92 protein-coding genes, 6 tRNA genes, 1 rRNA gene, 1 pseudogene and 2 other annotated features (2 of these 102 cut by a window edge) are annotated in these 95,000 nt (G+C 37.3%); of the genes and pseudogenes, 67 read left to right on the top strand and 33 right to left on the bottom strand.

Annotation, left to right across the window (positions count from 1 at the left end; translation table 11 throughout):
• The 5 genes from GJV51_02750 to GJV51_02770 form a co-directional block, all read left to right on the top strand.
• Positions 1 to 7: transfer RNA gene (locus GJV51_02750), tRNA-Asp, on the top strand; it begins 67 nt to the left of the window's first position.
• 20 nt (positions 8 to 27) lie between these two features.
• Positions 28 to 100 (top strand) — tRNA-Phe (locus GJV51_02755).
• 28 nt (positions 101 to 128) lie between these two features.
• Positions 129 to 199 (top strand) — tRNA-Gly (locus tag GJV51_02760).
• A gap of 32 nt (positions 200 to 231) precedes the next feature.
• A tRNA-Ile gene (locus GJV51_02765) sits at positions 232 to 305 on the top strand.
• Positions 306 to 698: 393 nt separating this feature from the next.
• Positions 699 to 1,904, top strand: coding sequence for an MFS transporter (locus GJV51_02770; GenBank protein ID QGM24952.1), 1,206 nt, complete (start codon positions 699 to 701; stop codon positions 1,902 to 1,904).
• Positions 1,905 to 1,948: 44 nt separating this feature from the next.
• Here GJV51_02770 and GJV51_02775 read toward each other — a convergent pair whose 3' ends face one another.
• Positions 1,949 to 2,725 (bottom strand): TIGR01457 family HAD-type hydrolase, encoded by a 777-nt coding sequence (locus tag GJV51_02775; protein QGM24953.1) that lies wholly within the window; start codon positions 2,723 to 2,725, stop codon positions 1,949 to 1,951.
• Positions 2,726 to 2,965: 240 nt separating this feature from the next.
• Here GJV51_02775 and GJV51_02780 point away from each other — a divergent pair, with 240 nt between their 5' ends.
• Positions 2,966 to 3,409 carry a hypothetical protein gene (locus tag GJV51_02780; GenBank protein QGM24954.1) on the top strand — a complete coding sequence of 148 codons (444 nt, stop codon included), beginning with the start codon at positions 2,966 to 2,968 and terminating at the stop codon, positions 3,407 to 3,409.
• Positions 3,409 to 4,200, top strand: coding sequence for a hypothetical protein (locus GJV51_02785; protein ID QGM24955.1), 792 nt, complete (start codon positions 3,409 to 3,411; stop codon positions 4,198 to 4,200). The genes GJV51_02780 and GJV51_02785 overlap by 1 nt, the downstream gene beginning before the upstream one ends.
• A gap of 35 nt (positions 4,201 to 4,235) precedes the next feature.
• On the opposite strand, the gene GJV51_02790 is transcribed toward GJV51_02785, so the two are convergent.
• Positions 4,236 to 4,676, bottom strand: a complete 441-nt coding sequence (locus tag GJV51_02790; protein ID QGM24956.1) for a GNAT family N-acetyltransferase — start codon at positions 4,674 to 4,676, stop codon at positions 4,236 to 4,238.
• Between the two features lie 101 nt (positions 4,677 to 4,777).
• Between GJV51_02790 and GJV51_02795 the strand changes: the two genes are divergently transcribed.
• The 4 genes from GJV51_02795 to GJV51_02810 all read left to right on the top strand — a co-directional run bounded on the left by GJV51_02795 (position 4,778) and on the right by GJV51_02810 (position 9,575).
• Entirely contained in the window at positions 4,778 to 6,976 is a 2,199-nt protein-coding gene (locus GJV51_02795) for a sulfatase-like hydrolase/transferase (protein ID QGM24957.1), read from the top strand.
• Positions 6,977 to 7,028: 52 nt separating this feature from the next.
• Positions 7,029 to 8,090 carry a glycosyltransferase gene (locus GJV51_02800; protein QGM24958.1) on the top strand — a complete coding sequence of 354 codons (1,062 nt, stop codon included), beginning with the start codon at positions 7,029 to 7,031 and terminating at the stop codon, positions 8,088 to 8,090.
• Positions 8,091 to 8,157: 67 nt separating this feature from the next.
• The gene (locus tag GJV51_02805) at positions 8,158 to 8,598 is read left to right on the top strand and encodes a MerR family transcriptional regulator (protein QGM24959.1); all 441 of its coding nucleotides are present in this window, start codon (positions 8,158 to 8,160) and stop codon (positions 8,596 to 8,598) included.
• Between the two features lie 80 nt (positions 8,599 to 8,678).
• Positions 8,679 to 9,575: an RNA pseudouridine synthase gene (locus tag GJV51_02810; GenBank protein QGM24960.1), complete on the top strand. Its 897-nt coding sequence runs from the start codon at positions 8,679 to 8,681 to the stop codon at positions 9,573 to 9,575.
• A 67-nt stretch (positions 9,576 to 9,642) separates the two neighbouring features.
• Here the strand turns inward: GJV51_02810 and GJV51_02815 are convergent, their stop codons facing one another.
• From GJV51_02815 to GJV51_02825, 3 genes are all read right to left on the bottom strand, one after another.
• Positions 9,643 to 10,374: a glycerol transporter gene (locus GJV51_02815; GenBank protein ID QGM24961.1), complete on the bottom strand. Its 732-nt coding sequence runs from the start codon at positions 10,372 to 10,374 to the stop codon at positions 9,643 to 9,645.
• Between the two features lie 92 nt (positions 10,375 to 10,466).
• Entirely contained in the window at positions 10,467 to 12,518 is a 2,052-nt protein-coding gene (gene cadA, locus GJV51_02820) for a cadmium-translocating P-type ATPase (protein ID QGM24962.1), read from the bottom strand.
• Positions 12,515 to 12,940: a CopY/TcrY family copper transport repressor gene (locus GJV51_02825; protein ID QGM24963.1), complete on the bottom strand. Its 426-nt coding sequence runs from the start codon at positions 12,938 to 12,940 to the stop codon at positions 12,515 to 12,517. Before GJV51_02825 ends, cadA begins: the two co-directional genes overlap by 4 nt.
• A gap of 201 nt (positions 12,941 to 13,141) precedes the next feature.
• Between GJV51_02825 and GJV51_02830 the strand changes: the two genes are divergently transcribed.
• From GJV51_02830 to GJV51_02850, 5 genes are read left to right on the top strand one after another with little or no spacing between them, the layout of a single operon-like run.
• A complete protein-coding gene (locus tag GJV51_02830; GenBank protein QGM24964.1) occupies positions 13,142 to 13,507 on the top strand; it encodes a GntR family transcriptional regulator in 366 nt (121 codons plus the stop codon).
• A complete protein-coding gene (locus GJV51_02835) occupies positions 13,504 to 14,409 on the top strand; it encodes an ATP-binding cassette domain-containing protein (GenBank protein ID QGM24965.1) in 906 nt (301 codons plus the stop codon). Before GJV51_02830 ends, GJV51_02835 begins: the two co-directional genes overlap by 4 nt.
• The gene (locus tag GJV51_02840; protein ID QGM24966.1) at positions 14,406 to 15,242 is read left to right on the top strand and encodes a hypothetical protein; all 837 of its coding nucleotides are present in this window, start codon (positions 14,406 to 14,408) and stop codon (positions 15,240 to 15,242) included. Before GJV51_02835 ends, GJV51_02840 begins: the two co-directional genes overlap by 4 nt.
• Before the next feature lie 24 nt (positions 15,243 to 15,266).
• Entirely contained in the window at positions 15,267 to 16,172 is a 906-nt protein-coding gene (locus tag GJV51_02845; GenBank protein QGM24967.1) for an ATP-binding cassette domain-containing protein, read from the top strand.
• 3 nt (positions 16,173 to 16,175) lie between these two features.
• Complete coding sequence (locus GJV51_02850; protein QGM24968.1) at positions 16,176 to 16,943, top strand: ABC transporter permease subunit; 768 nt, start codon at positions 16,176 to 16,178, stop codon at positions 16,941 to 16,943.
• Positions 16,944 to 16,996: 53 nt separating this feature from the next.
• On the opposite strand, the gene GJV51_02855 is transcribed toward GJV51_02850, so the two are convergent.
• The 8 genes from GJV51_02855 to GJV51_02890 all read right to left on the bottom strand — a co-directional run bounded on the left by GJV51_02855 (position 16,997) and on the right by GJV51_02890 (position 23,568).
• Positions 16,997 to 17,857 (bottom strand): aldo/keto reductase, encoded by an 861-nt coding sequence (locus tag GJV51_02855; GenBank protein QGM24969.1) that lies wholly within the window; start codon positions 17,855 to 17,857, stop codon positions 16,997 to 16,999.
• A gap of 360 nt (positions 17,858 to 18,217) precedes the next feature.
• Positions 18,218 to 18,289 (bottom strand) — tRNA-Asn (locus tag GJV51_02860).
• A 58-nt stretch (positions 18,290 to 18,347) separates the two neighbouring features.
• Complete coding sequence (locus tag GJV51_02865; protein ID QGM24970.1) at positions 18,348 to 19,466, bottom strand: aminotransferase class III-fold pyridoxal phosphate-dependent enzyme; 1,119 nt, start codon at positions 19,464 to 19,466, stop codon at positions 18,348 to 18,350.
• A gap of 10 nt (positions 19,467 to 19,476) precedes the next feature.
• Positions 19,477 to 20,211, bottom strand: a complete 735-nt coding sequence (gene argB, locus GJV51_02870) for an acetylglutamate kinase (protein QGM24971.1) — start codon at positions 20,209 to 20,211, stop codon at positions 19,477 to 19,479.
• Positions 20,212 to 20,254: 43 nt separating this feature from the next.
• The gene (gene argJ, locus GJV51_02875) at positions 20,255 to 21,469 is read right to left on the bottom strand and encodes a bifunctional glutamate N-acetyltransferase/amino-acid acetyltransferase ArgJ (protein ID QGM24972.1); all 1,215 of its coding nucleotides are present in this window, start codon (positions 21,467 to 21,469) and stop codon (positions 20,255 to 20,257) included.
• 44 nt (positions 21,470 to 21,513) lie between these two features.
• Positions 21,514 to 22,554 (bottom strand): N-acetyl-gamma-glutamyl-phosphate reductase, encoded by a 1,041-nt coding sequence (locus GJV51_02880; GenBank protein QGM24973.1) that lies wholly within the window; start codon positions 22,552 to 22,554, stop codon positions 21,514 to 21,516.
• 124 nt (positions 22,555 to 22,678) lie between these two features.
• Positions 22,679 to 23,185: a YbhB/YbcL family Raf kinase inhibitor-like protein gene (locus tag GJV51_02885; GenBank protein QGM24974.1), complete on the bottom strand. Its 507-nt coding sequence runs from the start codon at positions 23,183 to 23,185 to the stop codon at positions 22,679 to 22,681.
• 2 nt (positions 23,186 to 23,187) lie between these two features.
• On the bottom strand, positions 23,188 to 23,568 hold the full coding sequence (locus tag GJV51_02890; protein ID QGM24975.1) for a GTP-binding protein: 381 nt from the start codon (positions 23,566 to 23,568) through the stop codon (positions 23,188 to 23,190).
• Between the two features lie 110 nt (positions 23,569 to 23,678).
• On the opposite strand from GJV51_02890, the gene GJV51_02895 reads away from it, so the two are divergent.
• Positions 23,679 to 23,975, top strand: a complete 297-nt coding sequence (locus GJV51_02895) for a kinase (protein ID QGM24976.1) — start codon at positions 23,679 to 23,681, stop codon at positions 23,973 to 23,975.
• A 14-nt stretch (positions 23,976 to 23,989) separates the two neighbouring features.
• Here the strand turns inward: GJV51_02895 and GJV51_02900 are convergent, their stop codons facing one another.
• From GJV51_02900 to GJV51_02910, 3 genes are all read right to left on the bottom strand, one after another.
• A complete protein-coding gene (locus tag GJV51_02900) occupies positions 23,990 to 24,655 on the bottom strand; it encodes a TrkA family potassium uptake protein (protein ID QGM24977.1) in 666 nt (221 codons plus the stop codon).
• Positions 24,656 to 24,686: 31 nt separating this feature from the next.
• Positions 24,687 to 26,090 carry a Trk family potassium uptake protein gene (locus GJV51_02905; GenBank protein QGM24978.1) on the bottom strand — a complete coding sequence of 468 codons (1,404 nt, stop codon included), beginning with the start codon at positions 26,088 to 26,090 and terminating at the stop codon, positions 24,687 to 24,689.
• Between the two features lie 269 nt (positions 26,091 to 26,359).
• Entirely contained in the window at positions 26,360 to 27,082 is a 723-nt protein-coding gene (locus GJV51_02910; GenBank protein ID QGM24979.1) for a helix-turn-helix domain-containing protein, read from the bottom strand.
• Between the two features lie 174 nt (positions 27,083 to 27,256).
• Between GJV51_02910 and GJV51_02915 the strand changes: the two genes are divergently transcribed.
• From GJV51_02915 to GJV51_02945, 7 genes and pseudogenes are all read left to right on the top strand, one after another.
• Positions 27,257 to 27,520, top strand: a complete 264-nt coding sequence (locus tag GJV51_02915; GenBank protein ID QGM24980.1) for a helix-turn-helix domain-containing protein — start codon at positions 27,257 to 27,259, stop codon at positions 27,518 to 27,520.
• Between the two features lie 434 nt (positions 27,521 to 27,954).
• On the top strand, positions 27,955 to 28,152 hold the full coding sequence (locus tag GJV51_02920; GenBank protein ID QGM24981.1) for a hypothetical protein: 198 nt from the start codon (positions 27,955 to 27,957) through the stop codon (positions 28,150 to 28,152).
• A gap of 392 nt (positions 28,153 to 28,544) precedes the next feature.
• Positions 28,545 to 28,787, top strand: a pseudogene (locus tag GJV51_02925) (CPBP family intramembrane metalloprotease).
• A gap of 42 nt (positions 28,788 to 28,829) precedes the next feature.
• Positions 28,830 to 29,210, top strand: coding sequence for a CPBP family intramembrane metalloprotease (locus GJV51_02930; GenBank protein QGM26100.1), 381 nt, complete (start codon positions 28,830 to 28,832; stop codon positions 29,208 to 29,210).
• A gap of 175 nt (positions 29,211 to 29,385) precedes the next feature.
• Positions 29,386 to 30,942 carry an ATP-binding cassette domain-containing protein gene (locus GJV51_02935; protein QGM24982.1) on the top strand — a complete coding sequence of 519 codons (1,557 nt, stop codon included), beginning with the start codon at positions 29,386 to 29,388 and terminating at the stop codon, positions 30,940 to 30,942.
• A complete protein-coding gene (locus GJV51_02940; protein ID QGM24983.1) occupies positions 30,942 to 32,063 on the top strand; it encodes an ABC transporter permease in 1,122 nt (373 codons plus the stop codon). The genes GJV51_02935 and GJV51_02940 overlap by 1 nt, the downstream gene beginning before the upstream one ends.
• 1 nt (position 32,064) lies before the next feature.
• Positions 32,065 to 33,021 carry an ABC transporter permease gene (locus tag GJV51_02945; protein ID QGM24984.1) on the top strand — a complete coding sequence of 319 codons (957 nt, stop codon included), beginning with the start codon at positions 32,065 to 32,067 and terminating at the stop codon, positions 33,019 to 33,021.
• A gap of 36 nt (positions 33,022 to 33,057) precedes the next feature.
• Here GJV51_02945 and GJV51_02950 read toward each other — a convergent pair whose 3' ends face one another.
• From GJV51_02950 to GJV51_02965, 4 genes are all read right to left on the bottom strand, one after another.
• Positions 33,058 to 33,972 (bottom strand): L-lactate dehydrogenase, encoded by a 915-nt coding sequence (locus tag GJV51_02950; GenBank protein ID QGM24985.1) that lies wholly within the window; start codon positions 33,970 to 33,972, stop codon positions 33,058 to 33,060.
• A gap of 113 nt (positions 33,973 to 34,085) precedes the next feature.
• Positions 34,086 to 34,841 carry an ATP-binding cassette domain-containing protein gene (locus GJV51_02955; protein ID QGM24986.1) on the bottom strand — a complete coding sequence of 252 codons (756 nt, stop codon included), beginning with the start codon at positions 34,839 to 34,841 and terminating at the stop codon, positions 34,086 to 34,088.
• Positions 34,834 to 35,733 (bottom strand): ABC transporter permease, encoded by a 900-nt coding sequence (locus GJV51_02960; protein QGM24987.1) that lies wholly within the window; start codon positions 35,731 to 35,733, stop codon positions 34,834 to 34,836. The genes GJV51_02955 and GJV51_02960 overlap by 8 nt, the downstream gene beginning before the upstream one ends.
• Positions 35,730 to 36,734, bottom strand: coding sequence for a peptide ABC transporter substrate-binding protein (locus tag GJV51_02965; GenBank protein ID QGM24988.1), 1,005 nt, complete (start codon positions 36,732 to 36,734; stop codon positions 35,730 to 35,732). Before GJV51_02965 ends, GJV51_02960 begins: the two co-directional genes overlap by 4 nt.
• A gap of 459 nt (positions 36,735 to 37,193) precedes the next feature.
• Here GJV51_02965 and GJV51_02970 point away from each other — a divergent pair, with 459 nt between their 5' ends.
• A complete protein-coding gene (locus GJV51_02970) occupies positions 37,194 to 37,781 on the top strand; it encodes a helix-turn-helix domain-containing protein (protein QGM26101.1) in 588 nt (195 codons plus the stop codon).
• A gap of 54 nt (positions 37,782 to 37,835) precedes the next feature.
• Positions 37,836 to 38,573: an SDR family NAD(P)-dependent oxidoreductase gene (locus GJV51_02975; protein QGM24989.1), complete on the top strand. Its 738-nt coding sequence runs from the start codon at positions 37,836 to 37,838 to the stop codon at positions 38,571 to 38,573.
• 1,022 nt (positions 38,574 to 39,595) lie between these two features.
• Here the strand turns inward: GJV51_02975 and GJV51_02980 are convergent.
• Both GJV51_02980 and GJV51_02985 read right to left on the bottom strand, forming a co-directional pair.
• Entirely contained in the window at positions 39,596 to 40,945 is a 1,350-nt protein-coding gene (locus GJV51_02980; GenBank protein QGM24990.1) for a bacteriocin secretion accessory protein, read from the bottom strand.
• Positions 40,946 to 40,962: 17 nt separating this feature from the next.
• Positions 40,963 to 43,110, bottom strand: coding sequence for a peptide cleavage/export ABC transporter (locus tag GJV51_02985; GenBank protein ID QGM24991.1), 2,148 nt, complete (start codon positions 43,108 to 43,110; stop codon positions 40,963 to 40,965).
• A gap of 688 nt (positions 43,111 to 43,798) precedes the next feature.
• On the opposite strand from GJV51_02985, the gene GJV51_02990 reads away from it, so the two are divergent.
• The 4 genes from GJV51_02990 (at position 43,799) to GJV51_03005 (ending at position 45,315) form a co-directional block, all read left to right on the top strand.
• Positions 43,799 to 43,999, top strand: a complete 201-nt coding sequence (locus GJV51_02990; GenBank protein QGM24992.1) for a ComC/BlpC family leader-containing pheromone/bacteriocin — start codon at positions 43,799 to 43,801, stop codon at positions 43,997 to 43,999.
• Positions 43,992 to 44,156 (top strand): class IIb bacteriocin, lactobin A/cerein 7B family, encoded by a 165-nt coding sequence (locus tag GJV51_02995; protein ID QGM24993.1) that lies wholly within the window; start codon positions 43,992 to 43,994, stop codon positions 44,154 to 44,156. The genes GJV51_02990 and GJV51_02995 overlap by 8 nt, the downstream gene beginning before the upstream one ends.
• Positions 44,157 to 44,920: 764 nt before the next feature.
• The gene (locus tag GJV51_03000; GenBank protein QGM24994.1) at positions 44,921 to 45,097 is read left to right on the top strand and encodes a class IIb bacteriocin, lactobin A/cerein 7B family; all 177 of its coding nucleotides are present in this window, start codon (positions 44,921 to 44,923) and stop codon (positions 45,095 to 45,097) included.
• Between the two features lie 5 nt (positions 45,098 to 45,102).
• Entirely contained in the window at positions 45,103 to 45,315 is a 213-nt protein-coding gene (locus tag GJV51_03005; GenBank protein QGM24995.1) for a hypothetical protein, read from the top strand.
• A 152-nt stretch (positions 45,316 to 45,467) separates the two neighbouring features.
• On the opposite strand, the gene GJV51_03010 is transcribed toward GJV51_03005, so the two are convergent.
• Together GJV51_03010 and GJV51_03015 are read right to left on the bottom strand one after the other, a co-directional pair.
• A complete protein-coding gene (locus GJV51_03010) occupies positions 45,468 to 46,193 on the bottom strand; it encodes a response regulator (GenBank protein ID QGM24996.1) in 726 nt (241 codons plus the stop codon).
• A gap of 5 nt (positions 46,194 to 46,198) precedes the next feature.
• Positions 46,199 to 47,497, bottom strand: a complete 1,299-nt coding sequence (locus GJV51_03015) for a GHKL domain-containing protein (protein QGM24997.1) — start codon at positions 47,495 to 47,497, stop codon at positions 46,199 to 46,201.
• A 451-nt stretch (positions 47,498 to 47,948) separates the two neighbouring features.
• Here GJV51_03015 and GJV51_03020 point away from each other — a divergent pair, with 451 nt between their 5' ends.
• The 5 genes from GJV51_03020 to GJV51_03040 all read left to right on the top strand — a co-directional run bounded on the left by GJV51_03020 (position 47,949) and on the right by GJV51_03040 (position 53,048).
• Complete coding sequence (locus GJV51_03020; protein ID QGM24998.1) at positions 47,949 to 48,752, top strand: hydroxymethylpyrimidine/phosphomethylpyrimidine kinase; 804 nt, start codon at positions 47,949 to 47,951, stop codon at positions 48,750 to 48,752.
• Positions 48,736 to 49,302, top strand: a complete 567-nt coding sequence (locus GJV51_03025; protein QGM24999.1) for a pyridoxine transporter — start codon at positions 48,736 to 48,738, stop codon at positions 49,300 to 49,302. The genes GJV51_03020 and GJV51_03025 overlap by 17 nt, the downstream gene beginning before the upstream one ends.
• 169 nt (positions 49,303 to 49,471) lie before the next feature.
• Positions 49,472 to 50,869 (top strand): flavocytochrome c, encoded by a 1,398-nt coding sequence (locus tag GJV51_03030; protein QGM25000.1) that lies wholly within the window; start codon positions 49,472 to 49,474, stop codon positions 50,867 to 50,869.
• Positions 50,870 to 51,152: 283 nt separating this feature from the next.
• Entirely contained in the window at positions 51,153 to 51,500 is a 348-nt protein-coding gene (locus GJV51_03035; GenBank protein QGM25001.1) for a GtrA family protein, read from the top strand.
• A gap of 177 nt (positions 51,501 to 51,677) precedes the next feature.
• Positions 51,678 to 53,048 (top strand): FAD-dependent oxidoreductase, encoded by a 1,371-nt coding sequence (locus GJV51_03040; GenBank protein ID QGM25002.1) that lies wholly within the window; start codon positions 51,678 to 51,680, stop codon positions 53,046 to 53,048.
• 81 nt (positions 53,049 to 53,129) lie between these two features.
• On the opposite strand, the gene GJV51_03045 is transcribed toward GJV51_03040, so the two are convergent.
• Positions 53,130 to 53,669, bottom strand: a complete 540-nt coding sequence (locus GJV51_03045) for a DUF1440 domain-containing protein (protein QGM25003.1) — start codon at positions 53,667 to 53,669, stop codon at positions 53,130 to 53,132.
• A gap of 201 nt (positions 53,670 to 53,870) precedes the next feature.
• Positions 53,871 to 54,120: a binding site (T-box leader), on the top strand.
• Between the two features lie 70 nt (positions 54,121 to 54,190).
• Here GJV51_03045 and GJV51_03050 point away from each other — a divergent pair.
• The 8 genes from GJV51_03050 (at position 54,191) to GJV51_03085 (ending at position 59,931) form a co-directional block, all read left to right on the top strand.
• Entirely contained in the window at positions 54,191 to 54,937 is a 747-nt protein-coding gene (locus GJV51_03050; GenBank protein ID QGM25004.1) for a cyclase family protein, read from the top strand.
• An 85-nt stretch (positions 54,938 to 55,022) separates the two neighbouring features.
• Positions 55,023 to 55,886: an ABC transporter substrate-binding protein gene (locus GJV51_03055; GenBank protein ID QGM25005.1), complete on the top strand. Its 864-nt coding sequence runs from the start codon at positions 55,023 to 55,025 to the stop codon at positions 55,884 to 55,886.
• A gap of 215 nt (positions 55,887 to 56,101) precedes the next feature.
• Positions 56,102 to 56,563 carry a hypothetical protein gene (locus GJV51_03060; protein QGM25006.1) on the top strand — a complete coding sequence of 154 codons (462 nt, stop codon included), beginning with the start codon at positions 56,102 to 56,104 and terminating at the stop codon, positions 56,561 to 56,563.
• A 10-nt stretch (positions 56,564 to 56,573) separates the two neighbouring features.
• A complete protein-coding gene (locus tag GJV51_03065; GenBank protein QGM25007.1) occupies positions 56,574 to 56,942 on the top strand; it encodes a hypothetical protein in 369 nt (122 codons plus the stop codon).
• Positions 56,943 to 57,549: 607 nt separating this feature from the next.
• Complete coding sequence (locus GJV51_03070; GenBank protein ID QGM26102.1) at positions 57,550 to 57,948, top strand: CrcB family protein; 399 nt, start codon at positions 57,550 to 57,552, stop codon at positions 57,946 to 57,948.
• The gene (locus GJV51_03075) at positions 57,945 to 58,283 is read left to right on the top strand and encodes a CrcB family protein (GenBank protein ID QGM25008.1); all 339 of its coding nucleotides are present in this window, start codon (positions 57,945 to 57,947) and stop codon (positions 58,281 to 58,283) included. The genes GJV51_03070 and GJV51_03075 overlap by 4 nt, the downstream gene beginning before the upstream one ends.
• A gap of 43 nt (positions 58,284 to 58,326) precedes the next feature.
• Positions 58,327 to 59,208 (top strand): DegV family EDD domain-containing protein, encoded by an 882-nt coding sequence (locus tag GJV51_03080; protein ID QGM25009.1) that lies wholly within the window; start codon positions 58,327 to 58,329, stop codon positions 59,206 to 59,208.
• An 84-nt stretch (positions 59,209 to 59,292) separates the two neighbouring features.
• Positions 59,293 to 59,931, top strand: coding sequence for a hemolysin III (locus GJV51_03085; protein QGM25010.1), 639 nt, complete (start codon positions 59,293 to 59,295; stop codon positions 59,929 to 59,931).
• Positions 59,932 to 59,991: 60 nt separating this feature from the next.
• Here GJV51_03085 and GJV51_03090 read toward each other — a convergent pair.
• Positions 59,992 to 60,064 (bottom strand) — tRNA-Lys (locus tag GJV51_03090).
• 139 nt (positions 60,065 to 60,203) lie between these two features.
• Here GJV51_03090 and GJV51_03095 point away from each other — a divergent pair.
• The 11 genes from GJV51_03095 (at position 60,204) to thiD (ending at position 70,708) form a co-directional block, all read left to right on the top strand.
• Complete coding sequence (locus GJV51_03095) at positions 60,204 to 61,049, top strand: undecaprenyl-diphosphate phosphatase (protein ID QGM25011.1); 846 nt, start codon at positions 60,204 to 60,206, stop codon at positions 61,047 to 61,049.
• Positions 61,050 to 61,166: 117 nt separating this feature from the next.
• Positions 61,167 to 61,424, top strand: a binding site (T-box leader).
• A 172-nt stretch (positions 61,425 to 61,596) separates the two neighbouring features.
• The gene (locus GJV51_03100) at positions 61,597 to 62,628 is read left to right on the top strand and encodes a uroporphyrinogen III decarboxylase (protein ID QGM25012.1); all 1,032 of its coding nucleotides are present in this window, start codon (positions 61,597 to 61,599) and stop codon (positions 62,626 to 62,628) included.
• The gene (locus GJV51_03105; GenBank protein ID QGM25013.1) at positions 62,621 to 63,622 is read left to right on the top strand and encodes a uroporphyrinogen decarboxylase; all 1,002 of its coding nucleotides are present in this window, start codon (positions 62,621 to 62,623) and stop codon (positions 63,620 to 63,622) included. The genes GJV51_03100 and GJV51_03105 overlap by 8 nt, the downstream gene beginning before the upstream one ends.
• Before the next feature lie 15 nt (positions 63,623 to 63,637).
• A complete protein-coding gene (locus GJV51_03110; GenBank protein QGM25014.1) occupies positions 63,638 to 64,498 on the top strand; it encodes a transporter substrate-binding domain-containing protein in 861 nt (286 codons plus the stop codon).
• Between the two features lie 23 nt (positions 64,499 to 64,521).
• On the top strand, positions 64,522 to 65,244 hold the full coding sequence (locus GJV51_03115; GenBank protein ID QGM25015.1) for an ABC transporter permease subunit: 723 nt from the start codon (positions 64,522 to 64,524) through the stop codon (positions 65,242 to 65,244).
• Positions 65,241 to 65,951 (top strand): ABC transporter permease subunit, encoded by a 711-nt coding sequence (locus GJV51_03120; GenBank protein QGM25016.1) that lies wholly within the window; start codon positions 65,241 to 65,243, stop codon positions 65,949 to 65,951. The genes GJV51_03115 and GJV51_03120 overlap by 4 nt, the downstream gene beginning before the upstream one ends.
• A gap of 10 nt (positions 65,952 to 65,961) precedes the next feature.
• Positions 65,962 to 66,744, top strand: a complete 783-nt coding sequence (locus GJV51_03125; GenBank protein QGM25017.1) for an ATP-binding cassette domain-containing protein — start codon at positions 65,962 to 65,964, stop codon at positions 66,742 to 66,744.
• 117 nt (positions 66,745 to 66,861) lie between these two features.
• Positions 66,862 to 68,373, top strand: a complete 1,512-nt coding sequence (locus GJV51_03130; protein ID QGM25018.1) for a peptide chain release factor 3 — start codon at positions 66,862 to 66,864, stop codon at positions 68,371 to 68,373.
• Between the two features lie 82 nt (positions 68,374 to 68,455).
• Complete coding sequence (locus GJV51_03135) at positions 68,456 to 68,998, top strand: hypothetical protein (protein ID QGM25019.1); 543 nt, start codon at positions 68,456 to 68,458, stop codon at positions 68,996 to 68,998.
• A 286-nt stretch (positions 68,999 to 69,284) separates the two neighbouring features.
• Positions 69,285 to 69,842, top strand: coding sequence for a folate family ECF transporter S component (locus GJV51_03140; protein QGM25020.1), 558 nt, complete (start codon positions 69,285 to 69,287; stop codon positions 69,840 to 69,842).
• A 38-nt stretch (positions 69,843 to 69,880) separates the two neighbouring features.
• Positions 69,881 to 70,708 (top strand): bifunctional hydroxymethylpyrimidine kinase/phosphomethylpyrimidine kinase, encoded by an 828-nt coding sequence (gene thiD, locus GJV51_03145; GenBank protein QGM25021.1) that lies wholly within the window; start codon positions 69,881 to 69,883, stop codon positions 70,706 to 70,708.
• Between the two features lie 16 nt (positions 70,709 to 70,724).
• Here thiD and GJV51_03150 read toward each other — a convergent pair whose 3' ends face one another.
• Positions 70,725 to 71,408, bottom strand: a complete 684-nt coding sequence (locus tag GJV51_03150) for a hypothetical protein (protein ID QGM25022.1) — start codon at positions 71,406 to 71,408, stop codon at positions 70,725 to 70,727.
• A 125-nt stretch (positions 71,409 to 71,533) separates the two neighbouring features.
• Here GJV51_03150 and GJV51_03155 point away from each other — a divergent pair, with 125 nt between their 5' ends.
• Together GJV51_03155 and adhE are read left to right on the top strand one after the other, a co-directional pair.
• On the top strand, positions 71,534 to 72,310 hold the full coding sequence (locus GJV51_03155) for a (S)-acetoin forming diacetyl reductase (protein ID QGM25023.1): 777 nt from the start codon (positions 71,534 to 71,536) through the stop codon (positions 72,308 to 72,310).
• Positions 72,311 to 72,538: 228 nt separating this feature from the next.
• A complete protein-coding gene (gene adhE, locus GJV51_03160) occupies positions 72,539 to 75,241 on the top strand; it encodes a bifunctional acetaldehyde-CoA/alcohol dehydrogenase (GenBank protein ID QGM25024.1) in 2,703 nt (900 codons plus the stop codon).
• A 32-nt stretch (positions 75,242 to 75,273) separates the two neighbouring features.
• On the opposite strand, the gene rlmD is transcribed toward adhE, so the two are convergent.
• Entirely contained in the window at positions 75,274 to 76,764 is a 1,491-nt protein-coding gene (rlmD, locus tag GJV51_03165; GenBank protein ID QGM25025.1) for a 23S rRNA (uracil(1939)-C(5))-methyltransferase RlmD, read from the bottom strand.
• 71 nt (positions 76,765 to 76,835) lie between these two features.
• Positions 76,836 to 77,999 (bottom strand): DUF998 domain-containing protein, encoded by a 1,164-nt coding sequence (locus GJV51_03170; protein QGM25026.1) that lies wholly within the window; start codon positions 77,997 to 77,999, stop codon positions 76,836 to 76,838.
• Between the two features lie 274 nt (positions 78,000 to 78,273).
• Between GJV51_03170 and GJV51_03175 the strand changes: the two genes are divergently transcribed.
• From GJV51_03175 to GJV51_03190, 4 genes are all read left to right on the top strand, one after another.
• Complete coding sequence (locus tag GJV51_03175; protein QGM25027.1) at positions 78,274 to 78,498, top strand: transcriptional regulator; 225 nt, start codon at positions 78,274 to 78,276, stop codon at positions 78,496 to 78,498.
• Positions 78,499 to 78,554: 56 nt separating this feature from the next.
• On the top strand, positions 78,555 to 80,717 hold the full coding sequence (locus tag GJV51_03180; protein QGM25028.1) for an AAA domain-containing protein: 2,163 nt from the start codon (positions 78,555 to 78,557) through the stop codon (positions 80,715 to 80,717).
• 106 nt (positions 80,718 to 80,823) lie between these two features.
• On the top strand, positions 80,824 to 81,816 hold the full coding sequence (locus GJV51_03185) for a nucleoid-associated protein (GenBank protein ID QGM25029.1): 993 nt from the start codon (positions 80,824 to 80,826) through the stop codon (positions 81,814 to 81,816).
• A gap of 11 nt (positions 81,817 to 81,827) precedes the next feature.
• Complete coding sequence (locus GJV51_03190) at positions 81,828 to 82,766, top strand: DUF1810 family protein (protein ID QGM25030.1); 939 nt, start codon at positions 81,828 to 81,830, stop codon at positions 82,764 to 82,766.
• 31 nt (positions 82,767 to 82,797) lie between these two features.
• Here GJV51_03190 and GJV51_03195 read toward each other — a convergent pair whose 3' ends face one another.
• The 3 genes from GJV51_03195 to GJV51_03205 all read right to left on the bottom strand — a co-directional run bounded on the left by GJV51_03195 (position 82,798) and on the right by GJV51_03205 (position 85,310).
• Positions 82,798 to 84,228 carry an aspartate ammonia-lyase gene (locus GJV51_03195; GenBank protein ID QGM25031.1) on the bottom strand — a complete coding sequence of 477 codons (1,431 nt, stop codon included), beginning with the start codon at positions 84,226 to 84,228 and terminating at the stop codon, positions 82,798 to 82,800.
• A gap of 117 nt (positions 84,229 to 84,345) precedes the next feature.
• Positions 84,346 to 85,032, bottom strand: coding sequence for a ribose-5-phosphate isomerase RpiA (rpiA, locus tag GJV51_03200; protein QGM25032.1), 687 nt, complete (start codon positions 85,030 to 85,032; stop codon positions 84,346 to 84,348).
• Complete coding sequence (locus GJV51_03205) at positions 85,029 to 85,310, bottom strand: GNAT family N-acetyltransferase (GenBank protein ID QGM25033.1); 282 nt, start codon at positions 85,308 to 85,310, stop codon at positions 85,029 to 85,031. The genes rpiA and GJV51_03205 overlap by 4 nt, the downstream gene beginning before the upstream one ends.
• A 230-nt stretch (positions 85,311 to 85,540) precedes the next feature.
• On the opposite strand from GJV51_03205, the gene GJV51_03210 reads away from it, so the two are divergent.
• From GJV51_03210 to GJV51_03220, 3 genes are read left to right on the top strand one after another with little or no spacing between them, the layout of a single operon-like run.
• Positions 85,541 to 86,080, top strand: coding sequence for a deoxyuridine 5'-triphosphate nucleotidohydrolase (locus tag GJV51_03210; GenBank protein ID QGM25034.1), 540 nt, complete (start codon positions 85,541 to 85,543; stop codon positions 86,078 to 86,080).
• 48 nt (positions 86,081 to 86,128) lie between these two features.
• Complete coding sequence (gene radA, locus GJV51_03215; protein QGM25035.1) at positions 86,129 to 87,499, top strand: DNA repair protein RadA; 1,371 nt, start codon at positions 86,129 to 86,131, stop codon at positions 87,497 to 87,499.
• A gap of 2 nt (positions 87,500 to 87,501) precedes the next feature.
• A complete protein-coding gene (locus GJV51_03220; protein ID QGM25036.1) occupies positions 87,502 to 87,876 on the top strand; it encodes a hypothetical protein in 375 nt (124 codons plus the stop codon).
• Between the two features lie 53 nt (positions 87,877 to 87,929).
• Here the strand turns inward: GJV51_03220 and GJV51_03225 are convergent, their stop codons facing one another.
• Positions 87,930 to 89,159 (bottom strand): ABC transporter, encoded by a 1,230-nt coding sequence (locus tag GJV51_03225; protein ID QGM25037.1) that lies wholly within the window; start codon positions 89,157 to 89,159, stop codon positions 87,930 to 87,932.
• A gap of 134 nt (positions 89,160 to 89,293) precedes the next feature.
• Between GJV51_03225 and GJV51_03230 the strand changes: the two genes are divergently transcribed.
• The 4 genes from GJV51_03230 to GJV51_03245 all read left to right on the top strand — a co-directional run.
• Positions 89,294 to 89,881, top strand: a complete 588-nt coding sequence (locus GJV51_03230; GenBank protein QGM25038.1) for a TetR family transcriptional regulator — start codon at positions 89,294 to 89,296, stop codon at positions 89,879 to 89,881.
• A gap of 98 nt (positions 89,882 to 89,979) precedes the next feature.
• On the top strand, positions 89,980 to 91,476 hold the full coding sequence (locus GJV51_03235) for a glutamate--tRNA ligase (protein ID QGM25039.1): 1,497 nt from the start codon (positions 89,980 to 89,982) through the stop codon (positions 91,474 to 91,476).
• Between the two features lie 141 nt (positions 91,477 to 91,617).
• Positions 91,618 to 93,024, top strand: coding sequence for a cysteine--tRNA ligase (locus GJV51_03240; GenBank protein QGM25040.1), 1,407 nt, complete (start codon positions 91,618 to 91,620; stop codon positions 93,022 to 93,024).
• 506 nt (positions 93,025 to 93,530) lie between these two features.
• A 16S ribosomal RNA gene (locus GJV51_03245) occupies positions 93,531 to 95,000 on the top strand (it continues 87 nt past the right edge of the window).

Below are 95,000 nucleotides of genomic sequence, written 5' to 3' on the forward strand. Positions count from 1 at the left end.
GTGACCGTTCATTGGGAACAATGAGATGGCTCTGTAGCTCAGTTGGTAGAGCAATGCATTGAAGCTGCATGTGTCGGCGGTTCGATTCCGTCCAGCGCCATAGGGAGAAGATCCCAAAGAAAAAGCTTGCGAATGTAGTTCAATGGTAGAATTCCAGCCTTCCAAGCTGGCTATGCGGGTTCGATTCCCGTCATTCGCTTTTGTCTATGTAAGAATAGGCAAGAGAAACAAGGGCCATTAGCTCAGTTGGTTAGAGCGCTGTGTTGATAACGCAGAGGTCCCAGGTTCGAGTCCTGGATGGCCCATTAAGAACTAGGAGAGGTTTTCCTCTCCTTTTTTGTATAGAAACTTATTTATCATTTTCTTGATATAGAAAAAGGATAGAAATAATTACTGAAAATTGCTGAAAATTAATGAATTTCACAAGTGAGAAAAGTAACTTAATAATAATAAAAGTCTATTTGTCAACTTATTTGACAATTATATAAGTAAATAAAAAAAATTTTGCAACCTTTGTGAAATCGTGGTAATCTAATATCAACGGCTTAACGCTTACATTATTTTCATGCAAACGCGCGCAGTGTTAAAATGATAGAAGGAAACGCCATATGCATGTTTTAAAATCTGATTTCAAATTTAAACCTACATAGCTATTTTGCTATTGTTAGAGTTGCTAAATAGAATTTGAGATTGGGAAAATGGAAGAAAAATTATTTAATAAAGGCTTTTTAACAATTACTATTATTAACTTTATCGTGTACTTAGTCTATTATCTGATGATGGTTATAATTGCTGTTGTTGCGCATGATCAACTACATGCTTCGTTTGGTCAGGCAGGGTTGGCCTCTGGGATTTATATCATAGGAACATTGATAGCTCGGTTGATAGTTGGGAAAGAGTTAGAATTAATCGGGCGGAAGAAAATTGTTCGATGGGGTGCTATTCTATATTTGATTACAACAATTGCTTATTTATTTGTACCTACTATCGCCATATTAGATGCAGTACGTCTCTTTAATGGATTTGCGTACGGAATGACTTCAACAGCTTTAAACGCTATTGTGACCGAATTTATTCCCGAGAAACGTAAAGGAGAGGGCATAAATTATTATGGATTGAGTACAAGCTTAGCTGCAGCTATTGGCCCCTTCATTGGTTTGTTATTATTGAATGCAACTAGTTTTCGATTTATTGTAATATTGTCAGTCATCTTAATTGGAATTTCAATGGTCGCATTGTTTGCAATTAAAATTAACAATGTAACGCTCTCACCAGAACATTTATCTGAATTGAAGTCTTGGAAAATTTCTAGTTTTATTGAGTTTAAAGTATTACTGATTGCTGGTGTCGGATTTTTGATGGGCTTGTCTTATTCATCCGTATTATCATTTTTGGCTTCATATGCGGAAACTCTCAATTTGGTTTCGATTAGTTCATTCTTTTTCGTAGTTTATGCTGGGATTGTTACATTAACAAGACCAATTTCAGGACGTATTTTTGATCGTTTTGGTGAAAATTATGTTATGTATCCGAGCTACTTTTTCTTAGCTCTTGGGTTAGTTGTTTTAGGATTGACGCATAATGGCTTTACTTTGTTGTTGTCCGGTGCGTTCATTGGTTTAGGATATGGAACATTTATGTCAAATGGCCAAGCAGTTTCCTTAAAGTTGGTTTCGAGTCATCGTGTCGGTATTGCTTTATCAACATACTTCATCGGTTTGGACTTAGGATTAGGTGTTGGTCCTTACGCCTTAGGTGCTTTACATGATATATTGACTTTCCGTGAGTTGTACTTAGTTTCAGCAGTTATTCCTGTGGTTTCAGCTGTACTCTATTTGGTATTTTATCATCCAAATCGTATCAAAAAAAATGTTGGAACTATTCCTAATGAGGAATTAGCCTAAAAATAAAAGCAGTATGTTTCACGTGAAACATACTGCTTTTATTTTTAAATAATCCAATTGTCTAAAGTTTTAACTTCATAGGTTGGTTTTTGAGTAATCTGAGAAATTTGTTTAGGCGTAGAAACTCCTGAATATACGAGTAATGTATCAATTTGTGAATTGATACCGGCAAGAATATCAGTATTGTAATTATCACCAACCATAATAACGTCTTGTCGATTAATGTGAAGCTTATTTAATGCACCTTCCATAATAGGTATTTCAGGTTTAGCTATCACAGTCGGTTCAACCTGTGTGGCAGTTTGGATAGCAGAAATTAATGAGCCAGCTCCGGGCAACATGCCACGTTCATTGGGTAAATTAGTATCACGATTCGTTGCGATGAACTGTGCACCTCGTTGGATTGCTAAAGTAGCAGTAGTGAGCTTTTCATAGTTGAATGCTCGGTCTAGTCCTGCAACAACAAAATCGGCATGTTCGTCACTAGTTATTGTAAAACCAGCATCTATTAACGCCTTTCGTAGGCCAGATTCGCCTACTAAATATACTCTCTTTTTTTCAGGTGAAGAAATCATTTTAAGATAGTCGGCTGTTGCCATTGAGCTAGTATAAACTTGTTCAGCCGATGTTTCAATATCATGGTTTTTAGTTAAGTTATCAGCCACGTCTGCGGGAGTTTTAGTTGAATTATTGGTTACAAATAGGTAAGGAATATTAGCTTCCTTGAGTCGATCAATAAATCTTTTTCCAGAAGGCATTTTTTTTTGGCCTTGATATATTGTGCCATCTAGGTCGATGAAGTAAGCTTTATATTTTAACATTTTTAATCTCCATTTAATATTGAATGTCTATATTATACACATCAACATTGGTTGATATCAAATAACGAATCAACGGACTTTTCTCCCATCTCAATCTCCTAAGATAAAATCTCCTAAAATATTTTATAATTATAGTTCGCCCGCAAGTGATTGCGGGTTTTCGTTGGTTATAGGTTAAATTTTTATCCTAATTTGATATAGAAAGGGTAAAATATAAATAGAATAATAGGGGAATAAATTATGCCTAAAAAATATCGAACACCACCGTTTTTAACGCCATCAGCTATTGTTTCGTTAATTGTTGCTATTAGCGCTGCTAATTTAGCAGTAAACGTAGCAACTGGTACAAGTGAAGGTGGAAAAGTATCATCAAGTGCTAGTAGTACCATGAATACTTCGATGATAACAAGTAGCACAACAAGTAAGTCGACTAGTAGTGATGATAAATCAAGTAGTTCGTCAACATCGAGCAGCAATGACGAGTCAAGTTCAAAATCAGATGATACCTCTGCTACGGATACGTCATCGGCAGCTACAACTTCGGCTGCAGATACATCGAACCCAGGTGCTGCTACATCGTCATCTGGCACATCATCTTCGGCAACATTATCAAGTGATAATAATATACCATCAAGTTCATCAAATGCAACACGTACGACAAGTAGTTCGGAGGATACCCAATAATGCTGGCAATTCTTGATTTAATTAATCATTATCTCGGATATTTCACGACAAATTCAAAGACCAAAGGGCGTATATACACTGTTGTTGGCGCCGTAGGTGTTTGGTACCTACTTTATTTAGCCTATCGTTTTTTTGTAAATGGCCGCTGGTTACGTGGTGCATTCATTGCTGCAATATTCTTATTATTACTTTACTTTGCTATTTTGAATATAATATATTATTTTACGAAACATACAAGCAAGTGGGATGTTTCACCTAAGATTGAGAAATTATTAGGGGGACCCCATGAGGAAAAAAGTGAACGTGAACCAGAGACTGTCATCATGCCGGCTAATGGACTATACAGCCGACAGAATGTTATGTCAGGTACCGTGGTAAGTAATATGCAACAACAAACTAATTTAGATACGCTTGTATCAGAAATGCGGCAACTTGATTTAATAGCAAATGATTACGGACATCTTGGTGAACAAGCGCAGCGACAAATTATTGCACAACAAGGAGTCATTTACGCCAACCATCCGGGGACATTATTACCTTATTTTGCAATGCATGAAAATAATGGTACGCTACAAATAGTCGGAGGCATTAATCAATTACAAGCTCGAGAATTGGGGAATGTTTCTATGGTTGGTCTCACACCTACGGATCAAGCGTTAACTAATTATCGTTTAGCAATAGCCTCAGTAGTTCTTGTAGGAGGTCCAAGTCATTTAGCGACACGGAGTGAGTTAGTTGATGATGTGCAGACCTACAAAATCAAAATAGAAATAGCTTATGATCATAGATAATAATACTATTGCACAAAAAAAGAGCTGATAATTGATTATAGCTCTTTTTTCATATGTATATGTTGTATGCCGGCTTCAAAAAAAGGTATCCCTGTTGCTGTAAAGTCAAGGGCTTCATAAAACCCTCGAGCTTGAATTTGAGCACCAAGGACAAGGGTTTGAATACCATAAGATGGTGCTAGGCTTTCAATGTATTCCATAAGTTGTCTACCCAGCCCTTGCCCACGAAGTTGGGATAACGTAGCAACACGTTGTATGTGCCAAGTATTATTTGATTCCGCTAATACACGAGCAGTTGCTGCGAGCATATTATCCGAATAAATAACGATATGAATAGCATTCTCTTCAGCAGCTTGATCATTCAATTCATCGTTAATCTTAACGCCTTGTTCAACAACGAAAACTGCATTACGTATTGCTAGGGCATCTTCGTGGATAGACCCGAGTCCTTGTTCATGTTTAATCTGTATTTTCATAGCATTATTATAGCAAGTTCAGTACGTGAATGACAATTAGAATTACAATGAGATGCTAGTTCAGTAGATATGATAAACCTAAACCTTGTAAAGTTGGTATAATGATAGTTATGAAAAAATATTTAAAAAATATTTGGCAGGAAACCTTGGCGCCAAAAAATTGGATTAAACAGCTGAATACTCGTACAGGTTTTTTTATGTGGACGCTCGTACTGTTTACGCTAAAAACAATTTTGGCATATGGTGCTGATTTTGATTGGTTACATGTCTCCGATCCGTTGCAGATATTCTTGATGCTCATCAATCCAATTGGGTTTACGATAATTATTTTTAGTCTCGCATTATTTATTAAACCTAAGCAATTATATTATGGTGCCTTAATTTTACTTGATGCCACAATGACAGGGCTACTATATTTAAATGTCATTTATTTTCGCGAGTTTTCTGATTTTATGTCAGTTAACACAATGTTGGGCTACAGTTCGGTGAATCAGGGTGGAAAAGCAGCTGGAGCAATTGCGTTTGGGGTTCATGATGTCCTTTTCTGGATTGATATTATTATCTTGATAGGTTTATTCTTAGCCCGAAAGATTCATTTTGATAGTCGTCCAATGAGGCGGTTACAACCCTTTAAAATTTTAACCATCGGTGTATTTATTTTTATGGCCAATCTATTGTTGGCCGATTTGAATCGCCCGCAGTTACTAGTTCGGCAATTCGACCGAGAGTACATGGTTAAATATCTTGGTATCGGACCGTTTACAATTTATGATGCTATTAATACCTATCAAACTAGTCAAATTCGAAAGACGGCCACACCATCTGAATTGACAGCTGTACAAAACTACATTAAGAAAAACTATGCTGAGATTAACCCTAAATTTTACGGAAAAGCTAAGGGAAAGAATGTAATTGTCATTCATCTGGAAAGCTTTCAACAAATGTCGATTGATCGAAAAATAAATGGGCAAGAAGTGACCCCATTTTTGAACAGTCTATACCACAGTGAGTCAACTGTTGCTTTTGATAATTTTTTCAATCAAGTAGGTCAGGGGAAAACATCAGACGCAGAAAATATGTTAGAAACGTCTACATTTGGTTTACCCCAGGGTTCTTTATTTACTAAATTGGGAGACGATCAGACTTTCCAAGCGATGCCAGCAATTTTGAACCAAAGGGCAGGTTATTCCAGTGCAGTATTTCATGGAAATATGGGCTCCTTTTGGAATCGTAGTACCGTTTATAAACGAATGGGTTATCAAAATTGGGTTTCAGGTGATTATTTTGATATTACCGGAAAAAAGGCAACTTCATGGGGGCTGAAGGATAAGTTGTTATTTCATAATTCAGTACCTTATTTGGAGCGACTACAACAACCTTTCTATGCTAAATATTTAACAGTAACAAATCACACACCCTTTACTTTAGATAAACAAGATCAAGACCCTAATTTTCAAACGAGTAATACGGGGTCAAAATTAGTTGATAATTACTTCATTACTAATCACTATCTTGATCAATCAATAAAAGAATTTTTTGCTTATCTGAAAAAATCAGGCTTATATAAAGATACAGCTGTTGTTTTGTATGGTGATCACTATGGCATTTCAAACACAGACGCCTCTTATTTAGCTTCACTATTAGGAAAAGACTCTGATAATTGGACTGATTTAGACAATGCCAACCTGCAGCGTGTACCATTGATTGTTCATGTTCCGGGCATGAAAAACGGTTATATTGACCATACTTATGGTGGTGAAATTGATGTAGCCCCAACGATAGAACATTTATTGGGCATTAGTACGAAACGCTACATTCAATTTGGGCAGGATTTATTGAGTAAAAATCATAAGCAAATTGTCGTATTTCGTAATAAAGATTGGATAACGCCAGAATATGCGAGCCTATCGGGAAGAATATGGAATACTAAGACAGATCAAGAAATTACAACACCAGGCAAAGCATTGCAGGACAAAGTTGATAAGATTCAAGAGTATGCAAACACAAAGCTATCTATGTCAGATAACTTAAATCAAAAAAACTTACTTAAATTTTATGCACCCGAAGACTTCAAAACGGTCAAGGCTAATGGTTTTGACTATAGTAAAGAAGCAACCATTAAACGATTGAAGAGACAAAATAAGAAATTGGGAACAAAATCAACAAGTTTGTTTGCTCAACATGGTAATCAGTCGACATTAAGTGACTATATTACTGATGCACCAGAAGTTGATGATGAGACGACTGATACAACACGATTATTACCACGAAATGCGGATGACTGGAGTAACGACGAATAATTTTTAAAAATCAGCCTGTCGTGATGACGGAAATATAAATTTGGAGTAATATATGGCAAAAATTTTAATTGCGCTCGAAAATATTGAACTCGGTGGAATGAAGCGAGCAACAACCGTCGTCGGCAATGCCTTGGCAGCAAACCATGAAGTTACCTATTATAATTTTTCTGATTTACCACCCTTTTATGAATTGTCGGCGCCTTTAGTTGTCGCTTCGCCTGCGTTACATCTAACAAGTGAAGTGCATCCATTTGAAAGATATGCCCAAGCTATTGAAAACTTCTCACTTTTAGCACAGCGCTATGATGTGGTTATTTTAGCAGGTGGATTACTATCCAGTTTTGCAGCTGTTTTGAAACCAAAGTTGCCACATACAAAACTAATTGGGTGGATGCATAATAACATTACAACATATAGAGATCAATATTATGCAGTGATGCATGAGGAATTTATAGCCGGTTTACGTGTTTTAGACGCAGTAGTCGTACTAACTGATTTTGATTTAGATGGTTTCAAAAAATATAACGAACGCACGGTTAAAATTTGGAACCCGTTAACAATTGCACCTAAAGGGCCTTCTAAACTGGAGAAACACATTATATCGTTTACGTCACGCATTGCTATTCAGCACAAAGGAATTGATTTTGCTGTACAACTGGCCACTAGACTACCGGATGATTGGCAATTAGCCATTGCTGGGGGTGGCATGCAGAAGGATATGGGAATCTTCAAACATTTAATCAGTGAGTACGGGGCGCATGAAAAGATCATATATCGTGGCCCATTGAAAGATAATGAATTGCGTGACCATTATCGTAATTCTAGTTTATTTCTACAAACATCACGCTGGGAAGGATTACCGCTTGTCTTGGTTGAAGCAATGAGTTTTGGTTTGCCAGTTATTGCTATGAGACAAACAGGTTCAGCAGAAGTGTTAAATGATGGTGAATTTGGTGTTTTGGTAGGGAATGGCGATGTTGATGGAACGGCTATAGCGATTCAGAGGCTAATCAACAGTCGACAGCAGCAAATCGATTTAGCAGAAAAGTCGTTAAATCGCGTTCGTGATTTTCAAATCGAACCCATCTTGAGACAGTGGGAAGCTTTATTTTAATGATGATACATATATTTGTTGACAAGTAACCTAACAACTATATAATATTAACTTAGAGGTCTAATGTATGGACAATTATAACTCTACTCATAAAAAAGCACCATTTGATAACTTACAATTTGGTATAAGCGATCTTGCAAGAATGACAGGCGTGTCTACCCGACAACTGCGCTATTGGGAAAAGCAAGGGTACGTGAAAGCACTTGATCGCAATGATGATCAAGAATCACGTTTATATGGCTTTCGAGCCTTCTTAAAGGTTAGCATTATTAAACAACACATTGATGATGGTGATACCTTACGTACAGCAGTAATCCATGCCAATGAAAATATTGACAGTGCAATGATTACAAAACATATTATGAAACAAGCATTTCAGGGCTTAGAAGACTTTCAAGGAACTGTGGCAGTGAATATGGGTTACTTTGATGATGATGAAACACAACTGCTATACGTATTTTTAGAAGATGGTAAAGCCAAGTATCGTGTGGTCGATAATAAAAAATGATTGTCGAACAGACAGTCATTTTTTATTATGTATATTCACATTTATGTGTTGGCGACTAAATGAAATAGAGAGCTAGGTATATGAAAAAGTGGCAGTACAATTTTATAATAACATCCCAAAATGCTGGTCAAACGGTTAAGGAGCTGTTGATAAAGTGGTACGTGCCACAAAGAATTCGCGGTGCTTTGCGCATTAAAAAGCATTTTAGTGTGAACAATACTATTGTACCTACCAACTATGAACTACGGGTGGGAGATCAATTGCAACTTAACTTCGATGCAGATGACTTTCGTACTGGTAAATCAAACTATGTACCCAATTATCAGAAGTCAGTGAATATCATTTTTGAAAATAGAGATTTGGTTGTTGTTGATAAACCTGCGGGTATGAAGATGCATCCGCATTCACCAACTGAAACAGATACTTTGTTGAACTATTTGGCAGGTGCGTTTATTCAGCGAAAGAGCGGTAATCAACCTTATATGGTTCACAGGATAGATCGAGCAACTTCAGGATTAGTAATTGTAGCAAAGAACCCTGTCGTGGTACCGATACTAGATAGAATGTTATCAGATAAGCAGATTACACGAACTTATGTGACATGGGTTAGTGGTGTGGTGCAAGCTAATTGTGGTACAATTACCACACCTATAGGAATCGACACAAGAGATGATCGAAAACGTGCCGTTGATGGGAAAGAATCCCAGGTAGCAGTGACACACTGGTGGCGAATGCATACGGTGTTTTACGGTTCATTACTACGGGTGCAATTAAGCACAGGACGCATGCATCAAATTCGTGTGCACTTAGCTAGTATAGGACACCCTATTATTGGTGATGAGCTATACGGTGATGTAGACAATGACCGTATGCTGCTACACTCAGCATCCATAAACATGACGTTACCGTTTGATAGCGGAGAGAAGATGATTACAGGACCATTGCCAATTGATTTCCCAAGACAACTACGTCAGTAACAAAAAGACGAACACTTGAATAAGTGTTCGTCTTTTTATCTGACATCATTATTTTACTAAGATGAAATTATGCTTTTTGAGTTTCTTTAACTTCTTCTTTTTGATCAAGGAAGTTAGCGGCAAATGCTGCCAATGCGCCACCAAGTAGGTTAGCCACTAGGTAAACCCATACATGAGTGAGAGCTTTACCTTGAACAAAAATTGCTGGGGCTAATGCACGTGCTGGGTTGAACGCACCACCAGTAATTGGTAATGCAACAACAATTAATACCGCCAACCAAATACCGATAATAAATGGTGCTGGTACATTATTTAGCTTAGTAACAATTGCGATTACCAAAACGAACAAGAATGTTAGTACAAGTTCAAATGCAAATGCATACCAACCTGAACCATCAGAGAAGTTTGTTTGCCCAAGACCAGCTAAGGATACGAATTGTTTTACAGTCATTGATTGACCAGACAAAGCAGTAGATACAGTTGATGATTTCAGGTAAGCTGTTACACCGCCATAAACAGCAGCAGAAGCAACAATAGCACCAAGTAATTGTGCAATCACATAGCCAACAAATGTCACCCATGGCAAACGCTTTTGAATAGCCATTGCCAATGAAACGGCAGGGTTAAAGTGACCACCTGAGATATGCCCAAAGGCATAGATTGCAACGGCTAATGAAAGGCCGAATGCTAAACCGACAGTGATAGTCGATTGTGTTGTAGCAGCTGAATAAACAACGCTACCAGTTCCAAAGAACACTAGCATAAATGTTCCAAGGAATTCTGCGATATACTTACGCATGAAATTTCTCCTTATATGTATGTAAAATTACCAATACCTACTATTATACACTCTTAGATTAACTGGTTGTTAAATATTAAGGAAAGGTATAACTAATGCTTTAATAATAATGCATTAATTGCAACAATGATTGTGGATAGTGACATAATTAATGCGGCTATCATTGGGTTTAGCATTATACCAGCAAACGCCAATACACCGGCAGCTAGAGGAATAGCAATAATGTTATAACTAGCTCCCCACCATAAATTTTGCACTTGCTTAATATTGCTACGCTTAGCTAGATTAATAAAGTCAATAATTTTTGACAACTGATTAGCTATTAATATAGCATCAGCAGAAGCGTGTGCCACTTCCGTTCCAACACCAATGGCAATACTTAAATTAGCTTGAGCTAAGGCTGGGGCATCATTAATACCATCGCCAATCATCATTGTCGTACCATGCTGCTGATACTGTGAGACCAGATTGATTTTGTCTTGAGGAGATACTTGTGAATGAATATTTGTTATTTTTAACTTTTCAGCAATTTGTTTTGCAGCCAATTCATTGTCACCTGTAATCATAACGGGTGTGATTCCTTGATTCAATAAGGTACGAATAAAGCTTGGGGCTGATTCTTTGAGATGGTCCCCTTGTGCTATGGCAGCTATAATGCGTCTATCTTCTAACAAGTAAGAGATTGAACCTGCCGTTTGTAATGGCGTAAAAGCAATATGATTTTGTTTGAGGTATTTTGCCGAAACAAGCGTATATGACTGATCATCTATCTTACCACGTACACCATAACCTGCAATATTTTCTACGTGTGACGCTTGTAATTTTGGCGCCCGTTTGTCTTTTGCGTAGTTAACAATGGATTGCGCAAGTGGGTGAGTAGATTGCTGGTCTAGTGCGCTCATAATCCCTAATGCTTTACGTTGATCAAAGTCATAGACACTAAAGTGTTGTACAGTAAATTGTCCTGTTGTTAATGTACCAGTTTTATCCATCAAAGCAAACTTTAAATGATTTGCTGCTACTAGCGCTTTACGATTTTTGATTAATATGCCTTCCTTTGCTGCAATCGCCTTTGTTCGATTGATGACCAAAGGTACTGCTAGACCCAAGGCGTGAGGGCAGGCAATAACTAAGACAGTTGCGGCAATATTAGTTGCAAAACCTAATCCGCGTACTGGTGTCCAAATAAGTAGAGAACCAGTAGCAAATAATAAAGCCACCCAAAACAACCATGCAGCGACTTTATCTGCTAGTGTTTCAACACGTGATTTCTTATCTTGAGAAGATAATAAAGCTTCTTTTAGTTGACCAATAAATGAGTCATTTCCAATGTTTGTTAATTTAACATCAAGCGTACCATTACCGTTAATAGTACCACCAACTACTAGTGAACCCATTTTCTTTTCGACTAGCCGACTTTCGCCAGTCATTAAAGATTCGTCAACCTGACTTACACCTTCAACTACATTACCATCAGCAGGGAAAGATTCACCGGCCAGCACACGAACAATCATTTCTGATTTTAGTGCGTCAATAGGCATATCCATCCACATATCATCATGTTTGACATGCGCAATGTTTGGCATTAATTCGCGTAACTTAGCCGTTGCATCTCCGGCTTGCATGGTCACAGACATCTCAATTCGGTGACCTAGAAGCATAATAACAGTCAGTGTTGCAAATTCCCAAAAGAAATCCATAACGTGAGCATGAAATAGTTGTGTTGATAGAACCGCGTAAATAGAATACCAAAAAGTAACATTCAGGCCGACGGTAATTAAGCTCATCATAGCGGGTTTTTTAGTACGAAATTCAATACGCGCACCATCCAAAAAAGGTTTGGAACCAATGAAGTAGAGAAGGGTAGATAGTAGCGCAGAGACCCAAGAACTGCCAGGGAAAGTAAAAGTAAATGGCAAATAGATACCCATGAAGGGTGTGATAATAATGATAGGAATCATTAAGAAAAAGGCCCACCAAAAACGGTGTTTCATGTCTGACATGTCCATACTATCCATACCTACATGAGAAGTGTGTTCATGACTGGACATGTCGATATGATTGTGATGCATGCTTGACATATCATGGTGTTCATGTAATGTATCTTGATTTGTCATATTCATTTGATTATGTTTCATAGTCATTGACATTCCTCACAATTTTCGGGTAAACAGTTACAGGCGATGCTTTCCGGAGCACTTTTCATTTTTTGTTCTAGTAACGATTGTAGTTTGATAATGTCTGATTGAGATAAGGCTATGTCAGCAAGTACATTCACTAAGGTATTGCCAATACACATAGCACACATATCGTCTATTGTGGCACGTAGTGATTGCGTCATCATTTCATGTTCACCTACAGTGGGTATGTATAAACGGTTTCGTGTAGCACCGTCTGTACGTAACAGTCCTTTTTTTAGTATTCGGTTAATCAATGTTTTAACAGTTGATGGTTGCCAATCTTTTTGATTGTGCATAATATGAATGATTTGATTGGTGGTGGCCTCACCTAATGTCCATATTACACGCATTATTTCCCATTCACTTGTTGTTAGTAATTTTTTCATACTTTAAGTCTACAACTGTAAACTTAAAAACACAACTATTTCGAGTGATTGATAAATGTAAAGGATTGACAAGATGAAGTGTACTGTGTATTATAGTACACGTAGTACAGATGTCATGGGGAACAATGAAACATATAAAGGAACAGCTCTTGATAGGACAATTGATAAAAACCTATCAAAATCTAATAAGGAAGTGCACAGATGGCGCAAATTCAACGCAGTCAACCATTATATGAGCAGCTAATGTGGCGTATTAAAGCGCAAATTGCGTCTGGCATATTACATATTGGTGATAAATTGCCATCAGTCCGAGAAATGGCTTTAATTGAGGGATTAAATCCAAATACTGTTGCAAAGGCTTATAAGGCTTTGGAAACGCAAAATGTGATTGAAACGGTAACTGGCAAAGGTACTTTTGTTCATAAAAGCGAGGGTATTGCGGATGATAAGTTATTAGCTCAATTACGTTTAAAAATGACCGAAATTGTTATTGAGGCGAAACGTGCATCTATTGATGCCAGGCAGCTACATAATTGGATTGAAGAATTATATGGAGAAATATCATGAGTTTAATTTTGGAAAATATTTCTAAAAAAATACACCATCATGCCATTCTAAATAATACAAGCTTTGAGCTCAAAGAGGGGGAAGTTGTTGGCTTAGTTGGGCGTAATGGTGCAGGGAAAACAACATTATTTAGAACCATATCTGGGGAGATACAGGCTGATTTTGGCCGTATTGGTTTAGATAATCAAGATTATATGAAAACAATTGCAATTCACGATCAATTATTTTACATTGATATGCCAAATAATTGGCTAGCATATTATACACCAAAGCGAATTAAATCGATTTTATCGGTCGCCTATGTGAATTTTGATTCAGAATGGTACGATGACCGTTTGAATCAATTTGGATTAAATAATAATAAACGTGTTCAAAACTATTCAAAAGGGATGAAAGCATTGTTCACGATTATTGTCAGCTTTGCTAGCCGCGCCCAATATGTGTTATTGGATGAACCGCTTGATGGTTTAGACGTATTAGTTCGAGATCAGGTAAAGCAATTAATTATTGACCGTGTTACGAAAAAAAATACGACAGTTCTCATTGCATCACATAATTTGGTTGAACTTGATACGTTAGTTGATCGTATTTTATTGCTAAAAAACGGTACAATTGATCGTGCATTTGCGATTGAAAATAATAAAAACATTAAGAAGTATCAACTGGCTTATGACGGGGATGTCATGCCAGAATTTCTGAGGAATAATGGGACAATCATTGCTCAGGTTGGCCATATAGTAACCATTGTATTTGATAATTTTGATGAAGACGTTGGTATTAAGTTAGCGGGATCAGATTTCAAGTTCATTGAAGAATTACCTATTAGCAGTGAAGACATATTCCGCGCGAGTTTTGCTAATGAGGTATATGCTTGGCAACAAGAACTAGGGGGTGAACAATGAAACAAGCATTACGGCTATATGGCAGGATTAAATTTAATCAGATTGTATTAATAGCAATTCTTGGACTTCTAGTAACTTGTTTTATTGGGGGTGTGAATACATATTATGGACGAGCAATAACAAACATAGGAAGTGATAGCGAATTGGGAAGCGTACTGATGGGCGTCATGCTCATAGCAGCAGGTGCCACTACGTACGCAGACCAAACAAGACACTTAAATACTTGGTTAAGTACGCAAAGTGCGTCTAGAAGGCAGTTTTTCATCAGCAAAGTGGTATGGATGATTATTGCGCCCATTATATTGGGTGCTGCTATTGACTTATTTATGTCCATTTCAATACGTTCTGATAATTTGTACAAGGTGGCGAGTAACAATTTAAACGACGGTGTGGAATTATTTTACGTGGCCAGTGTCGTGGTGTTGGTTAGTACAATTGTCGGACCAATATGGCAAAAAACCATAGGGAGCTTTTTCGCATTAGTTGTTTGCTCAACCTTGTCTACTGGTGTGGGCGCAATATTTATTGACTTTGGTATGAAAGAACTAGTTCAAAATAATGAGTTTACAACGTTGGTTACCTTTATCGTAGCAATGCTCTTAATGGGGTCTAGCTACTATATTGTAGGTATTATTGGCATAGAAAGTGAACATGATACAGTACGTGTACCGGCTTTGAGATGGCCGGTGATTATATTTGTATTCGTTTCAACGTTGGCAGTTCCGCTTTTTAATGAAGGTTCACTAACGGCGGGTTCATTTATAATGCCAGTAGTTTTGAGCGTAATTACGTTCATCTTTGTATTTAAACCAAAGTTATCTTGGCAAAAATAATTGATTCAATAAAAGGGGAAAAACATGGCATTATTAGAAGTAAAGAATGTTAATAAAAAGTATGGTAATAGAGCAGCAATGGATGACGTCAGTTTCAACGTTGAAGCCGGTCACATTGTTGGACTGATTGGTCCTAATGGTGCTGGTAAATCAACAACCATGCGTGCTATTACTGGTTTAATGAGTTACTCATCTGGACAAATTACATTTGATGGGCAACCTGTGACGTTTAATAATCATAGTGCGCTTGATAAAATTGGTAATTTAATTGAATATCCAGCCATTTATCCAAATTTAACCGCGCTAGAACATTTGAAGTTGTATGCAATGGACACAAAAAATCCTGCTGATTTCAAAGAATTAATGCATAAAACGCAAATTGACGGGAACAATTTTGGAAAACGTAAGGCGAAAAACTTTTCATTGGGTATGAAACAGCGTCTTGGTATTGCTATTGCACTTATCCGGAACCCAAAGTTAGTTATTTTGGATGAACCGATGAACGGGCTTGACCCACAATCCGTTCATGACTTGCGCGAATTAATTCGTTCATTAGCTGGAGAAGGTGTGGCTTTCTTAATTTCAAGTCATCTTTTGGATGAATTGCAAAAACTAGTTGATGATGTTGTTATTATTAATCATGGTAAAATTATTCAAACAGCTACCATAGAAACGTTCTTTATTCATGACCAAGAACGCTGGACATTTGACACTAGTGATAATAAATCAGCGCTACAGATAGCACAAAGTCAAAACTGGCAAGCTACAATTGACAGCGGTCTATTACAAATTAGTGGAGCAGAAAATTTGCAGCAAGTGATCACAGCAATTAATGAAGCCAATGTACAAATTAAATCACTTAACACAACAACTGGCAATCTAGAAAAGTCATTACTTGATATGCTAGCGGCTGATAATCAGGGGGAATAACGCATGTTAACACTAATGAAGCAAGAATATTACAAGGCATTCAAGCAAAATAAGTTATACATTTGGTTGATTTTAGGATTTATTTTTCCAATTGCTATCATCGGTATTTTTAAATCAGCAAGATCAACTGGATCGATTATTAATCTTGGACAATCATTAATTTATGTTGAAATGGCAGGTATCATTATTACTGCCTTGTCGATCTCACAAGAGTTTGGTTTTGGTACAATTCGTCCATTGTTATCACGTCGCTTTAGTCGAGGTGAAGTGTTCATCAGTAAATTATTATTAAACATCAGTGTTTATATTGGATTGTTTGTATCAGCTTTTATTGGCACTGTTTTGGCTACTGCTATATTTGTTCCTAAGTATGATTTTTCACAAAAGTTAGGATATATAGGGAACAGCTGGCAGGGTATGATGATTTCGATTATGGATGTAGCACTTCAAATGATATTTGTAGCTGCATTAGTATTAATGGTTACGAATATGGTCAAGAGTTCAGGAGCTGCGATTGGACTTGGTGTAGTTATGATAGTTGCCACACCAATCATTTCTGTCATTTCATTAAGATTAATTGATTTAGCACCAATTTTGAAGTGGAATCCGTTCAATATTTATTTAGGTATTGCTAATCTTGGACAGGTTAAACCTAGTATAATGGCGCAAATGATGGATATGTCACAAGGTGCAATGATTGTAGCATACTTGATATACATTGTGTTGATGTACGGTATTGCTTATTTGATCTTTAGAAAACGCAGCGTTTAAAATTAGTAAATAATAAAAAAACACGAACTTCAAATGTGAGTTCGTGTTTTTATTTAAAAATCAGCTGAGGAAGCATCAGTGTGGAATCCTCCCACGCCAGTAAGTGAGTCTAATGATGAAATTTCTTCTGATGTTAGAGCAAAGTCAAATACATCGGCATTTGCTTTAATGTATGCTTCATGTGTTGATTTGGGTAAAGGTAGGAATCCTTTATCCAAGGACCAACGAATTAATATTTGTGGTACCGATTTATTATATTTTTCACTCAGACTAATCACCTGTGGTAAATCAACGAGCTTTCCTGTACCTAGTGGGGAATAAGCTTCATTAAGTATGCCGTGATTTTTATCATAGGTAACTAATTCTTGCTGGTTATCAGAAGGGTTTAAAAAGTTTTGATTAACCATGGGTGCTATGGTTTGTGTTTTAGCTAGTGCTTCTAGATGTTCAATTTGGAAGTTCGAAACGCCAATGGCTCTTGTTTTTCCTATTTTATATTCATCTTCCAAAGCACGCCAAGTATCTGCGTTTGCATCAATCCAGGCATCCTCCCCTTGTTTTTGAAGGGCAGCAGGATTTGGCCAATGGATTAAATATAAGTCAACGTAGTCTAAGTCAAGCTTCTTAAGAGATGTGTCAAGCGCTTGTATCGCTTTTTCGTATGTGTGTGCATCATTCCAAAGTTTAGTTGTCACAAACAATTCATCACGTGGAATACCAGAATCTTTTATGGCACGACCGACAGAATCTTCATTACCATATATAGCTGCTGTATCAATGTGACGATAACCTGATTCTAGAGCCCAACGAACAGACTGATAAGCTTCTGTACCATTTGCACTTTGCCAAGTTCCAAACCCAATTATAGGAATTTCGATACCGTTGGTTAGCTTATATGTGTCTACAAGGGTCATGTTATTTACCTCCGTAATCCTTTTATTATACGGTGTTGTTTTGAAAGCACCAATTATTCTCAGTATAACATGCCAGGCTTGTTAATTGATTTTTAGTGCATGGAGAAAAGGAAATATTTTAACACTAATTTAATGTTAGTACAGTACAATGGCTTTAGTGGCAATAATAATTAATTTGTCAAACTAGCGAAGCCCCTTAAAAAAGATACACTCAATCTATTATTATTCTCTCAAATTATAATTTTCTTCTCTCCCCGTATCTTTGGATGCGGGGTTTCGTTTTGAGTGATGAAAAAATCTAGCTGTTTCAAAGTAATAGAAAAAGCACCAAAATTGATAAGATTTTGGTGCTTTTTTATACTGCTCCACTTGGATTCGAACCAAGGACCTGCGCATTAACAGTGCGTTATTCTACCACTGAACTATGGAGCAATTAGTTGAATTAATCAACTATTACAGTATATCAACGTTGGCATATTTTGTCAACAGTTTATTGCGAAAGTAACTGCTTAATTTTGTGTAGTGCTGTTGTGAGCTGTGATTCTGATATTGTCAGTGGCGGTAATAAGCGAAGTGTGTTGTGTCCGGCAACTAAAGTAATTATTTTTTCATTTAGTAAGTCAGCAACAACTTGTTTAACAGGTATATTTAATTCAATACCGGCCATCATACCAAGGCCACGCACTTCAACGACGCTACTTAACGCTTGGAAGGATGCCAATTCTTGCCAAAAAAGATTAATTTTTTCTGAAATATTTGGCAAAATCAAGGATAATTCGTCTAATGTTACATTAGCAGCACTCATAGCCAGGGGATTCCCACCAAACGTTGAACCATGTGCATTATATGAAAACGAACTGGCAAATTCGTTTTTAGCAAGCATTGCGCCTACAGGGACACCGTTAGCTAATGCTTTGGCATTCGTAAAAATATCCGGTTGAAAATGATAGTTTTCAAATGCAAACTTTTTCCCTGTGCGTCCCATGCCAGTCTGCACTTCATCAATCATGATTAAAGACCCATTATCATGAACTACTTGAATTAGTTCTGTAATAAAATCTTGATGCGCAGGAATGACACCCCCTTCGCCTTGAACAAGTTCAAGCATTACACCAGCAACGTCTTTATTAAGGTGTTCTTTTAAACTGTTAATGTCATTAAATTCTGCATACTGGAACCCGTCTAACATAGGTAGTCCGTAATGAATGCTATCTTGTCCAGTTGCTGACATAGCACCATAAGTACGACCATGAAAAGAGTTTTTGAAAGTAATAATTGTTTCCCGTTTAGTCACTAAACGGGCTAACTTAATTGCCGCTTCGTTAGCTTCCGCTCCTGAATTAGCAAAATAAGTAGTATAAGCTTCACCACCTAACTTTGCTGCCACAGTTTCTTGCAATTCATTTTCGTATAAATTAGGCAAGTGCCAAATCTCTTTTGCTTGAGCAATAAGTGCTGACTCAACAGCATCATTATTTGCACCAACATTATAGACACCAATACCACTGGATAAGTCTGTATACGTATTGTTTTCACCGTCAATCCAAGTGGCATTTTTAGTTTTTTTAAATGTTAGTGGAGCACGTTGATAATTTGGAAATAGTGTCATGTGATATACCTCAAATTGTGACAATAGTACCGGGATGGGTGACTGTATTTGTAATATGAACAGTACGCACGCCATGACGTGCTGCAAATAGGGCACTGTTAACTTTTGGAATCATACCACCGGTAATCATCTGTTTTTTTTGTAATTCTGCCATTGTTTTGGAAGTTAGATTTTGTAAAACATTTCCTTTAATTTTTACACCAGAAACATCTGTTAATAGATATAATTCGTCAGCTTTTAGATACTTAGCCAGAGCAGTTGCTGCGTGATCAGCATTCACATTTAACCACTGACCATTATTGGTGATTGCCATCGGTGCAATAATAGGAATGAGATTTTTTCCCCAAAGGTTATGAATTAATTTAGTATTTACTTGGTGAATGTCACCAACATATCCGAACGTGTCTTGATCAATTGTGTGGCCAGTTAACAGTTGATCACTTGTAGCATTTAATCCGATTACAGATAGACCGTTGACACGACAAGCTTCAAGTAGGGCAGGTTGTACCTGACCAAGTAGTGCCATTTTTGTAATGTTGATACCATTTTGTGTTGTAAAACGAATGCCGTTTATCTTTTGAACAGGTTCATTAAGTTGTGACATTAAGTCAGAAATAGTGTCACCACCGCCATGAACAATCGCAATTTTATAATGTTGTTTTTGCCAAAATTTGATCGTATCAAAAAAAGCAGGTGTGAGTTGAGTGGCGGCGTTGCCACCAATTTTGATGACTATTTTTTTCATTAGACTTTATCTCCCATAAAACGAACAAGATGAGAATAGAATCTCACGTTGTATAAAGTGCGTTGATTTTTACGTATTCGTATGTTAAATCTGAACCCCAAGCACAACCGGATTCAGTACCGGCATGTAAATCAACATCAATATGGATGTCATGCTCCTCAAGTTTTTTTGTCATGTCATCGGCGTCAAAATCTGCAGGGGCACCATTTACTAATACAGCGATTTTATTCATGCTAATATCAATAAGATTTGGGTTAAGATCGACATTGCTGGCCCCAATAGCAGCGATAATACGGCCCCAATTAGGATCTTTACCAAAAATAGCTGTTTTTACTAATGAAGAGCCGACAATTTTTTTAGCAACCATTCGTGCATCAAGAGCACTTTGCGCATGATTGACAGTAACAGCAATTAATTTAGTAGCGCCTTCACCATCATTAGCAATAGCAATCGAAAGGGCAGTAGTTACGGTGTGTAACATGTTTTTAAATTGCTCATATTCAGCGGTATGATTCTCAATCATTTTATGACCAGCCAAACCGTTTGCCATTACTAAGACAGTGTCGTTAGTTGATGTATCACCATCGATTGTAATTTGATTAAAACTTGTCTCAACATCTTCCGAAAGTGCTTGCTGTAAAAGTTTGGCATCAATGTTAATATCGGTCGTTATAAATCCAAGCATGGTAGCCATATTCGGATGTAGCATGCCTGAACCTTTTGCCACTCCGCTCATTGTGACAACTTTGTCCTGGATAGTAGATTGAATGGTTATTGATTTTTCTTGAGTATCGGTAGTCATAATGGCGTGTGCAAATCCGTTTGTGTCACCATCAATCTTTAACTGTTTGATGCCGTCGATGATTTTATCGATCGGCAGTACTTTACCAATAATACCGGTAGAAGCGACGCCAACTAAACTGGTATCGATGTTTAGTTGTTGTGCAGTAATCTCTTGCATAGATTCTGCATGTGACAGACCAATATTACCAGTGACAGCATTAGCATTTCCAGAATTAACAATAATAGCTTGTAATTGGCCGTTTTGAATCGTTTTTTTATCCAGTTGCACTGGGGCGGCTTGCACTTTATTTGTGGTAAACACACCGGCCACACTGGCTATCACGTCACTGTAAATCCAACCAAGATCTTTTGATTTGTGCTTGAGACCGACGTGTTGACCATCCGCGTGAAATCCTATTGGAGCAGCAATGTCAGCTGTGGATAGTGTTGTAATTTGATTTAATAATTCTGTCATAAGGATTTTCCTAAGTATATTTTTAGATGTTAGTGTAATGAATATTATGCGTATTGGGCAATCAAATGAAGCCCCGTACTTTCCTCTAAATTAAACATATGATTCATGTTTTGGATAGCTTGCCCAGCAGCCCCCTTGACCATATTGTCAAGAACACTAACAATGGTCAGATATTTGGTATCAGGATTGTATGTTAGCCCAATATCAGTAAAGTTAGTACCGATAACTTGCTTGATGCTTGGCAATTGGCCTGCAGGCATGACACGTATAAATTGCTTATTGGCATACGTTGTAGTGTATAATTCCTGCATTTTTTCGGCTTGACTGTCGTCATTAATTTTGACATACGCACTGATAAAAATACCGCGATTAATTGGTAATAGAGATGTGGTGAATTGAATATGAGCAATATCAGCTTGCCATTGTTGCAGTTGCTGGATAATTTCAGGAATGTGTTGATGACGGTTAGCCTTATACATGGTGAAATTTTCATTAACGTTAACAAAATGACTTGCTAACGTCAGAGATTTACCAGCACCAGATAAACCGCTTTTAGCATCAATAATGATGTTATCTTTATCAAGTAAGTGGTTTTTTGCAAGAGGAGCAAGAGCAAGAAGTGTGCCCGTTGCATAGCAACCAGGATTGGCAATATAAGTTACTTTATTGTCATAAAAATCGGCCAAACTGTAGTGTGCCTTTTGAATCGTTTCATCAGGGGCTGGTTCGTGCTTATACCATTTTTTATAAGTATCAGCGGGAAGGCGGAAATCACCAGATAGATCAATGACGGGAAAATTCGCTTGAATAAAGTCTTGAGCTAAATCTTTGGAAACACCGCTGGATGTTGCAAAAAAAACGAGATCAGCTTCTTGCATAATATGCATTGCATTGAATGTTGTAGGTGTTAAATTATACATTGATTTTAGATGTGGATATTGTTTGCTAATGTTAGCATTTTCTGTTTGGGTATGATGTATGGACACGACTTTAGCATTAGGATGATTGTAAAGTAGTCGCAATAATTCTAGACCGCCGTAACCTGTAATGCCCACAATAGCAATTTTTATAATTTTGTCTTTCATGGTGTGTCCTCCTTGTATTTGATGTTTTAAATATTAAACCAATAAGCATTTAAATACAATTAATATGCAAAATGAAATTGGATATTTTGAATTTAGTGCATAAAAAAACACTTCTTGCGAAGTGTTAAGCTCGTGCAGGTAATTCAAGAATTGCTATATCAAGGACGTGTTCCATACTTTTGGAACGCAATTCATTGAGGAAAAATCCGTCCTGCAAGTTCAATTTAGTATCTAAGGCAAACACAGTTAGTGTATAGTTATGATTTTTATCAGGAGGCATTGGGCCAATATAAGATTGATTTATACTAGCATTGGCTGGGTGACCTAACTTTTGCACATCATGCCAAGTGGAATTTGTACCAAAAGTACCGCGCTTTGTAGCACGAAGATCTTCAGGAATATTCGTTACAGGGAGGTTAGCTGCTAACCAGTGAATCCACGGGAAACCGCACACAGGAACAGCATCGTAGTCGATTAGACTGACGGATAGTGATTGGGTACCAACCGGTGTGTTAGATATTTCGATTGGGAAATTGGTAGTTGGCATATCATTAGTACGATAATTATCAGGTGCATATTTTGCATACCTATCCGGTATAAAACCGTTATCAAGTGTGACATCTATTTTCATAATCATTCTCCTATCAAGTTTTTCTTGGCCTGTGCCAAACGTGTGCGAACAGCGATGGGCATTTCAGAGTTATATTTACGAATGGATGAGATGGCATCAATAACAATCTTGGTGCGAGCATCTATGTCTTGTATGCCAGTAGTTTTGGATTGTATTTCCTTTTCAAATCGTTCAATAAAATCAATCTGTACTTGTGTTTTATCAGCGCGAAGGGTCTCGGCTGCGGCAACTTTACCGTTAGACTCAAGATCAGTTATAGCTACATTATACCCTTCAAAAAATTCAGTTGCATTGGTCGTGTTTTTCCAAGTAACCGGCTCACTTTCTACTTTAATATTTTTTTCTGTCGCTTTTTTCTTTTTAAAAATGGTAAAGAAAGACATAATTAGAGATCCTTTCGAGTATAAATACATAGCAATTTTTCATGTTCGTCTAATGGCGAACAAACGTTTTATCTGATACAATAAAAATAGTTTTTGGATTGGGGAAAATTATGGCAGCACATAAAACGGTATTTAATGATAAACAACGTATCTTAAGGCTTTATTCAGCATTGATAAGCCATCGAGCGCTCTCAATTGAAGAAATTGAGGACATGTTTTTTATTGGCCGAAAAACCGTTCAGCGCGATATTTCTGAAATCCGAACTTTCTTGCATGATTTGCAAATCGGTGAACCAATTAAATCTGAGATTATTTTTGATCGTCATTCAAAGAAATATCGATTGACTGAGATGGAAAACTTATTTAGGGTCTTCGATAAAATTAATAAAATTGATGAAGAAGAATAAAATTTTTTTGGTGGTTATTTATTGTTGGTAAGTTGGTCAAAATCGTCCACCATATCTTTAGGACCAACCACCGAGACGATGTCCTTCTCATGTAACTTATAAGTTGAATCCGGTGCTACAATAACATCTCCATCATGACGGACAGCAATAACATTTAATCCAAATTTTTTACGAATATTCAAGTTACTAATTGATCGACCATAAAAAGCAGGATTAACAATTTGAACTTCTGCCATTGAATAATCATCAGATAGTTCAATAAAATTTAACATGTTAGGCGCAAGCAGTTTGCGTGCTACCCGTTCGCCCATTTCACGTTCAGGTTGTACAACGACATCTGCGCCTATTTTTGTGAGTACACGTAGATGCGTGCGATTTTCAGCCTTGGCGATAACATTTTTGGCACCAAGGTCTTTGGCATTGATGGTTGCTAGAATACTGGCTTGCATATTATGACCAATGGCAATCACAATATGATCAAAACTAGCAATGTCTAATTTACGTAAAACTTCATCTTCTTGAGCATCTGCAATGACAACCTGTGTTGCGATATCACGATAATCATTAACATGTTCTTCATTAATATCAATGCCTAAAACATCTTGCCCATTAGCAACTAATGTTTCCAAAAGGGCACCGCCAAAACGCCCGAGGCCTATAATGGCATAGGTTTGTTTCATTTTTATTTCTCCTAACTATGATTGTTATCCGTTATCCAATGATAACGGATTCTTCTGGGTACCGGAAGGGGGCTTTATCATCATGTACATTTAGAATGGAGAACATGACAGTATAGATGCCGACACGACCAATGAACATGGCAAGCATGATAATAACTTGTCCAAAGGTTGTTAGATGTGGTGTTAGGCCAAGTGTCAAGCCAGTTGTAGCAAAGGCGCTGACCACTTCAAAAATAATGTATTCTAGCCCATAATGTGTAGTGTGCTCTTGAGTAAGCATCAATAAAAATGATAAGATGCCCAAGAATGATAACGATACGAAAACTAATAACAGTGCACGAACAATATTTTCGTGTGATAAGCGACGATGCGAGAATACAACATCCTTTTTTCCACGTAAAGCAGCGTGTGTTTGTAGAATCAACACACCAAGCGTAGTGGTTTTGATACCACCAGCAGTGGATCCTGGGGTACCACCAATATACATTAACATCATAGTTAATAACACGGTTGCTGAGCTCATAGAATCGAAGTTAAATTGTGCAAATCCTGCGGTACGATATGAAATAGACATAAATAAAGTATCGAAAATGCGATTTATGGGTTGGATGTCTTGGGCAAAGTTCATATTATGTTCAGTCAATTCAAACAACACCCACCCACCCACAATTAAAACACCTGTCATGACAAGTGCTAGTTTGGAGTGTAATGTTAGGCGATGTGTTGTTCGATATATGAGTAGATCACGCCAGACTAAGAACCCGAGAGAACCAGCCACAATTAGGAAGGCAATAATTAGTAGAATCCAAGGTTGATTATTATAGGCAGCTGTACCATGAGGTAAAATTGAGAAACCTGAATTACCGAATGCTGAAATGGCATGGAATACGGCATAAAACATACCATGCTTCCAACCAAAATCATGTATAAAGAAGGGTGCCAGCAACATTGCGCCGATACTTTGAATAATAACCGATAGTTTAATAACATACCTAAACACTACCCGTGTATCATAGAGGCTTTGCAGGTTATACACTTCCTGCACCATCATTTTACTTTTTAAATCCATTTTTTTTCGGGTGGCTGTAAACAACAGTACTGAAAATGACATAAATCCTAGTGCGCCAATTTCAATTAAAACCATGATGACAATTTGACCAAAGGTGGTCCAATGAGTCGCTGTGTCGACAACAGTGAGGCCGGTAACTGATGCTGCTGAAGTAGCTGTAAATAAGCCATCCATGAAGGTGTGTCCCACATTACCATGGTAACTAAAGGGCAGCATTAGCAATAATGCACCAGATGTAATGACTGTTAAGAAGCCTAATGACAATCGTTGCGGCATTGATATGCGTGACCAAAAATTATGACGTTGTGATTTGTCATGAAATTTTTGCATTTCAGCTGCAGTGGGTAAATCAATTTTTCTAGACATTTTTATTTTTGTAGGGTTCTTTCTCAAAATGGGTTCTTGTTCAACAGAGGTATATTACCTTGGTTTAATTATACACTGTGGGTGGTAAAATCGGATATTTTTGGATAGTGTATTGCTTAAAATCAGCTACTTAGTAGCATGGATTATTTATGACGGGTTTGAATTGACTTATTGTAGTTTTTCATTTGTATCATTGCTAGTAAGTCATGGACAATGTTTAATAAACGAACACAAAAAGCAAGACACATTAGTCTTGCTTTTTGTGTTTGTTATAAATTAGATAGATACTTTTTCATCCGGTTCTGAAAATCAACTAGTGGTTCCGGTTCAGGATGGCTCATCCAGACAGAAATAAATGATGTGAGCATTTCAATTAAGTATTCAGTGGTTAGAATGTCAGCAGCCAATTTAGGACTGTATCGTGTAATTAGTGATAAATACTTGGATTTGATAAATGAAATCCAAGTATTTCTAATATATGGGCGTGTATATAAAAGATGTAGCTCCTCTTTCTTCTCGTAGAGCATCGGCACCATATCGTTAATAAAAACTGATATAAGGTTATCGTTGGTGGATAAGCTTGTTTCTACCTTGATTTTAACGTCTTTGTCAATTCGGTTGATTACAGCATAAAATAAATCATCATATGAGGGATAATATTGTTTAATTTTTTGAATAGTGATGCCAGAAGTTTTTTCTAGCTGTTTGAGGCTAGGTCTATCTTCTCTGTTCGAATGCATATTGGCTAGGAAAGACAGTAAAATGAGCTCTTCATCATTGTCTTCGCACGGATTAGTTGGTGGAATAATAAAGAAATCTAAGGGTAAATCAAACTTTTCAATAATTAAGAGCATCATTTCTGTTGTAGGGCGCCCTTTATGGCGCTCCCAATTAGAGACAGATTGAAATGAAATATATAATTTTTCAGCAAATTGCTGTTGTGTTAGTCCGTTTTTTTTACGGAGCGCTTTAATTTTATTACCAATCTCCATAATAGTCTCCAAAATAATTCTTTGATACCATGATATAACATATTTGGAATGAATCCAATATTTTATCATAAAATGTCTGGATAATCAATAAAAAATAACATTTTTTAGACTGCCAGTTATTGTGAAATTCATATAAAACGATTTTGTTATAATTCTACAGAGGAGGGGAGCATAATGATCGAGATCCATGAGTTTTGCCGATTGAGTGAGGCAGATATAGCCACAGTTATTGGGGGTGAATCAAAAGATATTGCATATAATCTCAGACGATTAAGATTAGAGTTAGGGTACAGAAGAGCAGATTTAGCAGATGAGTTGAACACCAGCTTGTCAACAATAGCCAAATATGAGACTGGATCGAGAATACCGGACATTGATACAATAATTCAATTATCTAAAGTATTGCATACAAATGTAAATAATTTAATTTTTAAATGAAAAGCTATTGAACGGGGAAGCTAGTTGTATGGACAAAATGTCTCAATTTTTAAGGAACTTATTTTATATAATATTAATATATTACGAAAGGGGGATAACTATTTATGAAAAAATTGTCAGAACAGGAATCAGCAAAAGTTTCGGGGGGATGTCCACTATTGCCAGTTATTGTTGGTGGTGCAACTTATGTTGCAAAAAATGGATGGTATCATTTGGATCAAATTCTGTCAGGATGGAGAAAAGAAGGTAATAGCAGGTGGTAAAAAAATATGTGTATAGTGGATTGAGCACGATGCTTGGTGTTTTTCTAGCACGTATGGGGCTAAACTTTGTTTCAGAAGAAAGTTTTTTTTACGGATGGCACGATGCAGTGCAGTTTACTACTGTAATATTTCTGTTACAGATTTTGTATTTTTATTTAAGGAGAAGTAGAAATAAATTTAAAAACGGAACCTAATGTATTGAGTTTGGAAAAGTTAATGATGATTAGTGGTGGCTCAACGGGTGGTTCTTGGGAGCATTTTGGTGCAGGGGTGCATAAAATAGTGAGTACAGTTGCTTATGCTGAGGTAATTGTGGCAAGAGTGCATACTAGAAGTCATCAACAATGCTTTATTGGAAATAAGTGGTAATTTTGTCTCAACGAAAAAATAATGTTGACTATGTTTTATTGGGGATGTTTGCTGGTATATAATATGCATTGATGTAGGTAGAGTAATGTTAATCATATGAATGAGTGAAGTAGGCATTAAATGAATTTTAGAGGTGTCGGAACCATCATATTTCACTAAATAAATAGGGCCGTATATACTTTATCCATTAAGGCTAAGACAATATAGAATGTATGCTAAATTACAAGATTTTTTCGTTAATATTAGTTGATAAGCATATAAGAATAAGGTTATTCTTCAACCTTCCCAAACATGTGCATATATAAATTAGAAGATAATATGGTACACAATGCCCCCTGCTATCTAAACTGAGTCTGTAGTACTAACTTAACTAATTATTGAAAGGGTAATCAATGATATTTAATCTAGTAATAACTGTCATATCGAAAAAAGTAGGACAACTTATTGAATTAGTTTTATTAACGGTATTAATTTATCTTATTTTAAGCATACCCAATATTTTTATATTTATTGATCAGTCTAACGGTTGGCTTGTATTGGTATCAATGATAGCTTCAGCTGTTATTTCATATTTTGGCTATCGTTACTTAGTATCAAAGACAACTGCTATTTTTGAACGAATTAATCTGAAAAAAATAGGATTTATTATGATCATGCTGGTCTTAACAAATGTTCTGATGGATTTTATAATACCGGCTATATTTGGACAAAATCAAGATATTAGTTTAAATCAAAAAATGATTGAAAGTATGTTTCAGCAAGGTGGGATAGTAGCATTAGTATTTAAACTGAACACTGTTATTATTGCGCCAATAATTGAAGAAATTTTCTTTCGTGGCATTATATTTGAAGAGGCAAAGCCTTTAGGGAAAGTTGTACAGTTCATTTGGCCAACGTTTGTTTTTGCGGCAGTCCATGGGCCATCGACACCGGAGCAATGGACTGTATATTTAACCGCAGGTGCCTTGTTAATGATTGTTCGCTTAGTGACCAAAAAGTTACAATATTCAGTAATGTTTCATATGACACATAACTTGATGGTAACGGTTGGCTTGTAGAATAAGAAAAATAATCGTGATAAGTGGGCATTACTTCAATTTCATCGAATTATAGGTAAAATGATTGCAACATCCATGTTTAGAGAACATGGTATAATATTATTTAAGGAAAATTCCGCGAACAGTTTTTGTCCGCGGAATTTTTACAACTTATATAGAAAGAAGCAAAGAATATATGACCGAATCAACACCAGTCATTGAAATGCGACATATTATCAAAAAATTTGGTGATTTTGCGGCCAATGATGACATTAACCTACAAGTCCAACAAGGTGAAATTCACGCGTTACTTGGTGAGAACGGTGCAGGAAAATCAACATTGATGAATATTTTGACAGGGTTACTACAGCCTACTAGCGGCGAAATCCTGATTAATGGCAAAAAAGTATCAGTCGACTCGCCCTCAAAGTCTGATGCATTAGGTATCGGAATGGTCCATCAACATTTCATGTTAATTGATGCCTTTACTGTAACAGAAAATATCATTCTCGGTTCAGAAGTAACAAAGGGATTGTCCTTAGATACTAAAACTGCTGCTAAGAAAATACAAGCTTTGTCAGATCAATATGGTTTATCAGTTGATCCAATGGCTAAGATTTCTGATATATCAGTTGGTCAACAACAGCGTGTTGAAATATTAAAAACCCTTTATCGTGGTGCTGATATTCTGATTTTTGATGAACCAACAGCAGTTTTGACACCACAAGAAATTGATGAGTTAATTGTCATCATGCACAATTTAGCACAAGAAGGTAAATCAATTATCTTGATTACGCATAAACTTGACGAAATACGGGCCGCTGCTGATACGGTAACTGTCATTCGTTCAGGTCAATCAATTGATACCTTCCCAGTTGCTGGTGTGTCTTCTCAGGAATTAGCTGACTTGATGGTTGGCCGTGAAGTTAGTTTTAAAACTGAAAAAGAAGTAGCCCAACCTGGTGCAGTAGTATTGTCGATTGATAACTTAGAAGTGCAGGATACACGCCGTGTTGCTGCTGTTAAAAACTTTTCACTTGATGTGCGATCAGGTGAAATTGTTGGTTTGGCTGGTATCGATGGAAACGGCCAAACAGAATTGATCCAAGGAATTACTGGATTAACAAAGGTACAAGCAGGACATGTTAAGCTAAAAGGAGAGGATATTACCAACAAAACGCCGCGTTATATTACTGAAGCGGGTGTTGGCCATATTCCTGAAGATAGATTGCGTTTTGGTATGGAAGTTGAAATGACGTTGTCTGAAAATTTGTCATTACAAACGTACTATAAACAGCCTATTTCAAAATCAGGTGTCTTACAACCTGCTGAAATGGATAAATTAGCTGACAAATTAGTTCAGGAATTTGATGTGCGAGCTGCTAGTATTCATGTGGCCGCGGGTTCAATGTCGGGTGGGAACCAACAAAAAGCTGTAGTTGCACGTGAGTTAAATCGTGATAATGACCTTGTGATTGCTGCCCAGCCGACCCGTGGATTGGATGTTGGCGCGGTTGAATATATTCATCAACGTTTAATCGCACAGCGTACAGCGGGTAAAGCCGTATTAGTCGTTAGCTTTGAGTTAGATGAGATTCTTAATTTATCGGATCGCATTGCTGTTATTAATAATGGTAAAATTGTCGGAATAGTTGACGCTCAAGACACAAACAAACAAGAGCTTGGCTTGTTGATGACAGGTATGAGCTTAACAGAAGCTCGTGCAGCATTGAAAGAAGAGGTGGGGTCCTAATGATTGCACAAAAGAATAACCTTTCTGTGGCAATGTTTTCTGTTTTATTTGGGTTAATTGTCGGCGCAGTGATTATGTTAGTATTTGGCTATAACCCGATTTCTGGTTATGTTGCGTTGCTTGGCTCGGCCTTCGGGTCAATGCAGGATATTGGTGGTGTACTGACGCAGATGACACCTTTAATTTTGACAGCATTAGGGTTTGCAGTGGCTTCGACTGCAGGATTCTTCAATATTGGTTTGTCAGGTCAAGCTTTGGCCGGATGGGTTGGTGCAGTTTGGTATGCTTTGAGTTTCCCTGATATGTCAGCGATCATCATGATACCGAGTGCGTTAATCATCGGAGCAGGTTTGGGTGCCATTGCTGGGTTCATTCCTGGTTGGTTACGGGCACAGTTTGGCGCCAGTGAAGTGATTGTGACAATCATGATGAATTATATTTTCCTCTTTTTAGGAAATGATATCTTGCAAAATACGATGTCTAAGAATATTAAGGAGTCTGCAGAAACAACTAAACAAGTAGGTGCCAACGCGTCGCTACAGATGAAATGGTTGACTGACTTGACGCAAGGATCAAGCATTTCAGCAGGAATATTTATTGCTCTAGCCATGATTGTTGTTGTTTGGTTTGTTATGAAGAAAACAACACTTGGCTTTGAAATTCGTGCGGTTGGTTTAAACCCTGATGCAGCTAGATATGCTGGTATGTCAGCGAAACGTAATGCCACAATAGCTATGGCAATATCTGGTGGATTGGCAGGTTTGGCGGGAACCATTGAGGGACTTGGTAATTATCTGAACTTCTTTACGCAAAATGGGTCACCATCAATAGGCTTTGATGGTATGGCTGTTGCTTTACTTGGGGGCGGCTCTTATCTTGGCATACTCGGTGCGGCTGCAATTTTCTCTGTATTGAAAATCGGTGGATTAGGAATGCCGATGTCTTCTGGTGTACCATTTGAGTTGGTGGATATCGTTACAGCCTCAATTATTTTCTTTGTTGGTGTTCGTTATTTAATTCTATTAATTCAAAAACGAATCAAAGCCATGGACGAAAAAGCAGCTATAGAGGCAGCCAATAAAAAGGCAGCAAAAGAGAATCAGCAGAAAGGCGGTGAATAAAATGTCATTCATGGCAATGTTATCACTTGTTATATCTAGTACATTGGTTTATTCAGCACCGCTGATATTTACTTCAATTGGTGGCACTTTTTCTGAACGTTCAGGTGTCGTTAATGTCGGTCTGGAAGGAATTATGGGAATGGGCGCTTTTGCAGCAGTCGTCTTTAACCTAACATTTGCTAAACAACTTGGTGCTGCTACACCTTGGTTAGGTCTGCTAGCTGGCGCCATTGTTGGGGTTGCTTTTTCGTTAATCCACGCTGTTGCTACAGTGACATTACGCGCGGATCATATTATCTCTGGAACAGTCATTAACCTGATGGCTCCGGCTTTGGGTGTATTCTTAATTAAAGTTTTATATGGTAAAGGGCAAACGGAGTCTATCGGGCAAGACTTTGGATATGCGACAGTTCCCGGATTATCAAAAATTCCAGTATTAGGTCCATTATTCTTTGAAAAAACATCTGGACCAGCTTGGTTGGCAATTCTTGTTGCTGGGCTATCATGGTATATCATCTTTAAAACAAAATTTGGTTTACGTCTGCGTTCGGTTGGTGAGAATCCACAGGCTGCCGATACACTTGGTTTAAATGTTGCACGCCTGCGTTATTCTGGTGTGATGATTTCTGGATTACTTGGTGGCATTGGTGGCGCAGTTGTTGCACAGTCAATTTCATTAAACTATTCAGCTAGTACAATTGTTGGACAAGGGTTTATGGCGATGGCTGCAATGATTTTTGGTCGTTGGAATCCAATAGGCGCTTTGGGTGCTTCATTGTTCTTTGGTTTATCACAGTCACTTGCTGTGATTGGGGCACAGTTACCAGGTTTGAAAAATGTTCCTTCAATCTGGTTACAATTAGCACCATATGTACTCACAATTATTGTGCTCGTGTTCTTCTTTGGTAAAACACAAGCACCTAAGGCTGACGGTGTTAACTATATTAAAGCGGCTTAAATAAAAAAAGCGAATCATTTGATTCGCTTTTTTTATTTATAAGTAAGCTGCTGTTTTTTCAGCAATTGCGTTAGCTGATTCTTGTAATAGCATCTTTTCTTCATCGGTAAGTTGTAAATCAAACTCAGCAGTGACACCATTGCGTCCAATAATGGCTGGTGTGGAAATATATCCTTCAAATCGTTCATCATAATGAGAAACGATGGCTTCTCTGCGTGCATTGGATAGAACTAATTTTGCAAGAGAGACGGCGGCATGAGCAATGGCAAAATTCGTATATTTTTTACCGGCAAAAACGGTAAAACCACCGATACGTGCAGCTTCTGCCACTCTATCTAGATTAATGTCATATAATTTAACTAATTCATCGGCATTTTTTCCCAATGCCTTAACAGTAGACCACGCGGCAAATTGTGAATCACCGTGCTCTCCAAGCATATAACCACTAATTCCGCGCGGATCAATTGATAATGCGTCACCTAATGCACGTTTTAAGCGTGCAGTATCTAGATAAGTCCCAGTACCAAACACTTGATTTGCTGGGAGACCAGTGGCTTTTTGATAGATGCCAGTAATAACATCAACAGGATTTGATATGACGATGAGCACACCATTGAATCCTGCTTGCTTTAAGTCAGAGCCAACTTGTTGTACCTCTGGCGTATTAGCTTTTAGTTCTGTAAAACGGTCGCCACCAGGTTTAATCAATTCGATATGGCCTAGAGCAGAAATAACCACTTCAGCGTCTGATAAATCTTTTGCTGTTCCAGCATGTACTTCGACATGATGATCTAATAGACTGGCAGCATCACGAAAATCAAGCTCTTCAGATGCAAGTTTCTCTGGATTTTTATCCACTAAAATAATTTCATCTGCTAATCCTTGTGCAATAATGATGTGGGCTACCGTTACACCAACATGCCCAACGCCAACAACACCTATTTTTCTCATGTGAGTACCTCGTTAATATATTATGTGTTACAAATTAGATTATACACATAATCAGTCCGAATGAAAACAGCAGTGTACTTCTCAGTACCACCGCTGTTTGAGTAAGTTGAAAATTAACTAACAAAGTATTTTAAAATTTGTGTCTCATCAAGAGCATTTTTCTCGTCATCACGCACATCAAGTACAATGTTACCAGCGTTTAAAATAATTAACCTATTGCCATATTTCAACGCATCGGCTAAATTATGTGTAATCATTAAGGCAGTCAGATTATTTGCAGTAACTTGTTCATTAGTTGCAAGCATCAGTTGCTCAGATGTTTTGGGATCAAGTGCAGCGGTATGTTCATCTAACAAAAGTAGCTCTGGTTTGACACGTGTAGCCATTAGAAAACTTAGTGCTTGACGTTGACCGCCAGATAGATCACCAGTTGCTGTATTGAGGCGACTATCTAAATTGTTGCCCATTACTTTGGTTAATTGCGCATATTCAGTCAATTTTTTCTGTGTTAGTCCACGATTTCGCAACGTACGCCTGCTACCTCGCTTTTCAGCAAGAAGTAGATTTTCGGCGACCGTCATTCTAGGCGCAGTACCCATTTTAGGATCTTGAAAGACACGAGCAATATAATTTGTGCGCTTAACGGCTGTTTCATGAACAATATTATTACCATTATGCAAAATCTCACCAGATGCTACTGATAGATTACCTGCAATAGTGTTAAACAGTGTTGACTTACCGGCACCGTTAGTACCCAAAACTGTGATGAAATCACCATCGTAAATATCGAAATTAATTGATTTTAGTATTTGAATACTATCTCCAACTGTGACGATGACATCTTTAAGGGAGAAAACTGGTTTAGTCATGAGGTGTAATACCTTTCTTAATTATCTTATCGAGATTCAACGCATGACGAAGTTGAGGTAAAATCATAGCGACAGCTAAGACGATAGCTGAAATAAGATTAATGTCGTTGGTAGAAAAACCAAGCCGTAGGACAGCTAATAAGACTAATCGATATAAAATAGAGCCGATAATAACAGCAACTAAGCGTTCGTTTAATGTTAATTCACCGAAGACAACTTCGCCAATAATAATCGAAGCTAAGGCAATAACAATAATGCCAATACCCATGTTGATGTCAGCATAACCATTACTTTGTGCGATAACAGCTCCTCCAAAAGCGATAAGACCGTTTGATAACATTAATCCCATGATTGTCATGCGGTCTGTTTGGATCCCGATTGATTGTGCCATGTTAGGGTTGTCACCAGTAGCAATAAAAGCTTGTCCTAATTCGGTTTGCAAGAAGAAGATTAATCCTGCTGTGATAATAGCAATAATGAACAAGCCTAAGAAAACAGAGTCAAAATATTTGGGTAAATGTTGTAATATTTTGATAGAGAAAATTGACTTTTGATTTAGCAATGAGATATTTGCTGAACCCATAATACGAAGGTTAATAGATAATGTTGCCGTCATGACTAAAATACCAGATAAGAGGACAGGAATTTTTCCTTTGGTATAAAGTAGCCCAGTAATTAATCCTGCAACTGTACCGACTAAGAAAGCAGCAATAGTCGCGATAAATGGGTCAATTCCGTGAGCAATCATTGTTACTGCTGTTGACGCGCCTAAAGGGAAAGAGCCTTCAACGGTCATATCAGGAAAGTTTAAAATTCGAAACGTGAGAAACAATGCGACACCGAGCACGGCCCATAAGAGTCCTTGCCCAATACTAGATACAATCATACTCATTTGAATACTTCTCCTTTAGTTTCAGCTTCCTTAACCATACTTGCTGGTAAATTAATACCTAGCAGTTTGGCCTGCTTTAAGTTGACAGTCATTTCGCCTTTTGTAATGGTTTTGACAGGGTAATTTGCAGTGCTCTTACCCTTCAATACTTGCCCGGCCATGACACCAGCTTGATAACCCATATCATACTGGCTAACGGATATAGTGGCGACTCCGCCATCTTTCACCATCGTTTCGACGGCAGGGATAACTGGAACTTTTTCTTGGTTGGTGACGTTAATGAGTGTTTTCATAGCACTTGCAACGCCGTTATCTTGTGGTGCATAGACAACATCAACTTGACTGGCCATCGTTTCGGCAACCTGTTGCATGTCGTTAGTGGTTGAAATTGTGTACATTTTAACAGTGTAGCCAGATTTCTTAGCTAGCTTTTCCATGTTTTTAGCATTATATTCACCACCATGATCTGAAGTTGTGTAAATAATACCTAATGTTTTTGCTTTGGGAACGACTTGTTGAACAACATCCAAATGTTGCTGCAAAGGAGAGTCTCCAGAAACACCGGTCACATTGTTTCCTGGGTGCTGTGTTGTCTTGACTAGTCCAGATCCCGCAGGGTCAGTAATTCCGGCTAGGATAACTGGATTATTACCATCAGCTGTTTTAGCTAATGACAGAGCAGCTGGTGTGGCAATACCGATTGTCAAATCAGCATTCTCATTGGCAAATTTTTGTGACATTGTTTTGAGATTTGATTGGTCAGCCTGAGCATTTTGGTAGTCAATTTTAATCTTTTTACCTGAGTACCCTTGCGACTGGAGTCCCTCAATAATACCATGATGAATCTGATCTAAAGCAGGGTGTGTGACTAGTTGTAAAATACCAACAGTTGGCACGTAAGTTGATTTTTTTTCTTGTGTGTTTGGTTTGCTAGTAACAATAAATGCTACGGCTAGGAATGCAATAATAATTGCAATTGCCGACAAAAGTCGTTTATTCATGATATTCTCCCAATCTCGTTGTTCTTCTAAACTAAAATGACCTTGGTTCGCCACGCAAGGCTTTCCAAGGTCAAAAGAAAAGTCTGCATGGCATATTCCCATACAGACTCGATTATTGCAAAAAAAGTCGGTATGGATAAAACAAATGTTTTAAACATCAGCTTTATCCGTTACCGAAAAGCTGACTCTACCGACGCCACCAAGCATTATTGAGTTGAACTGTTAATTTTTGCATCATTATCTCCGAGTTACTTATGAGATAAGAATACTAAGAATTTGATGAGTTGTCAATAGTTTTTAAAAATAAAAATTCATCAGCATGTGGCCTGTTAAATTTGGCGTAGAATGCTTAAAAAGTTTTTCTTATAAGAAAAATTGAAAGAATAAGCAATATTTATGGATATAATAAAAATGAGCTGTTTAGCGTTAACGAAAGCAAGTGAACTAAAAGGAAGTTATATGAATGATTTAGGCAATATTTTTTCAGAGGTCAATAATTTAGGTAAATTAATTCGTAGTATGCGAGAAGCACGTGACGTTTCTGTCAATGATTTAGTAAGGGTGACAGGGTTGTCGCGTAGTATGATTTCTAAATTTGAAAGAGGGCAGACAGATATTCAGCTGAGTAGCATGATTAAAATTTTTAGTGCCATGTCTTTAACTTTAGATGACTTATGTCATGCGAGGTTATTTGACGAATTTTTAATGAATGAATTATGCGAAAAAGCTTATCAATTTCAAAATAATCAAGTTGTGTTACAACAGATTTTAGATGAGATATGTAGTCATGATTTTTTAATACGACAAGAAGAAATTTTAAAATTGATTTTACAGACATGTCTCCATTCTAATCACGGTTTGCCAAATGAAGTTGAGAATTATTTTGATAACCTAGATGGCATTTGGTCTTTTGATACTTATTTGGCATTATTGGCAGAACCTTTCTTATCTCAACGTATTCACTTACGAATTGCTAAAGAATTAACTCAATATCAAGGATATCGTCCCCAAATAATTAACATCGCCTATCAGGTTTTTGTTCATTAGCAAGATGTGGTTAGATTTACGGCACCCTAAAAAAATATGTTAAGGAGAATGTTGATGAAAAATATCGTTATAACGGGTGGTACTTCTGGTGTGGGATTTGCTATTGCCAAGGAAATAGCAAAAGAAGGACACAATATCATTATTGTTGGCCATCATGAATATAAAGCCCAGATAGCTCAGAAGAGACTGGGCAATCATGTTAAAGTAATTACTGGCGATTTATCCAATGAAACTGAACGTAAGCGTGTGGTTGACGAAATTAAACGACTGGTTTCACATATTGATGTATTCATTCATAGTGCGGGTGTTTTTCCACGGAACGCAACAGAAAATATTCAGATGAATCTATTGCCACATTACTATCTGACGACTAAATTACGTGGCTTATTAGCAAACAGTAGGGTTTTGATTATCACAGGACAACCACAGGCAGTAAAGTTTGTACCGATTTGTGAAATACAAAGCAGCTCACTTTTTAGAGCAGCGTGGGTAATCACACACAAAACGCTGCTAATGATTTTATTGAATCAAATGTTGCAAGATACCAATACTACAGTTAATAGTTTTTATCCTGGACAGGTAAATAGCGATTTGATGAGATATACTCAAAAAATAGACAACACAGAAGTACCGGTCGGAGCATATTTGGCACTTAATAATACTTTAGAGCAAGTGTCAGGCAAATTTTTTGATGAAAATGGTAAAGTAGTACACCTTGATAATAAAAAGTATAACTTAAAAACAGCAGTAGAAACTTTGGTACCATATTTGAGTACGATGGCTACTTATTAGTATAGGTTGTTGATAGATTGACGTACTAGTTGTTATTAATCTATTGACTTAAATAGTAATAATTACTATAATTAAAAGTAATTGTTACTATTTATCGAAAAGGAAAAAATAATAATGGTAGAAAAAAATGATTTAAGCAGTGCATATCGACGATTGAAAAGTCCAAACGCGAAAACAAGAGATCGTGCTTTGAAATTATTAAAAGAAATCAAGGCTAAAAAGGCACAAAAAAGTAAATAACTGTTCATTGTATGAAAAGGCGTCAGATATTATGAGGCCTTTTTTTAATTCGGTACATATGTTTTAACCGTTGAGTGCGTTTTTATAGCCGTTTATGTTATTGAAGTAGAAAAAATAAATCTTTCGTATATAGTTATTGTTATATGAATTAAGATCCAACGAGATTAAAAGGAGGATGAAAAATATTAAATCACATCATAAGAAATAATCATTGAAATTATTTGATGTTCTTGGTTTATGTTTTGAAATTTAGATTGATTTTAATCGTGCTAATTGTTGTTTATAATTGGGGAATTGTATGAATTAATTTTGAAAAAAATTAATTTCAGGCGATAATGTGCATGCGCCATAGAATTTATTTTTATGGTAACTCAGTCTATATTTTTTAGAATACTTGATTTGAGTTATAAAGTGTTCTTGTTATTGAAGTGCGTTAACGGGGAGAAGGATATGAAATGAAATTGTTATTTATTCAAACTCATTACCTTTGCATATGTAGTTCAATCTTTAAAATTAATGAGTATGAACTAATTGTAAAAAAGCTAGTATGTTAGATCACATTTTTATGTCGATCAGCTTTGGAAAATTTTTTGGAATAGTACAGATTCACGATTGAAAAACACAGCAAGGCGGTTGTGCTTTTCAATTGGAGTGATCTGTGATGATCAACAATTGATATTGGAGTTCATTAGGTCATGTTTGTGCTCGTGCTCTATTCGTGGATAGAAATCAAAAAACGTATCACCTTGAGTAAAAGGTGATACGTTTTTAGGTTGTCCACGTTATTGATGAATCAACGTATTTTTAATATATGAAATCCAAGTACTTTTTCCTGTGATGATACTAACTGTTCCTGTTTGTCCATAATGAATATTTTGATAGTCTTTTGAATGTAAGTTTAATGTAGCACCGACTTGATAAAAATTACCATCTTTTGTTGTCATAGGATTAGCAGAAATATTTGTAATATTACCTGATATTACCATGCGTTTGCTATTTTTTTCTGCCAAATGATACCGTATTGACTGATTTTCTACTATCTCTGAAATTTCATTTGCAGAGATATAAAAACTAACTTTTAATTCAGGCATTGTTTTGAGGTTTGGATATATTTGTGCAAGATTAGTTCCTTGAGGGATACTAGTTAATTTTGTTTTGTTCATTAGTAAATTGACCGTACCGGATTCATTAGCAATGATAGTATTTTTGCTACTCGTTTCTGTTGCAGCGTGTTGTATTTTGGTTTGTTCAATTTCTTGATTAAGCGTTTCTAATTCTTTCGTAATAGAGGCTAGTTGTTGTGATTTTAGTTCGTTGAACTTGTTTGTGAGCGCATCTTCTGCTAAATTTGTGGAAGAAAAACCAGCATATTGTGTCTTATAGTTAGTTAACGCCTCATTTATTGAATCAATTTGTTGTTGAATACTAGTTACAGTTTCTTTTTTTAGTTTATCTACCTGTGAAGTGGGTAACTCTTGTGATTGATGTTGGTAGTCTAAGAAGGTGTTGTAGTAGGCATTTTTAGGTGAGAGGCTTGTGTTTTTTATTATGGCATTAATCAGGTCTTGGTACTGGTTAAGCTCTGAATTTTTCTTATTTATAGCTTCTGCTATAATCGTTTGTTGCTGCTTGACGTGGTCTTGGTCATTGATTTGTTGCTGATGGTCTGTTGTCAAACTGCGACGTTGAGCAAGATAACTTTGGTATGATGTGGCACAACCATAGTTATCTTCAGCAGTAAATAAATTTTGATCCTGTTTGATGCTGTCTTTATAGACAGTGAGTGCTCGCACATGTTCTTGCATATTTTTAAGCGCTGATTTTTGTAATTGTAAATTGGTATCGGATTCAGTGTTCTGATATTGAATCAGAATATCTCCAGCAGTGATTTCCTTTTTTGTAAGCAATTCATTTTTAATGATGGGATTATTACTTGTTGATTGTATTGTGCTTAGTATTTTGATTGGTGCTATCTCTCCAGTACTTTTAATAACTGTTTCTTTATGAGTAAGACAAGCAAGCAAAATAAGCAAGACTAAAAGAATGAGCGTTGGAAAAATAATGAGTGTTGTGCAGTTTTGATATCTTTTAGTATAAAATTCTGAGCTTTCTAAAAGCTTTTCGTTGAACATAGTTGTACCTCCCATTATTAATGCTTTACAAGATGATAGTATTTTGATTTTTTATGCATAAGTTCGGCATGGTTACCATCTTCACTGATGATTCCTTTTTCAAGCAGAATAACGCGTTGGACTTTTTCAGCAATAGTCAGGCGATGTGCAATAAAAATGATAGTTTTATTTTTAAGCGATAATAAATTATCAATAATCTTTTTTTCAGTTGCGACGTCAAGATTACTAGTTGATTCATCCAAAATAAGTATTTGAGAATTACTAAGGAGGGCTCTAGCTAAAGCGATACGCTGTTTTTGGCCTCCAGACATGCCACCTTCCTCTGAAATTTCGGTTTGATAACTTTGTGGCATATTTTCGATGTCATCTTTAATGTCAGCAAGCGCAACAGCATGTAGGATGTCTTCTTGTGTTGTATTTTCACGAGCACCTAGTGTTAAATTATCTAATATGCTTCCAGTAAATATGTATGGATTTTGTGGTAGATAAAGAATATGTTGTCTTAAATTTTGTCGTTGAACGTGTTTAATGTTTTGTTCACCAATAAAAATGTTGCCAGCATTGGGTGAGATAAAGTTAACAAGTAGTTTAGCTAATGTGGATTTACCAGAACCACTAACACCGACCAAGGCGATTTTTTCACCAAAAGGAATCTTAATTGAAAAGTGGTGTAATATGTTTTTTTGATAACCGTATTGATAGCTGACGTCATCAACTGTAATGTTATGAGGGTTGTTATGATGAAGTTCTTGTGATTCTGATTTTTTAAACTCTGATTTTACAAGATATACTTCGTTTAGGCGTCTGTTAGCAACCGTTGCCGTTTGTAATTTCGCCTGCAAGTTAATAATATTTTGAAACGGTTCGGTAAAGTAGCCTAGTAATGCATTATAAGTAACTAACTGACCCACACTAATTTGATTACTAATCACTAGCTTGGCGCCCAACCATAAAATGAGTACATTGAGAATGAGTTGCGTTGCTTGTTTAATACTACTTTGAATGGCTTCGCTTTTTTGATGGGCAAAGGACTTTTTTAAATAATCAACAAATTCACGATCAATTTTTTGATAGCTCGTCTTCTCGCTTGTCAAAGATTTTATGGTTTCAATACCATTGATATCTTCAATAATAGAGGAGCTAAGTGTTGCATTACTCGACATCTGTTCTTGATTCAATCGTTCAAATGGTTTCATGAAACAGTAGACAATCAAGAAGTAGATAGGGAAAGAGATTAGGGATAGTAGAAAAAGTTTTGTATTTTGAATTGCTAAGACGCTGCCAACAATTATCGTGATGCCTAAATCTAAAAAAAGTGAGAGAATTGTATTTGCCATCGCATCAATAATGGTGTTGGCATCATTAAAACGCGTTACAATTTCACCTGTTCGGCGTGTGGCAAAGAAATTAACAGGTAGTTCGAACAAGTGCCGTATGTATGATAGTATGACTTCAATCGATAACCGTTGTCCCATAATAGTTAACAGATAGGTGCGAGCAAAACTAAGTAGCTGTTGTAACACATAGGTGGCAATGAGTCCTAATGAAACAACGGTTAATGTATTAGACATAGCACTAGGAATATAAGCATCAATCACTAGTTGCATATAATAAGAGCCAGCGATACTAATTAAAGTGACTAGCAAAGAAGCGACGACAATATTAGCAATTAACTCTTTTTGTCGACTAATAATTGGCAGAAAGGATAGGATACTGTTTTTATTTTCTTTAAAAGGTTTATATTTGGGTGAAGGCGACATGAACAATGCGACACCAGTCCACTCTTTAGAGAATTCTTGTAACGTCATTGCGGTTTTAGCAACTGTTGGATCTGGATCTGCAATGATAACTTTGTTTTTAGTGAATCCGTACACTACATAATAATGCAAATATTGACCTTTTTTCTCAACATGAGCGATGAACGGCAGAGGTAAATCTTTCATGTCGAATAAGGTAAGGTCAGCTTGAATAGGACGGACATCCATATTGAATGATTCAGCGGCCTTCACTAAGCCTAGTGCCGTTGTACCCGATAAGGAGGTTTGACAGCGTTCACGAATGTTAGCTAATGAAACATCTGATCCGTGTCGCTTTAAAATCATAGCCAGTGCTGCTACGCCACAATCTTTTTCTTCAAGTTGTGATATATAATGAAACTTTCTCATACTTATGCGCTCCTATAAAAATAACGTTAAAAGCTTATTTTATAATGAGAAGGGCATTTTGTTATTAATTGATCATAACTGGTTGTTATTTTGTGTTGAATGGTGGACTTTCAACCGTTCAATGTAATCAAATGATCATTTAGTGTATGATGTATTCATTATTTATTCTTTGTTGTATATTTAATGTATTCGTTGCGCAACGATAGAAAGAGGCTATTGTTATAATGTGAAATAAGTTCGGAGTACTTTTAAAATGAAATTGTTCGTTTTTATATGTAAACACATACACAAGAAAATTTATTAATGGATTGCGGTGCAACTATGTTTCGATTTTTTTAATACCTGTAACCATAATGGGAGAAAAAACATCTTTATTAACTGCTATTATAGCCGCAGTCATATTTTGGATATTTAATTTCCTTTTAAGTGGTTTTATTTGTAAGTTTAAAGAGTGTTAATTTATTGTAATAGCTTCATTCTTTTTAGTAATCTTGTGTGTCTTATGTATAGTGAGTGATAGCTTGTAAAATTAAGCCGAATAATTGAACAAAAATTTTGTGGATTTTTCAGGGGTAATTGACTAAAACCAACTATAAAGAATTTTTCATTTATAAATTAAAAGTATTGTCCATTTTATTATCATCATGTATAACACTTCACATGGAATATTTTATTTAAAGGAGAGTTTATGAACTCACAATCATTGATTAGTTTGTCTGAATTTGAAACTATTGATAACAGACAGCTTGAACAAATTGAAGGTGGTATTTTCCCACTCATCATCGGTGGGGTAGTTATTACCAAGGGAGCGGTTATAACAGGTGGTTTATTAGCGGGAGCAGCGGGAGTTGGAGCATATGTTGGATATAAAGCAAAGAAGAATGGATAGTTTTAAAACTTTGGATCACTCAGAACTTCCTGAAGTTGTTGGTGGCGTGGTGCCCATAATAGTGGGTGGCGCTGTAGTTCTGAAGGTGGCTGCTGGTATGGGTGGTGCTTTTGCGGCTGGATATACTATTGGATACGCGCTCACAAAGAAAAATTAAGGTAAATAAATTATGACTATAACAAGCAAAAGTGTTTTAAAAATTTTTAGTTTGATATTTGTTATTTTACTTAGTGTTACTGCATTGCTTATATATACTAACATCATTGATAGTATCAAAAATTTTTATATATTATACATTTTTTCATTGCTTGCTTTATACTTTAGTTGGACTTGAAAATTAGAATGAGCTTATATTGTGGATAACTGCGATGTAAGTTCTTTTTTGGAAATAAATTAAATTATATTCTACAAATAGACGAACATGATTGTGGTATAGACGCCCTAGCTAGGGTTTATTTGATAAAAAATTATCCTATCCCTTTATTGCTCATTTCGTAAACTAGAAAAGCACCACCATTATCATTGCTTCTGGTTGTTATTTTGTGTTGAATGGTGGACTTTTAACCATTCAACATGACCGTTCGTTCCATTTATATATAAAAACGCAACAAGTGAGTGTATATTTAATTCCATCGTTGCGCAGCTCTTAATAAGTAGACGTTTATGGCGTGGAGAAATCCATGATTTTTTGCAGTAAAATCGGTATTAAGCAATTATTCAAATAGTCACTCGAAGGTTAACTATAAATTGCTTTTGAATGTTCCATGAATGGTTGTTAATACTCCTAAATGGACCCATTTTACCGTTTACTATCCTAAGATAGCCACTGACCTCATTTATGTATATATTGTTAATAAATTTTTGTATACTCGGATTACTCGTTGCGCAACGATAAAAAAACGTGGGACTGGGAGAAAAGTCATGGATAACTATCTGAGATTAAATAATTTTAAAGAGTTAAATTCTGAAGAATTACTAGAGTCTGGAGGAATAGCTCCTCTGATTGTGGCAGGTTTATGGATTGCTGGAGGAGTTGGCGGTGCATTTGTGTGGGGCTATGATAAAGGATATCAATTTGGGAAGGATTTGGCTAAATAATAATTATGTCAGATGATACGAACGCTGCAATAGCATTAGGAGCATTTATAGTATATTTTGTCATTGCATCACTACGTTTTTTTACAGATGTGGGTATCTTAAATATTATTTCTGCAAGAGACTTGGAGCAAGCATCTCACTTTTTGCTAATGGTAACTTTTGTTAATTTGATTGTGTGGCCATTAAAAAAGGATAGTAAATTTTCTTCTCTTCGGTGAATAAATATTATATAATTTTCTTTTCATTACATAAAATACTATTTTATATAGTTCAGTTGTAAAAAGAATAAGCACGCTACTATTCAAATTATAGACAAAAAAATAAAAAAGTCAGGTTTACTGAGATGTTAACAGTAAACCTGACTTTTTAGTTACAGGAGGTTTTTTAATGCCTGTACTTTTCTTCGGGAAATTAGACAAGTTAGTTGATTATGAAGGATAATTTCATTATTGACTTTATCAATTTGTTCAATTTTATTAATATTTACAAGATAGGAACGATGGCTGCGGAATAACCGATCATCCATCGTCTCGATGTCTTGTAGTCGACCAGTGAACTGGATACGTTTATTTTTACTCACTAAAGCGATTTGCCGTGTACCAGGTATTGTCTCAAAGAAAAGAATATCATTGAAAGGTACCTGAAAATGGCATTGTGAGGTACTATAATGAAATAGATCTAGCGGTGTATCTTGATGTTTTTTTTCTACAAGATGAGTTAAGCATTCCTTTAATTGCTGCTTAAAATCACTTGATGCTTGCGTCTTATCTATAAAATCCAGTGCAGAGATATGATATTGGAAAGTAAGTGGCAAGAATTCAGAATGAGTCGTGACAAAAATAATAGCAGCATATGGATCATGTTTTCTAATTTCTTTAGCGACCTGGAACCCTTTTTTATCCGATCCTTTGATTTCAATATCGAGAAAGTATATGTGATGCGTTCCATTACTAATTAAGTGCTGTGATAATTGTTCTGGCTTTGAGTAAGTGTTAATCTGTTGGCATGACCAATTGTTTTCCTGGACTAATTCGTTTAAGTAGCGTCGTAATTTTTGTTGCTGTATAATATCATCTTCTAAAATGTTGATGTGCATAAAATTTACCCTTGTGTAATCAATGTCTGTCGGAATCGATAATTGCTATATTCGGTTTCTATATGTGCTTGTTCATAATTACTTAAAATCTGTTGTATGCTGTTTAATCCGATGCCCCTGTTAGCACCTTTGCTAGTTACGCCATTTTGAAAAATTTGGCCAATATCAATAAATTCTTGGCTAGTTGAATTTTCAATAATGAGACGATGTTCCTGCTTAATATTATCTGTAATAAACGCAATATTAATAAATGCTAATGAACATGATTCGCTGGCTTCAATAGCGTTGTCTAACAAAATACCTAGCATACGGATATAATCAAAAATATCAACGTGACAAGTTGACCATTTTTGTTCGATTTCAAATTCTATATGAATACCCTTTTCTAGGGCTAAAATAATTTTATTTGATAGAATACTTTTGATAGCAGGAATGTCGATTTTTGTTAATGATCCTAAGGTATGATTCTCATGATTTAATACATTCGGAGATTTTTTTAATACATCCTCATATATACAGCGGATTTGATTGATATCTCCGGCTTGTATACTTGTTTCTAAACTGATGATTAGATTGGCATAATCATGACGAAACCCATTAATACTTTTGTAGAGATCTTCGATTTGTGTTGTATAAGTTGTTAGATGATCTAATTGCTGTTGTTTTTGCTGCGCTAATTGAAAGTTGAAATAATTTTGGGTAGTATTTTTAAGATAAACCAATAATGATATTAAACTAATAACAAAGAACATATTAACCACATTTTTATATGAAGCATTGTTAAACTGGTAGGTTGATAAATAAAGTATTAAGCTAATGGATAGTAGTGTGTTGATAAATTTCAAACGATTGCTTTTTTGCAAATGTTGGTTTTTTCGTATAATTTCTAGATTCGGTGCAATCAGTTTGATTACACCGAACTGTATAACTCCTATGAGTATTGGCGTAGCAATACTGTCGTAAATAGATATGATATTATTTTCTAAGAGGTATGTTAACCCAAACCACTTACCCAATGACTGAATTATTGCACCGAAAGCTGATACGGATACCACGGTATATAGTGCATAAAAAGTGATGAGATTAAGATTTTGTTTTTCTTTGTCTAGTAATATCAGAATTAGGATGTGTATTATCCGAGCTGGGATGCCTAAGAATGATGTTGTTAACAGTTCAATTAAGATAAACAGCAAGTAAATTTTCAAGCGTATTTTAGTTCGACTTATAGTGCAAAACATGATAAATTCAATACTTGATAAACTACAAAACCCCAGTAGGATATGAGTAACTGATAAAATGTACATAATCATCCCCCTTGATTATAGTTATATTTTACAGTAAAAGATAAACGTTTACCACAAGTGTTTAAGTAGTAACCATTTACCACAATATAATAACCATTTGTGAATATTTTATTGTGATAGACTATGATATTAGGGAAAATAATAAGTAAATATAAAGTATAATTTGAGGAGAAAAAAATGTTTTTTTTAGAACAATTTGAAAAGTTAGGCCAAGATAAGCTAGGCAGTACTACAGGTGGTGATTGGGTTTCGTTTTGTTGCAATAGACTAGCCACAAAAGGACATATTTTGAAATAAACGGGAACTAATATTTTAGCCAGAATAAATGCCTCAGACAAGTCATTACCATTGTCTGAGGCATTTTTAAATAAAAAATAGATTTGATATCACCCAGTAAACTAGTATAATAGCATTTATAATTATAACAAGACAAAATTAAAATGGGAGAATTATGAATAAAATATTATCTATCGGTGGGTCAGATACTAGTGGCGGCGGTGGTATAGAAGCGGACATTAGAACTTTCGAAAAATACAACATATTTAATTTGGTGGCTATTGAAAATATTGTTACGATGGCGCCACAAACATGGGCAGTGACGCAATATACAGTACCTAATAATCCATTTGCGGCTCAATTACAAACAGCGATGGCGGTTGATCTAGCTGGTATGAAAGTGGGCATGGTTTCAGACATTGATAACTTTAATACATTGGTTGATTATCTAGAAAACATGAAACCCAGTGTATTGTTAGTTGATCCCGTTATGGCTACAAAATTATCAATCGATAATGATTGCACGGTTAATTTAGAGACTTACAAAGAAAAGTTATTAGCCAAAGCGGATATTATTACGCCCAATATTTTGGAAGCAGCGATGTTAACCGGAGTAACGTCTATTAGCAACATTTCTGAAATGAAAGTAGCTGCTGAAAAGTTGTTTAGCTATGGCATCAAATATATTGTCATTAAATCGGGTAATCGGTTTGATGATAATATAGCTACAGACTTGCTGTATGATGGCGTTACTTTTGATATATTTCAACGAAAGATAGTTGCAACTGATTACAATCATGGTGCAGGATGTACTTTTTCTGCAGCTATATTAGCGAATATTGTGAAAGGATTATCGATACACGAGGCGGTTCTTGATGCCAAAAACTTTACATTTCAGGCGATAGAAAATGCAGTGAGAGTTAATCAGTTTGTAGGCCATGTTTGGCAGGGAGAAAATGGTCATGAGACAACAAAATAGGATAGTTATAGATATTGTGTTAGTTGCTTTATTTACCAGTATTACGTTTGTAGCAACCAGTATACAGGTTCCGATGCCGGCGCTAATAGGAAAACCATTTGTACATTTAGGCAACTCGGCGGTGCTCCTTTCAGTACTTCTGTTAGGTTATAAACGCGGTGCATTGGCTGGTGGTTTTGGATTATCATTATTTGATGTGATGCATGGTTATGCCATGGAGGCGCCCTATTACTTTATTGAGTGCTTTGTTGTTGGTGGTGTTGCAGCTTATGTTTTTTCATTAGTAAATTATAAACAACATGAAACTAACTTAAAATTAGTGTTTGTTATTCTTTCAGCTGTCCTTGCTAAATTAGTGATGACAACGGGGCATAATTTTGTGATGAGCTTATTTAAAGGGATGACATTGCAACCGGCAATAATAGCTACAATTTCATCTCTTTTCCCTACTATTATTAATTGTATTACGACATTAGTTGTTGTCTTTGTGATATATCGTGTACTGGCTGAACAGTTTAAAAGACTATTTATAAGAAACAATTTTGGTTAAGTTGTGACTTAATGGTAAAAAGCTATTACCTTATTATGCTATAAGATTATAGCTTTTTTCTCATAGCAGTTATGAGTAATGGACACTAAAGCGAATCAAGTGTAGTAAGATAGAAATATATTTAGTGTTAAGCAGAGTAATTACTATAAAATGAAGGGGGGGAGCAAATATGGATAAATCTAATTTTTCATGTACCGATATTGATAATTTGAAAAATTCATATGATTTTGTTGTTATTGGATCGGGTGCGACCGGTATGGCAGCTGCTATTCAGGCGCAAGAATTAGGGCTAGATGTGGTTATATTTGAAAAGTTAAATAGCCTAGGGGGTAATTCAATGCGTGCGTCTACTGGTATGAATGCTGTTGAAACAATGACACAATTAAAATATCAGATAATTGACTCACAGGAACTATTTTATGAAGAGACGCTCAAGGGTGGAAAAGGTAGCAATAATAAAGAATTGCTATCATATTTTGTGAGACATACTGAATCTGCAATTGAATGGTTGTCTTATCATCATATTGAGTTAAATGAGATCGTATCGACAGGCGGTATGTCCAAAAAACGTGCGCATCGACCCACTGGGGCCACTGCAATTGGCAGTTATCTTGTGAAAGGGTTACAACAGCAGTTAGCGCAAAAACGTATCCCGCTTTTTAATCAAACAAAAGTCTTATCTTTAGTTAAGAATAATAATCATGTCTCGGGGGTTGAGATTGAGCATCCGCAGGTAGGCAAAAAAACGATTAATGCCAAAGTTGTTCTGATTGCTAGTGGTGGGTTTGCACAAAATCGTGCAATGCTGTCAGTGTATGCTCCTGATTTATTAAAGGTAGGCACGACCAATCATTCTGGTGCGACCGGTGACGGGATTAAGCTTGCGACAGCTGTAGGAGGCGCACTGGTTGATATGAATAAGGTACAAGTTCACCCAACTGCTCAGCAGGAAACGGATCATGTTTATTTAATAGGTGAGGGGCTACGTGGTGCTGGGGCTATTCTAGTTAATCATTTCGGTAAACGATTTACTAATGAAATGGCTACGCGTGATCAGGTGACTAAGGCTATCAATAATCTGCGGCAGGATGGCGCAATCTTGATATTTGATCAGGGTATTTGTGAAGCATTTAAAGCGGCCAACTTTTATATTGCCAAGGGGTTAGCTATTTCAGGAAGTACAATAGATGAACTAGCGAAAAAAATAGGTATAAACTCTGATAACTTGGAAGAAACAATAAGTAGTTGGAACATGAATCAAAAGATTTCCAAGGATGCAGCGTTCGACCGCCGGATAGGCATGGATCGCGGTATTGAAAAATCGCCTTATTATGCAATTCATATTAAACCGGCCGTTCATTACACGATGGGGGGAATAAAGATCAATCATTTAACTGAAGTCTTAAATGAGATAGGTGGGGTTGTACCAGGATTACTTGCAGCTGGTGAGGTAGCTGGTGGATTACATGGTGATAATCGTATCGGGGGTAATTCAATTGCCGAAACAATTGTTTTTGGCCGACAGGCAGGCAAACAAGCTGCAAAACATGTTTTTCGTTTATCATAAATTGCTTTTTTTAGAAAAACATGGAAATATTGTTGCTGAAACAGTGGTCTTTTTCTGCATAACAAGCTAGTAGTGAATGTTGGTAATATTTATCGAAGTGAAGCATTGACCCTTATTTCAAATTGAAGCTGATGCAGTGTGGTTCGTGGAAAAGTTCCGTGAAGTTGATGACTATATCATGAGATGATTTTCAAGTATGATCACATTATTTAATAGTGATGAAAGTACTCTTTGAATTTGGATGGAGACAGATGGTTTTGCGTAAATAATTATTTTCTGGGGTATGGCAACGACCATATTCGCCTTTGTTGTGAATAAACGATTTGTTTTTACAGCCAACCAAGCAACAAGCGTGTTCGTTCAGTTCGTTAAATTCATTTGGGGACGCTTATTTGTGGCTGGAATAGATTTCTTTTTAACCTATGTTATGATTGAAAAATATAGCAATATTTTAATTCATCTTTTCTTTCTGAATCGGATAAATTTCAAAGTATTTCCTTTTTCATTACGAATAGTAAACCAATTCGCATCAAATAGTACGACGTTAAATAGTTTTTTAGCAATTATTTTGATACAAGTAATCTCGGTGATTGTGAATTATTTTATGTCGAAATTTATCATTTTCAATTAATTTAGGATTAATTATCTGTAAATAAAAGTGATGACGTTATTTAAAAACGAGCTAATTTAGAGCAGCTATTATATATAGCTGTTTTTTTTGTCCAAAAATCAAAATAATTGCTTTCTGTTTAGAATTGTTCTAGGATATTAGGTAGGAAACGATAACAATATTAAGGAGGAATTAGGAATGTCAAAAACAAAGATTATTATAGTTGGTGCTTCCCATGGTGGACATCAAGCTATTTTAGAACTCACTCGTAAATATAAAAACCTTGACATCAAGTTGTTTGAGGCTGGTGATTTTATTTCATTCATGTCTTGCGGCATGGAATTATATTTGGAAAACAGTGTTACTGATGTTAATGATGTTCGTAATTTTCGTCCTGAAGATATGGAACGGTTGGGCGCAGAAATTTACAGTAACCGTGAGGTACTGGCAATTGATGCTGATGATAGAATAGTTTCTGTCAAAGACATTACTACCGGTAGTACGGAGAAATATAGCTATGATAAACTGATATTAAGTTCAGGTGTTACTCCTAATAGCCTACCTGTTCCAGGGAATGATTTAGAAAATGTCTATCTCATGCGTGGCAAAGATTGGGCAACAAGTATAAAGGCCAAGTTGGAAAACCCCGATGTTAAAAACATCACAATTGTTGGTGCCGGTTACATTGGTCTTGAGGCGGCGGAAGCTAGTGTTAAGGCTGGGAAAAATGTTACTTTAATTGATATGATCGACCGTCCTTTGGGGAATTATTTAGATGCGCAATTAACAGCCGTTCTTGAAAAAGAATTAGCTGATAAAGGTGTAAAAGTGGTTACCGGCGTTCGTATTGAAAGTTATGAAGGAACTGGCCAAGTGACGGCAGTAAAAACAAATGAGGGAAAGTATCCAAGCGATTTGGTTATTCAAGCTGCTGGGGTTAAGCCCAATACGAATTGGTTGAAAGGTGTGATTGATTTAGACGATCGAGGCTGGATTAAAACTGATGAATATTTACGGACCAACTTACCAGATGTTTATGCTGTGGGAGATGCAATTCTATCGTATTCAATTCCTGCCCAAACCAAGTTACCAATCGCACTAGCAACAGTTGTACGGCGTGAAGTTCGTTATATTATTGCACATTTATTTGAAAATCAGCCGTCAGTTCCTTTCAAAGGAGTTGTTGGCTCATCGGCATTGAGTGTGTTCGACTACCACTTTGCAGCGGCTGGATTAAATACCACAACGGCTAAGAAAGCAGGTGTTACTCTGGAAAGCTCATTCTACCAAGACACTTTGCGGCCTAACTATGTGCCTCGAGAAAAAGGAAACACCGAAGTTTATGTCGAGTTGGGTTATGATCCGCAGACACATCGTATTTTAGGTGGTGCGGTATTGTCGACTTATGATATAACAGCTCAAGGTAATGTTATATCACTAGCTATCGAACAAGGACTTCGTTTGGAAGATTTGGCTGAAGCGGACTTTTTCTTCCAACCAGGATTTGACCGACAGTGGAGTCTATTGAACCTAGCGGCACAACACGCACTTGGTGAGCCTAAATTCTAATTAGATTATGAATAATGCAGTACTAGACTATGAAAAAGAGACACAACTCGATAGGTTGTGTCTCTTTTTTAGTAAGCAAAATTATACGTTTTCTAAATGTCCCTTCTTATCCTTAGCAATTAAGAAGTAGACGGTTACTGCGATTGACCATGCCCAAACGATATGACCAAAGAACTCCGAAATATGTTCATCTAGAGGTTGATTCCATGCGGCCGGAACTGTTCCAAATGCAGGCATAATAATGATATGCCAAAGAACCCAAAGGAATATACCATAAGCAGCACCTTGCCACAAAGCTATTTTAGACCAATATTGAGATACAAATACATATAGTATTGCAAACGCAATGGCAAATGAAAAATGTAGAATCAATGTGAACCAAAATACTTTTTGATCTTGAGAGTAGTAAAAGAATGAATGAACTAGGTTAGATGGAATACCAAGCTGTTCAGCCATATGTTGTGGTGGATTAGTCGCATTACGAGCTAATGTACGTGGTGGCAAGAGATTTTCCCAACCAATTTTAACCATTCCTGAAATCATTCCTGCAATAAATCCGTAGAAAATACTTTTAGTAATAATCTCCTTTAGTGATGCAACTGGTTTATTTAGTGTAACCATGATATTTCTCCCTTATGTGAATCATTTAACAACTGATAATAATACAGGTATTAAAATCATTTGTCAATTGATTTGATTTCTGCTATATAATTGGGGAACTATCGACATTAAGAAATTGTGAAACAGAACACATGAGGTTAGAAAATAATGAGAATGTAAAGTTGCAAAATAATTATAAATAGTGTAAAGTTATTACAAATAAATGAGACAAAGAAAAGATAAGTAAATTTCAGGAGTAATCAAAGAGAACTAACATTTGGTGAAAGTTAGTATTACGAAGGAATTGAAAATGGTCTTGGAGTCGTTAGTGAGTGGTATGAGCATAATTGTGGGTATCACTCGGGTGCGCCCGTTATCGCGTTAAGGTATCTCTTTTTTGATGTACCTGTCAAGTATAAAGTAGTAATACTTTATAGAATTTGGGTGGTAACACGAATTTTTCGTCCCATAATCTTTGTAGAAAAGGCAAAGATTATGGGATTTTTTTATTATCGTATGTAGAAAGTAATGGAGAATGAGCTATGACAAACAAATTAAATAATATCTTATCAGATTTGAAAGAATTTCAGTGGGTTGATTTAACCCATGCATTTGGACCTGATAGTCCACACTTTCCAGCGTTTGACGATGCAAAATTTGAAACACTTTTTACGCATGATGATGGCTTTTTTGTGAAACAATATACCTTCCCAGGTCAATATGGTACGCACATTGATCCACCGGTACATTTCGATAAAAATCAGAATGTATACGACTCGGATATCGACTTGAAAGACTTTTTACTACCATTAGTGGTCATTGACAAATCGAGTGAAGTAGCAAGCAATGCAGATTATATTTTAACGGCGGAAGACATTAAAGAATGGGAAAAGGAACATGGCACCATTCCACCCAAAGCTTTTGTAGCGTTACGAACAGACTGGTCGAAGCGTTGGCCATCACAAGAACAATTTGAAAATAAGGATGATAATTTACAAAATCACTATCCTGGCTGGTCTTTGGGTGCACTTAAATATATTTATGAAGAACGCCAAGCAATAGCAAATGGACATGAAACCTTCGATACTGATCCAGCCATTTTACAACCAGAAAAAGGGTTTGAAGGTGAATACTATGTATTGAGTAGTGGTCATTATCAAATTGAACTATTGGCTAATTTGGATAAAGTTCCGGCCACGGGTGCTTTAATTTCAATATCAGTACCAAAAGTTGAAAAATCTCCTGGATTTCCAGCTCGAGTATTTGCCATAGTTCCCGAGGAGGTTTGATTACGTTGCAGTAGTAGACGTGGCTGAATCTCGTGTTAAATATGTATGTAATCTTAATTAATAAGATTAAGAAAGAGAATTTGAGATGGTAAAAAAGAAAACGGTGGTTATAGCAGCTATTGTGGCAGGAATTGTTATTGTAGCGGGTGTAACTATTCATAGAAACACGGTGCAAACAACCGATAATACGGAAGTGACTGTCGGATCGATAGGATCCGATGCTCAAATTTGGGAACATATTGCAAAACTACCGGAAACCAAGAAAGAAAATATCGTTATCAAGGTTAAGAATTTCACGGATGGTGTTTCGCTAAATACAGCGACTGCACAAGGGAAAGTTGATGTTAATGCCTTTCAATCGTATGCGTATTTTGTGGCTTATAACAAAAATAATAGCTCGAACAAGTTGAGTGTTTTAGGAACGACATACCTGGAACCGATGGGTATTTACTCTGAAAAATATGATTCTATCGACGATATTCCGGATGGTGCAACAATTGCTATTGCTAACAATGCAGCTAACACGGCACGTGGATTAAAATTGCTAGCAAAAGCCGGATTGATCACATTAAAAGATAATTTTGGTAGCCTTTCTGGCGTTAATGACATTAAGAGCAACCCACACAACTTTAAATTTAAAGAAATTGATGATACGACCGGGCCACGAGTGATTAAAGACAATTCGATTGCTGCGGCACTTATTGGTAATACAATTGCACTAGAAGGGAAACTGAATGTTGTGAAAGATTCACTTTACTATGAAAAAGTAAATCAATCAACAAAGGACAATATCAATATTCTAGCCACAGCAGAAAAGAATAAGAATACTGCTAAATTTAAAAAGTTAGTTAAGTTATATCATAGTAAAGCAGCTCAAAAATATATTAACAAAAAGTTTGATGGAACTAAAATCGAAGTTCAAAAGTCTGTCTCTTATTTAGCTGATTAGTTTATCATTAGAATTTCACAGATAATTAATAAATTAGATGATTTTGATGGGTTATACAGCTTCTAGCTGCTTTAGCATTATTATAGCTCTACGACCGGATAGTGCTTTTGATATAAAAGTAATTCATTTCACAAAACAGGTTGACATACGTTTAGCATTTGTGTTTATATAGTACCTATATTTATAACAAAATATAAATATTAGAGGGAATTATTATGAACATGTTTAAGTCTGTAACCTTATTTTTAGGTACTTTAGGTGTTGTAGGAGCAACAGCTTTATCAGTTGAAACTCCAAAAGTATCAGCGGATTCAACAACAACATTACAAGTTAATGCTTTCACAACATGTACAGGGAATGTTTATGGAAGTACTTCTGTAAGTGAATCGAAATATGGTGTTTTATTTTTGGGAAAAATGGCAGTAAAAGGTATTATTCGTAATAGGGCAACTGCTGTAAGAGTTGTGTCTCAATATGCCAGTGCAAAAGATGCTGCTATGTTTAATGTATATTACTATGATGTAACAAACGCTCTCAAGCCTTTGTTATCGAGGTCTGAGGTTCCGACACAGGCTGTATTTGATGCTGTTTATAGAGGCTTGGTAGGAAGTCTTGGAAATCAACGAGCAACACGTATTGCTAATGCTTTAGCTGGAGCTGTTTCATTATTGATTTGAGGTTATATAAATGTTTGAAGATGCTAGACTACAAGCACATGCTCTGATGGAAATTGCCACAGCTTTAGGTGATTCATATGCAAAACCAGTATCATTTGCACTTGTTATACAAGACCTTGGCGGTACTAACGAGACATTTTCAAAAGTGTTGTCTCAAACAAGCTATTTAATAAATACTAATGATATTAGTAGATATAATATAGCTGATTTCAAAGCATTTTTTCAGGAATTAGAGCCAGAAGTATTTAAAGATGTTAGTGATATTATGATTATTAAACTGTTAAATGCTTTAGCAATTATGTATATTGACGATTTATACCCAATTGCAAAGAAGATAACACAAATATATCAACTAGATAATAAACTACCTGGAATTTAATTATAGAATAGCCTTATGATTTCATGGGGCTTTTTATGTGCAATCATATCAGACACATAAGTTGATATGTTTCATCAAACAGGAGTACTGAATATAGTACCTAAGCAATCGAGCTTTTTAAAAAACATCATAATTTTTGCTGAAAAATATGAGTTACCAATCGAAGTCTAAGATCTTCTGAAGCCAGAAAAAGGTGGTTACAATTTACAACACTTAATCAATTTAAGGTAGTTTTAGAAAAAATGCTGGCTATTTAAAATCAGAACTAGCTATTATTGATACGTATGTTAAAGAAGTTAAACGTTTGGGTGCTCATGAAACCACAAATGGAGGGACATTTATAGAGAAATCGGCTGTTATAACTGTTTGTACTTGGGCAAAAAATCTGATACTAAACTACCCTGCAGCTATGATTTGTCACCGGACGAACACTTTATCGTTGACGATTTACCAGGAAAGAAAAACATTCAGTTTGTTTCAGGATTAAGTGGGCATGGCTTTAAATTTGCTAGTGTGAGAAAAAGCAATTACTAATTTAAGTAGTTGCTTTTTCAATGTACGTGAAAAAATTTTGCTGAAAAAGCATAAAATTGCTAAAATAGATGGTATGCAAAATCAGAAGAATTTTCTAACTGAACTATTAGTTACTGGACTTGGTGGCGCCATTGGTGGAACCTCACGGTATCTTTTGGGGTTAGTCCCAATAGTCGGACCAATGCCAGTAATGACGATGTTAATCAATTGGCTTGGTACTTTGCTATTAGCAATGTTGGGCGCCTATCTAGCGAGTCATCGCAGTCGGTTAGAGCGGTGGCAGTCTTTCCTTGGTACCGGTGTTTTAGGTGGCTTCACGACATTTAGTACAATGATTTGGCAAGTACATCAGCAGTTATTCATTAGTACAGCTAATGCTTTAGTTTATATGATATTAACTCTGGGTGGCGGCCTTATCATGTTGAAATTAGGTAATCACTTTGGCAATAAAATCGGTGAGGCACATGTATGACGATATTAGGAGTAGCCATTGGATCGGCATTAGGTACGATGCTGCGGTATATTATTTTGAATACGTGGTCCGTTCAGTCGAAATATTTTACTGCCGTATTTATTGTTAATATGGTTGGCAGTTGCGCGCTAGGTTATCTTATGGGTACCGGTGCAAGCTATGCAATGCATAGCTTTTGGACTACTGGTGTCATTGCGGGGCTAACGACGTTTAGTACGATGATGACACAAAGTAGTCAATATACTTATGGTCAACAAGTGATGTATTTAGCGCTACAGATCATTTTTGGTATGATTTTCTTTAGTGCAGGAACTGCACTCATCACGATATTATGAAAGAGCAGCAGAGTAAGTTAAACATATTAAAGAGGACAAAATAATGAGTAAAATAGCAGTTATTATTGATTCATCTTCGGCAATGCCAGTAGCTATTCGTAACCGGTATCATATTTTTCAAGTGAACGATCCCATTATTTTTGGGGATGAAGTCTACAAGGAGACTGTAGATATTCATAATTTGGGTGAACTTGTTAAAATGATGCAAGAAAAAAAGCAAGTGGCCTCTACTTCTCAACCGGCTCCTGGTGATTGGGAAGAAGCATTGAATTTAGCTAAAGCATCTGGTTATAATCAAGCTATTTTGATTACACTTTCATCTGGCATTTCAGGTACCTATCAAACAGCCAATGCCATTGCGCAATCATATGACGGGATGGATGAAGTTCGTGCGTGGAATTCAAAAATAGCGGTAATGGGTGCTGGGGTACAAGCTATATTAGCAGCTGCCATGGCGGAGAAGAAGCGTTCACTTGATGAAATTATGACATCATTAGAACAGCTACGATCAACCGTTGACGTTCGCTTTGTTGTAAATGATATTTCACATTTACAACGTACAGGTCGCTTATCACGGGGACAAGCGTTAATTGGTGGTTTGTTAAATATCAAACCAATTTTGTCCATGGATGTTCAAGACGAAGGGAAAATCGGAGCTGTTGGTAAGGCACGCAAGATGAGTGGAGCTTTAAAAGAAATAAAAGAACCATTACGGCAGTCGTTAGCAGAAGCCGATTATCCTGTTCGGGCCTATGTAATTGACGGCAATAACGCGAAATTAGGCGATAAATGGTTGAAAGATCTACAGTCTGAATATCCCACTGTTAAATTTGAACGTGGTGTAATTGGTGCATTTATTGGCGTACATACAGGTGATGGCGCTATGGGTATAATTTGGGCACGGGATTGGGAAGATTTGATTTAATCGGTAATAAAAACCAGCATCAACCAAAATTGATACTGGTTTTTATTGTATAATTAAGAATACAATAATTTACGGGGTTTACTAATGCAACGATCAAAACGTTTTCAAATTGTTTATGAAGTCCTCAACGCAGTAACGCACGGTTTAGGGTTCATTTTAGCTATAATTGCCGGTGTAATGTTAATGGTTCATGTGTTGAGCAAACCAGTGACTGCATTGACCTTAACTGCGGTAATCATCTATATTAGTACGGTTGGTTTTTTTCTACTTGCCTCAACGCTATTTCATTCACTCGTATTTACTCGCGCGGCAAAAATCTTTCAATTTTTTGACCATGCAGGTATATACCTTGTCATATTGGGAAGTTATACGCCTTACACATGGTTATTGATTAAAGGCGGGATTGGCTGGACTATTTGGGGTGCTATTTTGGCAATGACGATTGCCGGATTTGTTTATGATTTATTTTTTGTTGGGCGATGGCCTTGGGTATCAGTGACGATTTACCTGGTTATGGGGTGGTTGATTATTCTAGCCATGCCGATTCTCTGGGGTGTTTTGTCACATACTGCATTTTGGTTACTTGTTGCTGGCGGCGTGACTTATTCGGCAGGAACTATTTTTTATCTCATTCCTAAAATTCCAATGGGTCATGTTTATTGGCACCTTTTCGTTTTAGGTGGTGCTGGATTAATGTTTGCTAGTATCTATATTTCTTTGTAAAAGCCGATAGGCTTTTTTATTATCAAAAAAACGCTAAACATTTGTTTAGCGTTTTAATAGTGGTCAGCCAGGGGCTCGAACCCTGGACCCACGGATTAAGAGTCCGTTGCTCTACCAACTGAGCTAGCTGACCATAATGTCGTGTTTCACAACAACAAATATAATACCATGTGAAAATATAAAATGCAATAGCTAAATGTGATAAAATGAATATATTCTATATTGGAAGGAGATGCGTGGACTTTTGTCGTATTTGTTCACGCTCTATTAGCATGTTTGATCTTATCAAAGCAATAATTATTGGTATCATTGAAGGCCTGACGGAGTTTTTACCAGTCTCTTCAACTGGGCACATTATCTTGGCAGAAGCACTGATGAAAATTCCTAGTGGTGATGTTTGGACAAAATCATTCAGATCAGTATTTGATTATTCAATTCAATTGGGTGCCATTTTTGCGGTCATACAATTGTACTTTGACAAATTGAATCCATTTTCATCTAAGAAAACAGACCATGAAAAATTCCAGACATGGCGTTTGTGGATTCGAGTAGTCGTGGGTGTATTGCCGGCTATAGTGTTTGGATTTGCATTAAATGACTTTATGGATGCACATTTGATGAATTTCCGCGTTGTTTCAGCAACACTGATCATCTACGGTATTGCGTTTATTGTGATTGAGAACCGTCAAAAAAACATTGCACCGGTAATTACTAATGTAAACCAGATTACTTTTAAGCTAGCCTTATACATTGGTTTGTTCCAAGTGTTGTCAATTGTTCCCGGTACATCACGTTCGGGAGCAACTATCTTGGGTGCTATTATCTTAGGGGCATCACGATTCGTAGCTGCAGAATTTTCATTCTTCTTATCAATTCCGGTTATGTTCGGCGTGACTTTCCTGAAGATGTTTTCATTCTTTAGAGATGGTGGTTCATTTACAGGGATGCAAAGCTTAGTAATGCTTGTTGGTTTCGTTGTATCTTGGATTGTTGCTTGGTTTGCTATTAAGTTTATGATGAACTATATTAAGAACAATGATTTCAAAGTATTTGGTTACTATAGAATTATTATAGGCGCTATTTTCTTAGTTTTTGGTATCTTTGGCATTGTAGGGTAATAAAAAGCACAAGCAGTGGCTTGTGCTTTTTTCATAAGCTTCTTCACGAAAAATATACTAAAAATTAAAATAAAAAGTGATTGACATGAGAAAATGAGTAGTATATAATTAGTTCAACATATGACGTTGAAAAGATAAGTACTTGTCAAAATGATTGTATAGAGAGCTAATGTTTGGTGAAAGTTAGTATCAGGATGATTAGGAAAATGGTCTTGGAGTTAATAATGATGTGAGCGATAGAGTTGGTAAACATCATTCGGGTACACCCGTTACAGTGTCAGAGTATCGAAAACATTGTCTCTTCTGTACTTGGTAAGTGTGTATTAGTGATAGTATGCAGAAAACGGGTGGTAACACGGTAACTTCGTCCCGCAGCTTTGATTATTCAAGGCTGCGTTTTTTTGTTGTATGAAATAAAGGAGAAATTGATATGCGCTATTTGTTAACTAAAAATATATTAGTTAGATTAAAGGGCCTAGGTATAGCTCATAGCCGAATGTGATTCTGTTTATTAGCTTTAAACTAATATCATTAATAAGGAGATCACATGGAAGGCACAGGAAAAGTATCCTTTACTAATAAGTATAATTATGTTCCAGCAAGTTTTTGGTATCATTTTTCGGCAGCATCAGGTGTAGACCTAGATGCCTTTAAAAATCCTGAGATTATTGACGGGAATATTTTAGGTACCAAGAAGTTGGTTGAGAAAACCGCACCAGACTTTGTGAAGCTAATGAGCGATGGTTTATTTCATTATAAATTTAATTACCGAGAAGCTGCTGATAAGAGGGTAGTCTATGCTGATTTATCACCAATAACGGATAACCATCCATGGTTGATAAAAACAGCAGATTTAGTTAGACGGCAAAAGCAAGTCATCGGTGAGCGAGCTTCATTTTATAATGTTTTTTCACCAATAACGTTACTTAAATGGGCATTAGTCAAAAATCCAGATGGACACTACGATAAAAGTAAAGCTGATGAAAAGCTTGCTGATGTTATTTTGACAGATAGTGAAAATGTTCGTCAGGCATTAGACGTGATTACACGAGATGTAATCAAACAGGTGAAGGTTGCAATAAATGCTGGCGCCGATGGAATTTATTATAGTACGCAAGTGATTCAGGACACACGATTAGAAAAGGCCGATTTTGATAAATTTGTCGCTTTGGCTGACAAACAAGTTCTACAGGCAGCAAATCAATTGTCAGCTACAAACATCTTACATATTTGTGGTAATGGCGGTGCTAGAAATGACATTTCATGGTTTGAGAATTATCCGGCATCCATTGTTAATTGGTCAGTTGACACGGAAGACATATCTTTACGTGATGGTAAAGAAATCTTTCCAGGGAAAATCGTTCTTGGTGGATTTGGTAACACTGCGAAAGATGTTTTGTACCGAGGAACGCAATTCGAAATACAACAATTTGCTAAACGTTTGGTTCAGGAAGCCGGTACCGATAATTTAATTGTTGGTGCTAATTGTACGGTTCCCCGAGATATTGATCCTCAACATTTACAATGGGCGATAGAAGCAGTTCAAAAGGAAAGTGAAGGTTTTAAAAGTTATGAGTAATCAACAAAATGTATTATTAGGTGCAACAGGAAAAATACCGGTTAGTTTTTGGCGACATTTCGCCGATGATGAAACTGTCGACGCACTAGAAAATCCGACAATTGCTACAATTAATATTCAAGGACATAAGAAATATGTCGAAGACTTACAGCCAGATTTTGTGAAGCTAATGAGTGACGGTTATTTTAATGCCCCTCTTAACAATGTCACTGATCCTAAAAGTATTGATAATTTAAGTCAAATTCAAGAGATACAAGATGATGATGCTTGGCTTACTGAGCAGATCAAACTAGTGCAAGAGCAGAAAAAAGTTATTGGTCAGCGTAGAGGTTTTTATAATATTTTTTCACCAGTGACACTTTTAAAATGGGCGCTTTACGATACAGAAAATGAGCTACCTGCTAAGGGCGATGAACGCCTGACCGAGTTGTTTATTCAATACCCAGAGGAAATTAAGCATGTTCTGAACGTCTTGGCTAGGAGCATTATCAAGCAAGTGAAGGCAGTTGTAGTAGATGGTGGTGCCGATGGTGTTTATTACAGCACACAAGAATTACAAAGTTCAAAATATACTAAAAAATTGTTTGATGAGATACAAAAGCATGTTGATTTGAGCGTTATAGATGCAATTAAGTCTGTGAGTGATATTAGCATTCTTCACATCTGTGGTTTCAGTGGTACAACCAATCATTTAGAGTGGTTTACAGACTATGATTTGCCAATTGTCAATTGGGCAGTGACCGTCGAAGGTGTGTCACTCCAACAGGGACAACAAATATTTAAAGACAAGGTAGTATTGGGCGGATTTGGTAATACAACAAATGATGTATTATACAACGGCTCTAAGGTCGAAATAGAAGCAGCTGTACAAGGATTACTGTCTAATATTGATAAAAATCGGGTCATTATCGGTGCAGATTGCACTGTGCCCCGCGATATTCCTGTCGACCATTTAAAGTGGGCGATTGACGCTGTGCATGAAAACGTAGTGTAAAGAGGAGAAGAGAGCATGGTAAATAAAAAAGGGATTATTACTGCCGCGGTAGCTGTTGTCGTTGTTGTTGGCGGTTTGACTATACGGCATTTTAATGCAGACAGTAACAAGGCAGCAGCTAAAAAAGTAAGAACAATTAATGTGGCACATACGCAAAACTATGTGCCTTATGATTATGTAAAAAACGGTGTATCAAAAGGATATGAAGTTGATGTTTTGAAAGCTGTTGATAAGCTATTGCCTGATTATCAGTTCAAGTATCATCCAACATCAGATGAAGATTTATTAGTTGGCTTGGATTCAGGGAAATATGATGTTGGGGTGAAGGGTGCTTGGTGGACAAAAGAACGTGCCCAAAAGTATATCTTACCCAAGGAAGCAGTTGGCGCATCTATCATAGGTATCACTTATCGAAAAGATAGTAACTATAATTCATTTGCCGATTTTGCTAAGAAATCAGGTAAGTTAGTGCCAATTTCACCACAGAATGGTCAATACGCGGTAGTGCAGGAGTGGAACAAAAAGCACCCTAACGAAAAGATCACATTAAAGTCAGCTGACCAATTTACGGTTGGTGATGCGTATAACTGGGTATTAGAAGGCCGGTATGATGCTTACTTTGATGTGAAGGTAAATTACCAAAATTCGGTTGCTAAGAGTAGTGGCGCTTACCATAGTTCAGCCGATAAATTGGCCTACACGCCCTACAAGGGTATCAAGACGTATCCCATTATCAGTCGTGCCAATAAAGATAATGATAACTTCTCGAAAGAATATGACCAAGCGATTAAGAAACTACAGAAAAACGGTACGCTGGAAGAGTTATCACAAAAGTATTTCAAAGAAAATGTTTGGGACTTTGTCGGGGATAAATAAAGTTTCAGAATTAAGGAGTTAAGATGCCACCATTTAGTTTCAAATTTTTCCTATCGGTCTTTGCTGAAGTGTTGCCTTATTTTCCAGTAACGCTGCTCATCATTGTTGTATCGATCATTTTTAGTTCTTTATTAGGGGCATTGGTGGCTAGTGGGCAACTTAGTCAATCACCAATATGGAGAACCTTGTCACAAGGCTATGTTTTTGTACTGCGCTCTACGCCACCTATTGTTTTGTTGTTCTTAGTTTTTTACGGGTTACCTAAATTGTTATTACTGACTCTGAATATTAATATCAATGATTGGCAAAAATCAATTTTTGTCATCATTGCGTTATCCTTACTGTTCGCGTCAAATCTAGCAGAAGTATTCAAATCTGCTTATTTATCTGTGAACACTGGACAACGTGAAGCAGCATTAATGGTAGGCTTATCAGAATGGCAAACATTTTATCGTGTAACCTTACCACAAACAATTGTCGTGGCCTTACCTAATTTTGCCAACACTGTTGCCGCGCTAATTAAAGATGCCGCTTTGGCATATGTCATTGGACTACTAGATATGATGGGTGCGGGTGATAATTTGATTTCTAGAAATTTTGGACACCACTCACTGGAGACGTATTTAGCGTTGGCCATTATTTATTGGATTTTATTTGTAATCATTGAGCAAGGCGCGAAGTATTTAGAAAAATATCTTGGTAAAAGCCGTGCAATTGCATCAAATCCTACGGAGGTTGTCGTATGAACGTACCATTTTTAATTCAAACTTTTTGGGCAGCTTTAAAAGCTGTGCCCATAACATTATTAATTACTGGTGCGTCATTGCTTATTGGTTTGCCGCTTGGCTTTTTATTGGCATGGATTAAAATTAGAAAGATTCGTATACTTTATCCACTTGTTGTGGCATACACGTCTCTTATGCGAGCCACACCGATGGTACTACTAATTTTGTTGTTCTATAGTACATTGCCAAGCTTATTGAATGTCCTCATTAACCAAAAGCTACACTGGGATGTCAAAGTGTTTGATACGAATCCTATTCTTTATGCCATTGTTGTTTTTGCTTTAATAGCAGTTGCAAATTTATCGGAAGTGTTTCGATCAGCAATTTTGACGATAGATCCTGGACAGAAAGAGGCGGCATTGATGGTTGGGTTGACGCCAATACAAGCTTATTATCGTATTATTATTCCGCAAGCATTGGTTTCGGCTGTACCCAACATTGGTAATCTAACGTTGAACATTTTAAAAGGTACTTCGCTTGCTTTCATGATGACTGTTCAAGAAGTCACAGCGGTTGCGAAAACAGCGGCATCGTATACTTATGATTACACGGAAGCATATATTGATATTTTTATAATTTACTTTATTTTGGGAACAATACTGCAAGTCATTTTTAAATATCTGGAACGTTACTTAGGGCGACATAAGCTACGCGGAACAGTTGTATAGGGAGAATAGCATGTTAAAAGTCAGAAACTTCAGAAAAAAGTATCATGAACATGAAGTCTTGAAAGGAATTGATATTGAGGTTAACCAGGGGGATGTAGTAGCATTGCTTGGCCCATCAGGATCTGGAAAAACTACTTTTTTAAGAGGGTTAGCTTTTCTAACACCGGGAGATTCTGGTGTTATAGAATTTGATGATCAAAAAATAAATATTGAATCGGCAACGCCTGTTGATATTAAAAAGTTGCGACAAAAGATGGGTTTTGTTTTTCAAAATTTCAATTTGTTTGCTAATAAGACGGCCATACAAAATGTCGAAGAAGGTTTGATTATTGGGCATAAGGAGCCAAAAGAAATAGCTCGAAAAAAAGCGCAGGAAGCCTTACAAAAAGTAGGTTTGTTGGAATTTGCCAATCATTATCCAAGTCAATTATCTGGCGGACAAGCGCAGCGTGTAGGAATTGCTAGAGCAGCAGCCTTAAACCCAGAAATTATTTTATTGGATGAGCCGACGAGCGCGTTAGATCCCGAGTTAGTAGCAGATGTTTTGCAGGTGATTAAACAGCTAGCTGATGAAGGTAAAACAATGATTGTCGTCACTCATGAGATGGCTTTTGCTCGTGATGTGGCTGACAAAGTTGTTTTTATGGATAAAGGTTTAGTTGTAGAGCAAAATGAGCCCGTTGAATTTTTTGATAATCCTAAGTCGCCACGTTTGAAAGAGTTTTTAAGTCGTATTAGTGCAGCTAATGTGGCTGATAATAGTTTTGCGTATGAAAAGGCTAATCAGAAATAAGTTAATGACGTCTTTTGGACTTGCAGCAGCATTTATTAAAAATGTTTCACGTGAAACGAATAAAAATATTTAATTGGTTACTAGCGATTGATTTGGTTTTCAGGTAAACTAGATATTATGGAAAACTTTCAAGAACAACTAAAGAATCGACGTACTTTTGCGATCATCTCTCATCCCGATGCTGGTAAAACAACCTTAACTGAGCAATTATTGTTGCACGGCGGGGTGATTCGTGAAGCCGGAACAGTTAAAGGTCGTGGTTCGAACAAATTAGCCTCCTCTGATTGGATGGCAATTGAGCAACAACGTGGTATCTCAGTAACGTCATCTGTATTGCAGTTTGACTATGAAGGTAAAAGAATCAATATTTTAGATACTCCAGGGCATGAGGATTTTTCAGAAGATACCTATCGTACTTTGATGGCTGTGGATTCAGTAGTCATGGTAGTCGATGCTGCCAAGGGGATTGAGCCACAGACTAAAAAGTTGTTTGAAATTGTCTCACAACGTGGCATACCAGTCTTTACATTCTTTAACAAAATTGATCGTGATGCGCGCCCAGCACTTGATTTAGTTGATGAGCTTGAAACTGTATTAGGCATTCAAGCTTATCCAATGAATTGGCCAGTTGGCTCTGGTCAAGTTTTGCAAGGCATTTATGATTTGCAGGCTGACCAACTTGTACCCTTCAAGAATGCCACAACGCATACCGAGATTGTCGATGAGGCGATGGATGAAATTGAATTGTTACGTGATGCAGGGAATTCATTTGATGAAGATAAAGTGGCTCATGGGCAATTAACCCAAGTATTCTTTGGATCAGCGTTGGTGAATTTTGGTGTCACAGAATTCTTGCGTGAGTATTTGACGTATGCACCAGCTCCAGCATCAATGACAACCGTTGATGACAAAAAAATTAGTCCAGAAGACACGCAATTCAGTGGTTTTGTATTTAAAATACAGGCTAACATGGATCCTAGACATCGTGATCGTATTGCTTTTGTGCGTATCGTGAGCGGTGAGTTTAATCGCGGTATGGATGTGTTACTACAACGTAATGGCAAGAAATTAAAGTTGTCGAACGTGACACAATTTATGGCTGAAGAACGTGAAAATGTCCAGACAGCGGTTCCTGGAGATATTATTGGTGTCTATGACACAGGGAATTTTCAAATTGGTGATACAATATACTCTGGGAAAAAAGCTATACAGTTCCCCGACTTGCCAACGTTTACGCCTGAATTGTTTAACCGTGTAGTTGCTAAAGATGTCATGAAACAAAAGTCGTATCATAAAGGGATTGAACAGCTCGTTCAAGAAGGAACTATTCAACTCTATAAATCATGGAATGGTGGTGACTATATTATTGGCGCTGTTGGACAGTTACAGTTTGAAGTGTTCCAGTTCCGTATGGAAAATGAATACAATGTGGAAATTCAGTTTGAACCTATTGGTTCCAAAGTTGCTCGCTGGATAAAACCAGAACAATTAGATGAAAAAATGAGTTCATCACGTAATTTACTAGTAAAAGATCGGTATGACGAACCAGTATTCTTGTTTGAAAATAAGTTCGCCTTGAATTGGTTCCACGATAAATACCCTGATGTTGAACTCGAAGAAAAAATGTAACAGCATAATGGAACGTCTGAGGACGTTCTTTTTTCATATCGTAGTATGTTAGAATATAGTAACAAGAATATTGGAGAAGATCATGTCATATTATACACAACAACTTTTTAACGGCCAGCGCGATCGTATTTTGCGTGTTGTTGATTCAGATGATGTTGCACAAGCAACAGCTGGTTTTATTCATATTTTTGATGAAAGGCGAGCTTTTGACTTTGAATACGCCAAAGAGTTAACGAATGGTGAAATCACACAAGAACAGTTTGATGAAGAAGGTGAGTCGGTCAACACCTTTAGCGTTAATTTTATGCCCCTAGCGCATGCTGAAGAGGATGAAATTCCTAATGAATTGTTTGAGGAATGGGCTGGCTTAATTGGCCGTGAATATGCATTGATTCCCAACTTACATATGAACATGTACCAACAGTCTTTGAAACCTGAAATTGAGGAGATTGATAATGATCTTTTCGAAGAAAGATTGTTAGAATTAGTTACACGTATTCTCGGATCTTCCGTTGTTGGATTTGAAGAAAAAGCATTGACACTTTATCCAAGTTTTTTGGTACAAGAGCAGTCTGATCAATCCGAACAAAAAGGTCCTTCAACTCAGATAATATTACCAGAATAATGAATAAACCGATGGATGAATTGTATATTTATCTTATTTAGCGAACGTTCTGTAAGCATCATCATTAACGTTCGCTTTTTTTTATGGTACAATATCTGGGTCGATAAGACAAATAAAATCGGGGTAGATTGATGTGCGTTAAGTGCAGCGGAGACGGAATGTGAGCCGCTGACGAAATAAACACTCATTGCTAACAGCTTTTCAAGACAGCAATGAATGTTTGTGCGGTTCATCAGTCACATTCACCACTATACAAGGTGAACACTCCACTCGGAGGTTCTATAGCATGGAAAATACAACACGAACTTGGGTTCTCCCAAAACTAGATACGCGTCAATTCGTTTTATTAGCGATGTTGATGGCACTTCATATGGTGCTCAGCAGGTTGACAGTCGGTACTAATGTACTTCAAGTAAGTTTTGCATTCGTAACTATGTCACTTATTGCTAAATGGTATGGTCCATTATGGTCTATGTTAATTGCAGCAATATTAGACATTGTCAGCGCAACCATTATTAATCCTGGTGCTTTCTTTTTGGGGTTCACTTTTACAGCAATGATTAGTGCGTTAATTTACTCATTAGCTTATTTCCGACATGGTAGAACAAGCTGGTGGCGAGTAGGTATTGCTGTGGGGTTGGTTTTATTAATTGCTAATATTGGTTTAAACTCAATTTGGTTGGTTATCATGTATCATACAGCACACGATTGGCCTTCGTTTTTGGCCTTTATTACACCACGTGTCATTAAAAATTTAATCATGTTTCCCATTCAAGTGGGTATTACGTATTTTCTTTTAAATAATCAGGTTATTAATCACACTACAAAAAATATCTTTAGTTAAACAGCTTCGGCTGTTTTTTTGAAAACAGGGGTTTTAATATGGTAAATGAATTTCCACAAGTTTTAACAATAGCGGGTTCTGATTCAGATGGATCTGCAGGGATGCAAGCAGACTTGCATACATTTTTCATTAGAAAAACATATGGTATGAGTGTGTTAGTTGCAGCTGTAGCTGGAAACTCGTATGGTATTCATGCTGCGGAAACATTGCCACTACACTTTATTGATAAACAGTTTGAGGTTCTTGCTGATGATTTTAAAGTTCGTGCCAGTAAGACAGGCATGTTATCAGATGCTAGCTTAATCGAAGCAGTGGTAAAAGCTTATAAAAAATTTGATTTTGGTCCTTTAGTAGTCGATCCAGTAATAACAACAAAGCATGGGGCTCAATTGTTGGAAGCAACGGCCTTTAAAGCACTAAAAGAAAAACTTTTACCACTGGCAACAGTGGCGACGCCGAACTTTTTCGAGGCACAATTGCTAACAGGACGCACTATTGATAGCGAAGAGCAACAGAGAGCTGCTGCAAAAGATATTCAGTCTTTGGGCGTTAAAAATGTGATTGTCAAAGGATGGCACAATCAAGACGAGCAAAATGAGGTTGCAGACTACGTGCTTCTTGCGGATGGCTCGGATTTTTGGTTAAGACACCCGTATTTTGATACGACACACATCAATGGTACTGGGGACACTTTAAGCGCTACTATTGCTGCAGAAATTGCTAAGGGGACTGACGTTGCAACAGCTATTCGCATTGCCCACGATGTGACAGCAACAGCGATTGAACATGAAATTGCTGTTGGACATAAGTTTGGACCAATTAATCACTGGGCAGCACAAGACTATAATAAAAAAGAAGACAAATAGTTTGTCTTCTTTTTTATTATGATGCACCGGTGATGTCACCATGAACAAGTCGTTTGAAAATATGACGATCTGCCCAAGCGATATTACGTCCTTGTAGGAGGAAAGACATGACAGTACCTATACCGAGTGCCACGATTTGACGGCTAATGATGAAACAAATCATCGAAATGCCGATTGCAACAGCAAAATTACTCATTTGAGCTTTACTAGCATTACCACGAAAATAATCAAAACGTAGAATATTTGTCAAATCATCTAAGGGGTGAAGGATCCAATTAACACGCTGGTATATGGAAATCGCCACACCAATTGTCCAAATACCGAACAAATCAAGGGGAATCCGCCACCACCAATTAAGTTGCTGAATGCCCAAAGAGATAAAATAATTGGCAAAGAATCCTACTAAAATGCTGAATGCCATGCCAAAGAAAATATTGCCCAGCAAACGTAACCAGTTGATATGCATGGCCAACCACATATTTAAGAATGCCACAGAAACAGCTATAATAGCTAAAAAGATGCTAATTTGCCAGCCAGTAGTGTTAGACAAGTTAGCAGCACTGGCAGTCCACGGGGCCGACCCCATGGCACTAGCAACACTTAATCCATTACCAAATGAGTTAATGATTAAAGAGATAAAAAAGAAACTAATTTTTTGTTTATATCCCAGTTGATAAAATTGACCATCTATATAGTACATTGTGTATTTTTTTCCTTAGTTAATTATCTTCTTATTATAGCATTAACAAAGGTTCTCAAAGATAGTTTACAAAATCACAATTAAGGTATAGAATATATTCATTATAAAATTGTGAGGAAAAAACAATGTCAGAAAATAAAGTCGCTTTGGTAACTGGAGCTGGTCAAGGAATTGGACAGGCAATCGCAGAACGATTGTCAAAAGATGGGTTTAAGGTTGCTTTAGTTGGACGTCATATTGAAAAAGTGCAGAAAGTAGCTGATGAAATTAATAAAAATGGTGGTGAAGCCATTGCTATTAAGGCTGATGTGGCTAAACGTGATGAAGTTTTTGCGGCTGTTAAAGAAACAAAAGAAAAGTTCAACGGTTTTGATGTGATAGTTAACAATGCAGGTGTTGCACCTACGACACCAATCATGTCAGTGACGGAAGATGATATGAACTGGACATGGGGCATTAATGTTAATGGTATTGTTTGGGGCACACAAGCTGCAACAGAAGCCTTCAAGGAATTTGGTCACGGTGGCAAAATTATTAATGCAACGTCGCAAGCTGGCGTGCAAGGAAATGCTAATTTAACTGCCTATGGATCTACAAAATTTGCCATTCGTGGTATTACACAAACAACAGCTAGAGAGTTAGCAGAATTTGGTATTACAGTAAATGCATTTGCGCCAGGAATTGTAAAAACACCAATGATGGAAGATATTGCTCATGAAGTAAGTGTGAATGCTGGCAAAGATGACGAATGGGGAATGGCACAATTTTCAGAAGGAATCACTTTGGGACGGTTAAGTGAACCAGAAGATGTTGCAAATGTCGTTTCCTTCTTGTCGAGTTCAGATTCAAACTATGTGACAGGTCAAACATTAATAGTTGATGGTGGTATGGTATTTAGTTAAATCATATCTAGCAACATAAAGGCATCTCAATTTTCATAAATTGAGATGCCTTTTTATGTTGACTCGCAATGAATGTGATGTAAATTACAATAGCTAAATTATATTGATAGCGCTAACAAAAGCTTTTATATAAGTGTTTTAGAAACAAATTCGAAAAAGGTTGCTTTTTAAAAAAGAATGATATATACTTATATTGTTAAGAAATGAGCAAGTAAAGGAGCGAAAATTATGGCAGAAGCAATTGCAAAGAAACCCGCAAAAAAGGTTTTGACCCCTGAAGAAAAAGCAGAATTACAAACACAAGCTGAGAAGATGACTGAGGTATTGATTGAAAAATCACAAAAGGCATTGTCTGAATTTTCAACATTTTCGCAAGAACAAGTTGACAAAATTGTGGCAGCCATGGCCTTGGCGGGTTCTGAGAATTCGCTTCTGTTAGCCCATGCTGCTCACGATGAGACTGGACGTGGTGTTGTGGAAGATAAGGATACGAAAAACCGCTTCGCTTCAGAATCAGTTTATAACGCGATTAAATTTGATAAGACTGTCGGTGTTATCAGTGAAGATAAGATTCAAGGCAAAGTAGAATTAGCAGCCCCACTTGGTATTTTGGCTGGAATAGTTCCAACGACAAATCCCACGTCAACAACTATTTTTAAGTCAATGTTGACAGCAAAAACACGTAACACAATTATCTTTGCATTCCATCCCCAGGCGCAAAAATCATCTGTTCTTGCTGCAAAAATTGTTTACGATGCTGCCGTTAAAGCAGGCGCACCGGAGAACTTTATTCAATGGATTGAAAAACCTTCACTGTATGGCACAAGTGCCCTGATACAAAATCCAAACATTGCTTCAATTTTGGCCACCGGTGGACCATCAATGGTTAACGCAGCTTTGAAGTCAGGAAATCCATCCATGGGTGTCGGTGCTGGAAACGGTGCAGTTTATATTGATGCAACGGTTGACACAGATCGTGCAGTATCCGATTTGTTGCTATCAAAGCGTTTCGATAATGGCATGATTTGTGCCACAGAAAACTCAGCCGTTATTCAAGCACCAATTTATGATGAGGTTTTGACTAAGTTACAAGAACAAGGAGCATATCTTGTTCCTAAGAAAGACTACAAGAAAATTGCTGATTATGTCTTTAAGCCTAATGCTGAGGGATTTGGTATTGCTGGCCCTGTTGCAGGTAGGTCAGGGCGCTGGATTGCTGAGCAAGCTGGCGTAAAGATTCCTGATGGTAAAGATGTACTTTTGTTCGAATTAGATCAGAAGAATATCGGTGAAGCATTGTCTTCAGAAAAGTTGTCACCATTATTGTCGATTTATAAAGTTGAAAAGCGTGAAGAAGCTATTGAGACTGTTCAATCCTTGTTAAACTACCAAGGTGCAGGACATAACGCAGCAATTCAAATTGGTTCACAAGATGATCCATTCATTAAAGAGTATGCTGACGCCATTGGTGCATCACGTATTTTAGTTAACCAACCGGACTCAATCGGTGGTGTTGGAGATATTTATACAGATGCTATGCGTCCATCGTTGACACTTGGTACCGGATCATGGGGGAAGAATTCATTGTCTCATAACTTATCAACATACGACTTACTTAACATTAAGACCGTGGCTCGTCGCCGTAATCGTCCGCAATGGGTTCGCCTACCTAAGGAAGTTTACTATGAAGCTAACGCCATTACTTATTTACAAGACTTGCCTACTGTAAACCGTGCATTTATTGTTGCTGACCCTGGTATGGTTCAGTTCGGTTTTGTTAGCAGAGTATTAGGACAACTTGAGTTACGTCAAGAACAGGTTGAAACAAATATCTATGGTTCAGTTAAGCCTGATCCAACTTTGTCACAAGCTGTTGAAATTGCCCGCCAAATGGCAGACTTCAAACCAGATACAGTGATTTTACTTGGTGGTGGTTCAGCCCTTGATGCCGGTAAGATTGGCCGTTTCTTGTATGAATATTCAACACGTCATGAAGGGATTTTAGAAGATGACGAGGCGATTAAAGATTTATTCTTAGAACTACAACAAAAGTTTATGGATATTCGTAAGCGAATTGTTAAGTTCTACCATGCACGTTTGACGCAAATGGTTGCCATTCCAACCACCTCAGGTACTGGATCAGAAGTTACACCATTTGCTGTTATCACTGATGACGAAACACATGTCAAGTATCCATTGGCTGATTATGAATTAACACCAGAAGTTGCAATTGTAGATCCAGAATTTGTTATGACCGTACCACAACATACGGTAGCATGGTCTGGATTAGATGCCTTGTCACATGCTTTGGAATCATATGTGTCAGTCATGGCTTCGGAATTTACACGCCCTTGGGCATTGCAAGCTATTAAGTTAATTTTTGATAACTTAACAAACTCATACAATTATGATCCTAAGAACCCAACTAAAGAAGGGCAACATGCTCGCACAAAGATGCACTATGCTTCAACATTAGCTGGTATGTCATTTGCCAATGCCTTCTTAGGCCTTAACCATTCATTAGCACACAAGACTGGCGGAGAATTCGGACTACCTCACGGTATGGCAATCGCTATTGCAATGCCACATGTGATTAAGTTCAATGCGGTGACAGGAAACGTAAAGCGTACACCATACCCACGTTACGAAACTTATACAGCACAAAAAGATTATGCTGATATTGCACGTTACTTAGGTTTGTCAGGAAAAACGGATGCCGAATTAGTTGATGCTTTGATTACAGAAATTAAAAAATTAGCTACTTCAGTTGGTGTCAATCAAACACTATCGGGCAATGGTGTTTCAAAGCATGACTTTGATGCAAAGTTAGAAAAGATGATTGATTTAGTTTACAATGATCAATGCACGCCGGGAAATCCTCGCCAACCAAGCTTAGCAGAAATTCGCCAATTATTGAAAAATCAGTTTTAAAAAAAGAGACCTTACTTCAGTGTAAGGTCTCTTTATTTTTGACGTTTTGTTAATTTAACAACGCCTTCCCAACGGGCAGTTTGAGGGAACATATCAATACTTTGAATGTAGTCAACTTGATAAGCTTTTGATAAATCAACCAAATCACGAGCTAAAGTAGATGCATTACATGAAATATAAACAAATTTTTCGGGCTGTGTCCGCAAAATTTCACGACGTAATGCAGTATCTAATCCAGTACGTGGTGGATCTACAACAAGAGCGTCGGCTACCCAGCCTTGCGCTTGCCATTTAGGGAAAAGTTTTTCAGCTGTGCCAACTTCATATTTAGCATTATTGATATGATTTAGTGCGGCATTGTGGTTCGCATCATCAACTGCTTCGGGAATAATTTCCATACCACGAACTTCACCGGCTTTGTCAGCTAAGGACAGACCAATTGTTCCAACACCAGCATAAGCGTCAACGAGCTTATCGGCATGTGTCAAATCAAGTGCTGACAATGCTTGATTGTAGACTACAGACATTTGCGTATGGTTTAATTGCATGAAAGCACGAGGTGATAGTTGAAAAGTTTTTCCAAGAATTGTTTCTTCAATGTAGTCCTTACCCCAAAGTTTGAGCGTCTCTTCACCCCAAATTAAGCTAGTACGACCGGGGTTATAGTTCTGGAAAATGCCAGTGACTTCTGGCAGAGCCTTGTTGATTGCTTCTATTAAGGCGGTATCACCTGGGAAACCATCTGTATTTGTGACAAATGTGAGTTGAACCTCGCCAGTTGTATGAGATACACGAGCAACAATAGTTTTCACCGTGCCACGATTTTTATCTTCATTATATATTGAAACAGACAGTTTATCGAGCAGCTCACGAACAGTACGCATAACCTTCATTGTAGCAGGTGTTTGTGTGTGTACAACTGGTAAATCAACTAATTCATGACTACCACGCTTATACATACCTACGCTTAATTCATCACCAATTTTTCGGACTGGGAACTGTGCCTTGTTGCGGTATTCGTAAGGATTTTCCATGCCTATGGTTTCTCGTATGTCATAGTCCGACCAACCTTTAGGCTGGAATTTTTCAAGCGACTGCACAAGTACATCTTTTTTGAAGCGTAATTGTGCTGGATAGTTCATATGTTCTAATTCAAATCCACCAACGCTATCTGCGAATTCATCAAGCGGTTTCACTCTGTCTGGAGATTTTTCACGTATCTTCAAAACTTTAGCGGCGATATATTTTGGTTCTACTTCAGTAACCTTTACAACAGCCACTTCATTAGGTAAAGCACCGGGTACAAATACAATCTTACGTTTAAAGTAGCCTATTCCTTCACCATTAATACCGAGACGTTTGATTGTTAATGGGAAGTTTTGACCAATACGTACGTTGACACCGTCACTTGTGTTGCCTCTTGGTGCGCCAGATTTACGCGGATCAAATTTTTTACCATAATATGTTTTTTTACTGTTATTGTTGCGACTTTTTTGATAAGGCCGCTTGTTTTGTTCTGTCATATTCATCTTTCTGCATTGCAATGCCCAAGGTTCATTATTATGTAGCCATCATAACATGATAGCATAAAAAGTCAGGAGACAGGAACTACGAATGTTTGATAAGTATGGTAATAGAGTCGATAGATGTTTTGAAATAGTAGTAATATCCAACTTAAAGCCAATACAAAGGCAATAATTTCGAACGTTGTTAGAGATAGATAACCAACCCATTGAAATAGAACCATGCTGGTTACAAGGATTGCACAAATGATATAGGATGTTGCTTCAAATTCACGAGGTGCATTTGGTAGTAACCAACGATTGCCCAACATCATAATTAAAATAAAGTAGATTAAAAAATTAGCCATTTGGTCATGCAATAGATGAAGCCGTCCAGCGTTATTTGGAAACAGACCAACACCGGCTAATGACAAAGCCGATAAGTTTAGCAATATACGTAATGCAATAAGCCGTCGATTATGGCGCAAAATTTTTTGTAGCGGAACAAATAGATAATCTACTAATGCCAACCAAATTAATCCAGCAAGAATTAAAGTTGCATTAAACTGCCAAGATGCCAGCGCATCATCAGTTCCTAAAAAACTTAGGTTATATTGCCACCACATACGCGAGCTGTTTGTCACCATCGCTGTTAGTACACCGCCAATAATAGTCATGACAAAAATTGACGTAATAAATAATGTTGAGATGGATAAAGCTGAATAAATCATTAAAAAGTTAATGATCCCGTTAAACATGATAAATAGCACAATTGACGTGAATAAATCAAACGATGCGGTTTGAAATAAGTAATTAATTGCCCAAAAGAATCCGGATGTTACAAAAGCTAAAATAATAGCGAAAGCTACAGTTAACGCTGGCAAAACGCGCCAACTAGTTTTACGCCGTAGTTTATCAGTTTGCTGTCGTTGTTGCTGAAAGTATGTTAAAAGAAACATGAAAACACCGCTGATTTCACTTAACATAATGACGGCACTAGCGATAGAGTTGTCACCGCCCAAAGGAATACGAAATATTTTTTGATTCACTGCATAAACTGTGAAAATAATGCCCATCAATATAGAAGGAATTAGAAAATGCCGTAACGACAATGTTTGACGCTCATTGAGATTATTTGATTGCTGTATGATCAATTGTCCGTTTCTAAGTGTGAGATTTAGTGGTTGATTGTGTTTTAAATGCAGCTCGCTAACAATCTCCTCAGGTAACGTAAGTTGATAAGGTTTTTTTGACATAGTTATCTCCAATATGTTCTAGTTTAGCATGTTCATAAAAGGAGATTGGCAGAACAAGGGATTTTTAATATTTTATCTCTTTATATCACATTTGTGTTATACCAAATATGTGGTATAATATAAATGTAGAGAGAAACAAAGAAAATAATAAGATGTATTTTAGAGACCTCTTGAATTAAAGGAGATGTGGATAGATGATTAAACGCAGAAACTTTATTAACGACTTTGTACACAATCGCGTGCGAGGTCAGACTGAATAGGATGGCGATTAGTAATGAGATTTGATATAAAGGCTTACTTAGATGATAATTCACTAACAATTTACCGCGTAGCAAAGGAATCTGGTTATGGATATACAACGATACACAAATCGTTTAACAAAACACAATCAGATGCCACGAGCTTAAATATGCGTGATTTAGATGCACTGGCTAAGGTTCAGCATAAACAAATGTGGGAAGTGTTGCGAGAATTAGAAAAACTTTATTTTGATGAATGATAAACGTGCTTGGGGTAAGCACAAGCACATAGAAAACTAAAAGGAGATTTTAGACTATGGCTAACAATAATTTTTTTAATAACGATCCATTTGGATCAGATATGAATGATATTTTTAATAACATGATGGGCAATATGAATGGTGTTAATTCTGAGAATCGTCGCTATTTGATTAATGGTCGTGAGGTGACGCCGGAAGAATTCGCACAGTATCGACAAACAGGTCGATTGCCACAAGGCGCGCAAAGTGTTCAGAATGGTCAAATTGCTAATGGACAACAACCAATGCAACAGATGCAGCAACCTGGACAAGTTAAACAAGAAGGAATGCTAGCCAAGCTTGGTCGCAATCTAACACAAGAAGCCCGTGATGGACTACTAGATCCAGTTATCGGGCGTAACAAAGAAATTCAAGAGACAGCTGAAATTTTGGGACGTCGTACAAAGAATAATCCTGTGCTAGTTGGAGATGCTGGTGTTGGTAAGACAGCGGTTGTTGAAGGTCTGGCACAAGCAATTGTCAATGGGGATGTACCTGCGGCAATTAAAGATAAAGAAATCTATAGCATTGATATTTCTAGCCTTGAGGCTGGTACTCAGTTCCGAGGTGCCTTTGAGGAAAACATTCAGAACTTGATGAAAGAAGTGAAACAAGCTGGTAATGTTATCCTGTTCTTTGACGAAATTCATCAAATTCTTGGTGCTGGATCAACCGGTGGCGAAGACGGTGGTAAAGGGCTAGCTGATATTATCAAGCCGGCTTTGAGTCGTGGCGAAATTTCAGTCATTGGTGCAACAACACAAGATGAGTACCGTAACACGATTATGAAAAATGCTGCGTTAGCTCGACGTTTTAATGAAGTGACTGTGAATGCACCATCACCTAAGGATACGCTTGAAATTTTGAAAGGTATCGCAAAGTTGTATGAAAAGCATCACAACGTTTCATTGCCTGAAAACGTGTTGAAAGCAGCAGTTGATTATGCGGTACAATATATCCCACAACGCTCGTTACCAGATAAAGCAATAGATTTGCTTGATATGACAGCTGCTCACCTGTCAGCTAAAAATCCAGTGACGGATAAAGTTAGTTTAGAAAAGCAAATGACTGATATTAAGGAAAAACAAGAACAGGCTGTTGCTGATGAGGACTATGAAGCCGCTTTGAAGTATAAAAACCAAATTGCTGATTTAGAAAAGAGAATTGGTAATGCGGAAGAAGCTAAAAAGGTTGAGGCAACACCCAATGATGTGGCCGAATCAGTGGAACGTTTGACCGGCATCCCCGTGGCACAAATGGGAGCGTCAGACATTGAACGTTTGAAGACAATCGGGGATCGTCTAGCAGGTAAAGTTATTGGTCAAGATGAGGCTGTAAGCATGGTCGCTAAAGCTATTCGTCGTAATCGTGCGGGATTTGATGAGGGGAACCGACCAATTGGTTCGTTCTTGTTCGTCGGTCCAACTGGTGTTGGTAAGACGGAGTTAGCAAAGCAACTAGCTTTGGACATGTTTGGTAGCAAAGAAAGTATTGTTCGTTTGGATATGAGTGAATATTCGGATTTGACAGCGGTATCTAAGTTAATCGGTACAACGGCTGGGTATGTTGGCTATGACGACAACAGCAATACATTAACCGAAAAAGTTCGTCGTAACCCTTACTCAATTGTGTTACTTGATGAAATTGAAAAGGCCAATCCACAAGTGCTAACATTGTTACTACAAGTCATGGATGATGGTCGCTTAACAGATGGTCAAGGAAATGTTGTTAACTTTAAAAACACGGTCATTATTGCAACATCTAACGCCGGATTTGGACATAACTCAAGTGATGCAGATCAGGATTTAATGGCTAAATTGGCACCATACTTCCGTCCAGAGTTCTTGAATCGTTTTAATGGGGTGATCGAATTTAGTACGTTGACTAAGGATGATTTGAAGCAAATTGTTGATTTGATGTTAGATGACGTCAATAAGACATTGGCTAAGAAAGAGTTAACTTTGCAGGTGTCTGACGAAGTTAAAAATCACTTGATTGAAGATGGTTATGATGAAGCTCTAGGGGCACGACCATTACGCCGAGTAATCGAGCAACAAATTCGTGATCAAGTAACGGACTTCTACTTAGATAATCCAGGTGAAAAAGCCTTGAGCGCAGATTTAGTTGATGGCAAAGTGGTTATTTCAGCTATTGTTGAAAAAAGCGCTGTTACTAACTAAGTTTGAAAAACCACATTCACATAGATGAGTGTGGTTTTTATGTTGCTCTAGATAAACAACTTATTGCGCATGGTATAATGGTTTCATTAAATTAAAGGATGTTCACATGATTATTCAACATGCAATTCTCCATATACTGGATACAAATACAGGTAGTCTCATTGCATCGCAAGGAGAAATGAATGTCGACAATGTCGGCGTTCATGAATATATTGAAAAGCTAGTTCATAAAATCTATAAAGGTGACATCAAGACAGGACATTTATTGCCAGATAGTTATCTGGATCAAATGATTAAGCAATCAAATTTTTCAGAATCGACAACACAAATGGCCGCTAAATTATTTGATACGATTGCTGCTAGTGAGTCTATTCCAGCCGGTGATTTGTTAAGTTTTCGGGCCACAATGGATGAGGGGCCAATTTTTGGATTAATCAAACTCAACTTTGGTGCTCGTTATGCTCACGCAGTAGAGTACGAAGACGACCAGATGGTGAACAACTTGGTGCTTAATCAGTCAATTTTACCGGCGGCAACGCAAACAGTTGATGAAGCCATTTTGGTAAATGTTGAAGATGGTAGCTATCAATTGTTGGAAAAGAAACAACTGATTGACGGACATCGTGTGCCGTATTTTTCAGAAAATTTTTTGGAAATCAAACCTGAGGTTTCAGCAAAAGAAAATATTCAAGTGATTAAGCGTACAATTAAGAATATTGCTGAAAAATATGATGAGCCAGAACATGAGGTGCTAGCTGCAACACAGGAAGTGATTTACAATAGTTTAGCAGAGACAGGTAGCATTAGCACGGATGTCATTGCCGAAAAGGTGTTTGGTGACAACATCACAGCTAAACAAGAATATCAAGAAAAGATGACAGAAAAGTCTTTGCCAACCGAAGTTTCGGTTGTTAATTCCGAGAAATATGAGAAAAAGTATCGAACACAAAAATTTAAACTTGATTCTGGTATTGAAATTTCGATTCCTGTTCATGTTTACCAGGATTTGAGTAAAGTTGAATTTGTCAACAATGATGATGGGACAATCACTTTAATGATTAAAGATATTGCATCAATATTGAATAAGTTCAATGTATAAAGGAGAAAATAATGCCGTATCAAGATTCTTATGTTGCTAAAATACGCGAAAAAATAGGTCATGATTTTGAGCTTGTGATGCCGACGATAGATGTGGTCATTACCAACTCAAACGGTGAACTTTTGATGATTTATAACCGTGATTTTGATGGTTGGGCTTTTCCGGGCGGTTATATTGAGCCAGAAATGTCATGGCAAGAAAATGCAGCACGAGAAGCCTTGGAAGAATCCGGCATTCGTGCGAATGCCAAAGATCTAAAATTGATTGGTTCTGTTTCAGGAGAAAACTATCGTACGCAGTATCCTAATGGTGACCGGGTTAAGCTCTACACAAATGTGTTTTTACTGAAAAAATGGTCAGAAGAGTTAGATAAGATAGACCATACAGAGATTGACGGAAAAAAATGGATGACGCCGCAAACAATTGATCATGTGCACTTAACTTTTTCCGGTCGAGCGGTGTATCAGGTGTATCGTCAATTCCAAAAAGCGAGACAAATTCAATTGTTAACCATTAATAGTGAACTGCAGCGTTTCTTGGATGCACAGGATGGTCGCATTGCTGATGTGAATACATACGGGGATGCGGTTAATGAATTGACTGCCGGTCAAAAAAGAACACACTGGATGTGGTTTGTATTACCACAACTACGTGGGTTAGGGGCAAGTGAACGTGCGATGTATTACGGTATCAAAAATGCCAAAGAGGCTGTTGAGTACCTAGCAGACGATGAATTGCGGACTCGCTTGGAGAAAATTTTAAAACTTGTATTGGCTATTGAATCGTCAGACCCAGTTGCTATATTTGGAAAAGTTGATGCTGAAAAACTTCATGCAAGTTTGACGTTGTTTGCACAAGTTGCAGAAACACCTGATTTGTATCAGCAAGTATTATTGAAATATTTCAATGGCGACTTACATCAACCAACGTTAAACTTGTTAAACAAATAAAAAAGACGATTTGGTCGTCTTTTTTATTTGTTTATACTGTTGTTTTTGGTGCGTGTAATACTAGACCATGTTCTGGTGTTCGAGCATTAATAACGATATCCTCAACCTTGAAAATATGTGCCAATTCACTTTCAGTAAATCTATTCTTCTTTTCGGCGATTTCACGCAAAGATTTTCCAGTACGCAGAGATTCTTTAGCAATTTTAGCGGCTTCTTTGTAACCGATAATCGGTGCCATCGCAGTGGCGAAACTCACTGATAAATCAATATCTTGTGACAAGCGATGTTTATTTACTGTAATACCGTCGATGGTATTGATACGTAATGTATTCATGGCTTGTTGGAGATGTTCAATACCAGTGATTAAGCTTTTGAAAATGATAGGTTCAAATGCATTTAGTTCTAATTGGCCAGCTTCGCTTGCTACTGTAACAGTGGTATCAAAACCAATCATTTCAAAGGCAACTTGATTGACAACTTCTGGAATAACTGGATTAACCTTACCAGGCATGATGGACGACCCTGCTTGTTTTGAAGGTAGGTTAATTTCATGTAACCCTGAGCGTGGTCCAGAACTGAGTAAGCGTAAATCATTAGACATTTTAGATAGATTAACTGCTAAATTTTTTAATGAACCAGACAGAGCAACATAGGAATCTAAGTTTGATGTTGCATCAAATAAATCATGGGCTTGCTTAAGTGGAAGCCCAGTTATACTAGCTAAGTTAGGAACGATGTGTACTTGATAATGGTAACTTACGTTAATACCGGAGCCAATAGCTGATCCACCCAGATTTAATGTATAGAGTTCATTACGTGCGGCTTCAATACGTTTAAAATCTCGACGAAGTGGTTTTAACCAAGCATGGAAAGTATTTCCTAAAGTCATAGGTACAGCATCTTGTAGTTGTGTACGACCCATTTTGTAAGTTGTCGAAAATTCGTCGGCTTTGTTTCCAAGAGCGTCTACCAATAATGTTAATTCTGAAAAAAGTGGTTCGAGTAGTCGGATAAGAGCAATTTTTCCTGCGCTAGGATAAGTATCATTGGTACTCTGACCCATATTCACGTGGTCATTTGGATTAACATAGCCATATTCACCACGTGAACGGCCGATCTGCTCAAGAGCTGTATTCGCAACAACTTCATTGACGTTCATATTGGTGCTTGTGCCAGCCCCACCTTGAATGTCACTAATTGGAAACATTGTACAATCGATTGGCTGACGTAACAAAACTTTTGTTGCATCAACAATATGTTTAGCGACAGCTCGATCTAGATTACCAGATGTAGCATTGGTTTGTGCCGCAGCTTGCTTAATTTCTAAAAAGGCGCGGATGATTTCTTGATGAGTTGTTTCTTTTGAAATTGGAAAGTTATTTAGCGCACGTTGTGTGTGTGCCCCATAGTAGACATCTTTGGGTACGTTGATTTGACCGAGTGAATCTGATTCTGTGCGCATATTGCTTCTCCTTACAGGTTATGAGAATATTTTACCGTAAAAAATAACTATACCAATCTTATTTGTTAAGTTTTATGACACCATATTTCTCTTTCTGGGTATAGAAAAAAACACCCGTTAAGGTGCTTCAATAATGTCAACGCCATCGTCACTACCAATGATTACACGGTTAACAATATCAGTAAACAGGCCGTGTTCTACCACACCGACCATATTAATTAATTCCTGACCCAATTCACGTGGATTTTCGATAACGGGAACATGTAGATCAATGAGATAATTTGCTGAATCTGTACGTACGGGGTTGCCATTTTGATCTAAGCGCCAAGTAGGGTGGAACCCATCTGCAGTAAAGCGTTTGAATAATTGGTCAGATCCATATGGAATAATTTCAACTGGTAAATATTGATTTAGTTTGGGTACACGTTTGCTGCTGTCTACGACCCAGATATTCTCGCGAGAGTTAAACGCAACGATTTTTTCCCATAAAAGCGCTGCACCGCCACCTTTAATGGCTGAGAAATCATCCGAAATTTGGTCAGCACCATCAATTGTTAAATCGATTTTATCGACATCATCAACGTTGTACATCGGGATCCCAAGTTTTGCTGCATTGCGTCTTGTTTTTTCAGAAGTAGGGACGCCGACGATTTTTAAATTCTCATTGGCTACACGTTCACCTAAAGCGGTAATGACTTGAGCAATTGTTGATCCTGAGCCAATGCCCACCACCATATCATCTTGAACGAATTCGGCTGCGCGGCGACCGGCAATAATTTTTTGTAAATCCTGTGATGAACTCATGATTTGTACTCAATCTCCTGATAAATGTCGGGGTAACGTAAAAATGCTTCTTTTACATAAGGGCAGACGGGCTTTATTGTCATATTTTTAGCACGCGCATCGTCAACAATTGTGTCTAGCAATTTTTTGGCAATACCTTGCCCACGTAGAGATGGATCTACTACGGTTGAATTAATTGAATAGGTTTGCCCATTATTGATTACTGTATAAGTAATCTGAGCAATAACTTTGCCGTTTTTTTCCAAGAAATAACGACCATTTTCGTGTTGAAATTCCATAATAATTCCCTCTCATTTTATTATAACAGCATAATGATTAGCGGTATTTAATTGAGTGCGTGAAAATTTACTATTTATCTACGATACTAACATAATTTGTGCTTGTCTGTGTTACTTGTTCTGATCATTTTTAATCCATCTAACATTTTATAATTTAACCTATATTTTTTAAATGAGGATAATATATCGTATAATAGGGGATAAACTATTTATGAAGAGGTGTACTTATTATGACACGTGGATTTGAGATTGTTAGCAAATATGCTGACGAAAACATTACCGTACCAAAGCGCAGCACACAACAAGCGGCAGGATATGATTTTGAAGCAGCAGCGGATATCACTATTCCTAGCGTTTTAAGTAATAATTTTTTAAAAGGACTTAATATTCTATCGCTTGGAAAGATTTCAAAGCTACATGATAATGCAGACTTGCAAGATATGCTCAAACCGGTGCTTGTTCCAACAGGTATAAAAGCTTACATGGGGGAGGGAGAATATTTGCAACTAGTTTCACGGTCAAGTGGACCTATTAAAAAGCGGATAATGATGCCTAATGCGGTTGGTATTGTAGATGCTGATTATTATAATAATGAAAGCAATGAGGGAGAAATTTTCTTCCAATTTATCAATTTTGGTTTGAAAGATGTGCACATTAAAAAAGGGGAACGTATTGGACAAGGTATTTTCCTGCCATACTTGATAGCTGACGGTGATGAGAATATAGAAAAATCAGATCGTAAGGGTGGTTTTGGTTCAACAGGGCAATAATAACTTTTACGATGATGTTAGAACGAATTAATATGGAAGGACTGAGATATCGCTAAAGTAAAAACACAATTTATATGTTCCAACTGCGGTTTTGTGTCTGCGCGGTATTTGGGGCGCTGCTCAAATTGTGGTGAGTGGGGCACGCTTGTTGAAGAAAAAATCCAACCAGAATCAAATGACCGTAAAAGTCGCGTAAGTCTCGATGGACGCAATGCTAAAGTCGAAAAAATAAACGAGATTACGTCTGAAGAGACACCGCGTGTAGCAACTAAGTTGAAAGAATTAAACCGAGTTTTAGGTGGTGGTGTTGTCCCCGGTTCCATGGTATTGATTGGTGGTGATCCTGGTATTGGCAAGTCAACATTACTACTTCAAGTATCTGGACAACTTGCTCAAGAAGGACGGGTGCTATACGTGACTGGTGAAGAGTCTGCCACTCAAGTAAAACTCCGTGCTGATCGCTTGGGCGTTGGGCACGATGAGTTTTATTTATATCCAGAAACGGATATGACGGCCGTGAAAAAGCAGATTGAGGAATTACAACCCAATTTTGTTGTTATTGACTCGGTACAAACCATGCAAGAACCTGATGTCTCGTCTGCGGTTGGTTCTGTATCGCAAATTCGAGAAGTGACAGCCGACCTGCTGCAAATTGCTAAGACGAATAATATTTCTATATTTATAGTAGGGCATGTGACTAAGGACGGTGCCATAGCGGGGCCAAAAATTCTGGAACACATGGTTGATACAGTATTGTACTTTGAAGGAGATAGCAATTATAAGTACCGCATTTTGCGTGCGGTTAAAAACCGGTTTGGCGCAACGAATGAATTAGGTATTTTTGAAATGCGTAATGGTGGTTTGATAGAGGTAGCCAATCCCTCTGAGATTTTCTTAGAAGAACGTTTATCTGGTGCCACTGGGTCAGCAATTGTGGTCGCGTTAGAAGGATCACGACCTATTTTGGTTGAATTACAGGCCTTGGTAACACCGACTGTATTTGGTAACGCGCAACGTACAGCAGCAGGACTCGATAGGAATCGTGTATCATTGATTATGGCTGTATTAGAAAAACGCGCTAATTTATTATTACAAAATCAAGATGCCTATTTAAAGGCAGCAGGTGGCGTTAAGCTTGATGAGCCAGCAATTGATTTAGCGATTGCTGTTGCTCTGGCTAGTTCGTACCATGATAAAGAATCAAGACCTAGTGATGTCTTCGTTGGTGAAATTGGTCTAACTGGTGAAGTTCGTAGTGTGGCAGACATTGAGGGACGTTTAAAAGAAGCTAAAAAATTGGGATTTAAGCGTGCTATTGTTCCTAAAAATAATTTAAATGGCATCGAGTTGCCTCAAGGACTTCAAGTCATTGGCGTAACAACGTTAAGTGAGACACTTAAAATTGCCTTAGGAGAATAATCATGTCAGAACATTTCTTAACAGGGGTGGCTGCAATCAATAGTGCCCTATATGAGCATGTTGAGAAAGGAAAAGCATGTAGTGTACGTTTTTTCATCGGGATAATGGTATTTTGTACATTATCTCTGCTTTTTCTCATCGGAACAGCGGTCATGTTCTTTTTGACAGGAATCTTCTTTGAACAACTGGAATGGATAATAATGATTTTAGTACTGTTTTCGGTGTTGGTTACGGGGCTGTTTGGCTGGTTATCTTGGGAATGGGGGCAGCTACTTTGGCGACTTTTAAAACAAGTTGATGAAAATGGGCATTACTACGCTCGCGATAAAATACGTACCAGTGACCAAACCAAAAGACATTTAGGAAAACATTTTTAAATAATTAAGTATAAAAAAGGCCTTCTTAGAAAAGGCCTTTTTTATTGTGAAGGTTATGCCAGCGGTGTTCGCTTTTTTTGGAAAGTCACAATAACTAGGTGAATCATAATAGCTACAATACCAATAGTGATAAGCTGTAACCAAAGGGTACATGTACTATTGCCGCCATATAAGATGTTGTAATCTGCGCGTATTGAGTAGAAACAAGGAGAAATGTTACTTATAAACTTGAAAAAATCAGGCAGAATTGGACGTGGAATGAGGCCAGCACCTGAAACGACTTGAGTCAACATGAAAGGCATATTGATCATAATACCAAGTTGTCCAAAAATCAGTGAGAAGATTAGATTGACATTCAATGATGCAAATAACTCAATAGAATGGTTAACCCACAGTTGCCAATAGGTATTACTATCAAAATGAAGCATACTTTTGCTTAGTGCAACAATTAACAGTGGTGCTATCATTGAAATTAAGATAATAGCGATTTCAGTATAAGTGTATGCTTTCCAGCGACCTATTAATGGTGAGAATGACTTGTATGCAACAACAATTAACATAGCGCCAATCATGGAACCAATATAAAAAGCTAGTGACATGAAGAACGGAGCCATGCTATGTTGCATACCAGAAGGTGCTTTATTCATTTTTACAATGCTGTAATCGTATGAATTAGCAACGTTTGCATAAGTTTGATTGATTTTTGATGTAGTAGTGCTTTTTGTTTGTTCAGCTTTTTGTAAAATAGCATCTTTTTGTGTTGGATTAGCTGTAATTAATGATTTTGTCTCTGATTCTAATTGTGACAATTCAATGGCTGTTAGAATCCCTTTGCTCTGCTGCAATAAAACACTTTTTTGAACACGATTACCGACTGATTTGGCAACAGCTTCCATGGATGAAACTGATGTCATAGGATTGGCATAGTTGATGTAAAACTTAAGTTCACCTTTAGATTGACCATCTATTTTTTTAAGATTGGCATTGAAATCTTTTGGAATATCAATGATCAAATAAATTCCACGATTATTCAATTGATTTTTAGCTTGCTTTATATTCAAATCAGTCTTGACGTGTTTAAATGGCAAGCTTTTTTTTAGTTGTTTTTTTAATGTCGTGCTGTCCTTATCTTGGTTGACAATGGCAACTGGTAATTGGTTTATTTTGCTGGGCACAACTTTATACCCTGAAAAATAAATGCCAACCATCAATAAGCCATAAAATAGTACAATAATGAGCGCTCCGATAACACCTTTGCTGACGATAAATTTTTTGAACCCCATGTGGAACTCCTTTTCTTTTGCTGACAATAGCGTAGCACTTATTTGTTATGCATGCAAGTAGTTGCATGCATAACAGAATTAATCTGTCTTTCAAAAGAGAATATGATAATATAACTAAAGAAGAGGTACGAAACATGTCCAAACAACCATCAAAATACGATTTAATTTTAAATGCATTCATCACATTGTTGATAGAAGTTGGTTATCAATCTGCGACCATCAACAAAATTGCTGAAAAAGCGAATGTCAATCCTAGTACGATTTTTAGAAAATTTAAAGATAAAGAGGGGTTATTGTCAGCTGTGATTGATCGTCATCTCAATGATTTAGCCGCTATTTTTGATGATGCACTGAGTGTGACTGGTGATATGGAAACTGATTTAATCAATATGTCAAGAACATATCAAGAGTTTCAAGAGAAACATCAAGAAGTTGTTTTGATAGGCCTTCAAGAATCTTTTCGAATGCCAAAAGTGAGCCATGCGGTCGAAGAAATACCAATTCGATTCAGAAAAATCTTACTGCAGTATTTCACAGAGATGCAGACCCAAAATAAGATAAAACAGTCGGTAGATGTGGAAGCGGCTACTATGAATGTAATATGGTTGAATTTCGGTTATTTTTTGACTACTATCCGCTATGACAATCCTGAGTTAATCACTAATCCAGAGGACTTTTATGAAAAGCAAATTCGTTTTTTTGCAAAAAGCTTACGTCCTTAAAAATGCGATTGCGTGATTGGAAATTAGTATCATGAGTGTTGTATACTAGTAGCTAGACAAAACGGTACTAAATACCATACATAGGAGATTATTGATTCATGACAGAAGATATACGTGTTCGCTATGCACCGTCACCAACGGGACATTTGCATATAGGGAATGCACGCACAGCTATTTTTAACTGGTTATTTGCACGCCACTATAATGGTACATTTGTTATTCGTATTGAGGATACTGACTCAGCACGTAATATTGCTGATGGCGAAAAATCACAACTTGAAAATTTAGCTTGGCTAGGTTTAGACTGGGATGAGAGTCCAGACAAACCAGGCGTTTATGGACCCTATCGCCAGTCAGAACGTAATGAACAGGGTATTTATCAAGAATTTATTGATGCACTATTAGCTAGTGGGCAAGCGTACAAGTCTTATAAAACTTCAGAGCAGCTTGCCTCTGAACGCGAAGCACAACAAGCAGCTAAGCAGGCACCACATTATGTTTATGAATATGAAGGTTTGACTAACGAAGAGCGTGAAGCCAAATATGCTGAATTTGAAGCACAAGGATTAAAGCCGGTAGTGCGTTTCCGTGTACCAGAAGAGAAAGTATATGCTTGGGATGACATTGTTAAAGGGCATATCGAAATTGGTGCTAAAGAAGTTGGTGGCGATTGGGTTATTCAAAAAGCTGATGGTATGCCAACTTATAATTTTGCAGTTGTTGTGGATGACCACTTGATGAAGATTTCCCACGTGCTGCGTGGAGACGATCATGTCTCAAATACACCAAAGCAAATCATGATTTATGAAGCTTTGGGATGGGATGTGCCAGAGTTTGGGCATATGGCTTTGATTATCAATGGAGAAACTGGTAAGAAGTTGTCTAAACGTGATGAAAATCTCTTGCAGTTCGTTGAACAATATAAGGAATTAGGCTACCAACCACAAGCTATGGTTAATTTTATTGGTTTATTGGGCTGGTCACCAAAGGGCGAAGATGAAATCTTTAGTTTGTCAGAATTCAAAGAAATGTTTGATGAAAAACGTTTGAGCAAAGCGAATGCTAAGTTCGATCAAAAGAAGTTAGAATGGGTCAACAACCAGTGGATGCGTCGTGATACGGATGCAGTTATGCCACAACTTATTCAAGAGCTTATCAACGCTCATTTGATATCTGCAGATGATGCTACCGATAAGAAAAACTGGTTGTCAGAAGTTATTAAAGTCGCTGGCGTTGATGGTATATCATATACGCGTCAAATTGTTGAGCTAGTTCGTAAACCTTTCTTTGAGTTGGGCGATATAACAGATGAAATGGTTGAATACCTGACTTCAGAAGATGGCCGTAAAGTGGCAACTGCGTGGGAATCAGCATATGAATCCTTGCCAACTGATGCAACTCCGGACGACTATATGAGTACAATTCGTGCGATTCAAAACGACTTAGAAATAAAAGGCCGTAACCTATGGAATCCTATTCGTATTATGACTACTCACGAAGTCCAAGGGCCTAATTTACCAGAAATGTTGACATTGTTGGATAAGAACACTGTTCTGAAGACAATGCGCGATGTGAAAGAAAAATATTTAGCATAGGTATCTAAACGTCGAGGAATGCTCGGCGTTTTTTATTATGATTTTGAGTATCCATTCGTACTGAGGAATAATGCAAAAATGTTTACAGCTCATGTATAATATTAAGTAATAATAATTTTTCTATTATAAAGGGAGCAAACCATGATCTACGTCTACAATACGTTATCACATGAAAAAGAAGTTTTTAAGCCAATTACTGCTGGCAAAATAAACATGTATGTTTGTGGACCTACAGTATATAACTATATTCATATTGGAAATGCTCGCTCAGCCATTGCTTTTGATACGATACGTCGTTATTTTGAATATCGTGGTTATGAAGTCAATTATGTTTCTAATTTTACTGATGTGGATGACAAGATTATTAATCGTGCGCAAGAAGAGGGTATTTCTGAACGAGAGGTTGCCAACAAGTATGCGGATGCTTTTGATGAAGATACGCTACCATTAAATATTAAACCTGCCACGGTGCGTTCACGTGCAACAGAAGTTATCCCAGAAATTATCGAGTTTGTAAAAGATCTTATTGATAAAGGCTATGCTTATGAGTCTGAAGGGGATGTTTACTTCCGTGCTAAGAAATTCAAAGGGTATGGTATTTTGGCTCACCAAGATTTAGCGGAAATGGAAGCCAATGCTGCTGGTCGCTTGAATGATGAGGAGACTATCCGCAAAGAGGATCCAATTGATTTTGCCGTTTGGAAAAATGAACCGCGAGAAGGTGTTATTTCATGGTCGTCTCCCTGGGGAAATGGTCGTCCGGGCTGGCACATAGAGTGTTCAGTTATGGCGCAAAAGTATTTGTCGAATACAATTGATATCCATGGTGGCGGTATTGATTTAGCATTTCCGCATCACACAAACGAAATCGCGCAGTCAGAGGCTAGAACGGGACAAAAGTTTGTGAACTATTGGATGCATAATGGATTTGTTAATGTTAATAATGAAAAAATGTCAAAATCTCTCGATAATTTTACAACGCTACATGACATGTTAGCGACTTATGACGATCCAATGGTCATTCGATACTTGCTGACCACAACACAGTATCGGCGCCCAATTAACTATGAGGCAAGCACTTTAGAACAAGCACGTTTAGAATTAGAGCGTATCCGTACAGCTTATAGGAATTTGATATTCCGAGCGAAAACATCGAAACCTGGTGGGGATGAAGATATTGAGATATTGATTGAAGTACAAAAGAAAGCGTTTGACCAGGCGATGGATGATGACTTTAATACACCCAATGCGCTAGCAGCTATTTTTGAACTTGTTGGTATAGGGAATACCTACACTGAGCGCAATACAGTAAAAGCTAATACTGTTCAGCGTTTATTAGGAACAATCTCTGATTTACTATCTGTATTTGGTATTGACGGATTGGATAGGAATGAAGAGCTTACAGCAAAGCAACGTGATTTATTAGATAAACGTGTACTAGCTCGTAAATCACGTGATTTTGAAAAATCAGACTTATTGCGTAATCAGTTAAAAGAGATAGGTATATTTGTAGAAGATACACCGCAAGGACAACGTTGGCATAAATAAAAAGCTATCAGCTTACTGATAGCTTTTTATTTATTACGTAAAGATAAAAAGAACAAAAAGGAGTCAAGGGACAAGAAAAGTGCGATTAAAGCGAATGTAAGCAAAAGGAAACGAGATAAAAAGGGTAAAAAACGAACGTAAAAAAGAAGTAAAGAAAGTAGTTGACTGAAAGGGATAAAGTTGGTATATTAGTATATGTTCCGACGGAGCGAAGCAACGAAAAGGTTGAGGCGTAGGGAAGGAACGAGCGCGAAAAGAGAGAGGAAGCGACGAAAAGAAGTAGTTGACAAATCGAAAAGAGCGTGATAAGATAATATAGTTGTCTCAGCGACAACAAGTAGCACATTGAAAACTGAACAAAACTTTGAACAAACGAATCTGTAGCTGTTACGTAAAGTAACAAAAACAAATTTGCGAAGTCAATTCGTAACAAACAATAAACGGATTACGTTATAGAGATATAGCGAAAAATAGTCAGTTTAATCGAAGAGCAATCTTCAAATTTTCAAATTGAGAGTTTGATCCTGGCTCAGGATGAACGCTGGCGGCGTGCCTAATACATGCAAGTCGAACGCACAGCGAAAGGTGCTTGCACCTTTCAAGTGAGTGGCGAACGGGTGAGTAACACGTGGACAACCTGCCTCAAGGCTGGGGATAACATTTGGAAACAGATGCTAATACCGAATAAAACTTAGTGTCGCATGATACAAAGTTAAAAGGCGCTTCGGCGTCACCTAGAGATGGATCCGCGGTGCATTAGTTAGTTGGTGGGGTAAAGGCCTACCAAGACGATGATGCATAGCCGAGTTGAGAGACTGATCGGCCACATTGGGACTGAGACACGGCCCAAACTCCTACGGGAGGCTGCAGTAGGGAATCTTCCACAATGGGCGAAAGCCTGATGGAGCAACGCCGCGTGTGTGATGAAGGCTTTCGGGTCGTAAAGCACTGTTGTATGGGAAGAACAGCTAGAATAGGAAATGATTTTAGTTTGACGGTACCATACCAGAAAGGGACGGCTAAATACGTGCCAGCAGCCGCGGTAATACGTATGTCCCGAGCGTTATCCGGATTTATTGGGCGTAAAGCGAGCGCAGACGGTTTATTAAGTCTGATGTGAAAGCCCGGAGCTCAACTCCGGAATTGCATTGGAAACTGGTTAACTTGAGTGCAGTAGAGGTAAGTGGAACTCCATGTGTAGCGGTGGAATGCGTAGATATATGGAAGAACACCAGTGGCGAAGGCGGCTTACTGGACTGCAACTGACGTTGAGGCTCGAAAGTGTGGGTAGCAAACAGGATTAGATACCCTGGTAGTCCACACCGTAAACGATGAACACTAGGTGTTAGGAGGTTTCCGCCTCTTAGTGCCGAAGCTAACGCATTAAGTGTTCCGCCTGGGGAGTACGACCGCAAGGTTGAAACTCAAAGGAATTGACGGGGACCCGCACAAGCGGTGGAGCATGTGGTTTAATTCGAAGCAACGCGAAGAACCTTACCAGGTCTTGACATCCTTTGAAGCTTTTAGAGATAAAAGTGTTCTCTTCGGAGACAAAGTGACAGGTGGTGCATGGTCGTCGTCAGCTCGTGTCGTGAGATGTTGGGTTAAGTCCCGCAACGAGCGCAACCCTTATTGTTAGTTGCCAGCATTCAGATGGGCACTCTAGCGAGACTGCCGGTGACAAACCGGAGGAAGGCGGGGACGACGTCAGATCATCATGCCCCTTATGACCTGGGCTACACACGTGCTACAATGGCGTATACAACGAGTTGCCAGCCCGCGAGGGTGAGCTAATCTCTTAAAGTACGTCTCAGTTCGGATTGTAGTCTGCAACTCGACTACATGAAGTCGGAATCGCTAGTAATCGCGGATCAGCACGCCGCGGTGAATACGTTCCCGGGTCTTGTACACACCGCCCGTCACACCATGGGAGTTTGTAATGCCCAAAGCCGGTGGCCTAACCTTCGGGAAGGAGC

The organism is Leuconostoc mesenteroides subsp. mesenteroides, assembly GCA_009676745.1.
In the GTDB taxonomy this organism is placed as follows: domain Bacteria; phylum Bacillota; class Bacilli; order Lactobacillales; family Lactobacillaceae; genus Leuconostoc; species Leuconostoc koreense.

Coding starts and splice junctions, on each gene's coding strand:
- GJV51_02770 (QGM24952.1), top strand. CDS start 699: ATGGAAGAAAAATTATTTAATAAAGGCTTTTTAACAATTACTATTATT.
- GJV51_02775 (QGM24953.1), bottom strand. CDS start 2,725: ATGTTAAAATATAAAGCTTACTTCATCGACCTAGATGGCACAATATAT.
- GJV51_02780 (QGM24954.1), top strand. CDS start 2,966: ATGCCTAAAAAATATCGAACACCACCGTTTTTAACGCCATCAGCTATT.
- GJV51_02785 (QGM24955.1), top strand. CDS start 3,409: ATGCTGGCAATTCTTGATTTAATTAATCATTATCTCGGATATTTCACG.
- GJV51_02790 (QGM24956.1), bottom strand. CDS start 4,676: ATGAAAATACAGATTAAACATGAACAAGGACTCGGGTCTATCCACGAA.
- GJV51_02795 (QGM24957.1), top strand. CDS start 4,778: ATGATAGTTATGAAAAAATATTTAAAAAATATTTGGCAGGAAACCTTG.
- GJV51_02800 (QGM24958.1), top strand. CDS start 7,029: ATGGCAAAAATTTTAATTGCGCTCGAAAATATTGAACTCGGTGGAATG.
- GJV51_02805 (QGM24959.1), top strand. CDS start 8,158: ATGGACAATTATAACTCTACTCATAAAAAAGCACCATTTGATAACTTA.
- GJV51_02810 (QGM24960.1), top strand. CDS start 8,679: ATGAAAAAGTGGCAGTACAATTTTATAATAACATCCCAAAATGCTGGT.
- GJV51_02815 (QGM24961.1), bottom strand. CDS start 10,374: ATGCGTAAGTATATCGCAGAATTCCTTGGAACATTTATGCTAGTGTTC.
- cadA (QGM24962.1), bottom strand. CDS start 12,518: ATGACTATGAAACATAATCAAATGAATATGACAAATCAAGATACATTA.
- GJV51_02825 (QGM24963.1), bottom strand. CDS start 12,940: ATGAAAAAATTACTAACAACAAGTGAATGGGAAATAATGCGTGTAATA.
- GJV51_02830 (QGM24964.1), top strand. CDS start 13,142: ATGGCGCAAATTCAACGCAGTCAACCATTATATGAGCAGCTAATGTGG.
- GJV51_02835 (QGM24965.1), top strand. CDS start 13,504: ATGAGTTTAATTTTGGAAAATATTTCTAAAAAAATACACCATCATGCC.
- GJV51_02840 (QGM24966.1), top strand. CDS start 14,406: ATGAAACAAGCATTACGGCTATATGGCAGGATTAAATTTAATCAGATT.
- GJV51_02845 (QGM24967.1), top strand. CDS start 15,267: ATGGCATTATTAGAAGTAAAGAATGTTAATAAAAAGTATGGTAATAGA.
- GJV51_02850 (QGM24968.1), top strand. CDS start 16,176: ATGTTAACACTAATGAAGCAAGAATATTACAAGGCATTCAAGCAAAAT.
- GJV51_02855 (QGM24969.1), bottom strand. CDS start 17,857: ATGACCCTTGTAGACACATATAAGCTAACCAACGGTATCGAAATTCCT.
- GJV51_02865 (QGM24970.1), bottom strand. CDS start 19,466: ATGACACTATTTCCAAATTATCAACGTGCTCCACTAACATTTAAAAAA.
- argB (QGM24971.1), bottom strand. CDS start 20,211: ATGAAAAAAATAGTCATCAAAATTGGTGGCAACGCCGCCACTCAACTC.
- argJ (QGM24972.1), bottom strand. CDS start 21,469: ATGACAGAATTATTAAATCAAATTACAACACTATCCACAGCTGACATT.
- GJV51_02880 (QGM24973.1), bottom strand. CDS start 22,554: ATGAAAGACAAAATTATAAAAATTGCTATTGTGGGCATTACAGGTTAC.
- GJV51_02885 (QGM24974.1), bottom strand. CDS start 23,185: ATGAAAATAGATGTCACACTTGATAACGGTTTTATACCGGATAGGTAT.
- GJV51_02890 (QGM24975.1), bottom strand. CDS start 23,568: ATGTCTTTCTTTACCATTTTTAAAAAGAAAAAAGCGACAGAAAAAAAT.
- GJV51_02895 (QGM24976.1), top strand. CDS start 23,679: ATGGCAGCACATAAAACGGTATTTAATGATAAACAACGTATCTTAAGG.
- GJV51_02900 (QGM24977.1), bottom strand. CDS start 24,655: ATGAAACAAACCTATGCCATTATAGGCCTCGGGCGTTTTGGCGGTGCC.
- GJV51_02905 (QGM24978.1), bottom strand. CDS start 26,090: ATGTCTAGAAAAATTGATTTACCCACTGCAGCTGAAATGCAAAAATTT.
- GJV51_02910 (QGM24979.1), bottom strand. CDS start 27,082: ATGGAGATTGGTAATAAAATTAAAGCGCTCCGTAAAAAAAACGGACTA.
- GJV51_02915 (QGM24980.1), top strand. CDS start 27,257: ATGATCGAGATCCATGAGTTTTGCCGATTGAGTGAGGCAGATATAGCC.
- GJV51_02930 (QGM26100.1), top strand. CDS start 28,830: ATGGATTTTATAATACCGGCTATATTTGGACAAAATCAAGATATTAGT.
- GJV51_02935 (QGM24982.1), top strand. CDS start 29,386: ATGACCGAATCAACACCAGTCATTGAAATGCGACATATTATCAAAAAA.
- GJV51_02940 (QGM24983.1), top strand. CDS start 30,942: ATGATTGCACAAAAGAATAACCTTTCTGTGGCAATGTTTTCTGTTTTA.
- GJV51_02945 (QGM24984.1), top strand. CDS start 32,065: ATGTCATTCATGGCAATGTTATCACTTGTTATATCTAGTACATTGGTT.
- GJV51_02950 (QGM24985.1), bottom strand. CDS start 33,972: ATGAGAAAAATAGGTGTTGTTGGCGTTGGGCATGTTGGTGTAACGGTA.
- GJV51_02955 (QGM24986.1), bottom strand. CDS start 34,841: ATGACTAAACCAGTTTTCTCCCTTAAAGATGTCATCGTCACAGTTGGA.
- GJV51_02960 (QGM24987.1), bottom strand. CDS start 35,733: ATGAGTATGATTGTATCTAGTATTGGGCAAGGACTCTTATGGGCCGTG.
- GJV51_02965 (QGM24988.1), bottom strand. CDS start 36,734: ATGAATAAACGACTTTTGTCGGCAATTGCAATTATTATTGCATTCCTA.
- GJV51_02970 (QGM26101.1), top strand. CDS start 37,194: ATGAATGATTTAGGCAATATTTTTTCAGAGGTCAATAATTTAGGTAAA.
- GJV51_02975 (QGM24989.1), top strand. CDS start 37,836: ATGAAAAATATCGTTATAACGGGTGGTACTTCTGGTGTGGGATTTGCT.
- GJV51_02980 (QGM24990.1), bottom strand. CDS start 40,945: ATGTTCAACGAAAAGCTTTTAGAAAGCTCAGAATTTTATACTAAAAGA.
- GJV51_02985 (QGM24991.1), bottom strand. CDS start 43,110: ATGAGAAAGTTTCATTATATATCACAACTTGAAGAAAAAGATTGTGGC.
- GJV51_02990 (QGM24992.1), top strand. CDS start 43,799: ATGAACTCACAATCATTGATTAGTTTGTCTGAATTTGAAACTATTGAT.
- GJV51_02995 (QGM24993.1), top strand. CDS start 43,992: ATGGATAGTTTTAAAACTTTGGATCACTCAGAACTTCCTGAAGTTGTT.
- GJV51_03000 (QGM24994.1), top strand. CDS start 44,921: ATGGATAACTATCTGAGATTAAATAATTTTAAAGAGTTAAATTCTGAA.
- GJV51_03005 (QGM24995.1), top strand. CDS start 45,103: ATGTCAGATGATACGAACGCTGCAATAGCATTAGGAGCATTTATAGTA.
- GJV51_03010 (QGM24996.1), bottom strand. CDS start 46,193: ATGCACATCAACATTTTAGAAGATGATATTATACAGCAACAAAAATTA.
- GJV51_03015 (QGM24997.1), bottom strand. CDS start 47,497: ATGTACATTTTATCAGTTACTCATATCCTACTGGGGTTTTGTAGTTTA.
- GJV51_03020 (QGM24998.1), top strand. CDS start 47,949: ATGAATAAAATATTATCTATCGGTGGGTCAGATACTAGTGGCGGCGGT.
- GJV51_03025 (QGM24999.1), top strand. CDS start 48,736: ATGAGACAACAAAATAGGATAGTTATAGATATTGTGTTAGTTGCTTTA.
- GJV51_03030 (QGM25000.1), top strand. CDS start 49,472: ATGGATAAATCTAATTTTTCATGTACCGATATTGATAATTTGAAAAAT.
- GJV51_03035 (QGM25001.1), top strand. CDS start 51,153: ATGGCAACGACCATATTCGCCTTTGTTGTGAATAAACGATTTGTTTTT.
- GJV51_03040 (QGM25002.1), top strand. CDS start 51,678: ATGTCAAAAACAAAGATTATTATAGTTGGTGCTTCCCATGGTGGACAT.
- GJV51_03045 (QGM25003.1), bottom strand. CDS start 53,669: ATGGTTACACTAAATAAACCAGTTGCATCACTAAAGGAGATTATTACT.
- GJV51_03050 (QGM25004.1), top strand. CDS start 54,191: ATGACAAACAAATTAAATAATATCTTATCAGATTTGAAAGAATTTCAG.
- GJV51_03055 (QGM25005.1), top strand. CDS start 55,023: ATGGTAAAAAAGAAAACGGTGGTTATAGCAGCTATTGTGGCAGGAATT.
- GJV51_03060 (QGM25006.1), top strand. CDS start 56,102: ATGAACATGTTTAAGTCTGTAACCTTATTTTTAGGTACTTTAGGTGTT.
- GJV51_03065 (QGM25007.1), top strand. CDS start 56,574: ATGTTTGAAGATGCTAGACTACAAGCACATGCTCTGATGGAAATTGCC.
- GJV51_03070 (QGM26102.1), top strand. CDS start 57,550: ATGCAAAATCAGAAGAATTTTCTAACTGAACTATTAGTTACTGGACTT.
- GJV51_03075 (QGM25008.1), top strand. CDS start 57,945: ATGACGATATTAGGAGTAGCCATTGGATCGGCATTAGGTACGATGCTG.
- GJV51_03080 (QGM25009.1), top strand. CDS start 58,327: ATGAGTAAAATAGCAGTTATTATTGATTCATCTTCGGCAATGCCAGTA.
- GJV51_03085 (QGM25010.1), top strand. CDS start 59,293: ATGCAACGATCAAAACGTTTTCAAATTGTTTATGAAGTCCTCAACGCA.
- GJV51_03095 (QGM25011.1), top strand. CDS start 60,204: ATGTTTGATCTTATCAAAGCAATAATTATTGGTATCATTGAAGGCCTG.
- GJV51_03100 (QGM25012.1), top strand. CDS start 61,597: ATGGAAGGCACAGGAAAAGTATCCTTTACTAATAAGTATAATTATGTT.
- GJV51_03105 (QGM25013.1), top strand. CDS start 62,621: ATGAGTAATCAACAAAATGTATTATTAGGTGCAACAGGAAAAATACCG.
- GJV51_03110 (QGM25014.1), top strand. CDS start 63,638: ATGGTAAATAAAAAAGGGATTATTACTGCCGCGGTAGCTGTTGTCGTT.
- GJV51_03115 (QGM25015.1), top strand. CDS start 64,522: ATGCCACCATTTAGTTTCAAATTTTTCCTATCGGTCTTTGCTGAAGTG.
- GJV51_03120 (QGM25016.1), top strand. CDS start 65,241: ATGAACGTACCATTTTTAATTCAAACTTTTTGGGCAGCTTTAAAAGCT.
- GJV51_03125 (QGM25017.1), top strand. CDS start 65,962: ATGTTAAAAGTCAGAAACTTCAGAAAAAAGTATCATGAACATGAAGTC.
- GJV51_03130 (QGM25018.1), top strand. CDS start 66,862: ATGGAAAACTTTCAAGAACAACTAAAGAATCGACGTACTTTTGCGATC.
- GJV51_03135 (QGM25019.1), top strand. CDS start 68,456: ATGTCATATTATACACAACAACTTTTTAACGGCCAGCGCGATCGTATT.
- GJV51_03140 (QGM25020.1), top strand. CDS start 69,285: ATGGAAAATACAACACGAACTTGGGTTCTCCCAAAACTAGATACGCGT.
- thiD (QGM25021.1), top strand. CDS start 69,881: ATGGTAAATGAATTTCCACAAGTTTTAACAATAGCGGGTTCTGATTCA.
- GJV51_03150 (QGM25022.1), bottom strand. CDS start 71,408: ATGTACTATATAGATGGTCAATTTTATCAACTGGGATATAAACAAAAA.
- GJV51_03155 (QGM25023.1), top strand. CDS start 71,534: ATGTCAGAAAATAAAGTCGCTTTGGTAACTGGAGCTGGTCAAGGAATT.
- adhE (QGM25024.1), top strand. CDS start 72,539: ATGGCAGAAGCAATTGCAAAGAAACCCGCAAAAAAGGTTTTGACCCCT.
- rlmD (QGM25025.1), bottom strand. CDS start 76,764: ATGACAGAACAAAACAAGCGGCCTTATCAAAAAAGTCGCAACAATAAC.
- GJV51_03170 (QGM25026.1), bottom strand. CDS start 77,999: ATGTCAAAAAAACCTTATCAACTTACGTTACCTGAGGAGATTGTTAGC.
- GJV51_03175 (QGM25027.1), top strand. CDS start 78,274: ATGAGATTTGATATAAAGGCTTACTTAGATGATAATTCACTAACAATT.
- GJV51_03180 (QGM25028.1), top strand. CDS start 78,555: ATGGCTAACAATAATTTTTTTAATAACGATCCATTTGGATCAGATATG.
- GJV51_03185 (QGM25029.1), top strand. CDS start 80,824: ATGATTATTCAACATGCAATTCTCCATATACTGGATACAAATACAGGT.
- GJV51_03190 (QGM25030.1), top strand. CDS start 81,828: ATGCCGTATCAAGATTCTTATGTTGCTAAAATACGCGAAAAAATAGGT.
- GJV51_03195 (QGM25031.1), bottom strand. CDS start 84,228: ATGCGCACAGAATCAGATTCACTCGGTCAAATCAACGTACCCAAAGAT.
- rpiA (QGM25032.1), bottom strand. CDS start 85,032: ATGAGTTCATCACAGGATTTACAAAAAATTATTGCCGGTCGCCGCGCA.
- GJV51_03205 (QGM25033.1), bottom strand. CDS start 85,310: ATGGAATTTCAACACGAAAATGGTCGTTATTTCTTGGAAAAAAACGGC.
- GJV51_03210 (QGM25034.1), top strand. CDS start 85,541: ATGACACGTGGATTTGAGATTGTTAGCAAATATGCTGACGAAAACATT.
- GJV51_03220 (QGM25036.1), top strand. CDS start 87,502: ATGTCAGAACATTTCTTAACAGGGGTGGCTGCAATCAATAGTGCCCTA.
- GJV51_03225 (QGM25037.1), bottom strand. CDS start 89,159: ATGGGGTTCAAAAAATTTATCGTCAGCAAAGGTGTTATCGGAGCGCTC.
- GJV51_03230 (QGM25038.1), top strand. CDS start 89,294: ATGTCCAAACAACCATCAAAATACGATTTAATTTTAAATGCATTCATC.
- GJV51_03235 (QGM25039.1), top strand. CDS start 89,980: ATGACAGAAGATATACGTGTTCGCTATGCACCGTCACCAACGGGACAT.
- GJV51_03240 (QGM25040.1), top strand. CDS start 91,618: ATGATCTACGTCTACAATACGTTATCACATGAAAAAGAAGTTTTTAAG.